At 41.6% G+C, this 115,343-nt stretch carries 88 protein-coding genes and 1 tRNA gene (2 of these 89 only partly in view); 35 read left to right on the top strand and 54 right to left on the bottom strand.

Annotation, left to right across the window (positions count from 1 at the left end; genetic code table 11):
- The 11 genes from thrS to ACKGJO_RS03295 all read left to right on the top strand — a co-directional run.
- Positions 1-1,290 carry the 3' portion of a threonine--tRNA ligase gene (gene thrS, locus ACKGJO_RS03345; protein WP_411321980.1) on the top strand. 654 nt of this gene lie to the left of the window's left edge, so 1,290 of the gene's 1,944 nt are visible here — the last part of the coding sequence; the start codon falls outside the window, past its left edge; the stop codon is at positions 1,288-1,290.
- 18 nt (positions 1,291-1,308) lie between these two features.
- Positions 1,309-1,851: a translation initiation factor IF-3 gene (gene infC, locus ACKGJO_RS03340; protein ID WP_411323272.1), complete on the top strand. Its 543-nt coding sequence runs from the start codon at positions 1,309-1,311 to the stop codon at positions 1,849-1,851.
- 75 nt (positions 1,852-1,926) lie between these two features.
- Positions 1,927-2,127, top strand: a complete 201-nt coding sequence (gene rpmI / locus ACKGJO_RS03335; protein ID WP_411321979.1) for a 50S ribosomal protein L35 — start codon at positions 1,927-1,929, stop codon at positions 2,125-2,127.
- 19 nt (positions 2,128-2,146) lie between these two features.
- Positions 2,147-2,494, top strand: coding sequence for a 50S ribosomal protein L20 (gene rplT, locus ACKGJO_RS03330; protein WP_411321978.1), 348 nt, complete (start codon positions 2,147-2,149; stop codon positions 2,492-2,494).
- 166 nt (positions 2,495-2,660) lie between these two features.
- Positions 2,661-3,668 carry a phenylalanine--tRNA ligase subunit alpha gene (pheS, locus tag ACKGJO_RS03325; protein ID WP_411321977.1) on the top strand — a complete coding sequence of 336 codons (1,008 nt, stop codon included), beginning with the start codon at positions 2,661-2,663 and terminating at the stop codon, positions 3,666-3,668.
- Positions 3,669-3,685: 17 nt separating this feature from the next.
- Positions 3,686-6,094 carry a phenylalanine--tRNA ligase subunit beta gene (gene pheT / locus ACKGJO_RS03320; protein WP_411321976.1) on the top strand — a complete coding sequence of 803 codons (2,409 nt, stop codon included), beginning with the start codon at positions 3,686-3,688 and terminating at the stop codon, positions 6,092-6,094.
- Between the two features lie 16 nt (positions 6,095-6,110).
- Positions 6,111-6,365, top strand: coding sequence for a hypothetical protein (locus tag ACKGJO_RS03315; RefSeq protein WP_411321975.1), 255 nt, complete (start codon positions 6,111-6,113; stop codon positions 6,363-6,365).
- Positions 6,362-6,658, top strand: coding sequence for a cell division protein ZapA (locus tag ACKGJO_RS03310; protein ID WP_411321974.1), 297 nt, complete (start codon positions 6,362-6,364; stop codon positions 6,656-6,658). The genes ACKGJO_RS03315 and ACKGJO_RS03310 overlap by 4 nt, the downstream gene beginning before the upstream one ends.
- Positions 6,659-6,685: 27 nt before the next feature.
- The gene (locus ACKGJO_RS03305; protein WP_411321973.1) at positions 6,686-7,504 is read left to right on the top strand and encodes a TIGR00282 family metallophosphoesterase; all 819 of its coding nucleotides are present in this window, start codon (positions 6,686-6,688) and stop codon (positions 7,502-7,504) included.
- Complete coding sequence (locus ACKGJO_RS03300; RefSeq protein WP_411321972.1) at positions 7,504-8,199, top strand: ABC transporter ATP-binding protein; 696 nt, start codon at positions 7,504-7,506, stop codon at positions 8,197-8,199. The genes ACKGJO_RS03305 and ACKGJO_RS03300 overlap by 1 nt, the downstream gene beginning before the upstream one ends.
- 72 nt (positions 8,200-8,271) lie before the next feature.
- On the top strand, positions 8,272-8,955 hold the full coding sequence (locus tag ACKGJO_RS03295) for a tetratricopeptide repeat protein (protein ID WP_411321971.1): 684 nt from the start codon (positions 8,272-8,274) through the stop codon (positions 8,953-8,955).
- Between the two features lie 68 nt (positions 8,956-9,023).
- On the opposite strand, the gene ACKGJO_RS03290 is transcribed toward ACKGJO_RS03295, so the two are convergent.
- From ACKGJO_RS03290 to ACKGJO_RS03235, 12 genes are all read right to left on the bottom strand, one after another.
- Positions 9,024-10,235 carry a peroxiredoxin family protein gene (locus tag ACKGJO_RS03290; RefSeq protein WP_411321970.1) on the bottom strand — a complete coding sequence of 404 codons (1,212 nt, stop codon included), beginning with the start codon at positions 10,233-10,235 and terminating at the stop codon, positions 9,024-9,026.
- A 30-nt stretch (positions 10,236-10,265) separates the two neighbouring features.
- Positions 10,266-12,920, bottom strand: a complete 2,655-nt coding sequence (locus ACKGJO_RS03285; RefSeq protein WP_411321969.1) for a LuxR C-terminal-related transcriptional regulator — start codon at positions 12,918-12,920, stop codon at positions 10,266-10,268.
- A gap of 298 nt (positions 12,921-13,218) precedes the next feature.
- The gene (locus tag ACKGJO_RS03280; protein WP_411321968.1) at positions 13,219-14,151 is read right to left on the bottom strand and encodes a glycoside hydrolase family 17 protein; all 933 of its coding nucleotides are present in this window, start codon (positions 14,149-14,151) and stop codon (positions 13,219-13,221) included.
- Position 14,152: 1 nt separating this feature from the next.
- Positions 14,153-15,058: a glycoside hydrolase family 17 protein gene (locus ACKGJO_RS03275; RefSeq protein ID WP_411321967.1), complete on the bottom strand. Its 906-nt coding sequence runs from the start codon at positions 15,056-15,058 to the stop codon at positions 14,153-14,155.
- A 44-nt stretch (positions 15,059-15,102) separates the two neighbouring features.
- Positions 15,103-16,533 carry an MFS transporter gene (locus ACKGJO_RS03270; protein WP_411321966.1) on the bottom strand — a complete coding sequence of 477 codons (1,431 nt, stop codon included), beginning with the start codon at positions 16,531-16,533 and terminating at the stop codon, positions 15,103-15,105.
- 33 nt (positions 16,534-16,566) lie between these two features.
- Positions 16,567-18,000 (bottom strand): glycoside hydrolase family 30 protein, encoded by a 1,434-nt coding sequence (locus ACKGJO_RS03265; RefSeq protein ID WP_411321965.1) that lies wholly within the window; start codon positions 17,998-18,000, stop codon positions 16,567-16,569.
- 71 nt (positions 18,001-18,071) lie between these two features.
- Positions 18,072-19,382 (bottom strand): glycoside hydrolase family 17 protein, encoded by a 1,311-nt coding sequence (locus tag ACKGJO_RS03260; RefSeq protein ID WP_411321964.1) that lies wholly within the window; start codon positions 19,380-19,382, stop codon positions 18,072-18,074.
- Positions 19,383-19,396: 14 nt separating this feature from the next.
- Entirely contained in the window at positions 19,397-22,732 is a 3,336-nt protein-coding gene (locus tag ACKGJO_RS03255; RefSeq protein ID WP_411321963.1) for a hypothetical protein, read from the bottom strand.
- Positions 22,733-22,862: 130 nt separating this feature from the next.
- Entirely contained in the window at positions 22,863-24,221 is a 1,359-nt protein-coding gene (locus ACKGJO_RS03250) for a glycoside hydrolase family 2 TIM barrel-domain containing protein (protein ID WP_411321962.1), read from the bottom strand.
- 661 nt (positions 24,222-24,882) lie between these two features.
- Entirely contained in the window at positions 24,883-28,353 is a 3,471-nt protein-coding gene (locus tag ACKGJO_RS03245) for a methylmalonyl-CoA mutase family protein (protein ID WP_411321961.1), read from the bottom strand.
- Positions 28,354-28,452: 99 nt separating this feature from the next.
- Complete coding sequence (locus ACKGJO_RS03240) at positions 28,453-29,340, bottom strand: mechanosensitive ion channel family protein (protein ID WP_411321960.1); 888 nt, start codon at positions 29,338-29,340, stop codon at positions 28,453-28,455.
- A gap of 6 nt (positions 29,341-29,346) precedes the next feature.
- On the bottom strand, positions 29,347-30,969 hold the full coding sequence (locus ACKGJO_RS03235) for an Ig-like domain-containing domain (protein WP_411321959.1): 1,623 nt from the start codon (positions 30,967-30,969) through the stop codon (positions 29,347-29,349).
- 57 nt (positions 30,970-31,026) lie between these two features.
- Here ACKGJO_RS03235 and ACKGJO_RS03230 point away from each other — a divergent pair, with 57 nt between their 5' ends.
- Genes ACKGJO_RS03230 through pncA form a run of 4 tightly spaced genes read left to right on the top strand, consistent with a single transcriptional unit; the run spans position 31,027 to position 35,065 of the window.
- Positions 31,027-32,358: a COG3014 family protein gene (locus ACKGJO_RS03230; protein WP_411321958.1), complete on the top strand. Its 1,332-nt coding sequence runs from the start codon at positions 31,027-31,029 to the stop codon at positions 32,356-32,358.
- Between the two features lie 29 nt (positions 32,359-32,387).
- A complete protein-coding gene (gene lpoB, locus ACKGJO_RS03225) occupies positions 32,388-32,993 on the top strand; it encodes a penicillin-binding protein activator LpoB (protein WP_411321957.1) in 606 nt (201 codons plus the stop codon).
- Between the two features lie 59 nt (positions 32,994-33,052).
- Positions 33,053-34,450 (top strand): nicotinate phosphoribosyltransferase, encoded by a 1,398-nt coding sequence (locus ACKGJO_RS03220; RefSeq protein ID WP_411321956.1) that lies wholly within the window; start codon positions 33,053-33,055, stop codon positions 34,448-34,450.
- Positions 34,451-34,456: 6 nt separating this feature from the next.
- A complete protein-coding gene (pncA, locus tag ACKGJO_RS03215) occupies positions 34,457-35,065 on the top strand; it encodes a bifunctional nicotinamidase/pyrazinamidase (RefSeq protein ID WP_411321955.1) in 609 nt (202 codons plus the stop codon).
- Here pncA and ACKGJO_RS03210 read toward each other — a convergent pair.
- From ACKGJO_RS03210 to ACKGJO_RS03200, 3 genes are all read right to left on the bottom strand, one after another.
- Positions 35,062-35,406, bottom strand: a complete 345-nt coding sequence (locus tag ACKGJO_RS03210; protein ID WP_411321954.1) for a hypothetical protein — start codon at positions 35,404-35,406, stop codon at positions 35,062-35,064. The genes pncA and ACKGJO_RS03210 overlap by 4 nt on opposite strands.
- Before the next feature lie 72 nt (positions 35,407-35,478).
- Positions 35,479-36,984, bottom strand: a complete 1,506-nt coding sequence (locus ACKGJO_RS03205) for a DUF5723 family protein (RefSeq protein WP_411321953.1) — start codon at positions 36,982-36,984, stop codon at positions 35,479-35,481.
- A gap of 17 nt (positions 36,985-37,001) precedes the next feature.
- The gene (locus ACKGJO_RS03200) at positions 37,002-39,242 is read right to left on the bottom strand and encodes a hypothetical protein (RefSeq protein WP_411321952.1); all 2,241 of its coding nucleotides are present in this window, start codon (positions 39,240-39,242) and stop codon (positions 37,002-37,004) included.
- Between the two features lie 231 nt (positions 39,243-39,473).
- Here ACKGJO_RS03200 and lysS point away from each other — a divergent pair, with 231 nt between their 5' ends.
- On the top strand, positions 39,474-41,003 hold the full coding sequence (lysS, locus tag ACKGJO_RS03195) for a lysine--tRNA ligase (protein WP_411321951.1): 1,530 nt from the start codon (positions 39,474-39,476) through the stop codon (positions 41,001-41,003).
- A gap of 124 nt (positions 41,004-41,127) precedes the next feature.
- Complete coding sequence (locus ACKGJO_RS03190) at positions 41,128-42,354, top strand: FtsX-like permease family protein (protein ID WP_411321950.1); 1,227 nt, start codon at positions 41,128-41,130, stop codon at positions 42,352-42,354.
- Between the two features lie 363 nt (positions 42,355-42,717).
- Here the strand turns inward: ACKGJO_RS03190 and ald are convergent, their stop codons facing one another.
- A complete protein-coding gene (gene ald / locus ACKGJO_RS03185; protein ID WP_411321949.1) occupies positions 42,718-43,833 on the bottom strand; it encodes an alanine dehydrogenase in 1,116 nt (371 codons plus the stop codon).
- Between the two features lie 188 nt (positions 43,834-44,021).
- On the opposite strand from ald, the gene ACKGJO_RS03180 reads away from it, so the two are divergent.
- On the top strand, positions 44,022-46,466 hold the full coding sequence (locus ACKGJO_RS03180) for a zinc-dependent metalloprotease (RefSeq protein ID WP_411323271.1): 2,445 nt from the start codon (positions 44,022-44,024) through the stop codon (positions 46,464-46,466).
- A 49-nt stretch (positions 46,467-46,515) separates the two neighbouring features.
- On the opposite strand, the gene ACKGJO_RS03175 is transcribed toward ACKGJO_RS03180, so the two are convergent.
- Positions 46,516-46,779 carry a hypothetical protein gene (locus ACKGJO_RS03175; RefSeq protein WP_411321948.1) on the bottom strand — a complete coding sequence of 88 codons (264 nt, stop codon included), beginning with the start codon at positions 46,777-46,779 and terminating at the stop codon, positions 46,516-46,518.
- A gap of 174 nt (positions 46,780-46,953) precedes the next feature.
- Here ACKGJO_RS03175 and ACKGJO_RS03170 point away from each other — a divergent pair, with 174 nt between their 5' ends.
- The 5 genes from ACKGJO_RS03170 to ACKGJO_RS03150 all read left to right on the top strand — a co-directional run bounded on the left by ACKGJO_RS03170 (position 46,954) and on the right by ACKGJO_RS03150 (position 58,020).
- Complete coding sequence (locus ACKGJO_RS03170; protein WP_411321947.1) at positions 46,954-49,047, top strand: sensor histidine kinase; 2,094 nt, start codon at positions 46,954-46,956, stop codon at positions 49,045-49,047.
- A gap of 14 nt (positions 49,048-49,061) precedes the next feature.
- Positions 49,062-50,840 (top strand): FecR family protein, encoded by a 1,779-nt coding sequence (locus tag ACKGJO_RS03165; RefSeq protein WP_411321946.1) that lies wholly within the window; start codon positions 49,062-49,064, stop codon positions 50,838-50,840.
- Between the two features lie 4 nt (positions 50,841-50,844).
- Positions 50,845-55,047, top strand: coding sequence for a PKD domain-containing protein (locus tag ACKGJO_RS03160; RefSeq protein ID WP_411321945.1), 4,203 nt, complete (start codon positions 50,845-50,847; stop codon positions 55,045-55,047).
- 106 nt (positions 55,048-55,153) lie between these two features.
- On the top strand, positions 55,154-56,506 hold the full coding sequence (trkA, locus tag ACKGJO_RS03155) for a Trk system potassium transporter TrkA (protein ID WP_411321944.1): 1,353 nt from the start codon (positions 55,154-55,156) through the stop codon (positions 56,504-56,506).
- Positions 56,506-58,020, top strand: a complete 1,515-nt coding sequence (locus ACKGJO_RS03150) for a TrkH family potassium uptake protein (RefSeq protein WP_411321943.1) — start codon at positions 56,506-56,508, stop codon at positions 58,018-58,020. The genes trkA and ACKGJO_RS03150 overlap by 1 nt, the downstream gene beginning before the upstream one ends.
- A gap of 250 nt (positions 58,021-58,270) precedes the next feature.
- Here ACKGJO_RS03150 and ACKGJO_RS03145 read toward each other — a convergent pair whose 3' ends face one another.
- The 7 genes from ACKGJO_RS03145 to ACKGJO_RS03115 form a co-directional block, all read right to left on the bottom strand.
- Positions 58,271-58,924: a carboxypeptidase-like regulatory domain-containing protein gene (locus ACKGJO_RS03145; RefSeq protein WP_411321942.1), complete on the bottom strand. Its 654-nt coding sequence runs from the start codon at positions 58,922-58,924 to the stop codon at positions 58,271-58,273.
- A 34-nt stretch (positions 58,925-58,958) separates the two neighbouring features.
- Positions 58,959-59,522 carry a curlin repeat-containing protein gene (locus ACKGJO_RS03140; protein ID WP_411321941.1) on the bottom strand — a complete coding sequence of 188 codons (564 nt, stop codon included), beginning with the start codon at positions 59,520-59,522 and terminating at the stop codon, positions 58,959-58,961.
- 112 nt (positions 59,523-59,634) lie between these two features.
- Positions 59,635-60,351, bottom strand: coding sequence for a hypothetical protein (locus ACKGJO_RS03135; protein ID WP_411321940.1), 717 nt, complete (start codon positions 60,349-60,351; stop codon positions 59,635-59,637).
- A 291-nt stretch (positions 60,352-60,642) separates the two neighbouring features.
- On the bottom strand, positions 60,643-62,031 hold the full coding sequence (locus ACKGJO_RS03130; protein WP_411321939.1) for a CsgG/HfaB family protein: 1,389 nt from the start codon (positions 62,029-62,031) through the stop codon (positions 60,643-60,645).
- The gene (locus ACKGJO_RS03125) at positions 62,031-62,468 is read right to left on the bottom strand and encodes a curli production assembly/transport component CsgF (protein WP_411321938.1); all 438 of its coding nucleotides are present in this window, start codon (positions 62,466-62,468) and stop codon (positions 62,031-62,033) included. The genes ACKGJO_RS03130 and ACKGJO_RS03125 overlap by 1 nt, the downstream gene beginning before the upstream one ends.
- Before the next feature lie 10 nt (positions 62,469-62,478).
- Complete coding sequence (locus ACKGJO_RS03120) at positions 62,479-63,330, bottom strand: CsgE family curli-type amyloid fiber assembly protein (RefSeq protein ID WP_411321937.1); 852 nt, start codon at positions 63,328-63,330, stop codon at positions 62,479-62,481.
- 211 nt (positions 63,331-63,541) lie between these two features.
- Positions 63,542-65,101, bottom strand: coding sequence for an NAD(P)/FAD-dependent oxidoreductase (locus ACKGJO_RS03115; protein ID WP_411321936.1), 1,560 nt, complete (start codon positions 65,099-65,101; stop codon positions 63,542-63,544).
- A 206-nt stretch (positions 65,102-65,307) separates the two neighbouring features.
- On the opposite strand from ACKGJO_RS03115, the gene ACKGJO_RS03110 reads away from it, so the two are divergent.
- Positions 65,308-66,315, top strand: coding sequence for a TIGR00341 family protein (locus tag ACKGJO_RS03110; protein ID WP_411321935.1), 1,008 nt, complete (start codon positions 65,308-65,310; stop codon positions 66,313-66,315).
- A gap of 135 nt (positions 66,316-66,450) precedes the next feature.
- Here the strand turns inward: ACKGJO_RS03110 and ACKGJO_RS03105 are convergent, their stop codons facing one another.
- Positions 66,451-68,946 carry an efflux RND transporter permease subunit gene (locus tag ACKGJO_RS03105; RefSeq protein ID WP_411321934.1) on the bottom strand — a complete coding sequence of 832 codons (2,496 nt, stop codon included), beginning with the start codon at positions 68,944-68,946 and terminating at the stop codon, positions 66,451-66,453.
- 246 nt (positions 68,947-69,192) lie between these two features.
- Between ACKGJO_RS03105 and ACKGJO_RS03100 the strand changes: the two genes are divergently transcribed.
- The 4 genes from ACKGJO_RS03100 to ACKGJO_RS03085 all read left to right on the top strand — a co-directional run bounded on the left by ACKGJO_RS03100 (position 69,193) and on the right by ACKGJO_RS03085 (position 73,346).
- A complete protein-coding gene (locus ACKGJO_RS03100) occupies positions 69,193-69,669 on the top strand; it encodes a hypothetical protein (protein ID WP_411321933.1) in 477 nt (158 codons plus the stop codon).
- 2 nt (positions 69,670-69,671) lie between these two features.
- Complete coding sequence (locus ACKGJO_RS03095) at positions 69,672-70,565, top strand: hypothetical protein (protein WP_411321932.1); 894 nt, start codon at positions 69,672-69,674, stop codon at positions 70,563-70,565.
- Between the two features lie 188 nt (positions 70,566-70,753).
- A complete protein-coding gene (locus ACKGJO_RS03090) occupies positions 70,754-71,785 on the top strand; it encodes a hypothetical protein (protein WP_411321931.1) in 1,032 nt (343 codons plus the stop codon).
- A 121-nt stretch (positions 71,786-71,906) separates the two neighbouring features.
- Complete coding sequence (locus tag ACKGJO_RS03085; protein ID WP_411321930.1) at positions 71,907-73,346, top strand: lipopolysaccharide biosynthesis protein; 1,440 nt, start codon at positions 71,907-71,909, stop codon at positions 73,344-73,346.
- Between the two features lie 40 nt (positions 73,347-73,386).
- Here ACKGJO_RS03085 and ACKGJO_RS03080 read toward each other — a convergent pair whose 3' ends face one another.
- Complete coding sequence (locus ACKGJO_RS03080; protein WP_411321929.1) at positions 73,387-74,133, bottom strand: DUF3047 domain-containing protein; 747 nt, start codon at positions 74,131-74,133, stop codon at positions 73,387-73,389.
- A gap of 118 nt (positions 74,134-74,251) precedes the next feature.
- On the opposite strand from ACKGJO_RS03080, the gene ACKGJO_RS03075 reads away from it, so the two are divergent.
- Together ACKGJO_RS03075 and ACKGJO_RS03070 are read left to right on the top strand one after the other, a co-directional pair.
- The gene (locus ACKGJO_RS03075; protein ID WP_411321928.1) at positions 74,252-75,034 is read left to right on the top strand and encodes a glycosyltransferase family 2 protein; all 783 of its coding nucleotides are present in this window, start codon (positions 74,252-74,254) and stop codon (positions 75,032-75,034) included.
- 3 nt (positions 75,035-75,037) lie between these two features.
- Positions 75,038-75,883: a sulfotransferase family protein gene (locus tag ACKGJO_RS03070; RefSeq protein WP_411321927.1), complete on the top strand. Its 846-nt coding sequence runs from the start codon at positions 75,038-75,040 to the stop codon at positions 75,881-75,883.
- A 5-nt stretch (positions 75,884-75,888) separates the two neighbouring features.
- On the opposite strand, the gene ACKGJO_RS03065 is transcribed toward ACKGJO_RS03070, so the two are convergent.
- From ACKGJO_RS03065 to ACKGJO_RS02945, 25 genes are all read right to left on the bottom strand, one after another.
- Positions 75,889-77,349 (bottom strand): capsule assembly Wzi family protein, encoded by a 1,461-nt coding sequence (locus tag ACKGJO_RS03065; protein ID WP_411321926.1) that lies wholly within the window; start codon positions 77,347-77,349, stop codon positions 75,889-75,891.
- On the bottom strand, positions 77,342-78,277 hold the full coding sequence (locus ACKGJO_RS03060) for a hypothetical protein (RefSeq protein WP_411321925.1): 936 nt from the start codon (positions 78,275-78,277) through the stop codon (positions 77,342-77,344). Before ACKGJO_RS03060 ends, ACKGJO_RS03065 begins: the two co-directional genes overlap by 8 nt.
- Positions 78,267-79,295 (bottom strand): hypothetical protein, encoded by a 1,029-nt coding sequence (locus tag ACKGJO_RS03055; protein ID WP_411321924.1) that lies wholly within the window; start codon positions 79,293-79,295, stop codon positions 78,267-78,269. The genes ACKGJO_RS03060 and ACKGJO_RS03055 overlap by 11 nt, the downstream gene beginning before the upstream one ends.
- Positions 79,296-79,333: 38 nt before the next feature.
- Complete coding sequence (locus tag ACKGJO_RS03050) at positions 79,334-79,918, bottom strand: MlaC/ttg2D family ABC transporter substrate-binding protein (protein WP_411321923.1); 585 nt, start codon at positions 79,916-79,918, stop codon at positions 79,334-79,336.
- Positions 79,919-79,934: 16 nt separating this feature from the next.
- Entirely contained in the window at positions 79,935-81,320 is a 1,386-nt protein-coding gene (locus ACKGJO_RS03045; RefSeq protein WP_411321922.1) for a TolC family protein, read from the bottom strand.
- A gap of 99 nt (positions 81,321-81,419) precedes the next feature.
- Positions 81,420-81,506, bottom strand: a tRNA-Ser gene (locus ACKGJO_RS03040).
- A complete protein-coding gene (gene atpG, locus ACKGJO_RS03035; RefSeq protein ID WP_411321921.1) occupies positions 81,506-82,402 on the bottom strand; it encodes an ATP synthase F1 subunit gamma in 897 nt (298 codons plus the stop codon). Before atpG ends, ACKGJO_RS03040 begins: the two co-directional genes overlap by 1 nt.
- An 18-nt stretch (positions 82,403-82,420) precedes the next feature.
- Entirely contained in the window at positions 82,421-84,028 is a 1,608-nt protein-coding gene (gene atpA, locus ACKGJO_RS03030) for a F0F1 ATP synthase subunit alpha (RefSeq protein ID WP_411321920.1), read from the bottom strand.
- 32 nt (positions 84,029-84,060) lie between these two features.
- Positions 84,061-84,609: an ATP synthase F1 subunit delta gene (gene atpH / locus ACKGJO_RS03025; protein WP_411321919.1), complete on the bottom strand. Its 549-nt coding sequence runs from the start codon at positions 84,607-84,609 to the stop codon at positions 84,061-84,063.
- Positions 84,610-84,617: 8 nt separating this feature from the next.
- Entirely contained in the window at positions 84,618-85,133 is a 516-nt protein-coding gene (gene atpF / locus ACKGJO_RS03020; RefSeq protein WP_411321918.1) for a F0F1 ATP synthase subunit B, read from the bottom strand.
- Between the two features lie 19 nt (positions 85,134-85,152).
- Positions 85,153-85,374 (bottom strand): F0F1 ATP synthase subunit C, encoded by a 222-nt coding sequence (locus ACKGJO_RS03015; RefSeq protein ID WP_411321917.1) that lies wholly within the window; start codon positions 85,372-85,374, stop codon positions 85,153-85,155.
- 40 nt (positions 85,375-85,414) lie between these two features.
- Positions 85,415-86,452 carry a F0F1 ATP synthase subunit A gene (gene atpB / locus ACKGJO_RS03010; protein ID WP_411321916.1) on the bottom strand — a complete coding sequence of 346 codons (1,038 nt, stop codon included), beginning with the start codon at positions 86,450-86,452 and terminating at the stop codon, positions 85,415-85,417.
- Positions 86,453-86,506: 54 nt separating this feature from the next.
- Entirely contained in the window at positions 86,507-86,875 is a 369-nt protein-coding gene (locus ACKGJO_RS03005; protein WP_411321915.1) for a hypothetical protein, read from the bottom strand.
- Positions 86,862-87,086: an AtpZ/AtpI family protein gene (locus tag ACKGJO_RS03000; protein ID WP_411321914.1), complete on the bottom strand. Its 225-nt coding sequence runs from the start codon at positions 87,084-87,086 to the stop codon at positions 86,862-86,864. Before ACKGJO_RS03000 ends, ACKGJO_RS03005 begins: the two co-directional genes overlap by 14 nt.
- Positions 87,087-87,102: 16 nt before the next feature.
- Entirely contained in the window at positions 87,103-87,525 is a 423-nt protein-coding gene (locus ACKGJO_RS02995) for a bactofilin family protein (RefSeq protein ID WP_411321913.1), read from the bottom strand.
- A gap of 8 nt (positions 87,526-87,533) precedes the next feature.
- A complete protein-coding gene (locus ACKGJO_RS02990) occupies positions 87,534-88,391 on the bottom strand; it encodes a M23 family metallopeptidase (protein ID WP_411321912.1) in 858 nt (285 codons plus the stop codon).
- Positions 88,392-88,529: 138 nt separating this feature from the next.
- Entirely contained in the window at positions 88,530-88,667 is a 138-nt protein-coding gene (locus ACKGJO_RS02985; RefSeq protein ID WP_411321911.1) for a hypothetical protein, read from the bottom strand.
- Positions 88,668-88,736: 69 nt separating this feature from the next.
- Positions 88,737-89,228 (bottom strand): hypothetical protein, encoded by a 492-nt coding sequence (locus tag ACKGJO_RS02980; RefSeq protein ID WP_411321910.1) that lies wholly within the window; start codon positions 89,226-89,228, stop codon positions 88,737-88,739.
- A gap of 5 nt (positions 89,229-89,233) precedes the next feature.
- Positions 89,234-90,721 carry an IMP dehydrogenase gene (gene guaB / locus ACKGJO_RS02975; RefSeq protein WP_411321909.1) on the bottom strand — a complete coding sequence of 496 codons (1,488 nt, stop codon included), beginning with the start codon at positions 90,719-90,721 and terminating at the stop codon, positions 89,234-89,236.
- A gap of 126 nt (positions 90,722-90,847) precedes the next feature.
- Positions 90,848-91,189, bottom strand: a complete 342-nt coding sequence (locus ACKGJO_RS02970; RefSeq protein ID WP_411321908.1) for a hypothetical protein — start codon at positions 91,187-91,189, stop codon at positions 90,848-90,850.
- An 87-nt stretch (positions 91,190-91,276) separates the two neighbouring features.
- Positions 91,277-93,871: a PAS domain S-box protein gene (locus ACKGJO_RS02965; RefSeq protein ID WP_411321907.1), complete on the bottom strand. Its 2,595-nt coding sequence runs from the start codon at positions 93,869-93,871 to the stop codon at positions 91,277-91,279.
- Between the two features lie 90 nt (positions 93,872-93,961).
- On the bottom strand, positions 93,962-94,852 hold the full coding sequence (gene folD / locus ACKGJO_RS02960) for a bifunctional methylenetetrahydrofolate dehydrogenase/methenyltetrahydrofolate cyclohydrolase FolD (protein WP_411321906.1): 891 nt from the start codon (positions 94,850-94,852) through the stop codon (positions 93,962-93,964).
- Positions 94,853-94,856: 4 nt separating this feature from the next.
- Entirely contained in the window at positions 94,857-96,230 is a 1,374-nt protein-coding gene (locus tag ACKGJO_RS02955; protein ID WP_411321905.1) for a sigma-54-dependent transcriptional regulator, read from the bottom strand.
- A 14-nt stretch (positions 96,231-96,244) separates the two neighbouring features.
- Positions 96,245-97,681: a D-alanyl-D-alanine carboxypeptidase/D-alanyl-D-alanine endopeptidase gene (gene dacB / locus ACKGJO_RS02950; protein WP_411321904.1), complete on the bottom strand. Its 1,437-nt coding sequence runs from the start codon at positions 97,679-97,681 to the stop codon at positions 96,245-96,247.
- Positions 97,682-98,155, bottom strand: a complete 474-nt coding sequence (locus ACKGJO_RS02945; RefSeq protein WP_411321903.1) for a PTS sugar transporter subunit IIA — start codon at positions 98,153-98,155, stop codon at positions 97,682-97,684.
- Between the two features lie 183 nt (positions 98,156-98,338).
- Here ACKGJO_RS02945 and ACKGJO_RS02940 point away from each other — a divergent pair, with 183 nt between their 5' ends.
- The 5 genes from ACKGJO_RS02940 (at position 98,339) to ACKGJO_RS02920 (ending at position 105,625) form a co-directional block, all read left to right on the top strand.
- Positions 98,339-101,491 carry a S41 family peptidase gene (locus ACKGJO_RS02940; RefSeq protein ID WP_411321902.1) on the top strand — a complete coding sequence of 1,051 codons (3,153 nt, stop codon included), beginning with the start codon at positions 98,339-98,341 and terminating at the stop codon, positions 101,489-101,491.
- 112 nt (positions 101,492-101,603) lie between these two features.
- Positions 101,604-102,269 (top strand): heme exporter protein CcmB, encoded by a 666-nt coding sequence (locus ACKGJO_RS02935; protein WP_411321901.1) that lies wholly within the window; start codon positions 101,604-101,606, stop codon positions 102,267-102,269.
- 5 nt (positions 102,270-102,274) lie between these two features.
- Positions 102,275-103,456, top strand: a complete 1,182-nt coding sequence (locus ACKGJO_RS02930; protein ID WP_411321900.1) for a DNA polymerase III subunit — start codon at positions 102,275-102,277, stop codon at positions 103,454-103,456.
- 2 nt (positions 103,457-103,458) lie between these two features.
- Positions 103,459-104,283 carry a diaminopimelate epimerase gene (dapF, locus tag ACKGJO_RS02925; RefSeq protein WP_411321899.1) on the top strand — a complete coding sequence of 275 codons (825 nt, stop codon included), beginning with the start codon at positions 103,459-103,461 and terminating at the stop codon, positions 104,281-104,283.
- Positions 104,284-104,365: 82 nt separating this feature from the next.
- Entirely contained in the window at positions 104,366-105,625 is a 1,260-nt protein-coding gene (locus ACKGJO_RS02920) for a type IX secretion system plug protein (RefSeq protein ID WP_411321898.1), read from the top strand.
- 2 nt (positions 105,626-105,627) lie between these two features.
- On the opposite strand, the gene ACKGJO_RS02915 is transcribed toward ACKGJO_RS02920, so the two are convergent.
- The 3 genes in view from ACKGJO_RS02915 to ACKGJO_RS02905 are tightly spaced (at most 21 nt apart) and all read right to left on the bottom strand, a layout consistent with a single transcriptional unit that may run on beyond the window.
- Complete coding sequence (locus tag ACKGJO_RS02915; RefSeq protein ID WP_411321897.1) at positions 105,628-109,002, bottom strand: peptidase MA family metallohydrolase; 3,375 nt, start codon at positions 109,000-109,002, stop codon at positions 105,628-105,630.
- Positions 109,003-109,023: 21 nt separating this feature from the next.
- Complete coding sequence (rnr, locus tag ACKGJO_RS02910) at positions 109,024-111,189, bottom strand: ribonuclease R (protein ID WP_411321896.1); 2,166 nt, start codon at positions 111,187-111,189, stop codon at positions 109,024-109,026.
- A gap of 10 nt (positions 111,190-111,199) precedes the next feature.
- Positions 111,200-115,343, bottom strand: the 3' portion of a protein-coding gene (locus ACKGJO_RS02905) for a translocation/assembly module TamB domain-containing protein (RefSeq protein ID WP_411321895.1). Its footprint extends 551 nt past the window's final position; only the last 4,144 of its 4,695 coding nucleotides appear in the window; the start codon falls outside the window, past its right edge; its stop codon occupies positions 111,200-111,202.

Genomic DNA, 115,343 nt, shown 5'->3' with positions numbered 1-115,343 from the left:
ACCCGAATCTACGGGATAAGCTTTCCCAAACAGAAAATGCTGGAAGAACACCTGAACAGAATTGAGGAAGCAAAGAAACGGGATCACCGCAAGCTTGGTAAAGAGCTTGGCATCTATATGATCGACAATATGGTGGGTAGCGGATTGCCAATGTGGTTGCCCAACGGAACCACACTACGCAGAACCCTTGAGGCCTTTCTACGCGACGAACAGAAGAAACGCGGTTACAAAGAGGTTATCACTCCCCATATAGCCAACATAGAATTGTACAAGACCTCCGGTCACTATCCTTATTATAAGGATTCACAGTTCAACCCAATGGAGGTGGATGATGATGAATATATGCTGAAGCCGATGAACTGTCCTCATCATCACAGGATCTATTCCAATGAAATGAGAAGTTACCGTGACCTGCCACTCAGACTGGCTGAATTCGGATCCGTTTATCGGTATGAGCAATCAGGGGAATTGAGTGGACTTTCGCGCGTTCGCGGTTTCACTCAGGATGATGCTCACATTTATTGCACACACGACCAGCTCAAGCAAGAAATTAAGAATACCATTGAATTGACTCAGATGGTCTTCAGTACTTTTGGTATGCCGGTTGATATCCGCCTCTCTTATCGGGATGAAAACGATAAAAAATATGGCGGAAACACTGAATACTGGGATCGTGCCCAAACTGAGATACGAGAAGCTGCAGATGAAATGGGGCTCGACTATACTATTGCTCCCGGAGAAGCCAGTTTCTATGGACCTAAGATCGATTTTATCATCCGGGATGCTATTGGACGTAAATGGCAGCTCGGTACGGTTCAGGTAGATTATGTTATGCCTGAGCGATTTGACCTGACCTATGTCGGTTCCGACAATGAAAAACACCGTCCGGTCATTATTCACAGAGCACCATTCGGTTCAATGGAGCGGTTCACAAGTATCCTGATAGAACACTTTGCAGGTGATTTCCCCCTGTGGCTGTCGCCTGAACAAGTAAAGATCCTCCCGATCTCAGACGATCAGATCCCGTACGCCAAAGAACTTGAAACGGCCCTGCTAAATATTGGTGTAAGAGTCTCTGTAGATGAGCGCAGTGAGCAGATCGGTGGAAAGATCCGTGATGCTGAAACGAGTAAGACACCATTTATGTTAATAGTTGGTGCGAAAGAAGTTGAGGAGAATTCAGTGTCTGTACGCCGTCATAAGCACGGGGATATTGGAACTTTCAATTTTTCTGAGTTTCTTTCAGATATCAAAGAAGAAATTGACACAAAAGCTTTACCTAAAGACTAACAAAACAACGAGGTTACTATCGCAAGAAGAAATTTTCAGAGACGACCACAAAATGATGATCGTCCCCGAATTAACGACGAAATTAATGCTTCCCAGGTCAGGGTCATAAAACCCGACGAAGAGCATGAGATCACGACAGTAGATCGTGCCATAAAAATAGCCGAATCATATAATCTGGATCTGGTAGAAGTTGCTCCTAAAGCCAAACCGCCTGTTTGTAAGGTGATCGACTTTGGGAAATACATGTATGAGAAAAAGAAAAAAGAGAAAGAAGCCAAAAAGAAGCAACATACTGTTTCTGTTAAAGAGCTTCGCTTCCGTCCTAATACGGATGATCATGATCTTGAATTTAAAACACGTCACGCACGCGAATTCCTGGAAGGCGGTGATAAAGTGAAAGCTACCGTACAGTTCCGAGGCCGCGATATGCTATATACTGAGAAAGGCGAATTATTACTTTTACAGCTCGCTAAAGACCTTTCTGACGTTGGCAAGATCGAATCAAAGCCCAATATGGAAGGCCGCAGAATGATCATGATGCTTACTCCTTCGAAAAGTTAATTCCTTCATTGCGTAGGGCTATAAATCTCCCTATTTTATAAGTCTTTAAATTTTCACAAAAGTTGGTGGATTTCCATGCCAAAAATGAAAAGTAACAGTGGAGCTAAAAAGCGGTTTAAAGTTACCGGTACCGGTAAAATTAAACGTAAGAAAGCTTTTAAGCGTCACATTTTGACTAAGAAAAGTAGTAAAACTAAGAGACAGCTTGGTAAAGACACATTGGTTGATAAAGCCGATGAAAAGTCTATCAAAAAGCAGCTCCCTTATAAATTTTAATCATTAAACTAACGACAAAATGCCACGTTCATTAAACCTTGTGGCTTCCCGTCGCCGTCGCAAGAAGATTATAAATCAAGCGAAAGGTTACTGGGGCAAGCGTAAAAACGTTTACACTATTGCTAAGAATGCAGTAGAAAAAGGTCTTCTATACCAATATCGTGATAGGAAGAACCGTAAGCGTAATTTCCGTCGATTATGGATTACCCGCATCAATGCGGCTGCACGACTAAACGATACTACGTATTCCAAGCTCATCCACGCGATGAAGCAAAAGGATATGCAGATCAACCGTAAAGTCCTTGCAGATCTAGCCGTACACGATGCAGACACGTTTGCTGCTATTGTAAAGGAAGCCACTGCTTAATTGCATATTATATGATATAAACCGGTAGATCTTTTTCATAAGGTTTACCGGTTTTTTTATTTTCAGCAGTTAGTTAATAAGGAAATAAGTGACAAGGTTTTAATCCTGTTTACTTATTTCCTTATTAACTTATATCCCATTTACTCTATAACACAAAAAGCATCACATGCTTGATGACATAAAAGTATTAGAACAAGACATTCAGCAATTTGAAATTGCAGACGAAGATCAACTTGAGGCTTACCGCCTGGAATTTTTGTCGCGCAACGGCAGAGTTCAATCCATGTTCAAAAATATGGGTAAGGTCCCAAAAGAGAACCGTGCTGAGGTCGGCAAAGCCATGAACCGGGTTAAAACACTGGCCGAGTCCAAATTCGAGGATGCCAAGCTCTCTCTTGCACAGGATCAAAGCAAGGACCTGAGTGCCAAAGATGATATCACTTTAACCCCTCCTTCCTATCCTTTGGGGTCACTGCATCCTTTGACACAAACACTTGAAGAGATGAAGTCGATATTTTACCGCCTTGGTTTTACCATTGCGGACGGACCTGAGATAGAAGATGACTTTCATAACTTCACAGCTCTTAATTTTCCTCCAAACCACCCTGCAAGGGATGAACAGGATACCTTTTTTATCCGAAAGAGCGATGATCCGAATATTCAGGATCTTGTGCTGAGAACCCACACATCACCGGTTCAGATCCGATTGATGGAAAACACCAAACCACCGATACGTGCTATCATGCCTGGTCGTGTCTACAGGAATGAGGCAGTTTCACCTAAATCATACTTTCTGTTCCATCAGGTTGAAGCTTTATATGTAGATGAAAATGTAAGTGTTGCCGACCTGAAGGAAACCTTGATCACTTTTGCCAAGCTGATGTTCGGCTCTGATGTCAAGTACCGGCTGCGCCCCGGATTCTTTCCCTTCACCGAACCAAGCCTGGAAATGGATGTCTGGTGGGGATCTGAAAAAGACGGTAAATGGCTTGAGATCCTTGGTTCAGGTATGGTAGATCCCAATGTTTTTAAACACGCCGGGGTCGCCCCCGAAAAATATACCGGTTTTGCCTGGGGTATGGGTGTAGAACGTATCGCTATTTTGCGTCACGGAATTGATGATATCCGTACTTTTTATGACAATGACATTCGCTTCTTAGAACAGTTTAACTAAATACCTCCCTTACTTTAATGAAAGTATCTTATAACTGGCTTAAAGAATTAATTGATCTTCCGCTTTCGCCGGAAGAAACTGCAGAAAAATTAACGCTGATCGGTCTTGAGGTTGAAGAGATCGAAGACTATGGCAGCTCTCTTGAGGGTGTAATAGTAGGTGAAGTGCTAGAGGTTCGTGCCCACCCGAACGCCGACCGGCTTCAGATCTGTGATGTAAACCTGGGTGATACCAAAACACAGATCGTGTGCGGCGCCAAGAATGTGGCTGCCGGGCAAAAAGTACCGGTCGCAACCGTAGGCTCAACTCTCCCGATCAAACTGGATGACGGTTCAAACCTTACCATTAAAAAAGCTAAACTTCGGGGAGAAGTTTCTGAAGGAATGATCTGTGCTGAAGATGAACTCGGCCTTGGAACTGATCACTCCGGCATCATGGTACTTGATGAAGGACTGAAGATCGGAAAACCAATTTCTGATATCTTTGACCTGTATGAAGACACCGTTATTGATATCGCCATCACACCAAACCGTCCGGATGCGACCTGCCATCTTGGAGTAGCTCGCGATCTTGCAGCAGCTCTGAATCTGAACCTGCAACAGCCCGAGTTCACTTCTGGCAAAACGGTAGAGACGTCCGACGATATCAAGATCAGTATTGAAAATACTGAAAAATGTCACCGATACGTTGGTAAGATGGTGACAGGCGTGGAGATCAAAGAATCACCCAGCTGGCTCAGAAATAAGCTCAAAGCCATAGGTGTACGACCTGTGAACAATGTTGTAGACGTGACCAACTATGTTATGTACGAATTAGGTCAGCCACTCCACGCATTCGACTATTCCACCATTCGTGGCAAAGAGATCACAGTAAAAGATTTTGACAAAGAGATCGAATTTGAAACCCTGGATCACGTGAAGCGCACATGCTCCCCCGGCACCCTATTCATTTGTGACGGTGAGGGTCCGGTTGCTATTGCCGGAGTAATGGGTGGTGTGGATTCTGAAGTAAGTGACGAAACCACAGATATTCTCATTGAAAGTGCCTATTTCGATCCCGTTTCTATCCGTAAAACTGCCAAAGAGCAGTCTCTTCAAACTGATGCTTCCTATCGCTTTGAACGTGGTATAGATCCAAATATACAGGCCATAGCAGCAGAACGAGCCGCAGAACTGATTGCCGAAGTGAGCGGTGGAAATATCTCTGATGAAACCATTGATATCCATCCTGTCAAAACTAAAGCTCATCATCTGACTCTCAGAAAAAGCTATACCAATCGCTTACTTGGAACAGATTTTGACACTCCAGCTATTGCTAAAATATTGAGTGGACTTGAGCTAAACGAGATCTCCAGAGATGAAGAAACGATAACCTATGAGATCCCAACTTTCCGGCCCGACCTTGAACGTGAAGTTGACCTTATTGAAGAGGTTGGACGATTATTTGACTACAACAAGATCCCATCTCCTGATCACGGTATTTTTGTTTCTTCAGAAGCTATCAATAACTGGGAAAAGCTGAATCAAAAGATAAGAGAAACAGCCCAACAGCTGGGTCTCCGTGAGATCTATTCCAACTCCCTGATCGCTGAAAAAGATGCTGCACAATACGGTGAGAAAGATGAATTGATCGATGCACTGAACCCACTTAACAAGGATAACAGTACGCTTCGTCCTTCCCTCCTGCACGGGTTTATGAAATCTGCTTCCTATAACTTCAATCGCAATGCATCGGGTGTTCGCTTTTTTGAAGTTGGCCATGTTTTTAATGCAGACAAAGATGGAACATATTACGAGGGCATCAAAGAAGAAGTACACCTACTGTTTGGGCTGGCCGGTTTGAAGAATGTAGATTCATGGTCACAGGAAGCAAGACCCTATTCTGTGTTCGACCTCAAAGCTTTGGTCAATGCCTTCTTTATCAAAATGGGTCTGGCTGATCACCTTAGCTCCGAAGCGGTGGACTCAGAAACACTGGAGTATCAATGGAGAGATCAGAAGGTCGGAAGCCTTTTCATCCCTGATGATAATCTCAAAAAAGCCTACGATTTTGAACAAGATGCATTTGTAGCTGAGTTATCTGTGACGGCCATGTCACAGATTTTAGATGCTGTGCCTGAAAAGTCCTTCAAACCGGTTCCAAAATTTCCGTCGTTTGAGTTCGATTTCGCAGTTATTGTGCCCCAACAGGTTGCCGCCGGCGAGTTGATAAATGTCATCAAAAAGAAAGCAGGAGATCAGCTCAAAGACATCAGCATCTTTGATGTCTTTGAGGGAGAGTCGATCGGTAAAGGGAACAAAAGCCTGGCCTTCAGACTGCATTTCCTTGATCGTAACAAGACCTTGAATATCAAAGAAGTAGAACCTATTATTCAGAGAATAGTTAAATCACTCGAAAAAGATTTTTCTGCTAAACTGAGAGGTTAGATCAAACTTCATATAAATGAATAAACTTGCACAACAAACCGATAAGTTCAGACGACTTTTGGATGAAGTCGGCTCAGAGGTGGATGACCTAAAAAAAGAGATTCGCGAGCTTAAACGTGATAATGCAAGGCTTAAGGCAAAGCTTGAGGAAGAGCAGGAAAAACAAACCGATATATTCTCTGCCATCACAGAAAGTGAAAGGCTGGCTTTAAGACAGCATGTTAAAGGGTTGATATCAAAGATAGATCATCATCTGGGAGCTGACTCATGAAATCGATCAAAGTGACCATAATGGGTAAGCAATACCCACTGAAAGTTGAAGATCATGAAGAAGAAGCCATGCAGCGTATTTGTCGCTTTGTGGATGAGCGATTCAAAACCTATCGCGAACAGCTGGTAAAACAACCCGAATCGACCGTTATGACTCTTGCCGCTCTCAGTATTGCGGAAGAGCTTTTTGAAATACGCAACACCAACAGTGAGCTGGAAGACAATGAAGAAGTTCTGATGGAGCGAGTCAACCACAGCCTCGAACGTTTATTGAAAGAAATAAAAGAAACTTAATTACAGACTAATTTTCAGGAGACTATTTTGGCTGATACTATCAGCATTTTTTTTGTAGGAGATATTGTTGGAGACGCAGGCCTGGAAATGGCCAATACTTTTCTACCCAGCCTTATCACTAAGTATAACGCCGATTTTGTGATCGCCAATGCTGAAAACTCTCATGAGGGATTTGGCACCAACCGGAAGATCATCAAGAACCTTTTAGAACTGGGTGTTGACGTTGTAACAGGCGGTGATCACTCCTTTGACAAATGGAAGGTCTTTGATTATATGAGGGAGCATGATCACATTCTGCGCCCTCTCAATTATCCTAAAGGTAATGCCGGCCTGGGTTTTAGTATTTTTCCTTTAAAGAAAGATGAATCCATTAAAGTAGGTGTATTGAATATTCAAGGCCGCACATTTATGAAAGCCATTGATGACCCCTTCTCAGCCGCCGAATGGGCCCTTGAAAAGATCAGAGAGGAAACTCAAATCATCTTTGTGGATTTTCATGCGGAAGCCACCGCCGAAAAAATTTCCATGGGTTGGCATATTGATGGGAAAGCCTCAGTACTTGCCGGCACACACACTCATATTCAGACCAATGATGCTCGTATTCTTCCTGAAGGACTTGGGTATATCACGGATGCCGGCATGACCGGTTCATTCGACTCATGTATCGGAATGGATAAAAAAGTAGCCATCAAACGTTTTATGACCGGAGTGCATCAAAAATACAAACAGGCCAAAGGTAATAATCAGCTTTCGGGTGTTTATGCCAAGGTTGATGTAGGATCCGGAAAATGTGTACATATTGAACCGGTAACCTATCCCGGCCTTAATAATTCTATTCAAGGTTGATGGAAGAATCCAAGAAGATCGTTTTACAGGCTCGTGATCTGCATAAAAGCTTCCCCGGAGGACCGGATAAGGAAGAATTACGGGTACTTCAGGGAATGGATATCGAAGTGGAGGAAGGAAGCATTACCTCCATTATCGGATCAAGTGGCAGCGGTAAAAGCACCCTGCTTCATATTCTTGGTGGGCTTGATACTCCTGATTCAGGAGATGTATTTTGGAATGGTAAAAATATCACGGAACTAAAATCAGATGATCTGGCTGAATTTCGCAACCGATACATCGGATTTGTATTTCAGTTCCATCACCTTCTTCCTGAATTTTCTGCCCTGGAAAATATAGCCATGCCGGCTCTCATTGCAGGTACTCCATCGAGCGAAGCTTATAAACGGGCCCGTGAATTGTTAGGTCTTTTTGGGATCAAAGCCCGACAAGAACATCGCCCCACTCAGCTTTCCGGCGGTGAACAACAGCGCGTTTCCATGGCAAGAGCTCTTATGAATAACCCAAAGGTTATTCTGGCAGATGAACCCACCGGCAACCTGGATTCTGAGAACACCGAAGTCATTCTGGATCAGCTGTTCGAACTCAGAGATGCAATGGGTGTATCTGTTCTGCTCATTACTCATGAAAAAGAAATTGCCGGACGTTCAGACCGCATCCTACAGCTTAAAAAAGGCATCCTTGAGCCATTTTAATGTTTTGGTAAAAGCTCAAAACTGTCCTATTTTTACACCCTTAATAAATCAAAGCAAGTTAATTTAAAAATCATGTCAAAAAGGCTTTCAAAAGAAGAATTAGAAACCGATCCGCTAATCGAGAATTATAATCGAGCGGCCAACTTTTATTTTGAGAACAGAGTTAAAGTTATCAGCAGTGCAATTGCATTGATTGTACTAATTGGCGGTATTGTTGGATACAACTATTACTCAGCCGCCCAGGAAGATCAGGCTCAGGAATTACTTGCTATAGCTGAAGGCTACTACTCTCAGGGGGATTATGAAAATGCCCTGTACGGAAATGAATTTGAGTTAACCTACGGTTTCGATCAGATCGCTGAAGAATTTCCCAGAACAAACGCCGGCAATATTGCTATTTATTATGCCGCTGTTTCAAGTTTTGAATTAGGGGATGTCGAAAATGCATTGAATTACATGCAATCTTTTGATGTACCGGATGGCATTATGGGCGTAGGTCCACTCACTTTCCATGCTCGCTTGCTTATGGCTAATGAAAGCTATGAAGCAGCAGGTCAGAAATTCGTTGAGGCAGCCAAATGGAACGAAAATGAAGTAACCACACCATCCAATCTGTTTGAAGCCGCTCAGGCATACTATAAGGACGGCAACAACGAAAGAGCCAGTGAACTCGTAAGTCAGGTTATCGAAGAATATCCACAGAGCAGTAAATATGCCGAATCACAGAAACTGAAAGGAATGATCGCTGCTAATTAATTGATCACCACATACCTTTTTACTTTTCAAAGGCCTCGTTTCGAGGTCTTTTTAAGTTTCTATAGCTTCTACTCTCTTGTAAGTTCGTCTACTATCGCATTAAATCGTTTATCAAAGTCTTCGTAGTAACTCCCGGTTGCAGGTCCGGCAAAGTAACTATGGACATAACGGGCATATCCTTCCTTATCTATAAAGATCAATGTTGGAAATGCCAGTATCTCATCCATAAAAGGAAATGCTTCTGCAGCTTTTGTTTTTGATAGCGGTCCACCAAGGATCATATCATAAGGAATGTTCAGGTGCCTTTTGTAGGCCTCAATTCGATGGAGCCCATATCCCACCGAATAGTTAGCTTCGTAGTTTACGGCTAAGGTCTCAACATTCCTGTCAGGATGGTTGGCTAACCACTCGGTTAAATATCGCGTTTGATCCTGGCTGTTAGAGCACCACGTCCCCATCAGCTGAATGATCAACACCTTGCCTTTATATTGCTCTGATGTAACGCGTTGTTCAGCCAAAGCAGCCAGCTTTTCAAGATCAGGCCTAATATTTCGCTCAGTGAGATCGATCACCTCAAAAGGATCTCGTAATTCAGCATTTTCATTCGGAGTTGCAATCCAGGGTCTGGCATACCCATCATCCAAAATTAGCTCTCCACTCCACTGCTCACTTGTATGGTCATATGTTCCCTTTAATAAGAAAGCATGGACTCCATCAAAAACAGACATCTCGATTTGATCTCCCTGCACTTTACCCTCAAAGAAACGGTAATCACTTACTTCAGTCAAAATGGTTCCGGTGATTCTGCTACCGGTTTGTTCAAACAGACCCACGGCCGGATATTCACCACTTCTACCGGCATTCACGGTCATATCCCATCGGCTGCCGACCTGAACAGGCTTCTCTTCTTCTTTAATCTCATAACGCGATTTTCCATACTCTGCTTTAAACGGATATGTTCGGTTGCTGTAATGTTTGATAAGAGTACCGGTCATTTGTTCTTTACCCATGGCCATCTTTAGCGTAATATCGAAAGCAAACATGGGGATAATGATGCTGTCATTTTGCACAGAAGCTTCCAAAGAAGCACGATCATTACCATTTATAAAAGTAAAAACAGGCCCATCCGAATTTCTGGGATATTCAACCTCAAAGGTAAAGGGGATATTTGCATTACTATAAACAATATTTCCTTTCCAGGCACCTGTTTTAGGTTGTTGAGAATAAGCAGTTGTCTGAAACAGAAGTGATAGGGAAAATAGAAGTATTAATATTCTCATGTATGCTGTGGGGTATGTAAGTTTGTAAAGTTAGATCGAATTCAAATATCCGTGTAGATCTTCATCCGTTTCAATGTTCAATTTCTTTCTGAGGCGTGACCGACTGATGTAAACACTAGAGGGTTTTATATTTAGCAGATCTGCTATCTCTTTAGAATCAAAACCAATTTTGATATACGCACATAGCCTAAGATCATATCTTGTTAGTTCAGGAAATTCTCTTCTTAATGTTTCATAGAACTTCTGATGTAACTGATCTATTTGTATCTCAAATGTATTGTCATCTGAATTACTGTGTGTATCAATGATCCTTTTCATCTCACTCAATTTGCGCTTAAGTGTCTCAGGCTTTTTTTCAATACTTTCCAGCTTCTGATTCAGCGATGACAAGATCTTGTTCTTTTCATCATTTTCTTTAGCCTTTGTGGCCAGTTCTATCGTTTTAGCTTTGAGTTGTTCTTTCACCTGTTCAATTTCGGCCTTCAAGCGTGCTTTTTCAGCTGTTTTTAAACGTTGTCGATACTTTTCTTCCTGTTGCTGAAGTGAGCTTCGTTTATCGGTCAGTAAATATTTCTTCTGTTTCTTAAGACTTATATCCTGCCAATAATAAATTACCCAAATCAACACTACAACTAACATCAGATAGATAAGATAAGCGTACCATGATAAAAACCATGGCGTGCTTACTTTAAAACTGGCAGACCTTTCAGCAACCACCGTATCACCCATAATTGCTCTGACTGTAACTGTATGGTTACCGTGAGACAAACCGATGAGATTAAAACTGTTTCCCTCTTCATTATCTACCCACTTTTCTGACCTTTCGGATTTGTACTGGTATCTTATACTTTCCTCGTTTGGTATTAAAGCTTCTATCCTTACATTGTTATACTTATATGAGATGTTTGCACCCTGATATGTTTGAAAAACATCGTTATTGTTAAAAGCTTCAAAACTTCTAAAAACAAGCTGATAACTATTATTAATGTTTTCATTGCTAATGGTTAGATTCCTGAGTGCAAAACCGTTATAGATAGGATAAAAATCATAATCAGATGTCAGACTGCGGGGTAAGGCATTCTCACGTAACAGATCTTCAAGAGCCGAATTAGGTTCGGATTTAACGGGCTCTTTGAATGAATTATCAGTTGGGTCAAACAAGTATCTATAATTCCCTGTTGTAACCTGAATGCCCTCATCAGTTTTTAGCAGACTGTGTCTGGAACCTTCAAATTCTTCACTAGAATATATATCCCTGTAAATCGGCTCCAGATCATCCCCAAGAGTTGCCTTAATGACCCCAAATGTAGGAATATTTATCCATATTGTATTTTCTCCATCAATAATGATCTGATTACAAGACCCTATGATGAGGTCCATTTTTTTCCAAAAAACCCATTCCCCATTCCTCTTTCGGAAGATGGATATTCCATTATAGGTTCCGGCCAGCAAATAATTTTTATATGTTTTAATGGTCCAGATCCCACTTTGTTCGCCTATCCTGTTTAGAATGCCACCTTTCAAAGTAAATAGTCCGCGATCATGGCCAACCCAAACCTCATCTTCAATGATGTTCAAACTCCATACCTGACCCTCAGAACCTGGAATAAGTCTGAAGTTATCGAAGTCTTCATGAGAGTCATTTAGTTCATCCCATGTTGCTGTATATAAACCCTGATTGGTCCCCAAATAAAAATCTTTACCCCTCAGAACAGCTGTATATCCTGTTCCAAAATCTCCATGAAAATCGTAAAAGAACGTGAACTTGTGCATGAGATCCAGATAAGAGATACCGTAATCCATACCCATCCATAGTTTTCCCTTCGGACTGTAGTGCAAACTTAGTACTGTGTTATTCTGCAGGCCTTTATTTTTGTTAACATGATGAGTGATATTGCCTTCCTCATCGCTTATATATAGTCCACGTAAAATTGTACCGAAGGCCTTATTCGTATCTCCTATCTTCTCAAAGCTAAATACGTTTGCCTCTCTAAGGATCCTGGATAATTCAGTGTCTAAGGGCTTGACCTCACCAAGCTCATATTTATATAAGCCGGAATTCTGTGAAACAAGTATCAACCTATCCTCATTCTCGTACATACCAACAATTTCCGGAACTGGATTGAAATTAAGAACGGTTAGCAGTTTGGGTGACAGGTCTTGTAACTCATAAAGTCCATTAATCTCATCAACAAAATAAAGTGTTCCACTGAGCTCAAAACTCTTTTGTATCTCATTTGGAGCCGGAATTTTGGTCAAACTTCCGTTTGTGTAAACATAAATATTACTGGCTGACACAAAGAATATGTTATCATCTATGGCATGAACGTTCCAGAATTCTTCACTGATCTGATTCAGGTCTTCCCGAAACGGGTATAAGGAAGTGTACTCGAATTCTTTATACAGATTTCTTTTCCAGACCCCAAAATCCAGATCCGATCCACTGTATATCAAGGAATCATTTATCACAGTAACTGAACGGGTAATGCCCCTACTCCCATTGTAACTCTTCCAGTGCCTGCCATCATACTCTAACAGTCCTCGATTTGAGGCCATGTAAACCATTCCATTGGGGGCAGTATCGATGTCCCAGATTTTACCTTTGTGGCCGTACTGTGAAGGGGGGAAATTATTTAGATAAGGGACACCTTTAACAGGCAACTCCTGAAAGGCCAGGGATGGCAAAATGTTTAAGGCTAGAAGTATGTATGTGACGATCAGGTGCAAGAAAGTATTAGATTTCTGTTTTCAAGTATATCCGGCTTATCACTATTCCCATAACAGTTGACTAAGATTTTTAAAAAACAGCGGGCTTTAATTCAAGTACTGTATTCCCATTAGTACTTAATATGTTTTTCTTATCTAATAAACCTGAATGTAAGCTATGGAAGTTTGAAATGCATATTCTTCATATAAAAAAAGCCGGCTCCATTTAAAGAGTCGGCTTTGATAAGTTTTATAGCTTCAGAAAAGCTTTTCAATTTCAATATTTAAACAAATGCTTCACCGCCAATTTTGGCGTTCTGTCAATATTGAACAAACCCCAGTGCTTCTCTGGTTCTAATGGTTCATCCGCTCCTTTCCAATATTCATCAAAGGCTTCGAAAAAGAATGTAAGAATATTCTCCTTTGTGACCCACTGTATCAGATCTTCTATATATCTCTTTTGTAATTCCTCATTCACAAATGAGGGCTCAATACCCTTACCATTTGAACGGGTCGTCCAGCCAGCTTCCGTGATCACTACCGGCTTGTGAGGGTATTCATCTGCTACTGAGTAATAGTTTTGCTGGGTGTAGGAGAGCGCTTCACTGATCTGCTTGTATTCCCAGACCGGATAGGTGTGTATAGAAATAAAATCTACAGCCTCAGCTACTTTCTTTAGCTTACCAAGCCATGGCGCGTAGTTATCACAAAAGGTAACAGGCTGTTTGGCTCCGGCTTTGACCTGATTCACGTACTGCAAAACCTTGTATTCAGGCACATAATGATCTGTCCAGTTTACACATGTTTCATTTCCGACTGATAATGAAAAAATAACCTCAGGATAGAGGTTCCCCATTTCGATCAAGCGGTCAATTTTATCCTGATTGATAATCCGATTTTTCTCAAGTTGAGGCGGTGTATAAACACCACCCTGCCACGGGCAATTGAAATTATTCTCTTCGGCCACAATATAAGCTCCAAGCATGATTTTCAGATCGAAACCCTCCTTTTTTATAACCTCTAAGACCATTTGGGAGTGCTGATCACAATCAAACAGTCTAAGGTATTTCCAGTGTTTCTGCAGTATGGTCAGATCTTCCTTAACCTCTGCATATGAGGGAGATACTCCGCCCGGATGCTGACCATCTCTGTAGCCGGAATAGCAAATTGCATTTCCGGAAGTAATCCCTATGTTGTTAAAGGTGTTCATGCTAGTATTTAAGTTTTCCATTATGGTCCCAAATGCCCCAATAAGCACCCACTTCTCCTTCGTTACTTTTCTTCCATGATTCATCAAATGATGAGAAATAGAATACTGCCACATCTTCATCCTGTGCCCATAGGTTCGTATTGATAAAATACTTCAGGGCATTTTCCTCAGAAGGAATTGCATCGCCCAGAGGCTCGCCCTTACTTGGCCATCCGGTTTCAGTTATGATAATTTCCTTGCCCTGAGCAACGTTTTTAGCCTGATGGTACATTTGGCGCATATGTTGAAAAGAATGTTCAAAACTTGTGCCCTCCCAGTATGGATAACAATTACATAGAATTACGTCACTGTTTTCCACCAATGCCGGCCGTTGAGTAAACTCGTAATAGGCATCAACATATCCGACCGGTATATCAGTAAGTTCTTCTTTTACATCTTTCATATAATCCAGCAGTTCAGTCTCGGACAGATCATCCCTGTAAAGCACTTCATTCCCAACAGCCGCAATATCCACATATCCGTCTCTGGCCAATTTGATCAGGTTTTTGATCTCCTCTTCATTTTTCTCTTTATCACTGCTAAGCCATGCCCCAACCAACGTTTTAAGTCCATATTCTTTGGCTACCACAGGAATTATTTGGTTTCCCTCTGTGCATGAAAATGATCTGATCCATTCGGTATGAGGTGCAAGCACCTCAATCCTTTTACGGATCTGAGCTTCAGATATCTGATCACCCGGACCCTGACCTTCTTCATAAAGACTAAAGCACAGGCCGTGTACTTTATCATTCAATACTTCTCTGAATAGATGCTGAAGATCAACATCAGGTTCGTTGTCTATATAGCTTAATTCTGCTACATCACCCGATCGTTTATATGTAAGGTATTTTTCTTCTCTAAAAGACATTTTACTTAACCAATTTTATTGTGTTATATACATTTGTCAACTTGTTACAGCTCCCCTCTTCTGTCGATCAGTATTTGCTGAATCTCTCTTGCTCGTGCTTCAGTCAACCTATAACTATACATTACCCAGATTGCCAACGCGGCTGTCACAGCGGGTATTACAATATCAGCTATACGTAAGTTAGTCATGGTTGCCGCTGTCTGTGTAGCTGCATTTTGATCAAAACCGACAAGCTCCAGTACCAGACCGCCTAAAACCAGTGCAATGGCCTGTCCCAGTTTCACCATCCACCAATAAATGGCACCAAAGGTTCCTTCTCTTCTGGGCATACCATTTTCAAGCTCATCAAGATCACATACATCTGCTGTCATACTCATCATCAGCGTAAACAGACCGCCTAATCCAAAAGCCATGAATGGGATGGGCATAAACATCAACCAGGGATTCTCAGGACTGAAACCCCACCATTTTAGGATGTAACCGACTATGGAAAGAGCTGTTGAGATGATAAATGCTTTACGCTTACCAAAGTGGTCAGATATCCATGATACTATAGGAATGACCAAAAAAGCTGTAGCAACAGCCGTCATGGTAGAAAACCAGGCAGGCCAGTTACCAGCGGCACCGTAATCACCGTTGAACATGTAAAACACAATGATGAAGTAACTGAAAGAGGCAACAAGCTGAAATCCATTAAAAACCAAAAAGGTAGATACACATAATTTCACAAAAGGCTTATTCTTGGAAACCATTACAATATCACTGAAAAGATTTTTCAGGTTTTGAATGGCAGTTCTGAAAGAGATCTCTTTTCTGTTTTCCATATGGGTGTCATCCAAACCTTCACAAAAGATGGCAGGCAGCAACCCTAAAGCGATACAGATGCCGCCAACAAGCACTGAAAGTTGCCTGACACCAGTAGCCTGATCTGCAAACAGATCCGGATTGGCAATTAACACCCAGAACCAAGGTACGATCATCCATGCGATCTGGCCCACCGTTTGAGAAAAAGCCATCAAATGAGTACGCTCATTGTAATCGGTGGTCATTTCATATCCCAGTCCTATCAGCGGTGTAGCAAACATGGTATTCCCCACCAGGAACACCATCGACATAATCAGGAAGTACCAAAAATTATAGGTTTGTGAGTTGGTCTCATCCATCTGCCAAAGCAGTATGAAAAAGATCCCACTGAGAATAGCCCCTACAAAAATGTAAGGCCGCCGCCTTCCCCATCTTGATTTCGTATTATCTGAGATAAAGCCCATGATCGGGTCGGTAAGAGCGTCAAAGATCCTTGGAAGCCCTCCCAGTAAACCGGCCAAAAATGGATTCATGCCGAAAGCGGTCAATAAAAAGAACATGAACACCCCCAAAGCACCTGGCAGAAGATTCAACACAAGGTGACCTGCACCGAAAGAGGCCTTCTGCCCGAAAGGTACTTTATCTTTAACTACCGGTTGTTTTGCTGACATATTCTTTTTAAAGTTTCAAATCTTTAATTTCAGTTAGTTCCTTACAGGAATGAGTACGGTTTGTACTGCTTTTCCACGTATTGTGAAATCAGTTGATCTGCCCTCCAGCTCAAGCATAATTTCTTTGGGTGTTTCACTTTCGTTTAGGAGTAATACTGCTATTGACCCATCCGGATTTTCAGCCGCTGTAAGCATCAGATCTTCATCATCAGTTCTATCAAATCCTATTCTTTTGGCTCCCGGTCTTATATACCGGCTAAAGTGTGCCATGGTGTAATAAAGTGGCGTGAAATAAACTTCATCCTGATCAGGATCAACGATCACAGGAGCCACACACCAGTTTTCTGCCCAGTTGGGTCCTCCCTGGCGGTTAAGCACCATATTCCAATCGATCCAACCATCCACCCAATTATTCAGCGTACCTATCATGTCTCGGGCATAGCGGTAAACCGGGACATATTTGGGATGAAGATGTTTTCTGTCTTCAGGGGCCCAATCATATCCCCAGTCAGTGGCTTCTTTTGACCAATACCACTCATCATTCCTCCATTTAGGCACCTCAGCATCCACGGTGGCTTCCGTTTGGATCAGATACTTATTAGGAGCTTTTTCATGAGCGTATTGAAGCTCATCTGCAAAGATCTTAAAAGTGCTGGCATACCAGTGAACTGCGGTTCCGTCATAATATTTGGCAGCCTCCTCGTCATCATACATGGCGTCTACCCACTCAATGAGTTCTTCATGTCGATTTTGGTCATACCCAAGCAGTTTAACGTCAGGCCAATCCTGTTCCAGAGTTGGACCGAGGTGATTCTTAACAAATTCATTCTGCTCTTCCGGAGAGTAATGCATACTGTCCCAGTTACTGTCGTTACCCAACGGTTCGTTTTCAACAGTGACTCCCCAAATGTCGATACCTTCTTCCTGATAGGCTTTCAAGTATTTTGAGAAGAACAGGGCCCAGGTATCATAATATTCAGGTAGCAGTTTACCACCTTTCCAGTCATTATTGTCTTTCATCCATGGTGGAGCTGTCCACGGCGAAGAAATGATCTTGAAACCATCGGTAGAAATTTCCATAGCATCCTTGATCATGGGAATGATATCACCCCGATCCTCTTCTATAGAGAAATTTTCAAGTTCAGTATCTCCAGGAACCGGTGCGTACGAATAGTTACCCAATGAAAAATCACTTGAGTTCATGTGAGTTCGGGTGAGAGAGTAACGTGCACCCGAGTCTCCAAAATATGCTTCAAGGATCCTGTTTCTATTCTCTTCACTCAACTGGTTCAACAAGTAGGCAGATGACTCAGTGAAAGACCCGCCAAATCCGGTGATCTCCTGAAAGGTTTCAGACGGATCAAGCGTCACATTGATCGTTGTTTCAGCAGGAGAGAACTCCTCCACTTTTGTGAGCTGGTTACCACTCTCTGAAGTTTCATAAACCTCTATTTCCAGTGAATTCATATTACTGCAATTTGCCATTATAAAAACCAAAGCTAACAGTGTTATATATTGAACTGATGAAGTCATAATTATTACTCAGCCTCCTTATTATTTCTTGCTTGAATTTCAGCATCCGTTGGTGGCACTTTTACAGTTTGCATAAGCGAATCAACGTTGCCGTTAAATGTCTTGGTGATCGGTATTCCATCACGGGTCAGCCCATCAAAAATCCCTGCATCCACTTCATCCCAAAGCACATATTTTGCCTGTGATTGCAGATTGATCAACCCAAAATGATTTTCTGAACCGAGCTGATTTTGAGCATCTTTCCATTTTTCATCAAAAGCTTCAAAGTAAAATACAGATACTCCGTTTTCTTCAGACCAGTCCCTGATCATATCGTGATAACGGGCCATTTTAAATTCATCCGTAGCTCTTGCTCCTTCATCACCATAAAATTCGTTTGATACCGTAGCCCAGCCGGTCTCACCGATGTGTACTTGTTTATTCACACTCTGATCTTCCATATAATCAACTACACTCTGATATTGTGAGGTTGCATATTCCAGGGCTCGCTCCATAGCGGCTTCAATTTTTTCCATGTCAGACAGATCCGTTTCATTATCACGTACCCCCCAGAAATCAGGATTGTAATGAGTGTCGTGCATTGGATAGGTATGCATAGAAATGTAATCAACAGCTTTGATCAGCTTATTCAGATCTTCTTTGTGATAGTTGCTGCTACCGCCACCCCAGGAAGCAAAATTATCAGAACTTGTGATCCAAAGAGATTCAGGCAGATCACCTGATTTTTTCAGATCCTGCAGATGATTCACCCATCTAAGAATGATACCCGGTTCTACATAATACTCGGTTTGCCAGTGAACCATCGCTTCATTTCCAACAGCTAGAACTTTTACAATGTCAGGGTATTTATTGGCTAATGCGACGGCCCTTTCAATTTCTTCAGCATTGCGGGGACTATCTGCATCCCGAATGCGCTTAGGTTTATCCGTCCATGCATTTTTAGCATCGATCCAGGCTCCCATCATCACGTACATCTCAAAATCCGGGTCTTCCTCCTTCATTTCTTTAATGGCTTGTAACAACCTGGGAACAGCATCGAGGTAAACATTATAAGTGCGGACGATCTTAATACCCATTGCAGAAAGGATCTTCATGTCTTCTTTCAATTCGGGGATACTTGGTACACTGTCTCGGGTTAGCTCGCGGTAACCGCTATATGAAATAGCAGGATATGTTATGGGATCTGATAGTATATCTTCTGCTGTCACCTTGATTGTATTTTTGGTTTCGCCGGATTCGTTATTACAACCGATCGTTAGAACGGTACCAAAAAGGATCATAAAAGCGAATAAACGATGAGTGAGTGAGTTTTTCATGATTCCTAATTTGGTTACCGAAGTTTGTGTTTATTGAGTAAAACATTGATCTGCTTAACAATACCCGATCGCTGAAAAATATGGCGGGTTGTTTCTTCATCAAGTGAGCATTGGTCAAAAGTTTTTGACGAACCATCACTAAGTATCACTTCTACACTTTCAGATTCACCTGTTTGGTAGATAATCGGAACCTGACAGCAAGTAAATACAAGTGCATTTTCTGGAACGGTCAATTTATACTTCTCTTTGCTGAGCGATACTAAATTGAGTGTTTGAACACTTTCAGTGAATTCTTCTTTTTTTAGGAGAGTGGGATTGAAATGCAATACGCCTTTCTTAACGTCTAATCCCAACTCCCCAATTCTGACCAGTATATCTTCTTTTACCTGTCCCGTCATTCCCGGTTGTTGAGCCCCACGATGCTGTGGAGTGTGTGAATAAGGATCCGTTGGGAAGGCCCCATACACTTCAGGAGATTTATGAACACCAATGCCTTCACCGATCTCTTCAAAGTGATTAGCTAATTTCTGTTGGATATCCTCATCAGATTCATTCTCAACTGCCTGCTCACATACTTCCTCGACTGCAAGATGTAGCTTTGAAACCATATGCCAGTAGATGGATCCTAACCCTTCGTATCCAAAAAATGTACCTGAACGACCGGTGAAAGCCTTATGGTCAAATACTTCCTCAAAAATATACAGGACAAGATCTTCATCTTGCTTTGCGAGTTCTTCATAAGGCCCGGTTTTGAGTTCATTCAATGCCTGTTTCAGGTCTCTTGCGTTCCTGAAGTTGCCATTAAAGTGATAACCACCTTCAATATCTTTATTTATAAGCTTTTTATTTCCATCAGCCAGCATCTTTTTAAGTAACTCTGATCTTTCAACCTGCTTTTTTGGTATGTTATTCTTTTCAAGGAAACCCGGCAGGTCTTTATTTGGATACAGTATATAACTTTGCTGATCTTCTCTGTATAACGCACTTTTCCTTAAAGCATCCAACACAGAAAGAGATTGTTCTGAGGTCAAATAGTTTGCGCTTAACACTGCAACCTGCCCTTCCAGCATTTCATCCAGGTAAGAGATATTTATGCCATCTTCGTTGAAACTCATTAGGTTATACGCGTGATAGAGATCATCATCACGTTTGTTAGCCCGGATGGAGTGTTCCAGATAATTCAGTGTCATTGTAATGAAATCAGATATCTGTCCGACTTCTAATTCTGATTTTTTACCGCTAAACCCATTGGCATAGATCTTACCTCTGTAATCACTTCCGGCTTTACCTAAACCTTCCGTTATGACTCTTCGTTGATTGTCACTGATATTTCCGGACAGCAGATCATTATGGCCTTTTAGTATATCAGAGATATCCTCAAACTGGATCTTCAACTCTTCTGATATCTTGATATTATTTTGGGAAAGCTCCTCAACCAACGGCTCCAAAAACTTCAGGAATCGATGCAAATAATAGAGTGTGACCATCGATACCCCATTACCTACTAAAGCATTGTTGGCATCATTCCACTCAGGCCGTTGCGTGTTCATCCATATGCCAGCTTCAGGTATAAAATTGGATACTTTAGCCAATAATGTTGCAAAGATCTTCTCTGTAAAGTTTACGTGGTGAATCTCCTCCTGATCGCTGCCAAGTAAGGCCCCATCCGCGCCTGTTTCGTCCACCTTTTGGCGGATTTCCAGATCTGATTCCTCATCAAATTCAATAGTATCCTTGGGGTCTTTAGCTATGTCCTCATACGACTTTATGCGATAAGGTACATTGGCATACACAAACTGATCATTTTCAAAAAGTTCTGATAAACCCGCTTTTACATGACTTTTGTAGAATTCCAGAAATTTGAGAAGATAAATGATCTGATGATCACCCCAATATCCGATATAGGACCAAGGATCGTCAGGATCAGATACCTCCCAATCGATCCCACCTTTGGTTACCCGATAAGGATTATACCCATCAAAAGTAGATGCGTTCAAAAATTTAAATATCATACTCTCGATAAAGCCGGGATACGAATGAGCCAGGGCTTCCCAGTTTTGAAAGATATCCCGCCAGTTACCTTCGTAATCAAGGATCTTTGAACCGTCCTCCTCACTGTTGGTATTTATGGAGAATTGATTCCACGGCCGGCTTGGATCACCGTGGCGGCGACTGAATTTCAGTGGTAGGTATTCCTTACCAAGTCGGATCAGGTCGAGATCTTCAGATCGATCCAGTAACTCATCCAGCTCGCTCTTGTCAAAATGGTCGTCAAGATTATTCAAAAAATCTTCATTGCTTTGATATACCTTTTTGCTCGCGTTTTGCAGATACTTGGTGAAATCGTCTTTCTCTATCCTGTAATTATGATCGAAGGTGCCGCCCCTCATAATATTGAAGAGTGTGTTGGAGTAATGACGGGCATCCATTAGCTCATCGTTACTTAGCTGTATACCATCCGCCCCTGCTACCAGTTCCAATAATTTATTTGTACCCCGAAAAACATCCTGCTCAACTTTTTCCAAAAGTTTATCGTCAGAATTTATAGCCCGGCTTAGTTCAATGACCTGAGACTGATTTTGGTTTACATTCGCAATGATCGACCATTCAGATTCAGAATTACCTGCCAGCTTCAGATCCTTAGTTACGAAATATGCCCCTTTTTCTCCTTTTACATCCGTTTCTTCCGTGAGTGGCTCCAAATTCCTGAAACTATCGAGTTGCAATGAGGACACAAGATGATTTGCATCTTCAAGCCCCAGTGACCACGCGATATTAGCTTTCAAAGCTTCACTTGGTTCGGCTTTATCAACAATAATAGCACTCAAAGCATAAATACCAAGACCTGATTCTTTCTCCAGTTCATTTCTTTTGTAAGCATCTACCAGGTTACTGGATCTCATCTGAAGATCACTGCTAACTCCGTAAGGCATTATATTTTGGATACCATCAAGCAGCGTTAGTTCTTTGGGCTGATCGGTTAGGTTGGTCAATTGGGATTTCTTAACGAATCCATACAGATTTGTGGAATTCCATTGATAACTGAACTTTAAACCCAGGTCATGATTGATCTCTTCAAACATCACCTTATTTCCAAACCTATTCTTATACAGATTTCTGGTGATCTCAAAACGATCTGAATATCTCACCGAAAATGGTTCCCAGATCAATTTTTCACCATCCACGGGTACCTGAAAGATGGTTTTACTGCCGGTGGTATGGGCCAGTTCCGTGATCTTGTCATCGGTGTAATATGGAAAAAGAGCGTGATCAGCATTTTTACGTCCGGCTGTAATCCCTCCATTGCTTGAAATGAACATCCAGTGATTGGAATCACTTACAATGCTCATGAAAAAAGGTCTCATTTCATCAAATTCTGAGATCTTGAACCAATGGTCGCTATTTATTTTTTGAAGGCTAATAGACACGATAAATTGAAATAATTCTGTTTTAGTATTTTAATTTTTAATAGTCAGCTACTTATTCTTCATAGACTCTTACATAGTCCACAAGCATTGTCTGTGGAAACAGGGTACTGGAATTTGGAGGCCCAACAAATGAATCGTCTACGTTTGATCTTAATTCAGTTTCAATCAAAGAAACACTCTCAAAGTGTCGTTCAAGATCTTCAGGTCCTGCACCCTGCTCATAAGGATCAAACTGGTGTACATCCTTAAGTACATAATAAGCCGCTCTTGGAAAGAGCTCATAGAACCCATCAAGATCGGTGGGGCCTTTAGCCATGATCCCGAACCATTCTTCGTTCATGTTGTTTTCACCTTCTTCAAAATCAAACTGATATCCTTCATTTGCCCATGAGGCGTTGGTATCATGTACATCTAGATTCTCTGTCTGTCCGAATTTCCACCAGCCATCACTGAACTGAAATGTGAAACCACCTATAGAATTGTCAGTTCCACCCATGCCGGCGGCATTACTATAAATTTCTTTCCAGTTGCTGAATAAATAATTTGCCTGTGCTCCTTGTGCTTCCTGCAGTGTTCTCGCGTTAAATGCATCTGAACCAAACTCAGTAAGTAAAACAGGTTTTCCATATTCATTTTCAACTCTTTCATATAGGTCGGTGAAAGTCATACCACGATAGGTATTGGTACCAAAGATGTCCATATCAGGTACCAGTTCTGCAACCAGATCCATGAATAAAAGATCACCGTTTGCAATTGCAATAGGCCGTGTGTCATCGATCTGTTTCATCTGAACAGCCGCTTCATTAAATAGCTCATACATGGCGCGGGCACGAATGGTAGACTGTCTATCCTCTATCGGTATATCTTCTGTTTCAGCCCCACCCCAAAATAGACCGTAGTTATTTTCATTACCCAATAGGAAAAGCAACAAGCCCGGAGTATCCTGATATTCTTCAACAAGCTGAGTAACCTCACCTAAAAGCAGTTCTCTTACCCTTGGGTCAGAATATTCTGTGTTTGCCATCCAGGCTCCGTTCACGGTCAGTCCATAGCGGCCAAAGGAATGATTAAGCATGGTATAGATACCGTAATTCTCATATATATAGGTGATCCAACGTTTTGGAATGCCTGTATAAACACGAATGGCATTCACACCCATATTTTTAAGCAAAGCCATTTCGTAATCAAGAGCTTGCTGTATGAACTCGGGAGATTGATCCCATAAACTGTAGGCATAATTTGTACCTCTTGGAAAATAGTCCCAGTTCATACCGTTAATTATTTGAGGTTCACCATCAACAAGCAGTTGCCAACCCTCTTGGGTTTTTTCTACGGTGACTTGTTCTGATTGACCCATTACTGCAGTAGAGAGACCCAGTAATACAAGGAGTAGAAAGATGGGCTTTTTCATATCTAATTTATTTAGTCATGTTCATTCATTTATACTTATGATGGGGTTGATACTTCTTAAGTTCGCATCATCTGTGATCAGATTAGCATCAGAGTCGCGAAATATCAATATTTACAATGTATATACAGTACAACTGTAACCGCTTTTCTGACTTTAAAAAGCCGTTTTATGGTTTCTAAAGCAATTTATTTAGTGTCAACAAATCATTAATCAATTGTTAAGAAAATTTACTGTGTATATAAGATTTAAAGGTGGGATTTGGTCTTATTACTTTGAGATAAGGACCTTATTGATAAGCTTTATAAGTAGGTCAACAAATTCAAAAAGTATTTTAAAGAAAACAGATTCCAGTCAATCAAACTTGACCTTAGACGTGGATAATTTTTTCCAGTTTGATACTTTTAAAATCTGATCGATCAATCTTGTTTTGAATTTCAAAGACACTGGAATTAAATCAACTAAATTTTATTCTATTTAAAAAATTTCTGACATAAAAAGGAGCCTTCTGAATGAAGGCTCGCTATTTTAATTAATTCATTTTTGTATGCAGAATAAAATAATACCCTCTACAGAATAAATCGTCCACCACTAATCGGTCATTTGATCCATAGCGAACCATACACACCTTCGATTAGCAGAACTTTGATCAACGAAATTCTAACTACATATTTCGTCGGTACTGCCCACCCACCTCGTAAAGTGCGTGAGAGATCTGCCCAAGCGAGGCAACCTTCACGGTTTCCATCAGTTCTTCAAACAGATTACCTTTGTTACGGGCTACTCCTTTAAGTCGGGCGATCGCTTCTTCCGCATCTTTCTCGTTTCGTTTCCAGAAAGCTTCCAGATTTTCGATCTGTTGCCTTTTCTCCTCTTCCGTAGAGCGAATGAGATCAACCTCTTTTTCATCCTCTTCACTTTCTTTATCGCTCAGAAATGTATTCACACCAATTATTGGAAGCTCACCCGAATGTTTTTTGGATTCATAATAGAGGCTTTCGTCCTGTATCTTCCCACGCTGATACATATTCTCCATCGCCCCTAATACGCCACCGCGCTCTGTAATACGGTCGAATTCAGTAAGGATGGCTTCTTCAACCAGATCGGTGAGTTCTTCAATAAAGTAGGAACCCTGATTGATGTTTTCATTCTTGGCCGTCCCCATTTCTTTATTAATGATCATTTGAATAGCAAGAGCCCGCCGAACCGATTCTTCAGTCGGTGTCGTGATCGCTTCATCATAGGCATTGGTGTGCAGAGAGTTACAGTTATCATAGATAGCAAGTAATGCCTGCAATGTTGTACGTATATCATTGAACTGAATTTCCTGAGCATGCAGGGAGCGACCACTTGTTTGAATGTGGTACTTCAGTTTCTGAGAGCGGTCATTCGCTTCATATTTGTCTTTCATGGCTATAGCCCAGATCCTTCGCGCAACACGACCTATTACGGCATACTCCGGATCTAGTCCATTGCTGAAGAAAAATGAAAGGTTGTGAGCAAATTCATCCACATCCAATCCCCTTGCCAGATAGTATTCCACAAAGGTGAATCCGTTTGCCAGCGTAAAGGCAGCCTGAGTAATTGGATTCGCGCCGGCTTCAGCAATATGGTAACCTGAAATGGACACTGAATAATAGTTTCTAACCTCATGCTCAGTGAAATAAGTTTGAATGTCACCCATCATCTTCAGGGCAAATTCAGTTGAGAAAATACAGGTATTTTGTGCCTGATCTTCTTTTAGGATATCAGCCTGAACGGTTCCCCGAACCACATTCAATGTATCTTCCTTGATCTTCTCATAGGTTTCCCTGTCTACCAGTTCATCTCCGGTAATACCAAGTAAACCAAGACCAAAACCGTCACTGCCGGCAGGTATCTCAATACCGTATTCAGGTGGCTTCACGCCTCTTTCTTTGAAGTACTTTTTAACTTTCTTTTTGGCCTCATCCCACTTGCCATTTTCTTTCAGGTAGCGTTCTACTTCCTGATCAATGGCTGTATTCATGAACATGGCCAGTATCATCGGCGCCGGACCGTTAATGGTCATAGATACCGATGTTTTAGGAGAGGTAAGTTCAAACCCTGAATACAGTTTCTTCATGTCATCCAGCGTACATATGCTCACCCCTGAGTTTCCGATCTTACCGTAGATATCGGGTCTGTAACCTGGATCTTCTCCATAAAGAGTCACCGAATCAAAAGCTGTTGATAACCGAGCCGCAGGCATACCTTCACTTACATAGTGAAAGCGTTTGTTCGTGCGTTCCGGGGTTCCTTCACCCGCAAACATACGCGTCGGATCTTCGCCTTCCCTTTTGAATGGAAATACACCCGCAGTATATGGGAAATAACCCGGCAGGTTTTCTTTCAATGCAAACTTAAGCTGTTCACCTTTGTGTTTTGTCTTAGGGAGGGCAACGCGCGGTATCATCAATCCACTCAAAGATTCGCGATATAATTTATTTTTGAATGTCTTGTCGCGGATCTTGACCTCAAAATGCTCCTGGGTGTATTGATCAAAAAGTTCATCCCAACCTTCAATGATCCTCTTGGGAAGCACATCGAGTTTAGCCAGCCAATGTTCACGCATTTGAGAGAGATTCTCTTTCATGATCCCTTTCTCATCAGGATTCCAGTTTTCAAGCTGATCTATGGTTCCTGAAACCTGATCCAGTTTTGAGGCAACATCCACCTGTTCTTCTACCCACTCATGGTAATCACGAACTGTTTCAGAGATCTCAGATAAATACCTAACACGTTTCCCGGGAATAATAGCCTGGGCTTGAATATCTTCGGCAGGATGCGGATCTGTATAGATCTTGGTTTCCCATCCGATCTCATATCGGTCGTTGATGTGATCTACAATAGCCTTAAATAACCGGTTAACGCCCTCGTCATTGAACTGAGCAGCTATGGTTGGGTACACAGGCATATCTTCCTGTTTTGCGTGCCATCTGCCGGAATTGCGGATCATTTGCTTACGAATATCACGCAATGCATCAAGCGAGCCTTTTTTCTCAAATTTATTCAGTACCACAAGTTCTGCAAGATCCAGCATATTGATCTTCTCAAGCTGTGTGGCAGCACCATACTCGCTGGTCATCACATAAATTGGAATATCAGTGTATTCCACGATCTCGGTTCCGCTCTGGCCAATGCCCGAGGTCTCCACAATTATCAGATCAAACCCGGCAGTCTTATACAGTTCAATGGCGCCCAACAACCCCTTACTGGTTGACCGGTTAGAAGCCCGGGTCGCCATACTGCGCATATAAACTCTTTCAGTATCTATGCTGTTCATACGGATTCGGTCGCCTAGTAAGGCTCCACCTGTTTTAATTTTAGACGGATCAACAGAAATAATTCCAATGGTCAGGTCTTCAAACTCAGTTAGGAATCTGCGCACCAATTCATCGGTGAGTGAACTCTTGCCTGCACCACCCGTTCCGGTGATACCAACCAGCGGGATGACCTTGTCACTTACCTTAATTACTTTATCCTTTTCATCGATCAGTTTTCCGTCCTTGTAAGTCAAGACATCTGTGTGATCGTTTTCAATTGCTGTCAATGCTCGGGCAAGCTGACCATCATCCTGCTTCATTACTTGCTTCATATCCGGTTTTTTTACTTCGATCGGATCGAAGTCACACTCTTCCAGCATAAAATTGATCATACCCTGAAGCCCCATCTTACTGCCATCTTCTACAGAAAAAATACGAGTAACCCCGGCATTGTGCAGATCCTCAATTTCTTCCTGAACGATCACTCCGCCACCCCCGCCAAACACTTTGATGTGGCCGGCATTATTTTCTTCCAACAGCTCGATCATATATTTGAAATACTCAACATGTCCGCCCTGATAAGAACTGATAGCAATACCCTGCGCATCTTCCTGAATGGCACAATTTACGATCTCGTGCACTGAACGGTTATGTCCAAGATGGATCACTTCGGCCCCACTGCTCTGCAAAATACGGCGCATAATATTTATACTGGCATCATGCCCATCGAACAAACTGGCAGCCGTAACAAAACGAACCTTATTCTTTGATTGATACGGCTGTGTGTTCAGTACGCCGTTCTCTTCAGTTTTTTTCTTCTTTGATGACTTAGACTTCGTTTCTACAGACATAACTTAATTTCTTATTGTTTGGAAGCGGTTCCAAAATATAACGATTTGTTGAGGGATTTTCGATGCTTGTTTACGTTGTTTATTAAACCACCCAACATATCAGGGCATGGGATCTGAGCCTTTATCTTTCGGCTCTTTGTAAACCAGTGTTCTATGTGGAAATGGGATTTCAATCCCTTCTCTGTCAAAGCGTTTTTTGATACTCTCAAGAAGGTCACAACCCATTAAAAAGGCATCCTGCGGACTTTCAGCCCAACTCCAAGCTCGTAAATTAACCGACGATTCTCCCATTAGAATTACGCGAACAGGAACTATTTCTTCTCCGTCTTCAATCTGTTCTTCCGTTCGATTATCCACAAAAAGCGGGTGATTCAGAACTTCATCTTTCATGATGGATTTCGCAAGGTCTACATCCGAATCGTAGCTGATGCCCATATCGATCCACTTACAGATCTTGTTGTCTTCGTAATTAGAGTTAACGACCACTTCATTGCTGATCACGGAATTTGGGATGATAATGCGCTTATTTTCGAAATTTCGGATAACGGTATGGCGAAGGTTAATATCTTCCACCACTCCACTCAAGTCCGTTCTGACCTGGATTCGATCACCAATTTTGTAAGGTTTGAACATAACGATAAATAATCCGCCTATCACATTCGCTAACGCTGCCTGTGAGGCAAAACCTATGGCAATGGCAAACAATCCGGCACCGGCAAGTAATGAAGCTGCAATAACCCGCAACTGAGGTATCATATAAATGGCAAAACTGATGCCTGTTAAATAGATCAAAACAATAACAGACCGCTTAAAAAATACAAGGTTTGTTACGTCTTCGTTATCATCAGCCGCCTGGTTTCGTTTGATCATCAGATTGATAATGCGTGTAGTGATCGACGCAACAATAATGGTTAGAAAAATGATCACCCCTACAAGAATAGGAAGATGAAACACAGGATCTATATATTTTGAGAATAAGTCACTCATATTTGTCTAATCAAAGGTAATTTGAACTTCAGATGTAAAACCTACTTGAACGTTAATATTTTGCTGGACATAGTATTTTTCAGGGGCACGGTAGGGATCCGCATTTCCCATATTCCAGACCTGATCTCCATTTTCATCCCGAAATAATTTTAAAGTATAACTTACCGGAGGCAGGTCTGTGATCGTTATTTGCTCACTGAAATTTAAAGATCTTACTTCTCTTCCTGTAGGATCCTCGAGGCTAACAATATGGCTTTGAGTCGAGTCAGCGTCACGAATTATAATGTCAATATCTCCGTACTCTGTTGAATCCCAGATATTCGGTTCAAACAACTGCCTTCTCATAGTGATAGGATTCCATGCCAAAAATTGATAATCAATTCCTTCTATCCATTGCTCCTGAGGACTTACTATCAGACGATTACCCTCGACTGTTACTTCAGGCCAGTCATCAAAATCAATATCACCTTCGATCACTACCAGAGAATCAATGATCTCCGGTTCAGTGATCGGCGCCGCATACACAATAGTGATCGGGTCATTGACCAACAGATCCTTGTCAAGATCCCTGCCGATTATACGCTGTTGTGTTGTATCCTCTTGAGCTGTTCCCGTAAATTCAACATAGCCGGAATCAGGAGCATTTCCTGCCAGGTCTGTTACTCCTTCGGGATCGATCTTATAGGTAACCCCTTCAAGCAGTGGCGCATCACTTTGAGCAAATGTAACAAACGGGTCATCTTCTGATATATATAGAGGATACGCTGAAGTGTACATGTTCTCAAGACTGTCAACAATACTGAAAGAAGCTTCTTTGTCAGTTGTGATATTCTCACTGAACCTGAGCCTCATTCTGTTTTGGGAAAACAATCCCACTCCCTGCAAAACCGGATTTATGGTATCTGGTTGAGCCGTATAGACCACATCCAGAGTATCTGTAGCTGATTTTTCAAGATTTATAATCTCATCATAGAAAGGGTAGGCAGTTTCATTTTCCCTGTCCCATATCTTGTTACGGTTTCGGTCATCCACAACCAAAGCTTTGTAATTGCCCTCAGCCAGATATGAAAAAATAAATGTACCGCCTGTATCGGTTTGGGCCTGATAGGTGGCTCGTTTCGACAGATCAAATGGCTGACGGTATAAAAGTACCTTTTCGTCCGTAGCGGCTTCACCCGTTTCTGCCAGCCGGATCCTGCCTATTATCTGACCACTGTCGATCTCATTTCCTGTTGATATAGCTAGGGTAACCGGGTTAGACATTTTATTATTCTTGGTATCCGTGATCTCAGTGCCAAGCTTAATGATCACCGTAGTGGAATCAGGAAAGTCATTCTCAAATTCGATGCTCATCATTTTCCGCTTCCATGATACCTCGTAAGGTATACCCAGATCCGGTTCTACCGTGATAGCATTTATGGCATTATTACGGTTTACAAACTCATCGAAATAAAACTCAAAACTTCTGCCCGAATAATTAACCGTCCCACTTTCTGGGATCGTATTTACAATAACGGGACCTTCCTTGTCCTGAGGCCCGCCGGTTGGAGCCATTGGAGTTGCGCAAGACCATAGTGCAAAAAAAAGCACTAACACCAACATGTGATATAACAATCGGCTATTATCCACGTACATTCATTACAATTTATAACTCAAATTTTTACAGAACTACTTCATCTGCTTTTAATGGCTGCAAAGATAACCATAAATCGCGCCCGATTTCACCTAATTTACATTGGTGTACTGATTTTACTTACCGGATGCCACGCCTATGTACTGGATGATGCTCAAGCCGATCTCAGAAATTCATTTACCTCAGGTGATTACGAAAATGCATCTGAGTTGATCAGGAAATTTGAGAATGATGAGGTTTATCGTTCAAAAGATGCCGTTCTGAAGAATCTTGAAGGTGGAATGATATACCATTTTGCAGGTAAATATGACAGCTCCAATACCTATTTCAACAGCGCTGAGTATCTCATTGAAGATGCCTACACCAAAAGTATCAGTCGTGGTATCGGTTCCTTCCTAACCAACGACAATACACTTATGTATGATGGGGAACCATATGAAGATGTGTACCTGAATGCCTTTAAAAGCCTGAATTTCATGCATCAGCAGGATTGGGAATCGGCTTTGGTTGAAGCTCGCAGGATGGCCTACAAAATGGAAAGACTAGATATCCGGTTAAAGGGGCTGGTCGAAGCTTTTGCAAAAACCGACAGTACAGGCCAAGAGTGGAGTTCGGGCAAAGTAAATGTACAGAACAGTGCTTTTAGTCATTTTTTATCCTCTGTGTTATTTGCAAAAACAGGCAAACCCGATAATGCAAGGATCGAATATGAAAAGTTTTCATCAGCCATGAGAGAACAGGATACCTTCGGGAGTTTTCTGAAATCTGACCCGGATAATTTGAAACACGTTCAGGAACCTCAAACTTACAACGTATTGATAACTGCTTTTTCCGGGCAAGCCCCTATTAAAGTACAGGAAGATTTTAGATTATGGCTTAATGATGAAGATGACGATAGTTTTTACGTTAAATTTTCTCTGCCCAAACTGAAAATGTATAACTCACGCGTGCATGCTATCCGAGCCAGGTCTGACTCTCTAATTACCCCACTTTATCTGGTGGAAGAAATGGATGAAGTTTCAGCTGAAATTTATCAAGCCAAGAAACCCATTATATATACACGATCGTTACTTCGTGCAACATTAAAAGCAACCGGCTCAACCCTAATCAGTTCAAGTGTTAAAAAGAACCATAAGAACTGGGGATTTCTGTTGGAGGTTTTAGGTATGATCGGTCAGGAAACCACTGAGAAAGCAGATCTGCGTGGTTGGCAAACCATGCCCGGCAAAGCATGGGTAAATACACTTAAATTACCCGAAGGAATGCATGAAATTGACATAGAATATGTATCAGCCAACAATTCTGCTCTTTACTCGGAGACCTATGAAGTCCGTGTCTCAGGAACGAATGAACTGTTGCTGGTAGAATCCATTTACTCACATTAAAATTTAATATAAACACAACCAGCATTATCATGAAATACACAATATTATTAACCATGTCTTTTTTGATCCTTTTCACAGGATGCAGACCAACCGCCAAGGTAACCCGCACAGATCCGCAGGAAACCACTGACCTCTCCGGCCGCTGGAATGAAACCGATGCCCGCATGGTATCTCAGGAAATGATCAGTGACGCCATGACAAAACCCTGGCTGAATCAATACAGCAGAGAACATCAAAAACAGCCTGTTGTTATTGTGGGAAATGTCAGAAACGAAAGCATGGAACATATTGACACCGAAGTTATGACAAAGGAAATTGAGCGCGCTTTTGTCAATTCAGGAGCAGTCAGCGTGGTAGCAAGTAGCGATGAGCGGCAAGAAATACGTCAGGAACGTGCAGAACAGCAACAATATGCATCCACAGAGACTATGAAAGCTATGGCGCAGGAGCTTGGAGCCGATTTCATACTGATCGGGAATATCAGTTCTATTGTTGATGAAACTCCAAGTGGTCGAACTGTATCCGTTTTTTACACAGTCAACATGGAACTGGTCAATGTTGAAACCAACCAAAAGGTTTGGATCGGTAATAAGAAGATCAAAAAAATTGTTGAGCGCAGAAACTTCAGAGGATAAATTCTGCTAAAACCATTAAAGGCTTTCTGTTTTACGGAAAGCCTTTTTATTTTATAAACATGATCTTAAAAAAACCGGCTCTCTACACCGACCTCTACGAATTGACCATGGCACAGGGATATTATCTCTCAGGACGCCATGAACAACCTGCCACTTTCGATTATTTTTTCCGGAGCCTTCCCTTTGATGGTGGATACGTGATCTTTGCAGGTCTAAGCGACCTTCTTCAGATAGTACAGGATTTCAAATTCCACGAAGATGAGATAGAATATTTGAGAACTCAGGGTTTTAAAGAGGAATTCCTCACCTACCTCAAGAATTTTGAGCTGAAAGTTACCATTCATTCAGTTAAGGAAGGTGAAGTAGTTTTTCCCAATGAACCTTTGCTTAGAGTTGAAGGTACTCTTGTTGAAACACAGATATTGGAAACCATTCTTCTGAATACACTAAATTTTTCTTCTCTTATAGCTACAAAAGCAGCACGGATCAAACAGGCAGCAGGTGAAAATCCAGTGGTCGATTTTGGATTAAGGCGCTCTCAGGGCCTGGGTGGTCTGCAGGCATCAAAGGCGGCTATGATCGGTGGGTTTGAAGGTACTTCGAATGTTTTAGCCGGCATGCAAAACGACATCCCCATCAACGGAACCATGGCTCACTCCTGGATTCAATCGTTTGAGGATGAATTGACTGCCTTCAGAACCTACGCTGAATATTACCCGGATTCTTCTATACTGTTAGTTGACACCTATAGCACACTGAAAAATGGCGTTCCGAATGCCATCAAGGTTGCCAAGGAACTAGAAGAGAAAGGTCACAAACTAGTCGGCATCAGATTGGATAGCGGAGACCTTGCATATTTTGCCCGAAAGAGCCGGGAGATGCTGGATAAAGCCGGGCTCGACTATGTTAAGATAGCCGCCTCAAATCAACTCGATGAATACCTGATAAAGAGTTTGTTTGATCAGGAAGCTCCGATCGATCTTTTTGGCGTAGGAACAAAACTGGTTACAGCTTATGATGATCCTGCATTGGATGGTGTCTATAAGCTGAGTTCCATAAATGGGAACCCGACACTGAAGATCTCTGAAAACGAAGAAAAGATCACTTTACCGGATGCGAAGAAGGTCATTAGATATTATAACCAGGATGGCAGCTTTTACAGTGATGGTATTGCATTGGCAAAAGAGAATACCCCAGACGTGATCTATCACCCTTACATTTCACATCGCTCAACCAATGTCGGGCATCTCAGATCTGAGGATCTACAACACAAAGTTGTAGAGAATGGTAAAGTGGTTATCGAAATACCAGACCTTATTGAAAGTGCCGGTTATGCCAGATCAAGACTTAGTAAACTGAACGACGAACATAAGAGATTCGATAATCCGCATGTTTATAAGGTCGGATTAAGCAATCAATTGCGTGAACTGAAAATTGAATTACTCAAAAAAGCATAGATAATTATGAAAGCACTGATCATTGTAGACGTCCAGAACGACTTTTGTCCCGGAGGAGCACTTGCCGTACCGAATGGAGATGAGGTGATAGAACCCATCAACGATATGATGGATTCATTCGATTGCATTGTTCAAACTCAGGATTGGCATCCAACAGACCACCATTCGTTCGCCTCCACTCATGAAGGAAAGTCTCCATATGATACGATCGAAATGAACTACGGTGAACAGGTTTTGTGGCCGGATCATTGTGTACAGGGCAGCACAGGTGCTGAATTCCATAAAGATCTGCGAAACAAACCATCTCAGCTTATCATCCGAAAAGGTTTTCGAAAAGATATCGATTCATATTCAGCATTTTTCGAGAACGATCAGTCTACCGTTACCGGGTTACACGGATACCTTCAGGCACGGGGTGTCAAGGAACTTTATGTCGCAGGACTTGCCACTGATTTTTGTGTTAAATGGACAGCCCTTGATGGCCGTAAACTTGAATATGATGTAAATCTCATCACTGACGCTGTAAAAGGAATAGATATGGACGGTTCTGTTGATACAGCCATGAATGAGATGAAAGAAGCCGGTGTGATCATGGTCACCGCATCAGATGTTTAAGTCTGATCCGAATCAAACTTATTGGGTTGAGCTACATTTTTAAGGCGGCCATTTTCATTAACCAAGACTGAGCTATATATCTTCTGCTTGTTCAGAATTTCAATTTTTTTGAGGATATACTGCTTTTTTCTGGGAGCTTTTTTATTCAAATATATACTGTATACTTTCAGCCAGGCATTCAGTTCATCTTCCTCATTTCCATTCCATATAGCTGAATAAAGTCGGTCTACTTCATCCTTGTAAGTTGCAAAGGTATGCTTTCTTGCCAACCAAGCCATGGCATAGCTCAGCGGCAACGCCACTATCAAGGCAATGAATTCATAAATAGCGAAGCTCGTCATACGGGTCCTTTTATTCGATCCATTTAACGAGCTCTTACAGTATTTAATTCAGCTCACCCGGCTTTTTATGTTCTAAAATCTGACCACCAACCCACTCCAGGCCGCAGCTGCCGAGCTTCCTGAATTTCTGGAGTTGGCTACTGTTGATGCCCCAACTGTAAACTCAAGGAAATCAAAGTCCAATCCAATTCCCGCAGAGTAGGCAACTGAAGAATATCCACCGATGGTTGTTCCTGCCCGTATAGGTACAAAACCAAAAAGGCGATACTGAGCGCCTAAATTGAGAACACTCCTTCTGGAGTTTATGCCTTCATTATTGAAACCAAACCCATAATCGAGACCAACTAATAATTTACCCATCTCCAGAGATGCCCCAAAATTATACATTCCCGGCAAAGTGTGGGTTATACCATCGGTTTCTTCAGCGTTGAAGTTTCCGTACACATCTGTTTTCAGACTGTCGCCCAGATTATCAAAGTAATCATTAAAAGAATCCTCATTTTGTGCACCCTGATAAGTAAATTCACCCTCAGCAAAAATACGTGACGGCGTCTTTTTATAGCTGATCGAACCAAGATCCGTAATAGACATAGAAACCCTTAGGATTTTATCTTTATTTATAAATAATGGAATTGGTAAATATGACACATCCATCTCCAAAGTTGCACCAAGGTCAACACCAAAACCGGAGGCATCTAAATCACCGACATCATCCCCCTCATAGTCTACATAATCCTCAATATTGGCATCGCTGTCCAGATAGTAAGCTGCTTCAAAAGCCTGTAATTGCTGAGAAAGCTGACCAACTGTGTTCAGACTGTAACTGAAGTTGTGATTGACAGTAAATGGCGAGGCCTGCCCTCCTCGTGTCATTTGTAAGGTAGACTGAAAATCTGCATCGGCAGCATATACACCATAAAGATATTTTGGTGCCACACCGGCAAATAACTTCACATCCCTGGCGAAAAGGAGATTCGGGATCTCAAGGACCTTTCTGGCATAACCAAAAGAGATCTCAGCAAAGGCTACCGTGCTGGAGCTGAAATCAACAGGTGTTGGAACCGAGAATTTATCCGCATCAAGACCATAGGTCATCAGTTCAGCAAGGCCTTTGTTAACGGTAAGGTCTTCTGTGAACCTAAACCTGGTGGCAATACTGAATGCTTGCTTCGAACGGCGATGTGAGACCCCAATTGGAGAGACATTCACTGTTCCTGCCATTTGCCTGGTGTTAGCAGAACTTTCGCCAAACCAATCGTTAAGCATATTTTCACGGGTTTCATCGTCAATTAACAGACCTGTAGTCAGATAATCATTATACACAGATAAATTTGCCAATGTACCTCCGGCTTTAAAACCGGTGTTAGCTATCCCTATCTGGGTTCTGCCTTTGTGAGTATCCAACATAAGATTGGCAGGATTCACAAAGTTAGCATTGAAGCCATCAATATAGGCGGTTCCTCCCCCACCCATACCTATAGACTGAGCGTTAAAATGCCGGGATTGTGCACTGGCATGAACAGACAGCAGTCCGGTAATAAGGAGCACTAATACGGCTAATTTTTGTAGGGTATTCATATATCCTGATCTCTTCATTAGTTTACCTCCGTTTCGATGCGCAGATCTGCACTCACTGACAGAGTGATCGCATCTGTAGATCTGATCTTTACCTCATTTCCTGTACCGTCATTATTGGTATCAGTTGTCAACAACCAGGCTGAGATCTGCAAGTATCTGGTTTGATATAATTGATCCAGCTGACTTTTATTTAGTGGGATTGGTATGGAACCCGCAGCTGGATTATCGGCAAACTGAGTACCCGGATCGATTCCCGAAGCCATTAAATAATCCAAGGGCTGAATGCTCGTTATCTGATTGCGCAGTGAATCCAGTAAAGTAACTTCAAGATCTATCTGTAAGGGAAGTCCGTTGGTATAGTCTATGATTATGCGACCTTCAGTGAGCCGGCTATCATCTCCGTTTTGAGCTGATGGCAGATCGCTCAGGTCCTGATCCGTGGTGTCAGTGAAGGTGGCTGCCTGTGTGGTTCTTAAAGCGAGCGGTATATTCACGTTTATGGTCGGGACAAATTCAACCGGTGTTATTACCGTACCCTCCTCATTATCCTCATTCACAACAGCTTTTCCGATGAATCGGATCTCATCAGGCAGGTTATTCAGGAAATCATCGACGTTTGTTGTCGACTCATCAAAGGTTATGGAACCGCTGCCTGTATTAGTGTCAATTCCAAATTTGATCAATTCTGTGACACTTAAAGCAGTTCCATTAACATTAAGTCCTGAAACCGGTGAGGTTACCTCATATGAACTACCTGGATCACCGGTCAGAAATACTTCTTCACCCTTTGAATTTATTCCCAAAAATGCACCATAAACTGTGGCTCCAACCTCCAGATTTGTCGTGTAGTCAATACTGATGGTTGGCTCGGTAAACTCGATCCCATCCAGTTTTTCAGAAAGATCAGAAAGTCCATCTATTTCAGTCAATTCAGCTTCAGTATTATTGAATAGATCCAGTTCATTTATTCCGTTAGCAGGATCATCATCACTTAAAAGAACCGTTTTCGTTACGATCATCCCAAATGCTTTAGCGATCTGTAAGTTATTGATCGAGACTGTAGCTGAAACGTCATCAGTTTCTGAGATCACCCGGGTATCAGAACTGCTGCCGGTCTGAGTATTCTCCGTTAAAGCAGAAATATTGTATTCGATCTGATTTCCCTCAGCAAAAATTCGGTAACCACTCAGGTCTATGCTTCTGGCAGGTGCAGAACCGTTTCTTGTGATCTCTGTAGCATCACTGTAATTTATGATCAAAGAATCTCCGACTCCGTAAGGTGCAGTTCGAATATCAGGAAATGATATCGACATGGTTTCAACGGTAATATCAATGTTATTGACGATCTCAGAGATCTGCATATCACCAGACTGTAATTCAATATAATGGTCAGGGGTATTGAATAAGAATTCTGTGTCATCTAAAGCCGTTACATCGCTGCTTTCAAAAGTTTGTGCTTCAACAGCTGCTTCAACCTGAGACGCAACAAGATCATTACCCTGAATGTTTTCAATAATAAGGTTACCCGGATCAGCCTGAGTAACCTGTGTGGACCAAGTTACGGAAACATCCACATTCAGATCTTGCAACACATCACCCTGTGAAAAATTCAACACCCCGGTGGTCGTTGCACCATGTATTACATTGTTGATAGTTGTTGATGTGATCAATGTGTTACCTGATCTCAGATCGATATCAATAACATCCAGATCAAAACCAAGGTTGTTAGTGATAGCAAGATCAACTGAGCCGTTCTTGACCGTTGCGCTAACAAAATAATCCATATTGGCGCCGATCTGAAGGTTAACAGGTGTCGGTGTTTGACCTGCAGGAATCGTTGTTCCTTGTGGTACAGCTGCAGGATCCAACCCTGTTATATCCTCAAAACTGGCTTCGCCTAAATTTCCGTTTGCCCCGGAAGAGAAGTTTCCTAATTCGATCTCCCCCACTGCCGTGCTAAATGATGTTGGGGTGACATTTACTGCAGGAATGGCGTCATTCAGGTCACCGAAATCAAAACTTTCTTGCTTCGAAATAGTTATAAAATTATCTCCATCAACAGAAAAGAGAGAATCAAAATCTGAAGAGGTAGTGTCTATCATTACGTTTGGTCCCTGCCCCATAAACTGGAACGTTTTATTATACATGACAGGAGCCTCAATACGATGGGAAGTTCTGAAATTTGGATCATCCGGCATTTCACAGCCTGACAATAAAATTCCAAATATCGCCACGTACGAAAAAATTATTTTGCGCATAACGGAGTTTATCTGTTAGTAATTCATACTTTTTTAAAAAGATAGCATCTTTAGTACATACTTTTCGACCAAAAGTAGAAAAGCATAAATAGAGATTATGTTAGGAAGCTTTAAAAATTGAACTCTGACTCTGATATGCTAAACTAATTGATGTTTAAACTCACAATTCTCACCATAATTCGGTATTTTTGGAGCTTATCAAAAACCTGTAAATAAAATCAAAAATATTAGATGTCTGATCAGGAACTAAGTCTTTCCGAACAGGAAGAAATTCGCCGGGAAAAACTTGAACAACTTCAAGAAATGGGAGTTAACCCCTATCCCTATTCTTTTGATGTTACCCATACCTCTAAACAGATCTTAGATGATGAAAAGCTGATCAGGGATGAAGAGAGTAATCCGGATACAGAAACCGTGAGTGTTGCAGGGCGTATTATGAACCGCCGTATCATGGGGAAAGCTTCTTTTTTCAATCTCCAGGATTCTGAAGGAACCATACAGGTATACATTCGCCGTGATGATGTTGGAGTGGAAGAATACAATACAGTATTCAAAAAACTGGCAGACATCGGTGATATCGTAGGAATCAAGGGTTTTGTATTTAAGACACGAACCAAAGAAACCACCATCCACGCTCAGGAATTCGAGTTTCTATCAAAGACCATTCGCCCTATCCCAACTCCGAAGGAAGTTGAAAATGAAGATGGAGAGAAAGTCATTCACGATGCCTTTACAGATAAGGAACAGCGATACCGCATGCGTTATGTCGATCTTATCGTGAATCCTGAGGTTCGTAAGACCTTCCAAAAGAGAACCCGCATGGTTCAGACTATGCGTAATATCATGAATGAAAAAGGCTACCTGGAAGTCGAAACACCGATTCTTCAACCCATATATGGTGGAGCGGCGGCAAAGCCTTTTGTGACTCACCATAACGCGCTGGATATGGATCTTTATCTGCGTATTGCCAACGAACTATATCTTAAAAGACTCATTGTCGGTGGGTTTGATGGCGTCTATGAATTTTCAAAGGATTTCAGGAATGAAGGCTTATCCAGATTTCACAACCCTGAGTTTACACAAATTGAGCTCTATGTGGCTTATAAGGACTACAACTGGATGATGGAGTTCACCGAGAACATGCTTGAAAAAGTAGCGCTTGAACTGCACGGTTCCACAAAAGTTCAGGTGGGTGAAAACGAGATCGACTTTAAAGCTCCATGGCCACGAATTCCTTTATTTGAAGCTATTGAGAAAGAAACCGGGCACGACCTCTATGGCAAAGATCTTGAGGAATTAAAAAAAGTAGCCAAAGAGCTGCATATCGAGATAGATGAATCGTTTGGTATAGGCAAGATCATTGATGAGATCTTTGGTGAATATGTGGAAGGCAAACTGATACAGCCTACTTTCATCACTGACTATCCTATCGAAATGAGTCCGCTTACCAAGAAGCATCGTTCAAAAGAAGGACTCGTGGAGCGCTTTGAAGCTATCTGTAACGGAAAAGAGATCGCCAATGCCTACACTGAGCTCAATGATCCTATCGATCAGCGTGAGCGACTTGAGGAACAGGTAAATCTCCGCGCCGGTGGCGATGAGGAAGCTATGGCCATCGATGAAGACTTTATCCGCTCTCTGGAATATGGCATGCCACCAACGGCAGGAATAGGGATCGGAATTGACCGACTGGCTATGATCATGACAAATTCAGACTCAATTCGTGATGTTCTTTTCTTTCCTCAAATGAAACCTGAGTAGGATGTTCGTTAATGGTATATCCGTTAATAATAAAAGCCTGTGATACTGGAATAAACCTGTAGCAAGGAACGATCACTTTGATCGATATACCAAAAACTACTAACGAATAACTAAGAATGAACTCATGAAATTTGAATGGTATCTCGCACTACGATATTTCAAGGGGTCCCGAAAGAGTTCAGGATTTCTTTCCTTTATCAAGTATATGTCTATTGCAGGAATTGCTATTGGTGCTGCCGGGCTTCTTATCGCCTTGTCTATCGTTCATGGCTTCAAATCCACGATCAACGGCAAGATCATGGAATTTGCTCCACACGTGACTATAAATTCATTTGTCAACCGCCCCATCGAGCGCGTTGATACCTTGATGACACATTTAGACCGCTATCCTGAGATCACCTTCAAGCAACCCGTTATTCAGGGGCAAGTGATGATCCAAACCCGGGACGGGGTAACCGGAACCACTCTTAAAGGGGTGAATCCTGAAATACCGGGTCACGGGGTTGCCAACTACCTGTCTGAAGGTTCCTACGGCCTAAGTGAACAAGAATCAGGATTACCGGGAATTGTTGTAGGAAGCGAAATGGCGGATGAATTACAGGCAGAAATAGGTTCTGTCATCACCGTATATACAATTGAGGGGATACCGTCTCTCATAAACTCCCCGGAGATTAAACAATTCAGATTAACAGGTGTCTATGAAACCGGCATCGAAATGTTTGACGGTGTTTTCGCTTTGGTAGACCGGAAGCACGCCCGCGCCCTTTTCAAATATTCTGAGACACAAGCCGATGCTGTAGAGATCCGGGTTAAAGAGGAAACCGATATTTCGGCCTTTAAGAAAACCCTGGGACAAACCATTATTTTCCCTTTCTACATTGAAACTATCTTTACGATCTTTGGTAATATTTTTGCCTGGGTGGAACTTCAGGAAAACATGATCCCATTGGTAATAAGCGGGATGATCATCGTAGCTGCTTTCAATCTTATCGGGGCCATACTAATGATGGTTCTGGAGCGAACACGTGATATAGGAATCCTCAAAACCATCGGCAGCAAGTCAAAGGCTATTCGCAGGGTATTTCTTTTTGAGGGATTACTCGTAGCCGGAGTTGGTTTGACCATTGGGATCTTTATATCCCTGCTCTTCTATTATTTGCAGGTCAACTATCAGATAATTCCCCTATCTCAGGAAAATTATTACATGAGCTATGCGCCCGTGGAACCACATCTTATCGATTTTGTGATCGTAACGATCGTAACCTTCTTTCTATCCGGTTTAGCCTCTTGGTTCCCAGCAAGAGTTGCTTCCAATACCGATCCGGTTAAGGTAATTACGTTTGGCAGATAAAATACATCAACTAATTTAAGCTTAATTTAAACAATATTTTACCTGTAGTAAGATCACTTCACTGAACCAACTCAGTGTTCTCATATATCCATCATTCAGCTAAGTTTATTCATGGAACACAGACTGAGGGTACCCCATAGAAAAACCTACACAGGGGACCATAATTTAATCATAATACTCAGGCGAATATTAAACTGCTGGCTCATTTCTTTTTCCAGATCTGGAAAAGGATTAAATCTAATTATTCAAGTATAGCAGCCGTACGGACTTTTAGCCATCAGACCGATCTCCTAAAAATCAACCGGTACAAAAAAGCCCGTATAGTTAGACTAAACGAGCTTGATATTTTTTGGTCAATAGAACTTATTTCAGAACGGAATTTACTTCCTCCCATTCCATATCAAATGCCTCGGCCACGTCTTTATAGACAATGGTTCCATTGGCAATATTCAAACCTCTCAGTAGATCATGGTCATCTTTCAATGCCTTTTTCCAGCCTTTGTTGGCGATCTGAACTGCATATGGCAGGGTTACGTTGGTAAGCCCCATGGTTGATGTATAAGGAACGGCTCCAGGCATGTTAGCCACACAATAGTGTACAATTTCATCCACTTCATATACAGGATCTTTGTGGGTGGTTGGTTTTGAGGTTTCAAAACATCCGTCCTGATCAATAGCCACATCAACGATAACTGTACCCGGCTTCATCAGCTTAAGCATATCTCTGGTGATCAAATGTGGGGCCTTGGCTCCGGGTATCAATACGGCACCGATAACCATATCCACGTGAGGAAGCATTTTTCTGATATTTGCCTCGGATGAAAACATAGTGGTCACATTCTTCTCCATCACATCATCAAGATACCGCAGTTTGGGCATGCTGATATCCATGATCGTTGTTCTTGCCCCCATACCTGCTGCGATCTTAGCGGCATTCACTCCTACAATACCTCCGCCAAGTACCAGTACATTAGCTGGAGGCACACCCGGAATCCCTCCCATCAGAACTCCCCGGCCACCCTTGGGTTTCTCCAGATAAACAGCGCCTTCCTGAGCAGCCATTCTGCCGGCAACTTCACTCATTGGGATGAGTAATGGAAGGGACCGGTCAGCTTTTTCAACCGTTTCATAGGCGATGGCAATAGATTTTGAATCTACCACAGCTTTGGTCAGCTCTTCATCAGCCGCAAAGTGAAAATAAGTGAATATGATCTGCCCCGCTCTCATTCTTGGGTACTCAACGGCAATAGGCTCTTTCACCTTCATGATCATATCCGCATTTTTCCAAACTTCCTCCACATCATCAATGATACTAGCTCCGGCATCAATATATTGCTGATCCGAAAAACCGCTTCCAACTCCGGCACTTTTTTCGATCAGAACATCATGTCCGTTACGTTTTAGCTGTGCCACACCGCCCGGCTGAATGGCAACTCGGTTCTCGTGTGTTTTGATCTCTTTTGGGACTCCAATAATCATGATGTTAGATTTAGTTAGGCTGTTAATTTTTGGGACGCAAAGGTAGGAATTTTTCAGGAAAACTGGGTAATGAAACTTTATGACTGACCTCCATTCGCAGGAATGTTATTTCATGTTAAAGACTTAATCCTTTTCTTAATTACCCCTACTTTCATTTAGGTAAAAATTTAAATCAATTAAAATCTATGATGCCAAGATCTTTCCTAAAACTTCTTTGGATTCTGATGCTGTCATTTGCCTTTGCAACAGCATGTTCAAGTTCCAAGCAGGCTACTTCAAACAATAACAGCAAACGGACTGCTTCACCTGATAATGGAGATAAAGCCTATTCCAGCGTAATAACAAAAGATGCTGAAACTGATGAGGGGCTTTTTGACGTCCACTGGGTTGATGACAAGTTGTATTACGAAATTCCGGATTCTCTTCTAAATCGTGAAATGTTGCTGGTGAGCCGAATTGCTGAAGTACCTACCGACTATTTCGGCTTTTTCTCGGGCGGTTCCAAAACAGCTGAACAGGTCATTACCTTTGAACGAAAAAGAGATAATATTCTTCTCAGAAAACAATCGTATAACGCGGTAGCCGCTGACACTCTCCCAATTTATCAATCTGTTAAAGCCAACAATTTTGCCCCTATTTTGGCCTCTTTCCCTATTGAAACCATAAATGAAGATTCAACGTCCATGGTCATAGATGTCACGGATTTCTTTACTTCTGATATTGAGGCCATCAGCGGTGCCATCAGCTTTTTAAGACGGCAATACCAGGTGCGCCGGCTTGATGGTGATCGTACGTATATTGAGAGCGCTAAAAGTTTTCCGGAGAACATCGAAGTGCGTCATGTACTCACGTACAATGCCGGCAATCCTCCATCTGATGAACAGACCGCTACCCTCTCAATGCTAATGAGTCAGTCTATGGTGCTGTTGCCGAAAGAACCCATGCGACCAAGATATGAAGACTATCGCGTAGGCTGGTTCACGGTAGACCAGATCGATTACGGTTCTGAAGCCCAAAAAGCAGAAGAGAAAAGCTACATCCGCCGCTGGAGACTGGAACCCAAAGATCCTGAGGCTTATGCGCGTGGTGAACTTGTAGAACCTGTTAAACCTATTGTCTACTACCTCGATCCTGCCACTCCAACAAAATATGTGTCTTATATAAAACAAGGGGTTGAGGACTGGAATGAAGCGTTTGAAGCCGCCGGCTTTAAGAATGCGGTTGTTGCAAAAGAAGCCCCATCGCCTGAAGAAGATCCTGACTGGAGTCCCGAGGATATTCGCTATTCCACCGTTCGCTGGGTAGCAAGCACAATCAGAAATGCCGTTGGTCCAAGCGTAAGTGATCCGCGCACCGGAGAGATCATAGAAAGTGATATCGTTTGGTATCATAACCATATGCGATCGTACCGTAATCGTTTGATGATAGAAACAGGTGCTGCCAATCCTGCTGCCAGGAAATTACAGCTGGATGATGACCTGATCGGTGAAACTATGCGTCGCGTGATATCGCATGAAGTGGGTCACGCTTTGGGGCTACCACATAATATGCAGTCCAGTTCAGCTTATCCGGTGGATTCATTAAGATCAGGAACATTCACCCAAAAATATGGCATAGCCACCACTATCATGGAATATGCCCGCCAGAACTATATTGCACAGCCTGGCGACGAGAATATCCGCTTCATCCGCAAAATTGGTCCTTATGATAAATATTCTATCAATTGGGGATACCGTGTGATCCCGGAAGCTGAAACTCCGGAAGCTGAAAGACCGATCCTGGACAACTGGATTATGGAAAAAGCCGGTGACCCGGTATATCGTTTTGCCTCTTCCACCGGTTATGACCCCTCTTCTCAAACGGAAGATCTTTCAAACGATCCGGTTCAGGCAAGTACCTATGGACTTATGAATCTTAAACGCGTGGTCCCAAATTTGATCGAATGGACCTCTACACCGGGTGAAGGTTATGATGACCTGGAAGAGATCTACGGTGAACTTGTCTTTCAATGGGCTCGCTATGCCGGGCATGTCTCTACCAATATTGGCGGAGTATACCAGAACAGAAAGAGTTCTGATCAGCAGGGTTATGTGTACACCCCTGTTTCTGAAAGCTACCAGAAGCAGGCTATGGAATTTTTGAATGAAAATGTATTTAGCACGCCTGAATGGCTGCTCGATAAAGATATCCTGCGTCGTATTGAACATAATGGTGCATTGGAAAGAGTAAAGAACCTGCAAGCCAGAATTTTGAATGATGTAATGGCCGCGGATGTCATGATCAGGCTCAACGAAAATTATGCCTTTGATGGTGATGATGCTTATTCACCACTGGAAATGTTATCAGACCTGAGACAGGGAGTTTGGAATGAGATCTACGATTACGAACCTGTTGATCCATATCGTAGAAATCTTCAGCGTTTGTATATCAACAATATCGCTTCCGCTTTCGAAAATAATGAGTCGGACCGGGTTGACATAGAAACATCTGATATTCGTTCTTTATTGAGAGTAGAACTGAACACCCTCAATGAAGATCTTGACCAGGCAAGTTCCAGAATATCAGATACCTTGACCAAGGCTCACATTGAGGATGTTCAGAGTCGAATTGATGATATTCTTGATTCAGAATAAGTTTTAGTCATCGCTAACACAGAAAAGCCTCTTTTAGCGAAGAGGCTTTTTATTTATGCTTTAATGCTTTGTGAATTCCCTTTTCAGTGATCCGAATATGTCCATATAAAAATGGGCCTCCAATGGAAGCAATAGAGATCAGATCACGCCCTTCCAAATACTGTAATAGGTTTTTCAGCTCAGAGCGATCAGACGCCAGTTCCTCCACCAGATCTTCAACCGGAATTTTTACATCCGTATCGTTGGCACACAACTCATACAAAATACCCAAAAGTTGTTTTGCTCTGTTATTAAAGTCTCCGCCAATAAGCATAAATCAATTAATTTAGTTGATCAAGAATCAACATCACAGCTAAAGAAAACGTTAAGTTAATGTTATGCCTTTGTTAAGAAGTTGATTTTTCCTCTCAGCTATACATTACAAATCATTAATAAAGTGTCTGTTTATTTAGTTAAAATGATCTTTATGTATTAATATTAGAGGATTATGCTTAACAATCTTACACTCCGAAAGAGGATCTTCATATTCTCTTCTCTGCTGCTGTTATTGGCTTTTACCCTGATATGGATCTTCGTACGTCCTCAGTACAAAGAAGCCATTATCAACGAACGAACTACCATAGTATCGCAGCTTCAGGAGTATTCTCTTCAGCGATCCGATCAGATCATCCGGAACTGGCTGAATGCCTCCAATTATATGACTGAGCAGATCAGCGAAAGTCCTGCACAAACTCAGGATATCATGTCGAGGACGCTGAACCTGACTCCGGGCTTGATGCGCATAACCATTACTGAAGACGGATCGACCGAGTCAGTTGATATACGACGATCAATTTACGACGAGGTCAACTTTTCGGGGATCACTTATCAGTGGATGCCCTCTAAACTGGATCCCGATATAAACGTAAGTTTTAGCAATGATCCTGTTTCAGGGAAATACTTTCTGGTAGCCCAAAAAGCCATACAGATCAGTCAGATCATTTATTTTGTTGACATGTATTTTGATGCCACTGCTATTGTGAACGACCTGATACAGATCCCACTTGGCGGAAATTATTCAGCAAACCTGATAACCGAAGGCGGGCGATCACTCCTGCCCTCAGAAAATGTATTGATACCTGAATCTGCTCTCAATGATGCCGGTTATTCTGATCTGAGTACTTCCAATATTGATGGTAAGGATTGGTTTATACTCAGTTCCAGGTTTGAAACACTACCTTACTGGCACACCGTTGCAGTTGAAGATACTTTCATTCTGAAACCGGTATATGACCTGATCACCTATTCCCTCGTCACCGGTGCCGTAATATTACTGATCCTGTTCTCGTTTAGCTGGTACGTAAGCCGAAGAGTAAATAAACCTGTGGAGCAGATCATCAGTGATGTTGAATACATGAGCACCCTGAATTTTGAACATCCTATACAGCCGGTTACCCTGCCTGAGTTCAGCTTGATGCAGACCACCTTGGAGAACATCCGGCTCACTCTGGAACGGTATCAGCGTATCAATGTAGAGAAGATCATTCTTGAGGAATGGAAGAACCGGTACATGATGACCTATTCTGAAGACCTGATCGGTATCCTTGATTCCAATAGAAAATTCAGTTTTATCAATAATAATTTTAAGCAATTACTGGAATCGATGCAGCTGGATCCTGACATGGCTCATCTTGATGACATCATCAACCATAACGATATATCACTCACAAAACTTGAACAGCGGGTCCACAATCCTGATCCTTACACAGTAAAGATCAGCAATTCGGAACTGGCTCATTTCCAGAATGAGAATAAGAGTGACTATTATGACTATCAATATGTGTCTATCATTGATAGGGATGACAAGGAACAAGCAGCCCTGATCATCCTGCACGATAAAACTGAAGACCGGCTCAATGATATTAAGCGAAATGATATGATCAATATCATAGCCCATGAGCTGAAAAATCCGATCACAAGTATCATGGGTCTTTCTGAGGTTCTTCAGGATTCCACATTCACTGACAAAAAGGAACGTGAAAACCTCCTAAACGAGATATTGTTGTCAGGTCGGCGAATGAAAACTCTGGTGAATCGTTTCCTTGATATTCAAAGGATCGAATCAGGGCGTGCTAACATTGAGTTCAAAAAAATTGACCTGTATGCTATCGTTGAAGAAGTAAAAAGCGTTAACCATCCGCTGCTTCTTCAGAAAGGAGTAGATGCTGAGATCGTACGTGAAGGTCGCGGTTTCAACGTAAAAGCTGACAGGGATCTGGTGTTTGATGCGGTCCAAAATCTACTAAGTAATGCGATCAAGTATGGAGAACCGGGCAGAACGATCGAAATAAAAGTTGCTAACCGTCCGGAATCTGTAAAATTAAGTGTTACGGATTATGGATATGGAATCAGCCTCGAGGAACAGAAGAAAATATTTGATAAATTCTACAGGGTTAAATCAAATAAAAAGGCTGCCCGTGAAAACGGGACCGGCCTTGGGTTAGCTTACGTTCGAGAGATCATAAATATTCACAACGGAGAAATTGAACTTGAATCAAATGAGGCAATAGGCTCGCGATTTACGTTGATTTTCCCGAAGTAAAGGGTAATGGGTAAATGAAACTGAGTTATATTAAAGTCTTTACCGGCTTTATTACTGCCATATTTATTGGTAGTGGCATTGCTATAGCTCAGGGTAACTCCATATCTTTTAAAGCTAACGACTTGCAAAGGGTAGCTGAAGAGTATACAGGAAGCACCGTCAACTGGCCACTTGTAGTTTCACTTGCCAGCCATGATACAGACGCTAATGTGTTCCGTATAACGCCTTCTCAGATACAGGAACTACAGAATTTTTCACAAATTCATGCCACAATTTCTGCTCAAAAGGAAAGAATTGGAGAACTGATCTCCAATGGTGCTACCGTGTTTGCTTCTATTGAATATCAAAATGCCCGACAATTGCTAAATGATTATAAGAAGGCGGTTAATGACGGGGAAATTGAGCGGGCTTTTTCACTGGGTAGAAGCATTCCAACTGCTGTAGACAGTATGGAATCAGCCTTAAATGCCAACCGTGTTGTAGATGTTCAGGCTCAGCTCTCCCAAAAAAAAGGTCGCGTTGACAAACGCAGCGGTTTACTTGGTTCCTGGGCCGATGCCATGCAGGGCGATCTCTTTGCACAATCTGATGGCATCAGGACATTTACCGAAAGCTATGCTCAGCTCTCTTTTGTAGATGGAAGTGATATTCAGGTTGAACCGAATACTGTGGCCGTGATCAGAAAATCACGTATCGATCGCCTTAATAATGCCACAGATACTGAGATCACTTTAGAGGATGGAGGTCTGCTTGCCAAACTTTCAGCTGCCGGTAAAGACCAAAGTCGATACGTCCTTAATGCCGGATCATCAGTCTCAGAGCTTCAAACACAGAACTTTTATGCTGAAACTGAAGAATCGGGACTTGTTAAACTGACCAACTATGACGGACAAGCGATCGTAAATTCAAATAACGTAACTATCACTATTCGCGAAAATGAAGGTACCGTTGTGGAACGTGGCAAAGCCCCACTGGACCCCGTTAAACTTTTGCCTTCTCCTGAGTTGACCTGGGCTACCACTGACTCTATCGTCAGTGATCAGGCTGTGATATTTTCTTACAATTCTATACCGGGAGCTCAAACCTACAGAATACAGTATGGAAGTGACCCAAGTTTTTCAGATGATGTCACAGAGGTAAGCACTGCTGATACTACCCTTGCATTCAACAACCTTCCCATGGGCATGACCTACGTTCGTGTACAAGCAATTGATGACCTGGGGCTTCGCGGGCCATATTCAAAAACAGCCAGGATCATTCGCACGGAAGACAAAGTGCCGCCTCCTATTTTTATTGATGACATAAACAACGATCTGCTCTTTGCCGTTAATAACAGTATTTCCATAAATGGAGCCACAGAACCTGAAGCCAGGTTCACAATCAATGGAGAGAAGGTTTCCGTGCAAACTACCGGAAGATTTTCTTACCAAACGGAAGTAAATGATAGTGAAACCACTTTGCAACTTTCCTCAACGGATCCTTCCGGTAATACAACCCGAAGAGTTTTAAGAGTTGTAAATTTAACTAAAAACAAGGTATTTAACTTTAAATTAAGAAGTGCGTCAGGCAGTGATCTATCTTCAATACGTTCCGGTACTACGACATTCTCTGGTAACTTGTATCCCGGTATTGAGATAGTCCTGACTAATAATGCATCAACCAGATCTGTCAGAACAGATTTCAATGGAAAATGGGCTGTAACTTTGAGTCTGCAGTCCGGCGATCTCGAGATCCTATTCAGAAATGCAGAAACCGGCGAAACCTATTTTTCGAATTCTTATTCGGTCGAATAATTACATGACAAAATTTTTCTACAGAACCTTATTATTGATTTCAGCTTTTGTACTGTTTGCACCCGCCTTGCCGGCTCAGGATCTCTTTGTGGCAGTGTCGGGAAACCAAAGTGACCACGCAATGCAGACCATAGACCTGTGGATACAGCCTGAAGATGGAGCTTCCCAAGGTACACTTCAGATCTTTGACGCTGCAACAGGCAGCAAAATTGACCTGCTTTCAGGTAATGCCAATACGCTCACTTCTTTTGAGCTTTATAATTTCAACGACCTGTACAGGCTGGCAGATAGACAACCGGTTAAAAGAAATACTCCGGGAAATCCTTTAAAATCTATTGAGGTCCAAAATGAGGCATCATACAGCAATTCCTGGCAGAACTTATCTGATATTACTGAAACACAGAACGGATATATTTTACGGGTCAGTGTCGTGTCCGGAAATGATCTCAATAACTTTAAAGTAAGGGTTCTTTCTCCTTCCGGAACACAAAGTACTAACTGGACCCTGCTCAGTATTGACCTGTCTGTCAGTGTTTCAGGTCTTACAAATAGCCGTTCTCTTCAGGTCAAACCATACATTACAAGCACAGAGAACGACGGTTTGATCTTGAATTCATCAAATGACATGAGGATAAATTTTTTGGATAGATTCGGCCGATTTTACGAGTTGGATGGATCAGCTATTCCTGAATCTGCATTTGACACTCAAAATGAATGGGTTCTTTCAGTCGGTGGTAATGAACAGGCATTTACTGTTTTTTCATTAATTTCTGCTGACCAACCCAAAACTTGGCATTTAGACCCTGTATTGACTCCATTTCAGGATCCACAGATCACATTACAACAACGCCCCACCCAAACTTGCTCTGAGAAATCATTTGAGCTGACAAGCCCTTTTCTGAATTCAGCTAATTTTAGAAATACCCGATGGCAGGTGAACGGAGAAACCAGGGCAACCGGTGCCGGTCCTTCACTTCTATTTCAATCGCGTGGAGAAGTTGATCTGACAATCCGGGTTCCTAATACCATTTTTTCATTTCCCGAGGAATGGATCATAAACAGAACCGTTCAGATAAACGAACCACCCATTGCTCGTCTGAATGTCGCAAAAACGGATATTGCCCTTAGTGAGGTACTCACTCTCTCCGCCTCTGATTCTTATGATATGCAGGGTAAACCACTGAATTTCTTTTGGTTTGTGAATGGCGAACTGCAGGCTACCTCTCCATCCTTTAATTTTTCTACCACTCAGCCGGGCACCTACATCATATCAGTCCGCGTAAACAATGGTGGTGATATCCCAAACTGCAGCAACAGTCAGAGACAGGTCCGTATTGAGGTCTCAAATAAGACACAGGTCACAGATCCGGACGGGGGATCAGGGCGTCAGATAGTAGCACCAAACATTACCTCTACCGGAAAGATCAGTCTTACCTACAACAACGGTGATAATCCGTTACCCTCAAATTTCAATTACACCTGGAATATGGGTGATGGCACCATACTCAATGGAATAAATGCTGACCATACGTATCAGGAGCCGGGTACATACGAAGTCACTCTTACCATAGATGATGGCAGAGGTCGGGCCAACAGTGCACAGGTCAGAACCCATACGGTCATTGTGAATGAGTTTCCTGAAGCTGTTTTTGAGGTTTCCGATATCATCCCTTCTAAAGTGCCATTCAGACTGGATGGAACAGCAAGTTTCGATGAGGATGGCATCATAACCAGGTATGAATGGTTTTTAGATGGGCAATCTTTTGCAGCAGGACCCAATCCTGAAGTTGTCATCAACGAGCCCGGTGAACATGTCATAACTCTAAAAGTGCAGGATAACTCCGGCAATGAGATCGCTCAAAGTTTGACAAGCCGAACGGTATGGGCCAACCATGCGCCTGTCATCAGATGGGAAGTTTCTCCGGATGAAATTGGTCAGGGAGAGGAAATTACCTTAAACGCAGGTGGAACTTACGATCCCGATGGAGAGATACAGCGCATTGAATGGACCTTTGAAGATGGGAGAACGTTTCAGGGACAGGAAGTCAAAGTCAGTTTTCAGGAAAGCGGAGTCCATTACTTTACAATCACTGCGGTTGATAACCAAGGTATCGCAAATTCAGAAAAGACCGTAGAGGGTACCATAAACGTAAATCACGCTCCGTACATCGTGACCGAATCTGTGATAAGGTCTAATTCACTGGATGTGACCCTTGATGCCACTTCAACTTACGATGCCGATGATGATCCCCTCAGTTTCGAGTGGACACTGCCTGACGGCTCAAAACGAACAGAATCCAGCTTCAGCTGGAAAGCACCCGAATTTGGCGTCCATATTTTCAACCTGAAAGTGAATGACGGAACCGGTCTTGAAAACAGTTCGGCTGAAAAAACCATACGAGTGCTTATCAATCGACCGGTACAGGCTGTTGCTGATTCAGTCGTTATCTCATGTGCCGGGCAAACCATTCTCTTCAACAGTTCACAAAGTTACGATCCTGATGGAGATCCCTTTGATGTTCAATGGGATTTTGGAAACGGAGACAGCTCTGAAAGTGCCAATCCATCTTATGTGTATGATCGGCCGGGAATCTATGATGCTATTTTAAGCATGACCGACGGTATCTCAAATAAAACTACGGTAACAAAAATACCCGTTATCATCGAAGGCTCGCCTGTCGCCAAGATGAATGTAACCGACACCACTGTTTGTGTAGATACCGCTCTTGAATTCGACGGCTCAAACAGTGTGGATCCCTCCGGAGCCCTGCCCTCCTTATTGTGGGACTTTGGGGACGGAACCATCGAATCCGGACCCAAGATCCGTCATGTCTTCACTGAGGCGGGCATATTTCCGGTAACCCTTACTGTCGAAGGATCCGGATCGGTCAACTGTGGCAACACCAATCAAACACGGGCTGTGGTCAGAGTCATAGAAGGACCGAAAGCGAGATATGAGGTCCCTGAGTGGATAGAACCCGGAGAAACGGTTCGGCTTGACGGAAGCAACTCCTCCGCTGAAGAAGAGCTGAATGTTGTTGAATGGCAAATTCAAAAAGATGACAGCCTCATTGAAAAGTCCGGTTTTATAGCTGACCACCGGTTCAATGAACCCGGCGAATACCTGGTGACTTTAAATCTGCAGACCGGCTCAAATGCAACCTGTAATTCTGCCAGCCTGACCAGATCCATCAGGGTAAATGCCCCACCTGTCATTGAGTGGGAACTCCCCGAAAAAGCCGCAGCCGGGAGTGACATCGAGCTGAACGCCATGAATTCTTACGACCCGGATGGTTACATAAAAGAATACAAATGGTTTTTAGATGACGAATTGATTAGTAAAAACGCAGCCGAACTGATAAAAGCAATAGAGCCCGGACCTCATACTGTAAGGCTGGAGATCACGGATAACAGCCCCACCACAAATAACCGTGCTATTGCTGAAAAGACCTTTATTGCCAACAATTCACCTAAGCCAGAGATCAGAACTTCAAGAGCAGGTTATATCGGTGAACCGATCACTTTATTTGCCAGCCCGGATAGAGATGCGGATGGTCAGGCAGTCACCAATACCTGGCTTGTGGATCATCAGCCCCTCAATGGCAATGTATTCACTCCAACTGAAGCCCGAAAACACCGCATAACCCTGCTTCAGGACGATCTTCAAAATGCCCCAAATTCTGTTGATTCCGCCATTGTGGAGATCACCCCAAAAAACATCCCTGAAATCTATCCAAGATACCCAAAAGCTATTATCTCAGGCTATTCACTAACTACTGAAGAACTTGGAATCAGCTCTGATTGGAGATTTCAAAATGGAACCGCATACAGATCAAGTTGGACTGCAAGAGAAACCGGTGAGCAAGAGCTACGCATTTACTGGTTCTATGAAAATGAGCCGATCTACTATCGGGCCTTCCCGATAAATATTAAGCCCGCCCTTTCATTTGAACAGACACAATCAACCATACAGGCAGATTTCACCCCTGCAAATCCTGAAAAGATCATTGATGCCCCCGCTTTAAATAGATCTGCAAAAGAGGTTCGTTTTACATGGTTCACTGAAGATGGTCAAATAGTAGGCTATGGACCGCAAACGGAACTTGCTTTATCTGAGGGTGAAAACAGATTCAAAGTTATAGCTGAGGATATTGATACCAAAGGTTCACAAGCCGCTGAAACTGTCCTGATCGTTATTGCTGAATAGGTAATTGGTGTTCTAGCTCTCAAAAATTTAGGCATGTATAACATTTTCTTTTGACCTCAAATCATGGTAACATTGGTTGCTTTTTGAATTAAAAAAACACTGACTATTGAAGATCGTAATTATTGGTGGCGGAGAAATTGGTTATGACTTAGCCAGTGTTCTTTCGTCAGAGAAACATGATGTAACTGTACTTGACCGTGATAAAACGGCATTATCACGAGTTGCGGATTCCCTTGATGTTTTGACTGTTGAAGGCAACGCAACTTCCGTTAAAGATTTGGTTTCTGCCACTGCCGGTGAAGCTGAAATACTTATCTGTGTCACCAGCATTGATGAGGTGAATATGATCGCCGGTATGATAGGAAGACGTTTGGGCGCCAAAATGGTAATAGCCCGAATACGCAGTGATGAATTCTCTGATGATAATGCCCCCCTCACCCCATCTGATTTAGGGATAGATGTAATGATCCATCCTGAACTAAGTGCCGCACACGAGATCGCACAGTTGCTTAAGAGATCATCAGCCAGTGATGTCATCAATCTTGCCGATGACCGTATGCAGCTCATTGGTATCCGTCTCGAAAAGGATTCTCCTCTTATAGATAAATCGCTTACTGAGTATGCAGCCAACTATCCCGAATTAACGTTCCGTGTTGTGGCAATTGGAAGGCGGGGGCGAACAATTATACCTACCGGTTCCGTAAAGTTTCAGAATTATGATCAGATCTTTGTTCTGGCTGAAACGCAGGACATCAATGATGTCATTAAGACCACGGGGAAAAAAGAAAAGGAACTGAACTCAGTGATGATAGCCGGAGGCTCAGGCATGGGAGCTATGATCGCAAAAATATTAGCTGAAGACCCTGCAAAGACCTGGTCTGTAAAACTGATAGAGCCTGATTACGACAAAGCAGAACAGCTTGCCATAGATATGAAAGAGATCATGGTTCTGCATGGCAACCCAACTGACCCTGATCTTCTCGTCACAGAAGGCATCAATGAAATGGATGCTTTTATTGCCGTTACTGACGATGAGGAATCCAATATTATATCCTGCCTGATGGCCAAACACCTTGAGGTCAAAAAAACGGTGGCACTTGTTTCAAAACCGGACTTTATACCCCTGGCTCAAACCATTGGGCTTGATGCCGTCATAAATAAGAAAGTAGCAGCTTCTAACGAGATACATCGCTACGTAAGGCGCGGAAGAGTGATATCGGTTACCGAGTTACGGGGAATTAAAGCAGAAGTCATTGAACTTCAGGCCACCAAAGAATCAAAGATCACTAAAAAACCCATCAAAAAGCTTAATTTACCGGAAGGATGCGTGATCGGTGGCGTCTTACGTAACGGTGATGTGGAAATTGCCACCGGTGAAACGCAGATAAATGCCGGCGATCGTGTCATAATTTTCTGCCTGCCTTCAGCCGTTGACAGAATAACCAAGCTTTTTCAATAATGGCTCCATTTTTTAAAAGTAAAGCACCACGTGCCAATATCGATTTCCTTGTTGTTCTGGGAGTCCTGGGGGCCTTCATATTCTTTATGGGCTTTGCTCTCTTGACACCTGCAATTATTGATCTTGTATACGGTCAGAATACCTGGCATTCATTCCTGATATCTGCAGGAATCGCCTTTACCGTTGGCGGTACGCTCTGGTATTTCTTTAAACCTGATCATGAACTCAGAATACGTGAGGGTTTTCTGATCGTAAGTCTGACTTGGTTTACTCTGTCTATTGTCGGAGCCCTGCCGTTTGTGATATCAGGTGTCCTGCCCTCTTTTACAGATGCCGTTTTTGAGACTATGAGCGGACTTACAACCACCGGTTCCACCATTCTTGGGGGTACAACAACCGATGGATTCAGCAACCCACTGATCGAGGATATTCCTAAAAGCTTTTTATTTTGGCGTTCTCTGGCACACTGGCTGGGCGGTATGGGTATCATCGTACTGTCTCTTGCCATTCTTCCTCTATTGGGAATTGGCGGTATGCAGCTCTTTCAGGCTGAGTCCCCGGGTCCTACAGCCGATAAACTGACACCACGCGTACAGGAAACTGCAAAACTGTTATGGGTCGTTTATCTGGCTTTTACAGCAGCTGAATTTCTATTGTTATGGGCACACCCTGCCATGGACTGGTTTGAGGCTATCAATCATGCCTTTTCAACATTGGCAACCGGCGGTTTTTCCACTAAAAATGGAAGTATTGAAACTTTTAACTCAGCTTATATTGACTGGGTGATCATCATTTTTATGTATATAGCAGGGGTTAACTTTGCCATGCACTTCAGGTTATTCAGAGGCGATACGGAATCGTTTTTCTCAAATCGTGAAATAAGATTCTATACCTTGATAATCGGTATTGGAGTCGTCATCGTATCCGGTTCACTATGGCTTGTTGATAATTATGATATTCTTGAAGCCTTGCGTTACGGAGCGTTTCAGGTCCTGGCTATCGTCACTACAACCGGGTTTGGTACCGATGATTATGAATTATGGAATAGTATAGGCGCTTTTTTCCTCTTTCTCTTGTTCTTTACCGGCGGGTGTGCCGGTTCAACCGGAGGTGGCATTAAGATGATGCGGTGGATGGTACTGATCCGTAATACCGGAAGAGAGATCAAGCAGATCATGCATCCAAAAGCTATTCTGCCGGTTCGAATTGGAGATCAGACCATCAGTCAGAATATACAGAGGACCGTACTTAGTTTTTTCATCCTGTATATCTTCATATTTGCCACAGGAGCCTTTATCATCAGTTTGTTCGGGTACGACATCATGTCGTCGATCGGGGCGAGCATAGCGGCCATTGGGAACATTGGTCCGGGCTGGGGTGACTTTGGGCCCACTGATAACTTTGCCGGTTTACCCTATGCGGCCAAATGGGTCCTCATCATGCTGATGATGGTTGGGCGACTTGAGATCTTTACCGTGCTGATCATCTTCTCACCGGCCTTCTGGAGACAATGATCTTCAGTGAGCAGTTAGCAGTTAGCAGTTAGCAGTTAGCAGTTAGCAGTTAGCAGTTAGCAGTTAAATTGTATAGTTATCCTGATTTCAACACAACAGCTAAGAATATGTCATCCTGAGCGCTTTAGAAGCTTTCTGAGTATAATTTGTTGAACGCGAAGGATCTCAAATGATGCTACAACCCAGTCGTTTAAACATAGTGAGCCTAAGCGGGACACAAAAGATGAGTTTTATCTGGAACTCAGGCTATTTAGTTGCTTCCTGAATCATCGCCGGAGCCTTCGGAGAACCAGGTTTTTTCGATGAGTACGTCGCTGGCCGTTTCGGAGCGGATGTATTTCCTGAATTCACCGTAATTCTTTTGATCTACTTTTAGGTCCGTGCCGGCTGCATCAAAATAGTAGGTATTGCCCCCGGTTGTGATCTCGAAATAGACCTCGTATTCATCCACATCCGTGCGTTCGCTGATATTTTCTACCGAATACTCCACCTCAACAAAGGAGCTGTCCCCGCTTTGTGCATTAAACCAGGAATCAACGGTTGCCCGCAGTACATTTTCTTCGGCAGGCGGGTCCTCTTCTTCAGCTTCGAGTAGCAAGTCTGCTCTTACACTCTTCCACTCACCCACAGAGACGCTCACCGAGTTATTTTTGTATCCCGGTTTTCTGGCCTGAACTGTGTAACTGCCAACCGGTGCTTCTGCGATTTGAAAAGCCCCATCATTCTCTGTAAGTATAGCAACCGTGGGAGGAGTTGTAGTAACGTTTACACTTCCAATGCCGTCTCCCGTCTCACTGTCAATCACTCTTCCATTAATACCACCATATTCATCTACGCCAACATTGTCTTTTGCACAGGATACCAGAAAAAGTATCAGTAACACCTGAATAAATACTGCCTTCATACTTCGATTTTTACGTCTGTTAAAATGATATGTTTTAATTGCTTTCAATAATTAAGTCGAAACCCTGACCTATTTGTTCGATCATTAATCCCATCGAATTTGGCCCCTGAAGCGTAAAAGATAACCCATTTCCGCTTTGAGTATAATTGTTTTGATACCCATTGGTAAATATTCCCCCTACAAACTTATTTTCATTTCCTTCTTGTAACAGCCCGTATTTGTTATCATCTCCTATGATCTTCAGCAAGGCAAAATTATCGTCACCGTACTGCTCTACACCGGCCTCATTACGATCACCTAATATGGTAACATAAGCATTATTGCCATTTCCGGTTTGTGAAATACTCGCAATATTATCGTTGCCAAACTGATTGATAATTGCGGTCTGATCCGCCTGCATAATAGAGTTTATGAACGTGTTGAGTGCGGTTAGAGGCCTCCCCATAGACACATATTGCTGACTTCTTTGCTTAACAGCATCGTTATGCTCTATGGAAACCTGCTCAGGAAATATATCGACGTCTCTTTCCACACCTTGTGCAACAACGGTACCTGTTATTAATACGGTAAATAATAAAATAGTTAGGAATTTTTTCATGATGGTAACCTACTATAATTGTTGAAATACTTCAGTTAGAATGTCTTAGTGAATAGGCTACAGCCCTATCAAGGCCATAGCCAAAATTAATTTTGTGAAATGGATCAAATAATTAATTTTGATACACAGTGGAAGTATTATTCGTACCAGTTTGTGTAATATTCGCAGTATTATTATCTGAATATTGGTCTACTCTGAGCCAATGACCTCCACCAGTTTGTCGAGTGATTGCACTATTATCATCGGAATTCAATTGATAAATTAATGCTGTTGCTGCACCTTGATTCTGTCTAGCATCTATAGAATTACGATTTCCTGTTTGAATGAAGTCCATTAGTAAAGTACTAAAACTAGTACCACCATTCTGATTTGATAAAATATCATTATTGTTTCCCGTTTGTACAGCTGTAAATGTTGCATTGTCATTATGATCTTGAAACATATCAACAGTGTTATAGTTTCCAGTCTGTACTAAAGTGGCATAATGATCAGTATCATTTGGACCTTTTTGCATCATATCAGCTTCGTTTCTATAACCATTTTGCCTAACATCGGCATAATCGCCATTTCCACCTTGGTCTAAATCAACGCGGTTATAGTTACCATTTATTTGCTGAACAAAGGCATAATTATCTTCAGCAGGATCAGTTGAAAAAATCTGGTCTACTGCTTCTTGATCAACTGTAGCTTGGTTACCGATGCCATTATCTTGCTGAACTGTAGCTACATGGTCATCTCCAATCTGGTTGATGGTTGCTTGGTTACTTTGTGCAAACGCCATTCCTGTGGTAAAAAGAACGGCTGCGAGTACTGTCATTAGTCGTTTCATAGTGTATCCTATGTTTTTGTTATTGTTGTTAAGTTTACCCCGCTTAAGAACCAATACCCCGGAGGGTAACCGGCCCAAAAAGCCGCGGGACCTCACTTTTGTTTAGTTGTGAGAATCATTAAGGGATAAGCAAAAACGCAAACATAGAATACGACACATAAAATTTGTACCTTTCATGCTTCGCATCTCGGCGTCGTGGTGTCCGAATTTACCGTTTGGTAAATATCCCCGGCGTCGTTTTGCGTTTTTATCTTATCTTATATTCTTTTCTTCATCTGTTAGTATTTGTTTTTATTTGAAATACGTCCATAATTTCGGTTTAAACACGATCCCGGCCTTCACACTCCAGAACTGATCGTTATACCCTTCCATCGTCACACCATCCAGGTCATCCGATAGCATATACCGGTAATTCGCAGATAGTTTAAGACCCAATACCTTATTAAAGCGATAATCGAGCCCGCCTTTAAAAGATGTGGTGAAATAAACCTGTCCGTTTAAAAAATCATGTTGTTTATCATAGGCCATGGCTCCAAATCCGGCCGACAAGAAAGGTGATATCTTATTTTCAGGCAGTAAATAACTATTCATGAATAACTCACCAAGGGTGATCGGTTCTGAGAAAGCGTTGTAGGCGCCTACAGCAGTACGTTCGATATTTGCCTGAGCACTGAATCCTGAAAACAAGCTTCGTTCGATCATGAAATTAAATCCCGCGTACCGTTCCGGATCAGCGTAGTTCCCTAAATGACTTGAGACAAGAGCATTTGTATTTAAAAACCATCCTTTTCTCAAATTATCCTGCTCCAGCAATCCGAAATAATTACGGTTCATCTGCTCTTGCCGCTCCTTTTCAAAATTGAAGGCCAGTTTATAATCTTCTAATGACTGTGGATCTTTGGGTGTCCATATACCTTCCTCTGCCCCTTCCACGATCAGCTGCTTAACCGCTTCATCAATAGCTTCGGTCACAGCCATCACCGGAGGTTCATTGTAGGTGTACCCGGTCTCGGCTTCCAGAATGCGGTTCGTGTCTACGTACCGGAATACACCGCTTTCAAGCTGCTGAGAAATGATGGATTTTGTGGTATGTACTGTCTTCAGAACCCGTCCGCTTTGAGTGGATACAGCCCGGAGATAAATAGTTACCTGATCTTTTCGATAATTCGTGGAACCTCCTGTGGCCATATATCTTACGCCAGATCCACCGGTGATCACATTGGTATCATATCCGATCACCCCACCTTCCAGGATAACCCCGGCAAATAACAATGGTGGTAAAGGCTCAGGTCCGTTTGGGCCCGCATTTTGATTTCTAATAGACTGTATGATCTGTCGTTCATTCAGCAGATTGGAAATACCCTCCCTTTCAATTGGAATGAACCAGCCGGATTCTTCCATGGATTTGATCAAAATGGAAGTAGCTCCCTGGGTCACAGCTGTTGACCAACTGGCAATATTTTCCGAAGGCTTATACTGACCGGTTTGATCCCTGAATCGGTATACGGCTGCCACCACCTTGCTTTCAGGCTCGGGAAGCTGTTTCAGGTCTTCGTAAGATCGGCTTATAATTCCCCGAGATGCCTCATCTGTATGCATAGGCATCATGGTTCCTGTACAGTTGGTCAGGAGTAATCCAACAAAGAGTATAAAGGTGATATGTTTTAGGCTACTGCTCATTAACTGCCAAAATTAGGTATGGTTATATTCGTTTCATCGCCTGTCAGAATATTGAAGATCCTGATCTGCACCCCATCCGTACCGGGAGTGACCTCGATCGTGAATTCCCCAAATTCAAACCGTGAGTCCTCAGAGAAATCGGAATCCAGTCCCAATTGATTGCCCACTATGTTACGGGTGATCTGTGATAGAACCTGACGCTGAAGTGATTGTTCAAAATCAGCCAAGGGATCTCTTTCAAAAGCAGACCGACCGGATTCACTGAATTTATTCTGTGTATTGGCCGAGCTGTTCAACCACTGAAAGTTGATCGGATTTCCCCCAAAGGCGGGGTTCTTTGGTGTATAAACAAAATCCTGAGCTCGCAGATCACTCAACCCAATAGCAAAAACTATTAAAAAAGCACTGATCGATATTTTATATAAGGTGTTTCTCATAATTTCATGCTTAGTATATAGTTAACCCGTCTTTATTTCTTTGGAGATAACTGTATGAATACCTCACGGCATCCTTTCCTGCATCTTCAATCATCTGAAATCTTGGTTGTAATCTAGATTGATAAGTATATGTATCATTAATTTTGACAGAGACAATGGTACCAAGAGAAGGAGCGGGTTTTTCAGTAATTGTAATGGTATAGTTATAAGCCTCTTCAGGAGGTGACCAATACTGATAAAATACATTGTAGAAATCTCGCCCGATCTTACTGATAGTCTCATCCAAGACCATTCCATCCACTTCCATCCTGAATGGCTCAAGATCTTTCTTTTCAGCAGCCTTTTCGGCCTCTACCAGTTTTTGAAAAGCCTCCCTGAATTCTTCAAGCTTACGCTCATCTTCAGCCGGCGTACTGATGGCTTCATTACTGCCTAAGCTCACAGTCAACTGTTCAGAATCTATCATTTTTTGGATATCTACACGAACCAGGTACTCTTTCTTAACTTTGGAAACATTCACCATTTCATTAGCGCAAAATGGTTTATTAAGTACTGCTTCTACAGAATGTGAGGAAGCACTAAATTCAGCGATCCTGCTTGGAATTTTTATAGACTGCCTCGGATAGATAAGGTGAGGATTATCCATATCGTCTGCATTCGCGATATAGATATATTCCCAAAAGCGATAATCACCAAGGCTCTTTGCTATGTTGTAAAGGTTATCCCCTTCTACAACCGTATAAGATCTGGTTTTATCACTGCATTGATAATTGTCTGCTTGAGCGATTAAAGTACTCGTAAATACTACACTGAAAAATAATAAATACCCTAACTGCTTAACAGCGTGTATTGTTTTACCCACAATTCAAATCCCCATTTGATTAGTTCCAACGCTTCATTAAGCACTTATAATAAACGAAGAATTTTTGAAATTTTAAAGAGCCTGCAACAAAAATAACCTAGGTGTTTTTACCTACATATCTATAAGAAATACACTCTGCTACGCAGGATTAGAGGTTTTTAACTGATATTAGGATGAAGGGGAGAAAGATTAATTTTTTTTAATAAAGTTTTCAGCCTGATAGTGAGCTGAAAACAGCCTGTGCACACTTGATCCCGTCCATGGCTGCAGAAACGATACCACCGGCGTAACCCGCTCCTTCCCCGCAAGGGTACAAGCCTTCAATTTGTACATGCTGCAACGTCTCATCATCTCTTGGGATCTTAACGGGACTCGACGTTCTGGTTTCAGGGGCATGGACCACGGCATCATTGGTCAAATACCCCTTCATACTTCGGTCAAATTGCCGGAAACCGTCTTTAAGGGAATTGTAGATAAATTTGGGCAATACACTCCGCAGGTCTACAGAAGTAATACCGGGTGCATAAGAGGTATTTGGAAGTGACTCGGATACTTTACCATCCACAAAATCTTTCAAGAGTTGGGCCGGAGCCGTTTGAGTTTTACCCCCTTCTTCCCAGGCTTTGGTTTCAATGGCATGCTGAAACTCCATAGCAGCCAGCGGGCCGAATTTTTGATAAGGATCAAAATCTCTTGGTTTAAGTTCAACAACAATACCTGAATTTGCCGTTGAGCGTGCCCGCCTTGAAGAAGACCAGCCATTGGTTACGATCTCACCCGGTGATGTTGCACAAGGGGCTATAACTCCACCGGGACACATGCAAAACGAATAGACTCCCCGATCTCCCGTTTGTTTGACAATACTGTAGGACGCCGGAGGTAAATACTCACCCCTCGTATCACAATTGTATTGAATGGAGTCGATCAAAGCCTGCGGATGCTCAACTCTGACCCCAATGGCCAAGGGCTTTAATTCGATGACGATGCCTTTCTGATGTAAAAGCCTGAAGATATCCCTTGCACTGTGGCCTGTAGCAAGGATCACATGGTTGGCATGAAAATGCTCCCCGCTCATGGTTTTAACACCGGTTATCTTGTCAGATTCAACTATCAGATCCGTTACGCGTGTATTGAAATGAACCTCCCCTCCACTTTCCAAAATGCACTCACGCATATTTGCAATAATACCCGGCAGTTTGTTGGTACCGATATGGGGATGAGAATCAACCAGAATATCCTTGACTGCTCCAAAGCCCACCAGCCTTTCCAGCACCTTCATCACATTTCCGCGTTTTTTGGATCGTGTGTAAAGCTTTCCGTCAGAATAGGTACCGGCCCCACCTTCACCGAAACAATAGTTGGAATCCTCATTCACTTCATGTCTGACGTTGATCGCTTTCAGATCCTGAATCCGTTTCTTTGCATCTTTTCCTCGTTCAAGGATAACGGGCTTTAACCCTTGCTCCATCAGCTCCAGGGCGGCAAATAAGCCTGCAGGGCCCGAGCCAATCACAATAACTTCCCTCGCATTACTCACATCAGGATAATCAGGCAAAGTGATCTCCTCAGAGCTGTATTCCTCACCGATGTACAAACGAACCTTGAAGTTATAGTAAGCCTGCTTGGCCCTGGCATCTATTGAACTCCGCAGAATTTCAACATGCCGGAGATCTTCAGAGGCCAATCCCTCCTTATCCGCAATGTATTCTTTAAGTAAATGAGACTCACCTGCCACTTCAGGCAGTACTCTGATCTGTAGTTCTTTTTGCATAAATCAAAAGTACGGAATTACGTGGTTTTAATTAATTCAGTAAGAGAACTTTAATTCATCTTTCTTTAGATAATACCCAGCAGCTTATTGATTTTACCAATTATGTTAGGCTAAACTTTTATAACCATAGTAAGTCTCAATAATTATCTTTCGAAGACAAGGTATTATATGTTATTATTGTTGAGTTGTAGAATTAAACTGAACGAATGGCTTTACGATTAGTAAAAATATTACCGCCTGAGGGATTCAATGACCTTAACGAACTCGTCAATGAGGATGACATTGTTGACTCCTGGATCGATAAATCTGAAGGCGGTAAAACGGTCATCAACCTGCTGGCTGATGTAGAACTCACCGAAAAAATTCTGGGAGAACTTGAAACCAAATTTTCAGGGAAAGAGGATTACAGAATAGTCCTTCTTCCTATCTCAGCAACATTGCCATCACATTCTGATGACGAGGAGGAAAATAAAGACAAGGCAACAGAACAGGAAAAAGACGATGAACGGGTCAACCGAATTTCAAGAGAAGAACTGTACGAAGAAATAAAAAAGGTTGTAGACTTTTCATGGGTTTATCTGGTGTTAATAGCCCTGTCTTGCGTGGTTGCAGCAAATGGTTTGATACGGGATAACGCAGCTATGGTTATTGGTGCGATGGTGATCGCACCAATTCTGGGACCAAATGTAGGGCTGGCACTGGCAACCACCCTTGGAGATAAAGCTCTTCTTAAAAGATCTCTTAAATCCATTTTATATGGATTTTCACTGGGTATAAGTCTTTCCTTTCTAATGGGACTTATCATAAATATTGATCCGGATGTTTCACAGATCAATTCCCGTACTGTTGTGAGTTATGCAGATATTGCATTGGGGCTTGCAGCCGGCGTAGCGGGGTGCTTGTCATTTACCAGAGGTATCTCTGCTGCTGTGATCGGAGTTATGGTAGCTGTTGCATTGCTTCCGCCTATGGTAACTACCGGATTGCTTCTGGGCAGTGGTATGTATGACCTGGCTTATGGGGCAGGATTATTGACGCTAACCTATATAATATGTATAAACCTGGCAGGTATCATCACATTTTTGCTTCAGGGAATAAAACCGCACAGTTTTGTGGAACAAAGAGAAGGAGAAGAATTAAGCCGTTACGCTATCTTTATCTGGGTCAGCCTTTTGATTCTACTATCTGTTATTATCTATTTTGAGTTTTTGTGATGGATCAAACTTAGAGATTGGAAAAGTATATAACTAGATATCCCAGGATTTTTAATACTTACCTCAGAATAAAATATAACCATCCAATATCCTATGATAGGTGGTCATCCCTACAACTTGCCCTGGTATTTGTGTTTAAAATCGAAGCCAGTTTTTGTCCTCCAGCCACTGTATCAACGCAGGCATGAAGGTTATTGAGGTTAGCAGGGTCATTCCGATCCCGATAGTCGCCATGATCCCGATAGATTGTAATCCGGGGTGATTTGTAAACAATAAACCGGCAAAACCTAGCATGGTTGTGATAGAGCCCATAGTAATATGTTGTCCTGTACTCGAAAGAACCTGCCACATGCTGTTCCTTCCCTCCTCACGATAACGGTGAGCCAGATGCACCCCACTGTCTTCTCCAATACCCAATATAGCCGGCAGAACCACCAGATTATAGAAATTGAACTGCAGCCCAAAGATCATCATGATCCCGAACAACCATAATAATCCTACTATTAACGGTAGCATTGCGATCAGTGACCACCTAAACGACCTGAATGAGAATAACATGAAGAAATAGATAAAGATAAATGTGGCTGCCACCATATAGGGACTTTCAGTCCGCATCAGGTCTAACATAGAGGCTGCGACAATGGATGTACTTGAGGCATAGAATTCCGCTCCACTATCCAGGGTTACCACGCCAACATCATTCTTGAAGGCAATAGATTGTCGGCCATCAGACAGACCTACTGAGGGATATACGATCACAAAACGCCCGATTTCTCCATCCTTGGTCACGAATCGGGACTTGAGGTAATCCGGTATCTGTTCTATTGAAACCGGCTCGGTAGTTTGTGCGGCCTGTCGAAGTCGATCCAGATCTTCGTCATCCCGGTCTACCAAAAAGGGATCCTGAAGTAACTCTCTGACCTTAGCGATCTTATCAAGTTTTTCTTGTTTCTCAGATTCGCTGTTAGGATATCTTTCCTGTAGGGTCTCTACACTTTGAATTGTGGGTGAAACGGTATCTGCCTCTGCCCTTTCTCTAAGGATCTGAGCAATTTCCTCTACCTGCTCAGTGGTCTCAGCTACAATGTAAGCCGGATTTCTCTTGTCAGAGTCTTCTACCTGACGGGCAAAAGATCTGAATTCCTCATATTCAGGAAATTTTGGTTCCAACTCACCAAAATCGTACTGAAAGCTCAGGTTACCACTGAAACCAACCACTACAGCTGATGCTACCAAACCCACCGTGACTATAGTTCTTGCAAAAGGATAACGATGTGAGCCCTTATACTCCTCCTCAAATTCCTCACTGATAAGTATCCAATTCAGTCTTTCATCAAGTATTACCAGGATGGCAGGCAAGATGTAAAGCATACCAAATAGTGACAACAAAATACCGGTTCCCGAAATAAAACCGAATTCCGAGAAACCTCTGAAATCAGCAAACATCAGTATGAATAGAGCAGCAGCTGTGGTGAAGGCAGACACTAATATTGCTTCACCGGTTTTCTCATTGGTGTTTATTATGGCATCATGCACACTATAACCATTATTCCTAAGCTCTATATATCGTGCATAAAAGTGTATGCCATAGTCAATTCCCAAGCCAAATAGGATCACAAATAATACGGACGTCATCGTATTCAACATGCCCAAATAGAAGTAGGTAATTCCGAATGTCCACACTAAGCTTATCAATAGCGGAATTCCTATCACCAATACAGGGACGGGTATTCTGATGATATGAGACCAGATCGTATACTTGCCCTTACCCTGAGTTCCTTTTCTATAGTGCACATATTTCTTAATGAAGAAGTAGATCATCACCAGGAGGATCACACTGCTTATTCCTGTTGCAAAACTTCCAATCACATCGTCCATAATGGAGGTCAGTTCTTCCAGGTGACGTTTGAGTCGCCCTCCATAACGAACTTCCATTTCGGGGTGATAACCGGCCGGATTTAACGATGCGATCAGATCTTCGTATTCCTCGAACATATCCTCCAGATACTGTATATCACTCTTGGAGCCCGTGGGATAAAACTTGACCACCATAATGGTGCTATCCTCATTCACCGGATATTCGGAGGGCACCAAGGTTTTATAACTTTCCTCAAAGTCTTCAGCCCGGGTATCTTCTTCCTCTTCCTCATCTCCAAGATCGAAATAAAAGGGATTTGCCTCCTCTTTTGCCTGTTCGATCTCATCTTCAAGCCAGCTTATCACATCATTTAATTCCGATTCACTGGCCAGGTACAAGGCATTATTTTTGGTGAATTCCGTTTCCCTTTTGAACTCAGCTCGCTCGAAAAAATAATCCTCGTATCTCGGATAATACATGTCCAGCGATTTCTCAATAAGATCCTGAGCAAACTTCTTATTGGCTTCAAAGCTCGGTGACTTGATAACGACCTGCATATCGGTTTCACCTCCAACGGTTTCGTTGAGTTTTTCTAACGCAACCACATTTGGGTGATCTTCAGGAAGAAGGTTTGCGATATCCGTATCCACTTTTAACTGTACAGCAAAGAAACCGCTAACAACAGCCAATAAAAGAGTTACTGTTAATACCAGATAGGGATGAGAGTAATTATAATTAAGTAGTGGTTTGAGAAGCTCGAGCAGCTTTGACATTTAATCTGTAAATGAGTCGTTAATTTTTAACAGTTTTAGTAACCAACAAAAATACGTATTTCTTTGTTCTGTTTTGAGAGATTGTAACAAGTTGACGGTGCCTGATTCAGAAGGTTAACTTAGGCTGATAAGTTTCATTGTGTAAAAAAGTTAACCTAAGATATCTGAATGTGATTCAGTCAGAACCAAGATTAGTTATTGGAATTTCAATATCTTTGTGATTTAATTTTATATAAAATATCAAGAGTGGAATCATTTAAAAAACATAAGAAGATCCTTATATGGACCCTTGTTGTGAACATTGTTCTTGTTGCAACTCATCTGGGGGAATTCTGGCCGTTCTCAATATTCCCTATGTTCTCACAAGCCGGCAAGGAATGGTCACGGGGTGTTGTGGAACAAGTAAGTGATTCTTCGAGGACCGATCTTTGGAAAACCAAACCCATTACTGAAATTGAAGACAGGGTCCTGCCTCTCAAAGATTACGGAATTCATGAGATCGATTTTGCCAACTTCATCACTAAAACCAAAGTTTGGAATGAAAAGAGACTGAATGGATTACGATCCACCTTTCAGATCGATCAATACCCCGGGGAGATGTGGCTGGCAACACGGGTAAGAGGTTATATGAATGAACAAGACAGTGTGGTGATCGAAGCCATTCCAATGTTCTTATTTACAGCTGATTCCACGATCAAAAATCCTCATCTTTTTTCTGAGTAACGATGAATATTCTTAAAAACCTGTTTCATTTTGATCAACCTGATTCCATCGGTACCAAAATTCAGCTGAGGGCTTTTGAATTCTTTACGGTTACTTACACATTGATCTATACCTGGGAATGGGCATTTTATATCCCTCGCTTAAGTGATGTTGTTCTTCCGCTTGGTCTTGCAAATTACATTGATATCAGCATTTTCTTCAGCAATAGTATCTCTATTTATAATGCGGGCCTGATCACTGCCTTTACTCTGGTCCCTTTACTATTTAAAAGAGGACGCTGGTTATATGCCATTGCGTTTTTGCTCTTTCACCTGCAACATGTAGCCCGATTTTCTCAGGGAGAGATCCCACACAGTGCAAACCTGGTTGGCTTTAGTTTGATGGGATTGGGACTTGCTGCTATTTTCTTCAAGGGCATGAAGAAAGAACTGATCTTCGCCTTTGGATTTGCCTTATTCTTTATGGGACTGGGTTATACTTCGGCTGCCATCAGTAAACTGGTTGCTACCGGTATTACCTGGGTTGACGGCTCACACTTATGGCTTTGGATGGGTGAAAAAAGCATTGATATACTATCTTTGCAGGGGGAATTTCAGTATAACTGGCTTCAGGAATTAGCCTTCAATAGTCGGTTTCTTGCCACTCTTATCCTCTCTTTCGGCTTGATCACCGAACTGCTTGGGTTTACAGTATGGTTCAAAAAATTCAGGCCCTACATCATAATTATGCTCATTGGGATGCATGTAGGTATTGACCTGACTATGAATATATTTTTCAAAACCTTCACCATTCAACTGATCATTATGGGGTTTTTCTGGAACCGATATATCAACCAGATCCCCGGAGTTGAAAAATGGGCTGAGAATACGTTTATAAAAAGGGTCTTACTCTACTGAATTTAAAATTCACTTAATGAAATTATTTATCCCACATTATAATTTATCAAATACACTATCGATCCTTGAATCGAAATAATTATTAAAGCAATCAAACATAATATTTTAATCACTCATACATTTTAGAAGTGTTGTGAGTCAACTGTTATTATAAAAGGTTCGCAAATTAACTTATAGAGATCTACTTAATGTCACAAAGACTTTTAACGATATTAATATTATTTATCACCACTACTCCTTTACTCGCTCAATCACCAAGCGGTAGTTTCAGGGATACTACTCCTGAAGATTTTGTGGCCAAGAATCTGCCCTCCAAATATTATAATGAATTGTGGACCTACCACGCTGATCTGAACGAAGGAATTCAAATGGTCATTACTTTTTCCATAAATGATTTTGGTTCCTCTTTCAAAGAACGTGTAACGGGAGGAAAACTGATGGTAGCCTGGAAGGATGGCAAAAGTTATGTGGTAAACAAAGAATACGCTCCATCTGATCTGATCAGTGAAGCTGAAGATCATTATCTCCGGCTCCATCCGGAAAGAAATTACTGGGCAAAGGGAAGCCTGGACGGAGAACATCGTTTATACTATAAAACAGAAAAGAAAGGTGTAAAATACGATGTAGATCTCACATTTTATGATATAGCCCAGGGAAAAGCACTTGGAGATGGTGTTTACACTATTGGTTCTCATAAATTAGGCCTTACTATACCAATCCCTCATGCAAGTGTGAAGGGTTACATTGCCATAAATGATGATACTGTTCAGGTAGGCGGAACCGGTTATATGGATCACCTTTATCAGGATAATCTTACCACAGATCTCATTGACACTAGTTTTAGAGTTAAACAAGGTGATGATAAAAACGGGTTCTTTTTCCATTTTCTGAAGATAAAAAGTGGCAGAGCTCGATCTACCATTGGTTATGGCGTTGGATATAAAAACGGATTGGCCCATCTCCTGACACCTTCAGAGATCGATATTAAACGATCAAAAGGAGACCTAAATAAAGAAGTTGTATTTGGTACTTATCAGAAAGGAGATCTGAAGGTTACTGTTGATAATATCTTAAATCAATATTCACTGATCAATGAATTAGGTTCCGTTCAGAAATTTTTCGTTAAAAAGGTAGTTGGCGGAGAGCTCCTGGAGATGCATGGCACTGCCACCATAAATGGTAATAAAGATGGATACTTTTACTATATGGTTGCCAAGTAAACCACAAAAAGCTATCTATCCCTTCTATTTTAAGAGCTTCCATTCTCTCTGAGTTAACCCTATATTTGGTTTTCAAATCAGTTGAATAACCCATCCGCAAAATTGATGAGACTACATTACAATGACTGAGACTTCTTTTGCCCGAAAAGTAGCTTCATCAGTACTATACAGCGGAGCCAGTTCGGTTGTAGCCCGTCTTCTTAACGCAGCGGCTTTATTTTATACCTTAAAGATCATATCTGAGGCAGAATTTGGTATTGCCGCATTAGCTATAGCTTTTTTCAATACAGCCAAAGCACTTACCGAGCTTGGATTGGGAGCTGCTATTATTCAAGAGCGAAAAATTGGCCGTACTCAGATCGACTCCCTTTTTTGGATAAGTTTTCTAATATCTTCAGTGCTTTACGCATCACTTTATCTTGTTGCCCCATGGATCGCTCAGTTTTATGATACGGAAGTCTTGTCTCCCATGATCCGTGTTTACATGCTGGGTATCATTGCTTTCAGTTTTTACATGATCTCAAGCAGGCTGCTTACCCGTGAGCTGGCGTTTAAAAAGATCGCGATCATCGATAACGTTTCACTTGCCGCTTCAGCCGGTTTAATGATCTATCTGGCATGGGCAGGCTGGGGTGCATGGTCCATCGTTCTTGCTGAACTGGCTCATAAAGTCGGACAGATGATTCTGAGTCTCATTTTTAAGCCATATTGGCCAAGACTTCAGTTCAAGTATCAACAGATAAAACATCTGCTCAGATTTGGATTGTATACGGCCGGTTCTCACACGCTTCATAAACTGTATATGAATGCAGATTATCTCATTATCGGTAAATTCTTTTCTATGGAGCTGGTGGGGATCTATGCCTTTGCCTACCGCCTAGTGTTTGATACTGTTCAGGAACTTTCCAGCGTCATCAATCGGGTTGCTTATCCGGCGTTTGCAAAACTACAGGATCAGATCGAACGGCTTCGCAACTACTTCTTCACCATGAGTAAAGCCAGTATGTTTTTGGTGGGAACCGTGATGATCATCTTAGGCACATACATAGATTGGTTCCTGCCAATGGTTGGTTACGAAAAGTGGCTGGATGCCGTACCCTTTATGAGAATATTCGTTGCCGTAGGTTTGATCCAATGCCTTATCACACTATTGCCTAAACTGATCAATGCTAAAGGTGAAGCGCGCTTCGTATTTTACTTCACGCTTAGCAGTGGTATTATACTGCCTATAGGCTTCCTGATAGCCGCTCAGATAAGCATGCTGGCCGTGGCCTATGTGTGGCTAACCCTTTACCCTTTGATCTCAGGAGTGATATTCTATTTTGGAGCCAAAGTAACCGAAACCAATCCGTGGTATTTCGGATTCAAAAGTTTTTCAGCACTATACATCTTATTGCCTCTTACTGGTGTTGCCGTGGCCACGCGATATGGCATCAACTATTGGTTCGGAGGCGCAAACATACTTGGGGTGATACTTGCTTCTGTCTTTATATTCGCACTATCAATTTTTGTGATCTGGTTCACAGAACGTAAAACCATAAACGCATTAAGACGAAGCTAAGGGATCGCTTAAAATATCATTTTGGAATAAAAAGTACGGGTCATTCTTTCGGCTTAAGCATGATATCATCATAGTCAGCAATAGCCGTACTTTTTGTTTGATCTGCATCACTCAGTAGTAAGATAGCCATTGGAGTCTTAGGGGCTTCATCCCCAAACAAACGTTCGTAATCCTCTTTGATATTTCGCTCAAAACGGATCCACTTACCCATTTCATCTTCTCCGGATTCTACTACCACGATCTTCTGATTACCAAAGAACTTGGATAATTCAGTCCCTTTGGGTAATGAACTACTCCATGTATACCGAATACTTTTAGGTACTTTTTTGAACAACGCTACCCTACCCATGTTATAGGCCACATAAATACTTGCAGCTACATCATTGGGTTCATTATCTTCATTTCCGCCTTCAGGTAATTTATTGACCCGCCATTTCCAGGATAGAATGGGAGTTTCATGAATATTCACATTTTTTCTCTCCAAGAGGGGAAAGTTAAGATGGCGGGCATCTGTGTGCTCATAGTGCAGAAACTTATTCCCATTCTCTTCTTCAATGGTATAGTGATATTTCTTTGCTTCCTTAGGGTCGTTCGCATTCTGCTTAACATCCCTGTTATACCATCTGGAAGGCAGCTCGCCGATATTCTCTTTTTCAAAATCTTCAACCATCAACACACCCCCGGGTAATTCTTCGAGGGGTTCCATTAACTTCTCTTTATTGATCTGAGCAAACGTTGAGTTGAATAAGAATAGCGCTAATAAGATTGTGCCTGTGAGTCTGTTCATGATGGTAATAATATGGTGATGAAAACCAACGTATCTTATGAAATAAAATGAGATTTACACCTCTGTGAATTTAACGGTATTTTCTGCTAAATATTCCCTGTGAAACAAACACCCAAAAATGCCCGAATCCAAAAGTAAAAACCCTAAGGTCAGTTGCCTTATGGTTACAGCCAACAGGCGTGATCTTGCAAATAGAGCCGTTCAGTGTTTTCAAAATCAAACCTACGAGAATAAGGAATTGATCATTGTGGACGACGGAGAAGAGGATTATTCCCCTATACTTGAGGATCTGCCTGCCGATCAGGTAAAGTATGTTAAGCTGGAAAAAGAGCCTGATTTTGTATTGGGTAAATTGCGTAATCGAAGTCTTAAAGAATCCAACGGAGATTACCTCATCCAGTGGGATGATGACGATTGGTATCATCCTGACAGAATTAAAATTCAGGCTGATGTTCTCGATCAGGGCTATGATGCCTGTTGCCTGGCTTCATCCCTTATGCACCTAGACACCGAAGAGTTTATGATGCACCCCTATATTGGAATATTACCTGATGGGATTCCCGGAAGCATTATGCATCGGAGAAGTGATGACATTCGTTATCCCGAAACCAAGCGCTCTGAAGATACGGTATATCTGGATAAATGGATGAAGCTGCGTTACCACAAACTGGATCATTCCTATAATTACTTATTCTTGCGTGCTTATCACGGGGAAAACACCTGGGAAAAGGATCATTTTAAGCGCAGGATCAGAAATTCACCCACTGCTTTAATGCAGTATATCTGGCATGCCGTCATAAAGAGAGATCTCTTTGGGCATCCACGATTCCGACTCAGTGAAAAGGCAGCTGATGCCTTTCAACAATACCTTAAGGAATCCAGGGAATTAGGCTTGCTATAACTTATGATGAAAAAGATCTTTATAGTAGGCTGCCCACGTTCCGGAACCACCTTATTGCAAAGTTTTATTGCCTCTCACAGTAAGATCGTTTCATTTCCTGAGACACATCTCTATTCCAAAACGATCTCTATCAATCCCATTGTGCAGGCAATCACCATATACCGAACAAAGCATCTGAATATGGTGGATCAGATCTTGACCGAACTCTCAGTACCACAAAATAAGGAGCTTAAAAAATTTAATTACACTTTCAGTACCGTTAAATGGACCCGGTTCCTGAATCACCAGCTTAATAAAATTGGGGAGCATTATCGGGATGCAGAAGAAAACTATCTTTTAGAAAAAACACCAAGACATCTTCACTATATTGATCTTATACAAAAAACTGAAAAAAATGCTGTCTTCATTCACCTTATCAGAAACGGGGAGGATGTAGTTGCCAGCATGATTGAAGCTACCGCTAATAATCCTGATGAGTGGTCCGGGAGTCGATCCGTCGATAAGTCCATCTTTTGGTGGAATCGTAGCATCAGGATATCTGAACAGTATATTGGACTGAAAAATAATTACCACCTCAGGTATAAAAATCTTGTTGAAAATCCCGGAAAAGCACTGGGCTATTTATTTGAGAAGATCGGATTACCGTTCGAAGAACAGATCCTGGAAAGTTACCATAAAACCGCTAATTCACTGATCGGAGAAGATGAGGTCTGGAAATCCAAAAATACGAAAGAGACACTAAGTACTTCCAGCAAGTTCGACCAACTTCCTGCCGAAACTCAGGAACGTATCAAAAAAGGTCTGCATGACTTTGATTACCGAAAAGTTGACATAAGTAACAAAGACTAAACGGTTTATTTGATCAGATCATACTCAAGATTGATGCCGGCTCCAATCCTGTCACCGTAAAGCTCTCCCAGATCAGCTGTAACATTTACTCCGTACTTCAGCCTTTCATAACCGGGCACATACGAATTGATTCCAACCATAACGGAGTGATTCACTTTTTTCAAATCTTCCAGTGGCCGTAATTCAGCACAAACCCTGCCTCCCGTTCCGGGACATTCTTCCCGTGGTAACCGGGTAATAATCTGGTCTTCCACTACACCATAATTCCGGGAAAAAGTATACAGCAACTTATAGTTTACTGCATTTGATAATTGGCCGGACAGCCCAATATGATGGGCTACAATTATATTATTATATATCGGCCTTTCTGTGGTGCCATCTGTCAATAACATTGGATTTCCTATCACACGTCCCTGATAGGTCCAACCGGTTCGGTAAATTCCATTATTATAGTAACTGGCCGTTCCCCATGGCTCCCAATCGTAGGAGTCCATTCTTTTGGTGTTGATGTGCTCCCAAATGATATTTTGGATCAGTGTTGAGTTTTCAGGCTTTACAGTAAACCCCCAAATACCATCCCACGGACTTCGGAACCTTGTAGACACCTTATCCTCCAAATAAAATAATCGATAGGCTCTCAGGTCGAAATCATCAAAACTTAAACCCAGGCTGAAATCGTAAGCAGCCACTGAATTTCCTACTGCATTAGATTGTTCCCCGCCGGGTGCATTATCATCACTGGATCCGGTTGCCGTTATTACTTCCCAAAATGTTTGACCACCGGATGGTAGCTGTCCTTGACTGTCACTTACACCACCCCATTGCACATTATGAACGATGCCTCCTCGCGCATCAAAAAATGCATACTTGATGCTTAAATAGAAATATTTTTCGTGCAGATAAACATCTTTCACGTGGCGGTCATTATCAAACCAGCCGTGAGCAAAAAGACCGTTATATCTTACAATTCCATTGGTTCCCGGAACTCCCACAAAACCATCTGTTGCAAATGCTACTTTAGGTATGGGAGTTGCGTTCCTGCTATACATAAAAGAACCGGTTGACAATTCGTCTTCTTTAAGAGCAAGTGGATCGATATAGCGACCACCCATTAATTTAAAATTCGAGATCTTAAGATCAACATATGCCTGATCAAAAAATACCGTTGAATTCTCAGAAATTCGGGAGGTTAAACTGCCACCAATATTAAGATCGAATATAGATCTTTTGTACAAATTTGCGTTCCAGTCAATGTAATTCAGTGCATTTGCAGAATATTGATCGATCCGTCCATCCATATTGACGTGCGACCAATATGGAAGTTCTTCATCAAAGCCATTTAAATTTGTCAGAAAAAAGAAACCAGTTTTAATGTCTATGTTTTCAGAATCATAATTGATCAGCTGGGCCACTGCAGAGTTACTGAATAATAATATCAGTACTAATAGAATTATTTTCTTAATCATTTCTATCAAGGTCAATTTCTTGTTTTGATGATTCCACTTTGGTATCTGTCCCCACGTATTTTGAGACCAAATATGATACAACATTCAGGATGCGTTTTAAAATAAGATTAGCTGTCAATATTCCAACCAAGGCCTCTTTTGGAACAGATACTACCCCCGACATTTCCAGAGCAACGTTTACAAATAAAGCATCAGTGCTTGGTAAAAATGGAATGCGTAATGCCAGAATTTGCACAGCTGAAAAAGTAAACCAAACCGGAATAGCAATATCGGGTCTGGCAACGTGCCATTGTAATATCTGGATAACATTGATAAAAATTATTCTTCCGGCATGTAACGAAAATATTTTCATGCTGTCATAACGGTTCAGAGCTAATATGGCTTTTCTGAATCGATAAACAAGCACTAGTGCAACAATTAAACCCACCGAGATCAAAATCCAGCTCCATCCCTTCACATTTCCCACATAGTCTGAAATATTTATGTATCCCTGCGAAATAAAGAATATGAGCAGGAATATTGTGACTATACCAGATGCCAAAGACGACAGCACATTATTGTCTTTGATAAAAATGAATACCTCTTTAGCGGGATCCTTCAGGTACTTCTTAGCCCATATGTATAAAAACAATTCACCGGAATATCCTACTACATCTGTATTTAAAACCTTCTTTTGGATGAATATCGGAAAAGCATCACGAAAGGTGATCGGCCACTTGATTTTATAGATTAGTACTTCAGCAAGCGGAAGGGAAAAATAAATCACAAAATAGAGCAGGTAAAAAGAGGGAATACGGGGGAGTGACTCGAGGATCTGCTGTAATCCTATCTCAAAAAGCTGATAGATCAGATATCCAATGATCGAAAACTGAACAAGAAGTCTAAGTGACTTCTTTAGTATTTTTTTCGAATCATCACTAAGCTTCATTGGATGAGCGATCTTCTAATCCCAATGAAGTTTTAGGTAACTTTTGGGCTTGAACTAAGTCATCCCAAACTCTATCTGAGAAATCAAAAAATGGTTTTTTTTCGTGATACCAGCCAAAATGCAGGCAGTGCGGGGTCACCATCATATGGTCACCCTTGCCGGGAATAAGGGAAAACGCCGTTATCAGTAAGCTTTTGATCCAATCAGTCTTCAATCCCCTAAAGGAATACACGAAATCGTTGCAATAGTACTTACACTTTACGTATTCAAAATCGTCATCGTGGTCGGCAAGGAATGCAATGTAATCGAGTTGTGGACTTGTATGGCCCTGAAACCACGCATAAACAGGAATATTTAGCTTTGACATCGCCATTGCTAGACTCCACTCACAGGATTCTTCATTTCTGCCCTTTTCTTTTTTACGGCTTTGAAAATGAGTGTCTGCCTTTCTCTTCAACATCTCTTTGGCTAGTTCGCACACTTTTTTGGTAAGAGACGGACTTTTTGAATACATAAGTCCGGTTTGTGCACGGCTCAGGTAAGTCAGGCCAAATCGTTTAAGAGTACGCTTTCTTCTTAACAGCAAAATATCTTTGGCAACCCCAATACTTTTCGGTGCCCCAAAGAAATTATCAGAAACCAGATTACCTGTGATCGTGAAATCGTATGCATTCAGTGCTTGCCAGAGAGAGTCAGGTTTTTTACACCATACTATATCACTGTCCAGAAAAAGATTCTTATCAAAATACAGGTAATTGTAGAAGTTATGCTTGAATCCTACAATGGATGCATGTTCTTCGGGCAGATCTATCAAATGATCAAATACTTCTTCCAGACCATATTTTTTGATCAGATTCTTATGCTTTTTTGTACAGGCCAGGGCAACAGGCCTTTTTGTATCATACCTCCTAAGAGTACTAACGGAAGCAATAACGTGCTTCAAATATTTTGGATGGCCATAACTAACGTATATATAGCCTTCTTTTCCAAGTTTATCGTTAGTTACCGGTTTCAGCACATTTTTAAATTTAGAAGTAAATTATTTATGATAGTAAACTATGCACGATCTGCTCTTTTACGCAAACTGTTCATCAGGGAATCAAAACCTTTTTGGTTTATTATTCTCTGAAATTGGCGGTTATAGGATCCGGCAGTGGAAACATCATCAATTTCCATATCAGTTATAACCCACTCACCTTCCTTCTTTTCCATCTCGTAATTAACAGGAGTCCTAACATCTTCAAGCTCTGCAAGTGTCTCGACTCTGGCCTCATCACCACTGGCCGAAATATCGTTATAGGTGACTTTAGCTCTATAAATATCAAGTTTATTTAAAGATTGATCCCTTACAATGGTAGCAAAGAGATCGACAAATTCATTTCTTTGCTCTTCTGTAATGGTATCATAGGTTTCACCCAAAGCTTCTTTTGCCATGGCTTCAAAGTCGATGATACCGTTAATGATCTCCTTTAGTTCAGCCCGCTGCGCATCAGTATACTCTGTACCTTTCGGTCCCATAAGTTCTTTGATCTGATCATCTCTGCTTTCAAGTAGATCTTTGATCTGTTGATCAGCATTTTGAGCGTATAAACTGTTAGATCCAACCAGGGTAATAAGTAATAAAATTAAGGTTTTCATCATTTTCATAATAGTAAATTCAGTTTGTTATCAGCGTTGTTAACGGAATACCTGCTGATTTATTTAGCTTAGCAAGAGATGAGTTGTATTCAAATACTCTTTGCTTCAATTGAAGCTTTAATTCAAGCTCTTTCTTCATTGCATCAATAAGATCTTTTGTATCACCCATACCAAAATCATAATCAAGTTGTTCCTGACGCAACCATTTTTTTGAGGTTACCAATGCCTCATCGGTCTGTTTCACTTTAACATCTGCCAATGCTGCTTGCCGGTAATAATTGTTTACTTCCAGTAAAATACCATCTTTGGCAGCATCTTCTGCATAATTGATCTTTCTTAACTCGATCTGATTCCTTTCAATATTAGCTTTTATTGATAGAAAGTTAAGATTCTGCCGAACAGTAAATCCAAATCCTCCACTAAATAAATTGGTGTTATTTTGAATGAAAGGATTAGACTGACGGGGTCGATTTGGGGTATTCGCAAAATTAAGATAACCACCTAAAAATAATCCGGGAAGGTTTTGTCTTTTAAGTGACGAAACATACGTACGAGTTGCTTCTTGTCCTAGATCGAGTGCTTTTAATTCCGGACGGTTACTGAAGGCAGATTGCTGATAAAAGTCAACCGGTTCAATTTCAGCTGAGACGGGATCTAAAAAACGAATCTCAGGTTCATAGATCGTATTTTCATTATTCCTGAGGATATAGTTCCAGGTCTCTTGAACAAACCTCATGTTCTCAGCCACCTCTGCCTTCTGGATCTCAAATTCAGATTTAAAGATCTCAAACTTAAAGATCTCAGAATCATCAAGGCTTGTATCTCCATCTTCCTGCATATCCTCTATCTGCCCTTCTATCTGATTGACTTTATCCTGAGCTTCATCCAACAGACGTTCTATCTCCATAGCTAAGACGCGGCTGTAGTATAGTTCAAACAGTCGGATTTCAAGGTCTTCTTTTTTTGCTTCAAAACTGTATTGAGCGGCTTCTGCCCCAAGTCTTGCAGCGTCTATAGCTTTATTGATCGCTCCCCAGGTAAAAACCGGTTGTGCGGCTGTCAACTGAAACCGTGTAAAGACAGCCCAGTCATCCCAGTCATTGCGAAGGTTGGGATCCAAATAATATTCATCTTCAGGTAACCCTGATACATCACTCTTTACCCCGGGTACAAGTCCGTGTTGACTGTTAAATTCAACACTAGGAAGGATGCGCTGGGCCTTTGCTTGATCCAATCTGTTCTCTGCCAGTTCAACATCCTGCTTTTCATAGTCGACCTGCCCTGAATTATTAAGGGCTTTAGACAAGAAGGTTTGAAAGTCTATTCTTAGGGTGTCCTGTGCCTGAACGGTTACAGTGGATAATCCGAGAACTAAAATTAAAAAAAAACTTATTCGTGCTGTCATACTTAGTTAGTGATTTATGCCTTCAACGAATGCACGATGATAATATTTATAAATAACGGTTCAAAACAAAAATAGCCCCGTAAAGGGGCTATTTTAAAGCGGAGAGCGAGGGATTCGAACCCCCGGAGACCGTGAGGCCTCAATGGTTTTCAAGACCACCGCATTCGACCACTCTGCCAGCTCTCCTAATAATCACTTAACGCTTGAGCACCGGATACAATTTCCGAGATCTCAGTGGTTATAGCACTTTGTCTGGCCTGATTGTATTCTAGTCTCAGATCACGTTCTAAATCCTTGGCATTTTCAGTTGCACTGTCCATAGCGGTCATTCGTGCACCTTGCTCTGAAGCATTAGACTCAAGTACTGCTCGCCATAACTGCATGTTTAGATGCAGAGGTAACAGTTTATCTAAGATAGCCTGTGAATTCGGCTCGTAAAGGTAATCAATCGAAGATTCAGATGCATCTTCGGATTTAGATTTTCCAATTGTTTTCGGATCAATAGGTAATACCTTTTGAGTTCTTTTTGTCTGAGCTATAACAGACTTGAATTCATTGAACGAGATATAAACTTCATCATATGTACCATCAACAAACTGTTCCATGGCATTGGCCATGATATCAGATGTTTTGTCATAATCAATATCATCAAAAAAGCCAGGATAGCCTTCTACAACATTATATTTTCTTTTTTTGAAATAAGCTGTGGCCTTCTTTCCTATAGTTACTAACGATAGAGATCCTTCCTTAGACTGTGACGCAAAATTATTTTCTATTTTGCTTTCAACATCCTTAAAAAGGTTATTGTTAAAACCACCACATAAACCTCTGTCAGAACCAATAATAATGAAAAGAACGTTATTCACTTCTTCAGGCGTACGCATGACAGGATTGGTAGCTTTACTGTTATTAGCAAGTCTGCCGGCTACCTCTTCTATTTTGGAGGCATAAGGACGAGTATTATTCATCTTATCCTGAGCCTTTCTCAACTTAGCAGCCGCCACCATTTTCATAGCTTTGGTGATCTGCATCGTATTATTGATCGAAGAGATCCTGTTTCGTATATCTCGAAGATTAGCCATTGATTAATCCGCTGTAAATTAGTTAGCTGTTACCTGTTCAATTACAGATTTAGCAGTTTTTATCAACTCATCACCAAAACTGTCATCAAGAACGCCAGTTTTAGAAAGTGACTTCATTTCATCGTCAAACTTAATGCCAACAGTTTCGAGGTATTGTTCTTCGAACTCACCGATCTCATTTACAGCAAGCTTATCCAAAAGGCCTTCTGCGTTTATTTTAAGTAACGCTATCTGTTGCTCTACAGGTAGTGGTTGATACTCACCCTGTTTCAATAGCTCAACCGTTCTTTCACCCTTTCTAAGCTGTGCTTGTGTAGAAGCATCAAGATCAGAACCGAACTTGGCAAATGCCTCGAGTTCACGATATTGTGCCAGATCAAGTTTCAAAGTACCTGATAGTTTTTTCATGGACTTAACCTGAGCAGAACCACCAACACGAGATACCGAAGTACCTACATCAATGGCAGGACGTATACCCTGGTTGAACAGGTCCGTATCCAAAAAGATCTGTCCATCTGTAATAGAAATTACGTTAGTTGGGATATAAGCTGAAACATCACCCGCCTGGGTCTCAATAACAGGTAGAGCTGTCAATGAACCGCCTCCTTTTACACTAGGCTTAAGTTCTTCAGGAATATTGTTCATGCTCTTAGCTACTTCATCATCACGAATGATCTTAGCAGCACGCTCAAGAAGACGACTATGTAAATAGAACACATCACCAGGGTAAGCTTCACGTCCCGGAGGTCGCTTCAGCAAAAGTGATAGTTCACGGTAAGCAACAGCCTGTTTAGAAAGGTCATCATAAATAACCAGAGCATGTCTACCTGTATCACGAAAATATTCACCAATTGCAGCTCCGGCAAAAGGTGCAATATAACGGAGTGGTGCAGATGTACTGGCAGGTGCGGCTACAATAGTAGTATAATTTATAGCACCGTTATCTTCCAGAACTTTACGGATCCTCGCTATAGTTGAACCTTTTTGTCCAACAGCTACATAGATACAATGTACCGGTTTATCTGTATCTTGAGTTGCTTTTTGGTTGATTATGGTATCAATGGCAACAGCTGTTTTACCTGTCTGACGGTCACCGATTATCAACTCACGCTGACCTCTACCAATTGGGATCAATGAGTCAATGGACTTTAAACCTGTTTGCAATGGTTCGGTAACAGGTTCACGGTAAATTACACCGGGAGCTTTACGCTCAAGAGGTAATTTGATAGTCTCGCCACTGATACTGCCCTTACCATCAATTGGAACACCCAATGGGTTTATCACACGGCCTAAAAGACCCTCACCAACCTGTATGGAGGCAATATCATTTGTTCGTTTAACAGTGTGACCTTCCTCTACGGCATTTGCAGAACCGAATAGAACGATACCTACATTATCTTCCTCGAGGTTTAGTACCATTCCGGTTACTGAGTTGCCGTTATCATCTTTAGATTCAGGTAGCTCAACCAATTCACCGGCTTGTACTTTGGACAAACCGTAAACACGTGCAATACCATCACCCACTTCTAGTACGGTTCCTACATCGTAGGTATCTGCCTCGTTGTCGAAGCCTGAGAGTTGTTTTCTTAAAATGGCTGAAACTTCGTCTGGTCTGACTTGACTCATCTTATATATCTAGTTAAAAATGTTTTGAAATTTTATTCCATCGCTGAGCTTAGGAATACATCCTCAAGCTGCTCTAATTTATGCTTAACGGTACCGTCAATAACTGTGTCTGCGATCTTGATGGCCATTCCACCTCTAAGATCTTCATCCACATATTCCACGATCTGTATCTTTTTACCTGTTACTTCAGCTAACCTGGATTTAACTTTATCCAATTGTTCATCGGTTAGTTTATTAGCTACAGATACTTTTGCTTCAATGATACCAACATGATCGTTATAGACCTCAATAAAAGAATTGGCGATCTCATCGATCATACTTTGACGATTTTTCCGGGCGATCAGTGTGATAAACTTATGAACAAGTTCACCTACCTCATCTCCGAAAATTTCCTCAAGTATTGCAACCTTTTTTTCAGGCTTGATGACAGGACTCTTTAATGCAATAAGAAGATCCCTCGATCCGTCTATGGTCTCTTTTATAAATAAGACATCCTCAAGAGTTTGCTCGAGAACATTTTGTTCTTCTGCAAGCTCTAAAAGTGCTTTTGCATACCTTCCTGAAGCCTTAGATACCAGCATGAATTAAATTAGTTTTTAGATAGATCAGTTAAAAAATTATCTACCAGCTTGTTATTCTTTTCATTATCAAGCTCGGAATCGATTATGATAGAAGCAGATTGCACCGCAAGTTTTGCGACCTCACTTCTCAACTCCTTAAGAGCTTGCTTTTTCTCTTGTTCAATCGTGCTTTTTGCCTGCTCAATCAATTGATCAGCATCTTCTTTAGCCTTATTGATACGATCTGTACGTATCAGTTCAGCTTCTTCGATGGCTTCTTTGCGGATCTGCTGTGCCTTAACCTCAGCTTCACGAAGAGCTTTTTCATTATCTTTAGAGATCTTTTCTGCTTTGGCAATAGCTTTCTCAGCAGATTCTAAAGAGCTCTTGATATTTTGCTCACGTTCCTGAAGTGCAGACATAATCGGTGGAACAGCAAACTTCATCATTACAAGCATGAATATCACTAAGGATACTAAGATCCAAAATGCCAAGCCTGAATTAAATGAGAGTAAGCCACCCCCACCTGCTAAAAGGAAAATCATGATAGTTCCCTATCTAAGATTATTGTCCAATTCCAAGAGCAAGCAGAATACATACAACGGCTCCAAGAAGTGCTACACCTTCAATAAAAGCGGCAGTCAAAATCATCGCACCGCGAATATCGCCGGCAGCTTCCGGCTGACGTGCAATACTTTCTGTCGCACTTTTACCGATCATTCCGATTCCGATTCCGGCTGCAAGTGCTACAATTCCGGCTCCAATACCAGCTGCTAAAAATCCCATAGTTCTGTTTGTTTAGTTTTTATTAGTGTTAGTTTTGTTATTAAGCTGAAACTTCTTCAGCAATATGTTCTGAGTGATATCCTTCTTCATCATGCTCATGACTTTCTGCAGCCATTCCAATAAATACTGCGGAAAGCAGAGCAAAAATGTACGCCTGCAAAAGTGCTACAAAAGCTTTCAATGCATATAGAACCACAGTTAATAGGACTGAAAAAACACTCACTCCTATTCCGGCGGTTGCTCCAAGTAAATCCGTAAATATAAAGACAAGACCAAGTATGGCGATTATCATGATCTTACCTGAGAGCATATTTGCAAATAAACGTACAGCTAGTGCAAATGGCTTTGTAAATAAACCAAGTATTTCAACCGGTGTGAGTATCAAACGCACCCACGAAGGTACTCCAGGAAATACAAAAACGTGAGCCCAATAGTCTTTGGTGCCGCTAAATTGCGTAATCAAAAATGTAACCGTTGCAAGCGTTGCCGTTACTGTCAGGTCAGCAGTTGCTGTGGCAGCCCAAGGCAAAAGCCCAAATAGGTTCATGAAAGTGATTCCCATAAACATGGTAAACAGATAAGGAACGTACTTGTCAGCTTTTTGACTGTCTATATTGTCGCGGGCTATTTCATCTCTGACAAAGACAAATAACAATTCAAAAATGTTCTGAAATGCACCTTTAGGCTCTACGTCTCTTCCAATTCCTTTTTTATATTTTCGAGCAGCCATTAGCGTCAAAATCACCGCTAAGCCCATACCCAGCCAAAAGAAGATCAAGTGTGATGTTATTGACAGGTCAACAATAATACGCCCATTACCGGCAGGCACTAAAATATCTTCTTCATTCATCATAAAGGCCCCGGATTCTACTGCTGAAGCAGTAGATGTAAAAGTATCAAAGTTTGTATCACCGGCAGCATTTTCCCAATAAAATATTCGGGGCAGATAAATTTTACCAAAGGGTGTTTTTAAATAATCGTGATCTGCTATGGTCCCCATAACGTCAAGTACTTGACCATCATCCTGGTCAGCTGCATCAGCTGCAAATGTATTTGAAGTGCTTATAGATAAAAACAAAAGAGTTAAAAAAACTCGACGCAGGGTTTGAACCATTTTATCTGCTACTCTTTTTTATATAATTTTGTTTAAAAAAATCATTTCCGTTACAGATTGACAAAGATAGGAAATTAAAAAACTAACTGTAAAGTAGATTTCATCAATTTTTGTTATTCCAAGCAAAATTCCGAATAGTGTTAAGATCACTATTAAACGAACACCTACGGATATGAAATAAATCTTCGTAAAAACGGAATTTTCAGCGTATTGGTAGGTTTCAAAAACCCATGCACTACTAACAACAAAAACTCCACTAAGCAAGGTGCCCGACAACACAGCAACTCCCTCGCCACTGCCTATCAAAAAAAAAGTTATTGAGATAGCTATCAGCAGAGCGGAAATTATGAGTGAGTTTTTTAAAACTCCATCATCAAGATTGATCATCGTCAGAATCTAGTTTTATTGATATACGATATATCATTAATCCGAATCCGATCATTGCTCCCAAAACACCTACGAGTAATATAAAAGGTGAAGTCCCGAAATATTCATCCAGATAGTAACCGACCATAATCGGTATCAAAAGGGAAGCCGCTATTTCAGCTCCCAATCCCAGATATTCGGTGTATTTCTTTGGCAGTAGATTTTTTGGCAATGAATTGCGATTCTTTTTAACTGCTTGTTCCGGATTTTTCGGTTTCTTTGCTGCTGCTGTAAGATTTAGCATCGGAACCCATTCTGCATGAACCGTTGATCTGTGCCCCTTCTTCAACTATTAAGGTCTTCGTGTATATATTTCCATCAATGACCGCGCTGGCTCTGAGAGTCAGCTTATTGGAAACCTTGACCTCTCCATCTATTTTTCCGGCAATATCAGCATCAGCAGAATCTAGATTGCCATTTATGTTTCCATTTGCGGTAATTATGATCTTCCCTTTAGAGCGGGCTTCACCCTCAACGGTGCCGGCTACACGAATATCAGAATCTGAATTCAGATCCCCTTTCAGCTTGGTGCCTTCACTGATAATATTAACCGTTGGTGATTGTCTGGAGTTGTCTGACACGTTTTTTGATGATTTCTTAGAGTTAAGCATATTCTTTATTAATTTATTAAATATAATTCAGGGTTTTGAGGAACACCATTTTTCCATACTTCTATGTGAAGATGCGGACCGGTGCTTAAAACACCGGCATCACCGGTAGCACCCAAAATATCACCTTTCAGTACAAGGTCTCCTTCTCTTTTGTTTAACTTAGCTAAATGCTTGAAAGTGGTTACTACGCCATTACCGTGCTGAACAGAGATAACGTATCCATTGTTAATGGTCCAGTTACTCGTAAATACGGATCCGTCTGCAATATTGATCACAGGTTCGTCTATCCCTGTTGCAATGTCAATGCCATAATGTTCTTCATCCGGTAAATATCCCCTTGTTAACGAGCCTTTGACAGGATACCGCCCGGGAAAGTCAGGTATGGTTTTTGATACGTTGGAAAACAGAATCTCATTTTGTGAAAGCTTATCGATTGAACCAAACTCCTCCATGGAAATAAAGTCACCTTGGTTCGTGCGTTGTGTTTCTGTGAACAACTGGTCGAACCGTTGGTCCATGGCAAGAGTGGTGTCCACACTAAGGCGTATGATATTCTTCATCTCTTGAAGCTGGGTATCTCTTTTCTTGAGAGAATCTTCAAGTGCAATTGTTTTATTTGTGATCTGCATTATCTGAGCCCTGATCTCAGCTTCATCAGAGTTATATAACAGCTCGCCTAATGGTGTTATCATGAACGTAACTCCAATTACAACTACCATAATGGCAAAGATCGTTACAAATATCCCAAAGATACTATTTGGATATAATTTATACGAGTTATCCTCACCCGGTTGGGAATCATCCAGTAACATGACCGTTATTTCTTTACGGCGCTGTTCAAATAATTTTTTTAGCAGATCAATCATAGGCTTATAATTTAAACAATAGTCGAATAATTATTGAGATGATAATGTATTGAATACCACTGCCAATTCTTTCGTTAGTTTTCTTCGATCATATTGTTGTATGTATCTTTTGCCAGCACTTTTCAAATTCCTGCCTTTTCAACCAACAATCAAAGATAAAACGGTCTTTTTAACCGCTTCAATATCAATCGGTTTTGTAATATATCCTGCCTCATAATGTTTCAAGGCCTCTTTTTCAGATCCACTATGAACCAGACCCAAAATCGATTTTTCCAAACCCAGGCATTCAAAAAGCTTTCCACTTTTAAATTGTTTGTGAACCGGGTTAAAATTCGAGGTCATCCATTACGCATCAGATTTTTGAACGTTGGTAACTGCTATACTATGAGTTATACATCCGCAATCTGTTACAGAATTTCCCATATCAAGATCATTCACATAATCTTTAATACGCGGGTCAAAGCTCCCTGAAAAGGAAGTTAAAAATCTTCCCGGCTTATCCTTGACTCTTGAACCAGTTCTTTTAACGCTTTTCAGAAAAACATCAGGCTGGTTGGACTCATAAAACAAACCGCCATACAGCAGATTAAACTTTTTTGATTTATACTCCAAAGTTGGCTTAACTGTTCCATTGAAATCAACTGGATCAAAGCCATGAGTAATTACACTTGTATTAAGTGGGATATCGGGATGATCTCCCGTTATAGGACATATCACTACCGGGTTCCTCCTAAAATCACGAAGGTATTTAAAGAATTTGAGTGCCCGTTGGACCCCGCTCCCACCAAGAGGCGGGAAGTAGTAGACCATAAATAGCACATTTTTTATGCCGAGCAAGCCGTTTATGAAACCGAATAGTTAGGAGCTTCTTTAGTGATCTGAACTGAGTGAGGGTGACTTTCTCTGTAGGCTGCAGCGGAGATCTGTACAAATTCAGCTTTTTTCATCTCTTCGATATCAGCAGCACCTGCATATCCCATAGCTGCCCGCAAACCACCTGTCATTTGATGAACTACCTCGCTCAGATATCCTTTGAACGGTACGCGACCTTCAATGCCCTCAGGAACCAGTTTATTTATGTCATCCTCAACATCCTGGAAATAACGGTCTTTAGACCCTTTATTCATAGCACTTATACTGCCCATTCCTCGGTATGATTTATATTTTCTGGATTCATAAATAATGGTCTCGCCGGGACTTTCATCCACGCCGGCAAACATAGAACCCATCATAACGGCATCAGCTCCACCTGCAATGGCTTTTGGGATGTCGCCCGTTTGTTTGATACCTCCATCTGCAATAAGACCAATTCCATTCTTACCGGTAAATTCGGCTACTTCCATCACAGCACTAAGCTGTGGAACTCCAACACCGGTTACAACGCGGGTGGTACAAATAGAACCAGGACCCACTCCGACTTTAACCACATCTGCCCCCGCTTCAACAAGGGCTTCAGCTGCGGCTCTGGTGGCGATGTTTCCACCGATCACGTTCAGATCAGGATATACTGATTTAATTTTCTTAATGGTATCCAATACGCCCTGGGAATGACCATGTGCAGTATCTACCGTTATCACATCTACACTGGCGGCAACCAGTGCGTCAACCCGATCCATGGTGTCAGCAGTTACACCAACGGCCGCACCAACCCTCAGTCTACCCATATCATCTTTACAGGCATTCGGGAAATTCATTTTCTTTTCGATATCCTTGAAGGTGATCAATCCAACCAGCTTGTTGTTGTTATCAACGATCGGCAATTTTTCAACTTTGTGTTGCTGGAGGATCTCTTCGGCTTGTTTCAGGTTAGTTCCTTCTTTGGCCGTGATGAGGCCTTCTTGCGTCATGATCTCACCAAGCTTTTTATTCATCGCGGATTCAAAACGAAGATCTCTGTTGGTTACTATACCAATTAAAATTCCGGCATCATTAACGATAGGGATTCCGCCGATCTTTTGCTTTCTCATGAGAGCACGGGCTTCCTTTACTGTAGCCCCCTTCTTTAACGTAACAGGGTCCACGATCATCCCGCTTTCACTTCTTTTCACCAAGCGGGCATGCTCCGCCTGATCTTCAATACTCATATTCTTGTGAAGTATCGCAATCCCACCTTCCCTGGCCAGGGCAATGGCTAAACGATATTCTGAAACTGTGTCCATGGCCGCACTTATGATAGGAACGTTGAGTGTTAGATTTGGTGTGAGCCTGATTCTGGTATCCACATCCCGTGGAAGCACTTTGGAATAATTGGGCACAAGGAGTACATCATCATAGGTAAGTCCTTGGCGTGTAATGCGTTCAAATGGAGAGGCGTTGTCTGTTTTGTGCATTAAGAAAAAAATGTTTGGCTTGCAGTTTTTCAAAGATAAGTATATCTCTTTGGAAGTTCTGCATCGATTCACTTTTTTTGCACCTTTTATCTGTCTCCGTCAGTAATCCAAATTTGAGTAAAGTCTCTAAAGCGATGTTACTTTTAACGCCTTGATCGCTGCCTCCAGACTGCAGATACCGTCCTGATAACAATTCACCCAGTAGTTAACGGTTTGTCGCCTGCGTTTTACAAAAGGATCACAAGATGAAAACCGCCCCTTCAGCTCCTCAACCATAAATTTAATATCATCATGGATCTCCACTTTTAAGGTATCAGGTAATTCCGACCATCCGATCAATTCGAAGGCTTCCTGCATTTCATTAAATTCTTCTCGGCTTTCGCGCTCGATGCGTTTAAGAATTGGAAGTGCAAATAAAGCAGTTTCAGTTTGGTTTTGCGGGTAAGTAGATAATGCGTTGTTCATCATGATCATTGAGTTTTGTTTTTTGATTTACTCAATGATACACATAAGGTGTGACAGCGTAGTGTCACCCCTGTTGGGATTTATTTTCCGTTAGCCAAGCTCCATATTTGAAGCCATTGCTCCCTTTAGATCTTGTTTTTCAAATTCGATCATATATTTGGTGCCATTTTCTGTACTAAGATCGACCTTTGCTCTAAGTTGTTTAACAAAGGTATCAATAAGAGTGTGACCTAAAGAAGAACTGTTTTTCCCCGCAGCCGAAAAGCCTATTCCATTATCTTTTACCAAAAGCTGAACGTTATTCCCTGACTCAGACAACTTTATCTCAATTTCACCTTCTTCTCGATCCTTGAATGCATGCTTGAAGGCATTATTGAGGATCTCATTCAATAAAAGCCCGACAGGAAGTGCCTGATTAATGTTTATGAGCACATCTTCCAGATCCATTTTAAGTTCAACTGTTGTGGTATTTTTACTCTTGTACATATTTAACAAGGTTTTAGCCTGACCTTCGATGTTTTCCTTCAACGAAATATTAGTAAAACTCTTGGATTGGTAAAGCTGCTCATGAATAAGTGCAATGGATTTTATTCTATTTACACTTTTATTGAGTTCCTCTGCAGCATATTCATTCTCAATTCCGAAGATCTGCAACTGAATTAGCCCTGATATGATCGCAAGATTATTTTTGACCCGGTGGTGAATTTCGGCTAGCAAAGCTCCTCTTTCTTCGTAAGAATCCATGAGTTCCTTTTCTGCTGCCTTACGATCTGTGATATCCCTCCACACCACATATCTCATACTTTCACCGTCAACATCGGTGAGGTTTGTCATTACTATTTCAACAGGAACGAGGGAGCCATCTTTTTTCATATGTTCCCATTCAAAGCGTAAACCTTTTTTATTGTAGCTTTTCAGTTCGTCAAGTGTTGTCGTGAACAACTGTTCAGAACTCCGGCCATTACTCTGAGTTTCAGGCGATATTTGAAGTATCGTTTTACCTATCAATTCATTCTTTTTTTCATAACCCATCAGATCAAGTAAAGCCTGGTTACAATCAACGATATATCCTCCTTTTTCTATTAAACTTGGATCAGAAGAATTCTCAAAAAGTTCTCTATACTTCCGTTCGGATAATTTTAGATTCTGTTCAGCTTCCATCCACTCTGAAACATCAATATGCGTACCTACCATACGTGTTGGATTGCCGTCCTCATCCTCTTCAAAGATGGCGCCTCTGTCCCACACCCATACCCAATGCCCTTCTTTATGCTGCATTCTAACTTTTACATCGTACATGGGGATATCCCCTTTGAAATATCTTTGAAGCTTTTCCTCCACCCTCTTTGTATCCTCAGGATGCGTAAGATTATTCCATGTCTCGATATATGTTGGTTCCAGTTCATTTAGTGAGTATCCAAGCATTTGAGCCCATCTTTCGTTAAAAATGGTTTTACCGGATTCAATGTCCCAATCCCAGGTCCCAGCTCTTGTGCCGATCAGTGCATAGTTTAATCGCTCCTTCAGATCTTCCAGTTCTTCTCTGTACCGTATTTCTGCAGTCATATTTCTGCCAACTCCCAAAAATCCTTCAGTTTCAGAGTTAGCTTTGTTCAGTTTGGTTAGCTTCGTCTCATAATAATTTTTTTTGCCATTATCGTTTTCAATATGCCACTTGTAGGTAAACTGCCCCAGCTCCTTAGCCGCCCGCAATCCCTCAACATGCGGTTTACCGGCTTCTTCACCAAAGACTTCGGCCGGTGTGTTTCCCAGCATCATAGTTCTTAATTCTTCATCCAGAGCCCATTTTCCATACAGATTAGTATATCTGCCTTCACTATCGAGTGTGAATACAATATCATCAAAGGATTGAACAAGGGTTTGAAATTCAGACTGACTTCTTTTTAAAGCGTGAAGAGTTTCGATTTCATCAGTTACATCCCGAACCGAGCCAATGACTCTTATAACATTACCCTTCTCATTTTTAATGGCTTGACTTTTGGACCTTACCCACTTTTCATTTCCATTGAGGTCCGTAAATTGTGCCGTTAAGTCATAAGGAATGCCATCTTCAACACACTTTTTGTATAGTTCTGTAATTCTATCACGATATGCTTCATTGTAACATTTAAGGCTCTCTTCAACAAGATCACCCTTAAATCGTTTTTCAAACCCATGTATCTCATAAAGCTGATCTGTCCAGAAATAACGATCATTTTTGGGATCATATTCCCATCCCCCCGTTTCCGATAACTGCTGTATATTATTTAGAAGGCGCTCTCGCCTTTCAGCCTTTTCAGTATTTGCTTTTTCTTCGGTGATATCCTGTTTTATAGCCATATAGCAGGCTATTTCACCGCTTTTATCGTAGATCGGAACTATACTTGCCTTTTCCCAATAAAAAGAACCATTTTTTTTGACATTTTTAAACTCACCTATCCATTTTTCCCCTGACGTAAGTGTTTCCCACATGTCTCGATAAAACTCCCGGGGTTGCTCACCCGAATTAAGTATACTGGGATTCTCGCCCCGGACTTCTTCATCTGTATAACCGGTAAGTTCAGTAAAATACTTGTTGACGTAAAGTATCTCAGCATCGGCATTAGTAATAACAATGGAGCCGGGAATTTGCTCCATAGCTGTACGGAAAATGGCAGAATCCAACAGGTTTTTTACCCTTTCCATAATGTCTATAGTTTATTTATTTGAAATAGCATAGCCAAACAGTATAAACTTTATATGAAAGACCTGTAGATTCAGAGTGTAAAAATTGGTCTATTCCGGATAAATAGATTTTTTAGCAGCCAGCAAGGTATTTTTCATTAGCATAGCCACGGTCATTGGACCGACCCCTCCCGGGACCGGAGTGATCCAGCTCGCTTTTTTACGAACCGATTCGTAGTCAACGTCACCAACTAACTTGTAGCCTTTTTTTGATGTCTCATCAGCCACCCGGTTAATTCCTACATCAATAACTACTGCTCCCTCTTTTATCATCTCACCTTTTATCAATTCAGGCTGACCGGCAGCAGCGATCAAAATATCTGCTGAAATTGTATGCTGGGTAAGGTCTTTAGTAAATTTATGACATATAGTGGTTGTTGCCTTTCCCGATGAATTCTCTCGAGACAGCATAATAGCCATAGGTGAACCGACAATGTTACTTGCGCCCACTACAACGGCGTGTTTCGATTTAACCTGAATACTGTAATGCTTGAATAGTTCCATTATACCGGCCGGTGTACAGCTTCTGAAACAGGGTTCATCAACCGTTAGCCTACCAACATTCATGGGATGAAAACCATCTACATCCTTCCTGTAATCTATTGTTTCGATCACATCGTGAGAAGAAAGGTGTGAGGGCAAAGGTAACTGAACCAGGATCCCATCAACAGACCCATCTTCATTATAGGATTGAATAATGGATTTAAGCTCTTTTGCTGAGATCGTATCCTGCAAGATACGGGTGTGAGTTTCAATACCTACATCCTCACAGGCTTTGGTCTTTGCACCTGTATAAACCTTAGAAGCAGGATCATCGCCAACCAAAATGACCTGAAGAAATGGAGCCCGATATCCTTTTTTCTTCCAATCATTTACATCTTCCCTGACCCGGTCTCTTACAAGTTTAGCTACTTTTTTACCATCAATGGTCTCTGCACTCATTCTTCTATCGTTCTATGTTGTATTTATTCATTTTATTATAAATGTGACTACGCTGAATGCCTATTTCCTCAGCGGTTTTAGTAATATTCCAGTCATTCTTTTCCAGCCGCTTGATCAAAAAGATCTTCTCTGCCCGTTCTTTAAATTCCTGAAAATCTAAAATATCATTTGCCAGTTCATCAAGTTTTTCGCCGGACATTGACTTTGAAGATAGAATACTGTTTACCGTATCCTCATCGATCTTATCATCGGGTGCAAGAATGCCCAGCCGTTCCACCGCATTTTGTAATTCTCGCACATTACCTGACCAATCGCGACTTTTGAGAGCTTCCAAACCATCATCAGTAAATGAGACCTTGGAAAAACTTATGTCTTGTTCTTTGAGGGAACTGAGAAAGGCTTCAGCGATCAATGGTATATCAGATCGCCGATCCCTAAGTGCAGGCACTTCTATTGGAATCACGTTGATACGATGAAACAGGTCTTCCCTGAAGTTTCCATCAGCAATTTCTTGCTCAAGGTCTTTATTAGTAGCTGCCAGGATACGGACATCAATGTGTGTAGCTTTATTCCCACCGATCCGCGTGATCTTACTTTCCTGAAGAGCACGTAAAACCTTTGCCTGGGCATCAAGGCCCAAATCACCTATTTCATCCAAAAACAACGTCCCACCGTCAGCTTGCTCGAACTTACCTATCCTTTGATCAGTTGCTCCGGTAAAGGCACCCTTCTCATGCCCAAATAATTCACTTTCAAGCAGATCAGTCGGTATAGCTGCGCAGTTCACTTCGATCATTGGACCGCCACTGCGTCGACTTTTCTCGTGGATCCATTTGGCCACCAACTCCTTCCCGGTTCCATTATCACCGGTGATCAGCACTCGTGATTTAGTCGGTGCTACCTTATCGATCAGGTTTTTGATCTTTTGAATTGATTTACTCTCCCCAATAATTGGCGTGATACGGGGGAGCTTCTTTTTGATCTGCTCATACTCTTTCTCCAGGTTTTTTTGGGAAAGGGCATTCCGCACAGCGATCAGCAACCTGTTAAGATCGGGTGGTTTTTCAAGAAAATCGTAGGCACCGGTCTTAGTTGCCTCAACCGCAATTTCTATGTTACCATGTCCTGAGATCATGATCACTGGAAACTTATGACCTTCTTCCCTGATCTGTTTCAGGGTTTCAATTCCATCCATGCCCTGCATTTTAATATCCAGCAGCATGAGATCCACTTTTTTATTGAGAATAAATTCAAGAGCCTCTTTTCCGCTTTCAGCAGTCGATACCTTGTAATTCTCAAACTCAAGAATATCCTTAAGAGTATTTCGGATCGCCTTCTCATCGTCCGTAACTAATATGTGTGCTTTATGATCAGGCATTGGGCTGAATTGGATCAATACTTATTATAAAGGTACATCAGAATTTTTTCATGAATTGAATCAATTGGCCTTACTTTTTCTGAGATGTAGTTGTTTGTCCCAATACTTACTATGACCTGCTTTCCTGAGCTCGTGTTCATATAACCGCTTAGTGTTCTAACACCAGTTACAAACCCTGATTTACCTTTAAAATTCTTATACAGCGGAGTTCCTTTCATTCTGTGAGCCAAGGTTCCATCAATTCCGGCAACTGACATACTTCTGTAGTACGCATCAAATTCAGGGTGTGACTGCATTTCTACCAATAATTTAGACAGGTTTACTGTGGTATTGAAGTTTCCTCCTGCCATTCCAGAGGCATCATTCATTTGAATGTGAAGGGTATCTAGTCCCATATCAAATAAGAATTCACGAATATGCGATATGCCGTCCTCAAAACTTCCACTTCCACCACTTTTTTGTGCTGAAAGGGTTTTCGTCATCATTTCAGTATAGAAGTTGTCACTTTCCTTATTAGTCCACTCAATCAGTTCTGAAAAAGGCTTGGATCTGTGTGAGGCTATTCGTTGAGTCTCTACAGTATCCATTGCCTCGTAAGAAACCTTTAGATCTCCGGATATATTGATAGCTTTTTCAGCTAAATAATTCTTAAATGAGTATAAAAAATATTTTGGCGGATCATAAATAGAAAGAGATTCATCTTCGTAATAACCTTGTGGCAACGTACTTCCCAATGTAATGGTATTCCCACCAAGCTCTCTCCTGTAATACTCATCATACTCAGTATTCGGATGTGTGATCACCTGCTTATTTATAAAGGTCACATAATCAGTATTGTCGGGAAACCATGCAATCCTAGGCGTGTCACCTATATTTCCTTCTGCAAAAACCTCAAGGTCAACGGCATTGTTATTGAATGAAAGCGGACTGATCTGAACCCCATAGTAAAATGAAAAGTCATACCAATCCCAGCCCTTAGGGTATACTTGTTTATCAAACAAGGAAACATCGGCTATCAAGTCTCCCGTGATCTGCTTTATACCTGCTTTGGCCAGTTGTTCATAGAATTGCCCAAATACGTGAAAACGATCCTTATTATAAAGATCCCCACTGATAGACGGGTCACCGCTGCCAACAATAATCAGGTCTCCGTCCCAGATTCCGTCGATAAGATTACCATTCCCATATATCACAGTCTCAAACTGAAAATCGGCTCCGAAATGATCTAACAATGCGGCTGTTGTAACCAACTTTTGATTTGAAGCGGGTATGATCACTTTTTCCGAATTGAATTGTTCGAGTATGTACCCTTTCTGGTCTCGTACCGTAACGGACCAAAAGGCTTCCTGATTCGGAGCCTTTTCAAGAACAGATCGTAAATTTTGTGCACATAGATATTCCGGGTTTGCGAAAAGCAGTATTAAAAATGCAATACGGAATATGTGCTTCATTTAACTGACAAAATATTTTTCTTCTTCAAGGCGAAATGCAGTCAGGATCTCTTCTGAATTTTTACAGGCAAGAACTTTTTCCCGAAATGAGCCACTATTCATTAAGCGAGATATCCGGCTTAAAAGTTTAATATGCTGACTATTCTTTGATTCCGGTCCCACCAGTAAAAAAACCAGCCTGACTGGTTCATTATCAATGGAGTCAAAATCCAGCGGTTCTTTGAGGAGAGCGAACGCAGCGTGGTTTTCACTGACAGCCTGAGTCTTGGCATGCGGAATTGCCAATCCCTTACCAACTCCGGTCGACATGATCTTTTCCCTTTCAAAAACTGCTTTGCGAATACTTTCAAGTTGCTCACTATCCTCAACTTCTTCCTTCAGAGTGTCAACTAAAGCATTTATCAGTTCCTTTTTTGAGCCCGCCTCATAGTTCGGGAGAACCGTAATTTCATCCAGCAACGAAAATAAATTCATGTAATTTCCTGACAAATAATTTTTTTTAAACTCAGCAACCGAATATAGGCACCGAAGCGATAATCAATCAAAGTTTAATTCTGCGAATTTGAAAAAGTAAGATAAAAAATTCAGCCGTAGGCTTTGTGATTTACTTGGTGTTTGGGTAATCTTTCCTAAATCGTAATTAACTGATCTGTTCTCATGAGAATTATATTTTCCATCATACTATCATTCTTTCTTTCAATAGGCTGTTTTTCTTCTGTTTTAGCCCAAAACGATGTCTTTTTTACAACAAATCCGACTATCTCTGCTGATGGAAGAACCATTGTTTTTTCTTATGAAAGTGACCTTTGGAAAGTGTCTTCTTCAGGTGGGCAAGCTGTTCGCCTGACCGGAATGGATGGTGAAGAGATCGTACCTAAAATTTCACCTGACGGCAAGTGGATCGCTTTTTCATCCAACCAATATGGTAACAACGATGTGTATTTGATGCCGATAAACGGTGGAGAGATCAAACAGCTTACTTTTCATCAGGCTAACGATCAGGTAGAGTCATGGAATTGGGATTCTGATGAGATCTTCATCAGGTCCGATCGCTATAACAGGACAAGCGTATACAGCTTGAGTATAAAAGGGGGAACTCCAAAACGATTGTTCAGTCACTATCATAACACGGTTCATAATCTGGTTAAACATCCTGATGAAAACACTTATTATTTTAGTGAATCGTGGGAGAGCTTCATATTTCCGCAGCGTAAGAAGTATCGTGGCCCCTATAATCCGGATATAAAATCTTACAACACAGATTCTCAGGTTTTCTATAAACTGACAGAGTGGAAAGGAAAGGATTTATGGCCAACTCTTGATCGTAACGGCACCTTGTATTTTGCTTCTGATGAAGCCAACGGAGAGTACAATCTTTATACACTGAACGGAAATCAGAAAATTCAATTGACCAATTTCAACACCTCTGTCTTTTATCCTCAAGTAAGTGCAGATGGCGAGACCATTGTTTTTGAACGAGATTATCAGATCTATACTTACCACGTATCCGCACAAGAAAGTAAAAAAGTGCCGATAAGGATCCTGAAGAACAACACGCTTGCTAAAGAACAAAGCTTCAATGTTGAAGATGAGGTCTCACACTTTGATGTATCACCGGATAGGAACAAACTGGCATTTACCTCTCGCGGTGAATTATTTGTATCGGATATTGAAGGCAAGTTTATCCGTAAGATTGAAACAGATCCGATGGGACGGGTTTTGGAAGTCAAGTGGTTTTCCGACAATAAAACGCTGATTTTCAATCGAACAGTAAGTGGGTATCAGAATTTGTTCACCATTAGTGCAGATGGTTCCGGGTCTGAAAAGCAGGTCACAAGCAGTACTGAAAATAACCGCGCACTTGAAATGAACTCTGACAGAAGTATGGCTCTGTACCTCAGCGGGCGCAATGAGTTAAGATTGTTAGATCTTAAAACCCTTGAAAGCGAAACAATTGTGAACGATGAATTTTGGGGATTTCAGAATCAGCAATCACGCTTCTCTCCTAACGATGAATACATTCTATACACTGCTCGCCGCGACTTCGAACACGATATATTCACTTACCACATTGATACGGGTGAGATCATGAACCTGACTGAAACCGGTGTTTCTGAATCGGATCCTTTTTGGTCACCTGATGGAAGGTATATTTATTTTTCATCTTCACGAACCCAGCCTTCCTATCCAAGAGGCGGAGGAGAAACAGACATTTACCAAATGGCCCTCGATGTTTATGATGAGCCATTTAAGTCGGATAAATTCGCCGAATTATTTGAGGAAGAAGAAGATACAGCTGACGAAGAAGCAGAAAAGGAAGAAGCAGAAAAGGAAGAAGTAAATATCAGTATCAATCCTCAAGGCCTGATGAAGCGCCTTACAGTAATTGGTGAAAGGTTCGGTTCCCAATACTCGCCTTTCGTGCTTCAGGATGGTGATAAGAATATGATCTTGTATGGCAGTAATCATGATGAAGGCAATTCAGCTCTTTACGTCACAACCATCCAGCCTTTTGAGCGACCTGAAACAAAGAAAATTGAGGGAATCGATTTTGCAGGAAATATCCAAAATGTGGACGGAAAACTGTATGGACTATCCCGTGGAACCGTTTATGAGATAGATCCTTCCGCAGCAAAAGCAACAAAGATAGAAACCTCACATGAATTCAAGCGAAATCTGAGAGATGAATTTGATCAAATGTTTGAAGAACTCTGGGCTAATTTAGAAGAAAACTTCTATAATGAAACCTTCCACAACGTTGACTGGCAGAGGATGCATGATCGGTACAAAGAGTTTCTGCCGTACGTTAATAACCGCAATGACCTCAGCCGATTAATGAATGATATGCTGGGTGAGCTCAACTCCTCTCACATGGGTTTCAGCACATCAGGTGATGAAGATGAGGAATTCTACTCAACCGTTTCGATATCAACCGGGTTGCTTTTCGATGAGAGTGCCCCCTACCGTGTAAGACATGTCATAAAACACGGCCCTGCAGATATTGCTGATAAGGATATTCGTCCCGGTGATATACTCACAGCAGTTGACGGAAAATCTATTGATCCTGATGCTAATCGTGAAATGTATTTCAACTCTCCTTCAATGCCTGAAGAGATCTCCCTGACCTTTAAACGTGGAAATGATACCATCACGGCCAAGATCCATCCGGAGAGTTACTTTTCAATCCGTAATGATCTGTATGATGAGTGGGTTGATCAAAAACAAAAAATGGTTGATGAAGAAAGTGATGAGCGAGTCGCCTACATTCACATGAAAAACATGGGAGGAGGGGAGCTTGAAAACTTCCTCATTGAGATGACTTCCGAAGCTTATCAGCGAGACGGACTCATACTCGATCTCAGATATAATACAGGAGGTAATGTTCACAATGATGTACTCCAATTCCTGACGCAGCGACCTTACTTGCAGTGGAAATACCGTAACGGTGATTTTGCTACTCAGCCAAACTTCACCCCTGCTGCAAAACCCATAATCCTCCTGATCAATGAGCAATCACTGAGTGACGCGGAGGTAACTGCAGCCGGTTTTAAAGAGCTTGATCTGGGAACAGTTGTCGGAACTGAAACATATCGCTGGATTATATTTACCTCCGGTAAAGGCTTGGTGGACGGTTCATTCTACAGACTGCCCGCTTGGGGTGTTTATTCTCTGGATGGACAGTATAACCTGGAAAGAACCGGAGTATTCCCTGATATCGAAGTAAACAACACGTTTAAAGACAGGTTACTCGGTCGTGACCCTCAATTAAGCAGAGCCATTCAACTGGCTTTGGATCAATTAGAAAATTAGTATTGACAGTGACCCGGTGAGCAACATTCAGTCCCTCACTTTCATTTTCAAATTATTGCAGTACAGGCTTATTAATCCTGTTAATAGCCCGCTAAAATCCTTAAACTAAGTTATGAGTTGGATTAGAAGCACGTACACCATCTTAATGAAAGACCTGCGTATTGAATTACGTACCAGGTTCGCTTTCAATATGGTATTAGCCTTTGTTGCAGCCGCCATGCTTTTGGTGTTGTTCACGCTCCGTGCTGATCAACTTGAACCCGGACCAAAATCAGGTCTCGTTTGGATCATCATACTTTTCGCAGCACTGTCTGCCCTCAGCCGAAGTTTCATTTCTGAAACCGATAAAAAAACTTTTGATCTACTAAGGATCTACGCCAATGGAACAAATGTATATAGCGGTAAACTGATCTATAATTATCTGTTTACCCTGCTCATAAATATCACAACCTTTGCCGGGTATATTTTTCTTATGAACCTCAGTATCCAATCATGGACTGCTTTTTTGATCATGCTTTTGGTGGGTACTGCCGGTCTATCTGGTGTCGCCACCATGACGGCTGCTGTGGTCTCACAGGCAGACAGGAAAGGTGCAATTTTTTCAGTGCTGAGTATTCCGCTTTTTATGCCTTTGGTTTTATTGTTGGCCGACATCAGTAAAACGGCATTTATAGATGGTGGCAATGCATCTTTGAATAATATTACTGCATTAGTAGGATTTGCCGGAGTGACCATAACATCCGGCGTGCTACTTTTTGATTTCATCTGGGAGGAATAGAATACATGGACATAAAGTTTGGTAACAGACGAATCATAGGCCAACAAAGAGCTAAGAATCAGGTTGAAAGAATACTGGCTTCTGATAGAATAAGTCATGCCTACCTTTTATCAGGACCAAGCGGTATTGGTAAAACAGCCTTTGCCCTGGCACTGGCTGAAGCCATAAATGGCATCGATAATCTGAGTGACCTCGGAGAATATACAAGTTCTAAAAAATCGTCCTGGTTTACGCATCCGGATATACACGTATTTATACCAAAACCGACAACGGTAAAAACTGAAGAATTAAGAGACCGGCTAGAATTACTTTCTGAAGATCCTTATGAGATCATCGGGTTTTCACAGCGGCCTTCTCTTAGCGACGAATCATCAAAAAATCGTCAGGCTTTTTATCCCATAGATTATTTCAGGGAAGATATTCGGCCAATCACAAAACTGAAGCCGAACGAAGGGAATCGTATTGTGGTCATCATGACCGGGGTTGAAACCATGCGAAAAGAAACGGCCAATGCTTTCCTGAAAATGCTTGAAGAACCCTCTGACCGACTCATGTTCATACTGACCACAGAGAGCTATGAAAGCCTTCTGCCAACTATCACCTCCCGCTGTCAACATATCCCATTAGGGACACTGAAAGACCGGGAAATAGAGCGGGGACTCATTGAGGTGGATGGATTAAGCCCAGATGATGCCGCCTACCTAGCAAGGGTTTCCGGCGGAAATTATGCCATGACGCGGTTCTTTGATGTGGAAAAACTCAAAGAAAACCGAGAGTCTGTTGTCCGATTCATGAGAATGGCCTTTAGCCAGGATGCCAGTGGGCTTTCCACTTTGGTTCAGGACTGGCAAAGCAACAACAATATTGAAGGGTTGATCGCGATCACTAATCTTATCGAAATGTATATTCGCGATCTTATGATCTACCGTGAAACCGAAGACAAAAAATTCATCACCAATATTGATCAGCTTGAGTCTATTCAAAAGTTTATTGGATCTCTCGGGGAAGCAAAACTGGAAGAAATGATCGATCATCTGGACTCATTCAGGTCAGCAATCAGGCAGAACGTAAATCCAAAGCTGATCTTTATTTCGGTTTCCCTGCGTTTTTCCATGCTGATGCGCGGCCTAGATCCGGTGATCTCAAACGAAAATAACTGGCAACATATACCTGCCTTTGTGGAGTAATTATGCATAAGATATCATTTCATAAAATGGAAGGTGCGGGAAACGATTTCGTAGTGATCGACAACCGCAATTACAGTCTTACACTTGAAGATATCATTCAGTTTACCCCAAAACTATGTGATCGAAAATTTGGAATCGGCGCTGATGGAATTTTGGTCCTCCAGCCTCCTCTGAGAGATGATGTTGACTACACCATGATCTACAGGAATGCAGATGGAAGCGATGCAGGTATGTGTGGTAACGGAGCACGATGCCTCTCCATGTTTGCTTTTTATTTTGGATTCGGATCATCACAAACCTTCAACGTTCATGATAATGTATATGAGTCCGAGATCCATTCTGATGACTCCGTAAGCATACATTTCCCGGTTCATGTACAAATAGAAGAAGTAAAAGTCGATGAACTTTCTTTCATTAAAGCTGATGCCGGAACCGAACACCTTATTCATTTCGTGGAAAAAGAGCATCTGGATAACGATGAAGATCTTATTGAAACCGGCAGAAAGACCCGATATCATGAGTCCATAGATCCTCCCGGAACAAACGTGAATTTTGTTCACTGCGATGACAGCAAGCAGATCTCATTACAAACCTACGAACGTGGCGTTGAGAACTTGACCCTCGCCTGTGGCACCGGCGCATTGGCTTCAGCTATTGCAGCCCATCACAGGCAAGGCAAAAGTGAAAAACACAGCGAGTTTGATATTCATGTTAGAGGCGGGCGATTAAAAGCATCTTTTGATTTTGATCCGAATGCAGCCACCTACCATCAGCTGATTCTTTCAGGCCCGGCTAACTTTGTTTTCAAGGGAAGCATCACTGTATAATCAAAACATCATTTTGGAACAAAGTCAGAATAATATGGAAAATCAGCCCTGTTTAAGGCTAAACGTAGCTTTTATGGTTTTTATGTTCGTTTTCATTACTGCTTGCTCCTCTACACTAAGTGTTTCTGACAGAACAGACTCGGATAATGGAATATCGGTCAATAGTTTGGCCATAGTACCCAATCAGCTTCCAGCACCGGAATCTTTTAAGAGCATTCAGCTCTTTGCCAATAGTACCTCTACAAATCCCCCTATCCTTGTTCTGAACTCCGAAGATGAGCTTACGTTGTCTTTTGATGAACTAACCGATGTTAATGGACAATTCAGGATCACTTTCTCTCACCACAACAAGAACTGGGAATATAGCGACATACCTCAGGATTGGTATTTACAGGGAATAGGTGAACTTGTTATGGGAGGCGGACAAAAAAGTAATTCACGAGGACCGGATTATATCCATTATGAGATCAGGATCTCTCAGGAAGAGGTCAAATTCATAAGCAGCGGCAACTATCTCCTTCATGTATCAGATACAGAATCGGGGCAGGAATTATTTTCTTTGCCGTTTTTTATTACGGAAAATGAAGGTGAGCTCAGTTCTACCTCCCAGACGATCTTTAACTCAGGCAAGCGATTCTTTCCGGAGCATCGATTATTTAGTTCTTACCATTATCCTGATTTCGTGAAATATCCTGAATTTGATCTTAGCTTCGCCTACCTGCAGAACCGATTTTGGTCAGATACCAGATTCACCGAATCCTTCGATTTTAACACACCTGATGTCGCAAAATTCGATCTCACTCAATCCAATGCCTTCCCTGCAAATGTAGGGCATATTTTTAAAGATCTAAGCGTGTTTACGCAGAATACCTATGATATCATTGAGTGGAATCCCGGGACTGTCCCGCCAAAAGTGATATTAAGGGAAGATGTGCTAAACTTTCTAAACTCGGGTTCAGAGTCAAAGATCAGAATCTCTAAACCTGAATCATCCACTCGGTCAACGTATGCCAATGTTCTGTTCAGACTTGATGCTGATGAAAGCCTTGTCCCTGATGATAAAATTCACATTCTTGGGGACTTCAATCAGTGGACAGTAGATGATGGTAGTAAATTAATATTGAACCCCGATTCAGGTTTTTGGGAGCATAGTCAATTGCTGAAGGAAGGATCCTACAGCTATCACTATGCCAAAATAAATAGAAACAATCATATTGACCTGACATCACTCTCTGACAACAGCACTCCGCTTGTTCAGGAGTATATGTGTCTTGTTTATTTCAATGATCCTGACCGCAAATTTGACCGTCTCTTAGCTTTAGAAACCTTTTATGCCCGGTAATCTTAAAAGTCGATGCCTATACTGAAATAATGTATAGGATCTGATAAGAAACCGCTGCGCTGATATGGCCAGCCTACATCATATCTGAAAGGAAGACCGAATACAATAGTTCGCAATCCAAATCCGGCACCAATAAGGATATCTCCATCCAAATAAGGTGCCTGTCCTGTTCCGGCAAGTGAGCCATCCTGATTTCTGAGCTCATAGGTTCCAAACCGTTCCTCAGCTACCTTAAAATCCAGTTTTGCATCGTTTACGATCGGATCGCTGTTTGAATCTATCAATCCATAGTCAATTCGCTCACCCCAAGCTGAACCAATGTCCAGGAAAGCGGCACCGGTAATGTTATATAGCGGCAATATTGGTATCGCTCCAGGTACAACAGCTGCAAAAAGTGGGAATCTGAATTCTGCATTGATCAAAGAAAAGTTACTGCCATATATGCTATTGTAAGCATAACCTCTCACCGGAAGTGCAGGTACCGTAAAGAAACTATCAGTAAGCTTATCGTAAGACAGTCCGTTTTGATTGAACTGTTGGTTTATCCAGCCAAGTCGGCCACCCATAAAATACGTTTGTTTATCCGGACCCACGGAAGAGGCACCGGATGCTCTTACTGCAAAACTATATCTGGAACCTAGATTGAAATATTTTCTATAATCACCCAAAACGGAAACAAACTGTGGGGCATTATCTCCAACTCCGGGACTTCCTGATAATCCAATGGAATACCTGTTACCACCTTGGGGTGTAATGAATCCCGGCAAGGTTTGATCATTTGTGAATATTACCTCAGGATACATAAAAAGACTGCTCTGATTGGGATCCTGATTTAAACCAAAACTACTTCCGGCAAAAAGGTCGCTAACTGAGCTGTAATCACGCGTGATACCCATCACTGAGAAACCGGCATCAACTCTTTTGAATTTATTGATCGGATACTGTGCATTCACTCCACCCCCATAGGTTCTGAACCGTATGATCTCTCCGAAAAAGGTCTGATACCGTCGGGACGTATGAAAATAGCTGAAAAACCAATTGGTTCTGTTCTTCATATATCCGTACTGCAGAGAATAGTCACTATTCCTGAGGTCTGTTACAAAGTTTGTTCCCAGTGCTATCTGATGATCTCCAAGCAGGTCACTTATGATAAATTGGGTCAAGGCATAGGTTCCATATGTGGATGCGACAATAGAGGGATTATATGAAATATCTGTTGAGAACCTGAGTCTGTACTCCTTAGGTTGAAACCGGCCATCTTCAGTAAGCGTATTTTCGGGCTGGAAGTTTTCAATGTCCTCAAGCACGATCGTAGTATCTTCTATTACTTCAGTACTGAATACATAATTTCTGAAATCGATCTCATTATTATCTTCTTCCTCAGCCTGTTGTTCGGCAGTGCCTGTAGCCGTGGTATCCGGTGTTTGCTGATTCCTGTTACCCATACCTGCATCTTCACTTGTATCAGTAATTTCTGATAGATCTACCCCTACAGGTAATCCTGATCCTGAAACTGTGAACATTTCACGGGCATATTTGGTAGCCGGTACTCTTTGCCCTTCAGACTCAGTTGCCCTTCTCTGGGCCCAGTAATTCGAAGTCAGATCCTGAGATTTTCTTCTATCAAAGGGTGAGCGTAGTAAAAATATATCGAGATATCCTTCATTGATAGAGTTGAACGCCAGGCGTGAACCGTCTGCACTTACGGATATCTGTGAAGCACCTGTCTGCAGATTTGTAAGCGGTGTTGATGTTCTGGTGTTCAGGTTGAATTCGTACACATTAGGAATCCCATTTTTATCTGAAATAAACATCATACGCCCGTCCTGCGTAGTTTTAGGTGATTTCTCATTCCAGATTGGGGTATCGGTTAGCTGAACGGCTTTCCGGGAATTAATTCCAACACGATAAATATCCGTTTGATATAAACTCTCTGTTTCCAGAAGATCGAAACCAAGAGCGTAATTGTGAAGATCTGTTCTATCACCCCGATCAGATACAAAATAAATGTACTCAGAATCAGAACTCCACGCAGGCTGCATATCCGAGAAAAAATCTCCGGTTATGTTAGTGAGTTTCTGCGTGTTCATGTTATAAACAAATATGTCCTGATACGGCCCAATATTAGCGTCGAATGCGATCTTCTCGCCATCGGGTGACCATGCTATTGAAGCGATCGCATCCAGGTCAGGAAACTGGACTTTGGAGACATTGGTCGTCTGATAGTCGATAATGGCAAGTTCATCTCTTCCCTTTGATTTGACGGACATGGCGATTTTGCTACCATCAGGTGACCAGGCAATATTAGGACTAAGGATATTCAATTCCTCAAATTCAACGTCCTGCTGACCATTGATCAGTCTCTTTAATTTTCTCCCGTCAATAGCACTGATCGCTACTACATCAAAATATCCACTTTCGTTAGTTATAAATGCGATCTTATCTCCCTGTGGAGAGATTGAAGGACTCGTATTGTATGTGCCAAAATCCCCACGTTTTGTCAGTAGTGTTGAGATCATATCAGCACGTTCACGTTCAGCCACTTCCGGATAATAGCGTTCCTTAAGGGCATCCTGCCATACTTTTGATAACTCTTCAACATTAAGCCCAATAGATTGCTGCAGTCCGTATTCAACACTGCGCGAGGTCTTAATTCTTTGAAGGATCTCTCCTATTTTTTGTCGGCCGTACTGTTCAACAATATAATTCCAGACAGCTTGTCCTCCCCGATAATTATAATAACCACTAAGATATGGTATCGGTGGAAGGTAGTTATTGATCACTGCATCACGAATGTACATATCGGTATTAGTATCCCATCCGAGTGCCATATACTCTGAAAGGCCTTCTTCAAACCATAAAGGGAAAACGAGTTGTATGTTATTTCTGATAATAGAATTGATGGTACCTCCATAGAACATATCGTTAAATACAGCATGTACCAGCTCGTGATGCAAAGTTCGCCGAAAATCGGCATAATCTCCTGCAAATGGCACCGTCATTCGATTTTTCATTTTATCGGTTACACCGCCAATCCCTTCTGCGCTCGTCGGCAGATTAACCACATTGGTTTGTGAGAAGTCATTGTGGGAATCATAAATGATAAGTGTGATCCGATTTGAGATCTCGTGCTGAAAATCTTCACTTAGTTGTTTATAACCCGATTCGATACTTTTGGCTGCAAATTCAGCCAGTTCATAATTTTTTTCTCCATAATAGTAGACGTCAAAATGAGTGGACTGAATATACCTCCACTCAAATTTTTCATACTGTACCCTATTCTTTCCAAACGGGTAATACTGGGCAAATACAGACATTGAATCTGCAGCCAGAATCATGCTTCCTAATAGTAGTATGGAGAAAATTTTCGCCTTCATAAACGTTATTATATGAAATTACTAAGCTAAACTAAGGTCGATCTGCCTCTTCTGCAGATCGGTGCTTTTAACACGAACTTTGATGTCATCGCCCAGCTGAAATTGCTTCTTGCTTTTACGACCGACTAAGGCATGTCTTTTTTCATTATATACATAATAATCACCTTTCAGGTCACTGATCCTGATCATTCCTTCACAGTAAATGTCTTTTAGGGTCACAAAAATTCCCCTTTCCATAACACCACTGATCGTTCCTTCAAATTTTTCACCGGTCTTATCTTTTAAATACTCGACCTGCTTAAGCTTGACCGAATCACGTTCAGAATCGACCGCCACTTTTTCACGCTCACTGCAGTGCTCGCCATCTTTTTTAAGCTGATCATAAGTATAAACCCTTGCTCCGGCATTATATCCTTTCAGCAATCGGTGAACGATGACATCCGGATAACGCCTGATGGGGCTTGTAAAGTGTGAGTAATGTTCAAAGCCCAAACCAAAATGTCCAACATTATTTGGTGAATATTCTGCTTTTGCCATAGCTCTAAGCATCAAGCCATTCACTATATACTCCAAATTTGTGTCTTTAACCTGCTCAAGCAAATTATTGATCTTCTTGGGGCTTATGTTATTCCCAACTTCAAAATTTATGCCGATCGGTTTAACCTGCTCAGCTATACCGGCAAGTTTTTCAGCATCAGGCTTGTCATGAACTCTGTAAAAGAAAGGAAAAAGATCCTTCGAACGTTTCTTTCCTGATTCTTTACGCATCTTCTCAACGTGAGAAGCCACCGTTTTATTGGCCATAAGCATACATTCTTCAATCAGGCGGTGTGCAAATATCCTCTTCTTGATCACAACTTCCAATGGCTTCCCATTTTCATCCAAAACAAACTTAGGTTCAGGATTATCAAAATCAATAGCGCCTTCTTTGAATCTTTTGTCAAGTAAAATACGGGCAAGATCTGCTACTATATTAACTTCTTTACTAATGGGATGTTTTTTTCCATCAACAATTTCCTGAGCTTCTTCATAGGTAAATCGCTGTTTGGAATGGATAACTGTTTCCTCAACAGAATAATCAACGAGTCTGCCTTTTGCGTCAATTTCCATGAAGCAGCTGTAGGTCAATTTATCTTCATTGGGTCGTAGACTGCAGACTCCATTACTGAGAACTTCTGGAAGCATTGGTATCACCCGGTCAACGAGATATACACTGGTTCCCCTTTTATGCGCTTCCTGGTCCAGGATCGATTTCGGTGTCAGATAATGAGTAACGTCCGCAATATGTACTCCCAGATAATAGTTTCCATTATCCAGTTTCTCAATACTCAGAGCATCATCAAAATCCTTAGCATCCGCGGGATCGATAGTAAATACGTTTTCATCTCTCAGATCTCTGCGGCGATTGCATTCTTTTTCCGGTATTTCAAGGGGAATTTCGTGAGCATAGTCTTCGACTTCCTTTGGAAATTCAGCCACCATATCATTTTCTGCGAGAATAGATAGAATATTCGCATCATTGGAGCCGGACTTACCTAATACTGATTTAATATTAGCTTCAGGAAGTGCTTTTGGGTGTATCCAATTAATAAGTTCAAATATAACCTTATCACCATCCTGAGCCGTATTCAGGTTTTCAGGCTGTACAAAGAAGTTGGTGTGAACCGACTGCGGATCTGCTTCGATCACATAATTTCCTTTTGTTACTTCCCTTAGGGTACCGACATAAAAATCCTTACCACGTTCAACAATTTCGACCAGTTTTCCACGAGGCTGACCGCTTCTTTTATCTTTGCCTGTAACCTCTACTCTGACGATATCATCGTTCAATGCGAGCCCAAGATCCCTGGATGAAACCATGATATCCTGATCAAGATCATCCACGATCACGTATCCGGTTCCCCTGGCTGAAACATCAATTTTACCTTCGTAGGTTTTTGAACCGGAACTTGATCTCTTTTCCCCGGATTTTTGTTTCTCCGGCAATAAGATGTAATTATCTTTTCGGTTAATACGATTCTTATTCGATAATCGATTCAGTGATTTATCGAGTCTGTTTATTTCGTTGTTGCTTTCTAATCTGAGAACGCTGATCATTTGTTCTCTTGTCATCTTATGATCAGGGCTGTTCTTCAAAAGATCTATGATTAGATCTTCAAATTTGCTTAGTCTGTCTTTTTTACTCATTCAAATATTGTTACGCAGGACTTTCTGTCCCACTATTTTCAGTTTCTTCTTGATTGTCATTTATCCCGAACAATTTCCTAAATGGAGAGAATAAACGCTTAAAAAATTCATCCCAGGAGTTAAAGCTTACCTTAGCTTCAAGGCCTACCCCATTTATATCCTGAGATTGCTGTGATTGTTCGGTGCTATTTAAAGTTCCAAAGGTGAGATCCTGACGGTGAAATGCGGTCACTGCAAATGTACGGTTGATCCTGTACGTAGCTCCCAGATCACCGATGTTGGATTGTCGTCCTGTTATTTGTCCTTCTCGTCTAAGAATCAGTTTATCGTTATAGAGCCTCAAAGCAACCCCAAGGTCAACCTGATTATAGGTATTTAAATTAAAATCTACATCTAAACTACTCAAATCACTGTTCAATAACGAATTTATCTGACTTGAGAGCAAGGGATTAATAACCTGACTTGATAAGAGCGGATTCAACACGGCGGCACTACCAGACAGGTTATCGCCGAACATATTACTTTGAGCCTGCCCGCTGGAAGATACCGGAATGAAATTCCCCATAAGCATAAAATTAGCTGCCTGAAGCAGTTTCAGGTCTTCATCTCTGTTAATTGTAGCGAGTTGTGTAGCCAGCGTTGAACTTTGCTGAGACTCAAATGTGTTCGGTAATCTGAAAAAGAAGTTATTTTCAATACTCGAGATCGTTCCGCCAATATTCAATACCAGTTCTATAGGTACGCGTTGTGAGTTTTCGGGATCGATGCTGCCTGAAGGGCTAAGTGTATTGATATCAGGCCGCGCACTGTAAATAGCATTCAGGTTAAGCCTGGCGTTGGCAGGATCCCCTTCCCATACAATACTCCCGCCCGATTCAATATCAAACCGGCGGGTAAATATATCGCCACTTACAAACTGATAACGTCCGCCCTGAATGTCAAAACGCCCGAACATGGATACATTCTCGTCTTCCAGTAGAATTCTGATCCGCCCTGTACCTTCTGCAGTCACAATATCGCCGGTCACAGGATCGAATATCAACCGAACAGTCATCGGGTCATTCGACACAAATTGAAGATCCATGGTAAAGCGTTCAGTAAACGACAGGTCAACATTTTCTTCAGAACTTTGGCCATTAGCTGATCGGCCATTCCTGTTGTTAAACGTAGATTGGCTCTGAGCTCCTTCCTCAAATGAATCAACAAAGCGAATAAAGCGATTACCCTCATCAAATTCAGTTTCTTCGAGCAAAGGTATTGATATTTCTGAAAAGTCCGTGATCTGAAGAGGCTGTTCGGTTCTAAGAACCGGATCAAAGTTAGTCCCAGTAATAGTTACCGTACCTGATCCGTAAGCATCTCCAAAGAAAGCCACAGTGGGGTCAAAAGTGTTATTCAGAAATTGAAATTCATCCATTTCAAGACGAATGTTCATACTGTCGATCGGGGCAAAATCATTAAAATCATAATCACCGCTCAGAATAGCATTACCTCCGGATGGGTCTATCAAATATATATCATTGAAAGTAAGCCCATCATTCCTTGTGAAGTTTATGCCTCCCTGAGCATAATAGTACGTGTCTAGGAAGCGAGGTCTTAGGTACGCTGCATCTTCAGTTCCCACCATGAAATCTGCAGTAAAATCATAAGTATCAGTGTTACCCCATAATTTACCAGACCCATTTGCAAGACCCGAACCTTCAGTAAACACTTTTGGAGCTATGATCGGAAGTATCCAAAGGTCTATATTTTTGATATCTAGATCAAAATTATAAAGAGAATCTACATTGGGAAAATCCCCTTCTTTTGGGGCAAGAATATACCCGCTAATATCAAACTCCTGTCCTTTACGACTTGTATTTTCATAGTACTGAGAATACTTGGAGGAATCTGTTGAAACGGAAATATTGGTGTCAAACCTGTCAAGTTCTGAATTATAATTACTGTTCAGAATCATATCTCCAACAAGCTGCTCTCCGAATTCAAGAGCTTCCACATCCATGTTACCCTGTACAGTAGGTACAGTTGTGAGAGTACGGGTAGTGAATTCTCCATTCAAAGTGCCACCAAATGTCAGCCTCTTACCGGTCAAGGCTGAGATCTCGTCAAGATTCAGATCTTCAATACTATATCTGACAGAGTCCGCCGGATCGTTACTAAAGGTCCCGTTTATCTGCAAAAACTGCTGTTGGTTTTCGAATACAAAATCTTTCAGTTCAAAAGTTTCATTCGAGTTATAAACTATTGTCGGAACACCTTCATTTTGCCAGGTATAAGAATTGGTTCCTAAATTCAATGTGTCGATGTTCAGCTCAAAAGCCTGATCCAGGATACGTGCCCTACCTTCAAAATCAAACGATGCATTGTCAGATAATTTTGCCATTGAACTGTTCAAGTTCAGGGAATCTCTGTTCATTATTGCATTGAAGGCAAATCCCCGCCCTTCAATAAAACCAAGATCAACCCTGCTGGCTGTTGACTGCAACTGTACATTAGAAAAATCTTTAAGTTCTGCTCCATATCTAAACCCCCCGGTCATCTGCAGCTCAAGTGTATCAGCGTTCGTTCTATTTATTGAGATATTTTGATCACTGATAGAAGTTGTGAATAAGAGTTGCTGTGAATTTACGTTAAAAGAAGAATTGAACCGTGCTGCAGATGTAATCTTAGGCAGATCGGTAACATAAAAATTTAATAATCCAGGGTTTTTGACACGCCCCTCCACTTCCAGGTTTTGATTACTTATTGCAGTAACCGAGTCCATAACAACTGCCTCATTGAAGAATATCTCCTGATCGATCTGACTGCTCAAATATCTGCTCCATTGTTTCGTTAGATCAACAACACTTTCGGTATTGAACTCTCCTTCAACCGTTGCGTCAAATGCCGTGGATGTAAATCGGAGTATACGATAACTTTCTGCCGGATCATTGAAGTCAAGATATAGCTGATGCCGGCCTAAGGTATCATCATGTGTTCGTGATTCAAGGATATCTAAAGTAAATTTACCAAACAGATTTTGCAGGTCATTTCCGGTTATGTCAATTTCAAATTCGATGTCAGATTCAACAGGACGCATTCTGTCTATTTTTGTCAGTTCTTTGACGGGAAGATTACCTGAACTGCCCCTTAAGTAAATTTCAGGTTCTTGGTTCTGAATATTAATCCTGCCGTTGAACTGTGTCCTAACTCCACTAAAGTTACCTCTAAACTCAGGCTCTATTATACCTTCACTCCAATTAACCAAAGCGTAAAGATCATTTTGAGATGGTGGAGCATTTTCAGGCTCATTTGATTCAATAAACAGACCGCCACTAGCTGTAAACGGATCAATAGATGTACTTCTTAGACGCCCATATAGTGAAAGATTAGTTTCATGTATTCTGGGATCAATCAAATAACCGATGTTGAGGGAATCCGTTATCAGATTAAAATCAATTCCAAGTTCTTCTCCATATTTAAGAGTTCCGTTTAAACCAATGGATCCTCTGCTTCCTTCAGCCAATATTTCAGTATTGGTAGAATCAAGATCGCCTTCAAATAAACCTTCAAACCTTGTGTTTATAAGTGCTTCTTTTTGTTGCTCAGTTAAGCCACTGGTGAGAAATTGGATTTCAGATTCGCCAACTATCAGTGACTCCAGTTCCAATAGATAACCAAGATCCTGAGGTTCAGAAATAGATCTCAATCGCCCGTTAAAGTTCATGAAGCTCTCGCCGAATATGAGTTCCCCATTATTGAATACCATTTCACTCAGCATACCCTCACCTTGCAGAGAACCCTGAAAATAATTTTCTGTTTCCGGCAATTCAGGATAAAAACGACGTATATCTGGAGGACCCACCAGGATCTGATTCAGATTTAGGGTCAGTTGTGAGTTTTCCAGCTGGTCCATGAACTGCCCACGCAGTGCGTTTATACCATCAGCTTCCATACTGAAACTTAAACTGGAATGCTCTGTGTTGATATTGAAAGAGTTCAATTCAAAAAATTGATCATCATTGAAGACCTGGCCATTTAACTGTACGGTTGTCAGATCCGGTTCATTGGTTTTGAATTGCACTGAGTTAAAATCAATGAAACGTTGTTCTTCTGTAAATTCGAAGAACATGTCCATTTGCAGGTCGGATATAAGGAAATTGTCTTCATCTTGA

This window comes from Gracilimonas qinghaiensis, from assembly GCF_046602855.1.
Lineage (GTDB): Bacteria > Bacteroidota > Rhodothermia > Balneolales > Balneolaceae > Gracilimonas.
The sequence above is the reverse complement of the archived record's forward strand: the minus strand, read 5'-3'. Positions and strand labels throughout refer to the sequence as shown.

Coding starts and splice junctions, on each gene's coding strand:
- dapF (WP_411321899.1), top strand. CDS start 103,459: ATGCATAAGATATCATTTCATAAAATGGAAGGTGCGGGAAACGATTTC.
- ACKGJO_RS03105 (WP_411321934.1), bottom strand. CDS start 68,946: ATGTCAAAGCTGCTCGAGCTTCTCAAACCACTACTTAATTATAATTAC.
- ACKGJO_RS03230 (WP_411321958.1), top strand. CDS start 31,027: ATGGCTGCAAAGATAACCATAAATCGCGCCCGATTTCACCTAATTTAC.
- rpmI (WP_411321979.1), top strand. CDS start 1,927: ATGCCAAAAATGAAAAGTAACAGTGGAGCTAAAAAGCGGTTTAAAGTT.
- ACKGJO_RS03115 (WP_411321936.1), bottom strand. CDS start 65,101: ATGCAAAAAGAACTACAGATCAGAGTACTGCCTGAAGTGGCAGGTGAG.
- atpH (WP_411321919.1), bottom strand. CDS start 84,609: ATGCTGGTATCTAAGGCTTCAGGAAGGTATGCAAAAGCACTTTTAGAG.
- ACKGJO_RS02945 (WP_411321903.1), bottom strand. CDS start 98,155: ATGAATTTATTTTCGTTGCTGGATGAAATTACGGTTCTCCCGAACTAT.
- ACKGJO_RS03005 (WP_411321915.1), bottom strand. CDS start 86,875: ATGATCAATCTTGATGATGGAGTTTTAAAAAACTCACTCATAATTTCC.
- ACKGJO_RS03310 (WP_411321974.1), top strand. CDS start 6,362: ATGAAATCGATCAAAGTGACCATAATGGGTAAGCAATACCCACTGAAA.
- ACKGJO_RS03090 (WP_411321931.1), top strand. CDS start 70,754: ATGTCACAAAGACTTTTAACGATATTAATATTATTTATCACCACTACT.
- ACKGJO_RS03140 (WP_411321941.1), bottom strand. CDS start 59,522: ATGAAAAAATTCCTAACTATTTTATTATTTACCGTATTAATAACAGGT.
- ACKGJO_RS03145 (WP_411321942.1), bottom strand. CDS start 58,924: ATGAAGGCAGTATTTATTCAGGTGTTACTGATACTTTTTCTGGTATCC.
- ACKGJO_RS03045 (WP_411321922.1), bottom strand. CDS start 81,320: ATGACAGCACGAATAAGTTTTTTTTTAATTTTAGTTCTCGGATTATCC.
- ACKGJO_RS03085 (WP_411321930.1), top strand. CDS start 71,907: ATGACTGAGACTTCTTTTGCCCGAAAAGTAGCTTCATCAGTACTATAC.
- ACKGJO_RS03295 (WP_411321971.1), top strand. CDS start 8,272: ATGTCAAAAAGGCTTTCAAAAGAAGAATTAGAAACCGATCCGCTAATC.
- ACKGJO_RS03280 (WP_411321968.1), bottom strand. CDS start 14,151: ATGAACACCTTTAACAACATAGGGATTACTTCCGGAAATGCAATTTGC.
- ACKGJO_RS02940 (WP_411321902.1), top strand. CDS start 98,339: ATGAGAATTATATTTTCCATCATACTATCATTCTTTCTTTCAATAGGC.
- ACKGJO_RS02935 (WP_411321901.1), top strand. CDS start 101,604: ATGAGTTGGATTAGAAGCACGTACACCATCTTAATGAAAGACCTGCGT.
- ACKGJO_RS03265 (WP_411321965.1), bottom strand. CDS start 18,000: ATGAATTCACTGGAAATAGAGGTTTATGAAACTTCAGAGAGTGGTAAC.
- atpA (WP_411321920.1), bottom strand. CDS start 84,028: ATGAGTCAAGTCAGACCAGACGAAGTTTCAGCCATTTTAAGAAAACAA.
- ACKGJO_RS02930 (WP_411321900.1), top strand. CDS start 102,275: ATGGACATAAAGTTTGGTAACAGACGAATCATAGGCCAACAAAGAGCT.
- ACKGJO_RS03070 (WP_411321927.1), top strand. CDS start 75,038: ATGATGAAAAAGATCTTTATAGTAGGCTGCCCACGTTCCGGAACCACC.
- rplT (WP_411321978.1), top strand. CDS start 2,147: ATGCCACGTTCATTAAACCTTGTGGCTTCCCGTCGCCGTCGCAAGAAG.
- ACKGJO_RS03175 (WP_411321948.1), bottom strand. CDS start 46,779: ATGCTTATTGGCGGAGACTTTAATAACAGAGCAAAACAACTTTTGGGT.
- ACKGJO_RS02915 (WP_411321897.1), bottom strand. CDS start 109,002: ATGAAGGCGAAAATTTTCTCCATACTACTATTAGGAAGCATGATTCTG.
- ACKGJO_RS03160 (WP_411321945.1), top strand. CDS start 50,845: ATGACAAAATTTTTCTACAGAACCTTATTATTGATTTCAGCTTTTGTA.
- ACKGJO_RS03080 (WP_411321929.1), bottom strand. CDS start 74,133: ATGAACAGACTCACAGGCACAATCTTATTAGCGCTATTCTTATTCAAC.
- ACKGJO_RS02955 (WP_411321905.1), bottom strand. CDS start 96,230: ATGCCTGATCATAAAGCACACATATTAGTTACGGACGATGAGAAGGCG.
- rnr (WP_411321896.1), bottom strand. CDS start 111,189: ATGAGTAAAAAAGACAGACTAAGCAAATTTGAAGATCTAATCATAGAT.
- guaB (WP_411321909.1), bottom strand. CDS start 90,721: ATGCACAAAACAGACAACGCCTCTCCATTTGAACGCATTACACGCCAA.
- ACKGJO_RS03250 (WP_411321962.1), bottom strand. CDS start 24,221: ATGAAAAAGCCCATCTTTCTACTCCTTGTATTACTGGGTCTCTCTACT.
- ACKGJO_RS02965 (WP_411321907.1), bottom strand. CDS start 93,871: ATGGAAAGGGTAAAAAACCTGTTGGATTCTGCCATTTTCCGTACAGCT.
- atpG (WP_411321921.1), bottom strand. CDS start 82,402: ATGGCTAATCTTCGAGATATACGAAACAGGATCTCTTCGATCAATAAT.
- ACKGJO_RS03275 (WP_411321967.1), bottom strand. CDS start 15,058: ATGTCTTTTAGAGAAGAAAAATACCTTACATATAAACGATCGGGTGAT.
- ACKGJO_RS03130 (WP_411321939.1), bottom strand. CDS start 62,031: ATGAGCAGTAGCCTAAAACATATCACCTTTATACTCTTTGTTGGATTA.
- folD (WP_411321906.1), bottom strand. CDS start 94,852: ATGAGTGCAGAGACCATTGATGGTAAAAAAGTAGCTAAACTTGTAAGA.
- lysS (WP_411321951.1), top strand. CDS start 39,474: ATGTCTGATCAGGAACTAAGTCTTTCCGAACAGGAAGAAATTCGCCGG.
- ACKGJO_RS03220 (WP_411321956.1), top strand. CDS start 33,053: ATGATCTTAAAAAAACCGGCTCTCTACACCGACCTCTACGAATTGACC.
- ACKGJO_RS03125 (WP_411321938.1), bottom strand. CDS start 62,468: ATGAGAAACACCTTATATAAAATATCGATCAGTGCTTTTTTAATAGTT.
- ACKGJO_RS03165 (WP_411321946.1), top strand. CDS start 49,062: ATGAAACTGAGTTATATTAAAGTCTTTACCGGCTTTATTACTGCCATA.
- ACKGJO_RS03200 (WP_411321952.1), bottom strand. CDS start 39,242: ATGCGCAAAATAATTTTTTCGTACGTGGCGATATTTGGAATTTTATTG.
- ACKGJO_RS02920 (WP_411321898.1), top strand. CDS start 104,366: ATGTTCGTTTTCATTACTGCTTGCTCCTCTACACTAAGTGTTTCTGAC.
- ACKGJO_RS03300 (WP_411321972.1), top strand. CDS start 7,504: ATGGAAGAATCCAAGAAGATCGTTTTACAGGCTCGTGATCTGCATAAA.
- pncA (WP_411321955.1), top strand. CDS start 34,457: ATGAAAGCACTGATCATTGTAGACGTCCAGAACGACTTTTGTCCCGGA.
- ACKGJO_RS03060 (WP_411321925.1), bottom strand. CDS start 78,277: ATGAAGCTTAGTGATGATTCGAAAAAAATACTAAAGAAGTCACTTAGA.
- ACKGJO_RS02970 (WP_411321908.1), bottom strand. CDS start 91,189: ATGATGAACAACGCATTATCTACTTACCCGCAAAACCAAACTGAAACT.
- ACKGJO_RS03240 (WP_411321960.1), bottom strand. CDS start 29,340: ATGAGTGACTTATTCTCAAAATATATAGATCCTGTGTTTCATCTTCCT.
- ACKGJO_RS03205 (WP_411321953.1), bottom strand. CDS start 36,984: ATGAATACCCTACAAAAATTAGCCGTATTAGTGCTCCTTATTACCGGA.
- ACKGJO_RS03095 (WP_411321932.1), top strand. CDS start 69,672: ATGAATATTCTTAAAAACCTGTTTCATTTTGATCAACCTGATTCCATC.
- ACKGJO_RS03290 (WP_411321970.1), bottom strand. CDS start 10,235: ATGAGAATATTAATACTTCTATTTTCCCTATCACTTCTGTTTCAGACA.
- ACKGJO_RS03245 (WP_411321961.1), bottom strand. CDS start 28,353: ATGTCTGTAGAAACGAAGTCTAAGTCATCAAAGAAGAAAAAAACTGAA.
- ACKGJO_RS03255 (WP_411321963.1), bottom strand. CDS start 22,732: ATGAGCATTGTAAGTGATTCCAATCACTGGATGTTCATTTCAAGCAAT.
- ACKGJO_RS03065 (WP_411321926.1), bottom strand. CDS start 77,349: ATGATTAAGAAAATAATTCTATTAGTACTGATATTATTATTCAGTAAC.
- atpF (WP_411321918.1), bottom strand. CDS start 85,133: ATGATTTTCCTTTTAGCAGGTGGGGGTGGCTTACTCTCATTTAATTCA.
- ACKGJO_RS03075 (WP_411321928.1), top strand. CDS start 74,252: ATGCCCGAATCCAAAAGTAAAAACCCTAAGGTCAGTTGCCTTATGGTT.
- ACKGJO_RS03170 (WP_411321947.1), top strand. CDS start 46,954: ATGCTTAACAATCTTACACTCCGAAAGAGGATCTTCATATTCTCTTCT.
- lpoB (WP_411321957.1), top strand. CDS start 32,388: ATGAAATACACAATATTATTAACCATGTCTTTTTTGATCCTTTTCACA.
- ACKGJO_RS03270 (WP_411321966.1), bottom strand. CDS start 16,533: ATGTCAGCAAAACAACCGGTAGTTAAAGATAAAGTACCTTTCGGGCAG.
- ACKGJO_RS03190 (WP_411321950.1), top strand. CDS start 41,128: ATGAAATTTGAATGGTATCTCGCACTACGATATTTCAAGGGGTCCCGA.
- ACKGJO_RS03260 (WP_411321964.1), bottom strand. CDS start 19,382: ATGAAAAACTCACTCACTCATCGTTTATTCGCTTTTATGATCCTTTTT.
- ACKGJO_RS03110 (WP_411321935.1), top strand. CDS start 65,308: ATGGCTTTACGATTAGTAAAAATATTACCGCCTGAGGGATTCAATGAC.
- ACKGJO_RS03150 (WP_411321943.1), top strand. CDS start 56,506: ATGGCTCCATTTTTTAAAAGTAAAGCACCACGTGCCAATATCGATTTC.
- pheS (WP_411321977.1), top strand. CDS start 2,661: ATGCTTGATGACATAAAAGTATTAGAACAAGACATTCAGCAATTTGAA.
- ACKGJO_RS03315 (WP_411321975.1), top strand. CDS start 6,111: ATGAATAAACTTGCACAACAAACCGATAAGTTCAGACGACTTTTGGAT.
- dacB (WP_411321904.1), bottom strand. CDS start 97,681: ATGAAGCACATATTCCGTATTGCATTTTTAATACTGCTTTTCGCAAAC.
- pheT (WP_411321976.1), top strand. CDS start 3,686: ATGAAAGTATCTTATAACTGGCTTAAAGAATTAATTGATCTTCCGCTT.
- ald (WP_411321949.1), bottom strand. CDS start 43,833: ATGATTATTGGAGTCCCAAAAGAGATCAAAACACACGAGAACCGAGTT.
- ACKGJO_RS03015 (WP_411321917.1), bottom strand. CDS start 85,374: ATGGGATTTTTAGCAGCTGGTATTGGAGCCGGAATTGTAGCACTTGCA.
- ACKGJO_RS03210 (WP_411321954.1), bottom strand. CDS start 35,406: ATGACGAGCTTCGCTATTTATGAATTCATTGCCTTGATAGTGGCGTTG.
- ACKGJO_RS02995 (WP_411321913.1), bottom strand. CDS start 87,525: ATGCTTAACTCTAAGAAATCATCAAAAAACGTGTCAGACAACTCCAGA.
- ACKGJO_RS03180 (WP_411323271.1), top strand. CDS start 44,022: ATGCCAAGATCTTTCCTAAAACTTCTTTGGATTCTGATGCTGTCATTT.
- ACKGJO_RS03135 (WP_411321940.1), bottom strand. CDS start 60,351: ATGAAACGACTAATGACAGTACTCGCAGCCGTTCTTTTTACCACAGGA.
- ACKGJO_RS03050 (WP_411321923.1), bottom strand. CDS start 79,918: ATGATGAAAACCTTAATTTTATTACTTATTACCCTGGTTGGATCTAAC.
- ACKGJO_RS02990 (WP_411321912.1), bottom strand. CDS start 88,391: ATGATTGATCTGCTAAAAAAATTATTTGAACAGCGCCGTAAAGAAATA.